We start from the raw sequence: 113,950 nt of genomic DNA, 5'->3' as shown, positions 1-113,950 counted from the left end.
GCCGCCAATCGGGAGGAGCTGGTGCGCCTCGGTTTGTCGCCCGGCGCAGCGGTGGCGAGCCTGCGCCGGCTGCGCCGCGCAGACGGCATCGTGATGGCGGTCGAGCATTCGGCGCTTCCTGTCGCGATCGTTCCCGATCCGCAGGCAATCGGCGTCTCACTCTACAGCTATCTGGAGCAACGCGGTGCGGCGGTTGTGCGCGCGTTGCAGCACTTTCGCGCGGTCAACGCTTCGAGCGAGATCGCTTCACTCATGGATATCGAACCGCGCTCGGCGCTGCTGGTCATTACCCGTATCGGTTATAGCGCCGACCAGCGCGCAATCGAATTGACGGACACCTATTGCCGCGACGACTACTACGACTTCGTCGCTGAATTGCGGACCTGAGCGCCGCATCCGAGTGGGCGCGTGGTTCGCAACCGCACGCTGCGCCCGCACGTCGCACCCTCAGCGCAATTCAGCCACGCCCTGTATCACGCCTTGCAAGAGAGACTCATGCTGACCGGAAACATACTCACCACCGACGGGTGGATTCACGGCACGCTCGAATACGAAAACGGCCGCATCACGACGCTCACCGGCGAGCGCGTCGATCCCGCGACGAACGACGCACCGTACATCCTGCCAGGCTTCATCGACCTGCACGTGCATGGCGGCGGCGGCGCGGACGTAATGGAAGCCGGCGACGCGATCGAAACCATCACGCGCACACATGCGCGCTACGGCACGACGAGTCTGCTCGCCACCACCATGACCGCGCCGCGCGACGAACTGATGAGCGTGGTCGCCGGTCTCGGCGACGTCGCGCGCGTGCGCACGCCAGGCTGCTCGCGGGTGCTCGGCGTGCATCTGGAGGGGCCGTACATCAACCCCGGCAAGCTCGGCGCGCAGCCCGACGCAGCCGTCTCTGCCGTGATGGACGAAGTGCTCAAGTATCTGTCCATCGCGCCCATTCGCGTCGTCACGCTGGCGCCTGAAATTGCCGGTCACATGGACATCATCTCCGAGATGGCGGCGCGCGGCGTGCGCGTGCAGCTCGGCCATTCGCTCGGCACTTACGACGACGCCGTTGCCGCGCTCAAGCACGGCGCGTGCGGCTTCACTCATCTTTTCAATGCGATGTCGCCGCTGCATCACCGCAATCCTGGCCTCGTCGGCGCGGCGCTCGCGCATGCCGAATTCGCCGAAATCATTCCCGACTTGCTGCACGTCCATCCGGGCGCGATCCGCGCCGCACTGCGCGCGATTCCGCGTCTGTACGTGGTCACGGACAGCACGTCGGCGACCGGCATGCCCGACGGCGAATACCGTCTCGGCAGCCAACACGTGACGAAGTGTCTGGGCGGCGTGCGTCTCGCCGACGGCACGCTCGCCGGCAGCACCCTGACCATGGATCAGGCGCTGCGCAATCTGGTGTCGATCGGTCTGCCGATCGCCGATGTATCAAACCGTTTGTCGCGCTACGCCGCCGACTACCTCGGCATCGAAGACCGCGGCCGCATCGCGCGCGGTGCATGGGCCGACGTCGTCGTGTTCGATCGTGAACTGGCGTTGAGCGCGACATACGTCGAAGGAGATGCAATTGTCGAATATGCTTAAAGAGGCGCTGGCGTCCGCAGAAACGGTCGCCGCGCAACTCACGGACACCTCGCGCGTCGAGGCCCTGGCCGCCCGGCTCGCACAGCAACCGCGCCATGTCGCGTTGACGGTCGCACGTGGCAGTTCCGACCATGCGGCGAGTTACTTCGCAAGCCTGACGATGAGCCGCCTCGGTGTGCCGGTCGCGTCGCTGCCCATGTCGGTCGCGACGCTGCAACAGGCGCCGCTACAAGTTCGCGATCAGCTTGCACTGGCGTTCTCGCAATCGGGCAAGAGTCCTGATCTGGTTGGCACGATGCAGGCGCTGCGCCAGGCGGGCGCGTTGACCGTTGCCGCAGTGAATGCACCGGCTTCGCCGCTCGCCGACGCGTGCGAGTGGCATCTGCCGCTCGTTGCCGGTCCTGAACTGAGCGTTGCGGCCACCAAGAGCTACATCGCGATGCTCTCGATTTCCGCGCAACTGGTCGCGCATTGGCAGCGCGATGCGGAACTGCTGGCTGCATTGAATACGCTGCCCGACGCGTTGCAGACCGCCGGCAAGCTCGACTGGTCGAAGGCCGTCGACGAACTGCGCGGCATCGAACGCATGATCGTGATCGGACGCGGTCTCGGCCTTGCCATCGCGCAGGAAGCCGCGTTGAAGCTGAAGGAAACCTCCGGCATTCAGGCAGAAGCGTTTTCTAGCGCGGAAGTGCGGCACGGTCCGATGGAACTGATCGACCGCGACTATCCGCTGCTGGTGTTCGCTCCGCGCGGACCGGAGCAGGCCGGTCTCCTGCAACTCGCGCGCGACATGCAGGCGCGGGGCGCTCGCGTATTGCTCGCCGCTCCGTCCGATGTACCGGAAGCGACGCTGCCGCTCGCTACCACCGCTCACGCGGCGCTCGATCCGATCGCCGCCATCCTGTCCTTTTACGTGATGGCCGCGGGCCTTGCCGCCGCGCGCGGGCGCAATCCCGATGCGCCGCGCCATCTCAACAAAGTCACCGAAACTCACTGACGAGAAATCAGATGCGACGTGTCGAGGAGTCCCGTTTAATGAGCCATTCTGAAGGCCATATTGTCTTGCTCGCGCCGATGACCGGTCCGGTCGTGCTGCTCGCGAACGTGCCCGACCCGGTGTTTTCGGGCGGCATGTTCGGCGACGGGATCGGCGTCGATCCGCTCGAGGGCCGACTCGTCGCGCCATGCGAGGGAACCGTCACCCATCTCGCGCGCACCGGCCACGCCGTGACGCTGGCGACAGCGGAGGGCGCCGAGATTCTGCTGCATATCGGTATCGACACTGTCGAGCTGAACGGCAAAGGCTTTGCGCCCATGGTCGAGCAGGGCGCACACGTGCATGCCGGCGACGTGCTGATCGAGTTCGATCAGGATCAAATCGCCTTGCATGCGCCGAGCCTTGTTTCTGTCATCGCTATTGCCAACTCGGACGCGTTCGAAATCGTCGAGCGCGCGCAGGGCGGCATGCTGAAGGCGGGTGAAACGCCGCTGTTGTTGCTGCGTCCTCGCGACGGTGCCGCGGCCGACGCGTCGCGTCAGTTGAGCGCAACGAGCGTGACCGAAGAAGCGCGGGCGCAAGTCGCCCTGGTTCACGCGGGCGGCCTGCATGCGCGGCCGGCAGCGCGTGCTCGTGAAGCGGCACGCGGTTTCGATGCACGTGTCGAAGTGCGTTACGAAGGGCGCAAGGCGGCAATTGAAAGCGTGGTTGGACTGCTGGGACTCGGCGCAGGTCAAGGCGCGACTGTGGAGTTACTCGGTGTGGGTCCGCAAGCCCGAGCCGCGGTCGACGCGATTGCTCAGGAACTGACCCGCGAGGCACACGGCGAAGTCGAAGAGAAGCCGGCGCGGCAAAGTTCGCCCGCACCGCAAACGGTGGCACCGGCGGCAGGCGAGGCTCTCGCGCCGAACACGCTCGCCGGTGTCTGCGCGGCGCCGGGTGTGGCTATCGGCAAGCTCGTGCGCTGGGACGACGCGGACATCGATCCGCCCGAACAGGCAAGCGGCACATCGGCTGCGGAAAGCCGTCTGCTCGACAAGGCGATTGCGACCGTCGACGCCGACCTCGGCACGACGGTGCGCGACGCGTCGCAACGCGGCGCGGTCGGCGAGGCGGGTATTTTCGCGGTGCATCGTGTCTTGCTCGAAGACCCCACGCTGCTCGACGCCGCGCGCGATCTGATCAGTCTCGGCAAGAGCGCGGGCTTTGCGTGGCGCGAAGCGATCCGCGCACAGATAGCCATCCTTACCAATATTGAGGACGCATTGCTCGCCGAGCGTGCCGCCGATCTGCGCGACATCGAGAAGCGCGTGCTGCGTGCGCTCGGCTATACGAATGCCGCGGCGCGCATGCTCCCGGACGAAGCCGTGCTCGCCGCGGAAGAGTTCACGCCGTCCGATTTGTCCGCACTGGATCGCTCGCGCGTCACGGCTCTCGTAATGGCGCGCGGCGGTGCGACGTCGCATGCGGCGATTCTCGCGCGGCAGGCGGGCATTCCCGCGCTGGTAGCCGTCGGCGATGCGCTCTATGCGATTCCCGAAGGCACGCAGGTCGTGGTGAACGCGACCACCGGCCGCCTGGAATTTGCACCGACGGAGTTCGATGTGGAACGCGCGCGTCTCGAGCGCAGCCGCCTCGCGGGCGTGCGCGAAGCGAACCGCCGTACGTCGCAGCAAGCTGCGGTCACGGCGGATGGCCGCGCGATCGAAGTCGCCGCGAACATCGCGACGCTCGACGACGCGAAAACGGCCGTCGAAAACGGCGCGGACTCGGTGGGCCTGCTGCGTACCGAACTGCTATTCATTCACCGCGCAGCCGCGCCGACCACGGACGAGCATCGACAAAGCTATCAAGGCATTGTCGACGCATTGAGCGGCCGCACGGCGATCATCCGCACGCTCGACGTCGGCGCGGATAAGGAAGTCGATTACCTCACGCTGCCGCCGGAGCCGAACCCCGCGCTCGGCTTGCGCGGCATTCGCCTCGCGCAGGTGCGCCCCGATCTGCTCGACGATCAGCTGCGCGGCCTGCTCGCCGTGAAGCCGTTTGGCGCCGTGCGCATTTTGCTGCCGATGGTGACCGATGCCGGCGAGCTGATCCAGATCCGCAAACGAATCGACGAATTCGCTCGCGAGCTGGGCCGCACCGAGCCGATCGAAGTCGGCGTGATGATTGAGGTGCCGTCGGCGGCGTTGCTGGCCGACCAACTGTCGCAACACGCGGACTTTCTGTCGATCGGCACCAATGACCTGACGCAATACACGCTTGCCATGGACCGCTGTCAGGCCGATCTCGCTGCGCAGGCCGACGGTCTGCATCCGGCTGTGCTGCGGCTGATCGCGGCGACCGTGCAAGGCGCGAACCGGCATGGCAAATGGGTCGGCGTATGCGGTGCGCTGGCGGGCGATCCGCTTGCGATGCCGCTGCTCGTTGGCCTCGGCGTGACCGAGCTTTCGGTGGACCCGGTTTCGGTGCCGGGCATCAAGGCGCGGGTGCGCAACCTCGATTATCAACTGTGCCGTCAACGCGCCCAGGATGCGCTGGCGCTCGAATCGGCGCAGGCGGTAAGAGCAGTAAGCCGCGAAACGTGGCCGTTGGACTGAACCCTGCACGGTACGCAACGCTACATAACTCAACGACGTCCGTCGACAACGAGACAAGGGATTGGAGGTATCAATGGATGGGAACCCGTTTCTGAAGATTCAGCGCCTGGGACGCGCGCTGATGCTGCCTATCGCAGTGCTGCCGGTTGCCGGCCTGCTGCTGCGCCTCGGCCAGCCCGATGTGTTCAACATCAAGATGATCGCCGACGCCGGCGGCGCGATCTTCGACAACCTGCCGCTGCTGTTCGCAATCGGCGTGGCGGTCGGTTTTGCAAAGGACAACAACGGCGTCGCGGGTCTCGCGGGCGCGATCGGTTATCTGATCGAAGTCGCGGTGATGAAGGACATCAACGACAAGCTCAACATGGGCGTGTTGTCCGGGATCGTGGCGGGTATCGTGGCGGGCTTGCTGTACAACCGCTACAAGGACATCAAGCTGCCCGACTACCTGGCGTTCTTCGGAGGGAAACGCTTCGTGCCGATCGTCACGGGCGTGGTCTGTCTCGCGCTCGGCATTGTGTTCGGCTATGTGTGGCAACCGGTGCAGAGCGTGATCGACACGGCCGGCCATTGGCTGACCACGGCGGGCGCGTTCGGCGCGTTCGTGTTCGGCGTGCTGAACCGGCTGCTGCTCGTTACGGGCTTGCACCACATCCTCAATTCGTTGACGTGGTTCGTGTTCGGCACCTTCACGCCGCCGGGCGGCGTCGCCGTAACCGGCGATCTGCATCGCTTCTTCGCCGGCGATCCGACCGCCGGAACGTTCATGACGGGCTTCTTTCCGGTCATGATGTTCGGCTTGCCGGCCGCGTGTCTCGCGATGTTCCATGAAGCGCCGAAGGAGCGCCGCGCGGTCGTGGGCGGTCTGCTGTTCTCGATGGCGCTTACGTCGTTTCTGACGGGCGTCACGGAACCGATCGAGTTCAGCTTCATGTTCCTCGCGCCGGTGCTATACGTGATCCACGCGCTGTTGACGGGTCTTGCCCTCGCGATCTGTTCTGCGCTCGGCATTCACCTCGGTTTCACGTTCTCCGCGGGCGCGATCGACTACGTGCTGAACTACGGCCTTTCGACGAAGGGCTGGCTGGCCATTCCGGTCGGCATTGCGTATTCGGTGGTGTACTACGGCCTGTTCCGCTTCTTCATTCGCAAGTTCAACATGGCGACGCCGGGCCGCGAACCGGCCGCTGCCGACGAGCAAGTCGATTCGTTCGCGGCCGGCGGTTTCGTTTCGCCTGCCGCCGGCGCTGCCGTGCCGCGCGCGCAGCGTTATATCGCGGCGCTGGGCGGCGCGTCGAATCTCTCGGTGGTGGATGCATGCACGACGCGTCTGCGTCTGTCGGTCGTGGACTCAAGCAAGGTGTCGGAGAACGAACTGAAGACGATCGGCGCGCGCGGCGTGCTCAAGCGCGGCGCGACGAACGTGCAGGTCATTATCGGGCCGGAAGCGGACATCATCGCAGATGAAATTCGGACTGCGATGGAGCGCGGCGGCAACGATGCCGCTGCGGTAATGCCGGCTGCTTCGGCTGCTGCGCCAGCTGCGGTCTCGGCTTCGGGTTCGGCTTCGGGTTCGGCTTCGGCGGCGGTGACCGCGGGTGGTGCGTCGCGTGCCGCAACCGGTCCGCTCGATCCCGATCCATTGCGCTGGCTGGCGGTGTTCGGCGGCGCCGGTAACATAAAGTCGCTCGACGCCGTCGCGGCAACGCGTCTGCGTATCGTCGTGCAAGATCCGTCGGCAGTGGATCGTCAGCGTCTCGCGACGCTCGACACGGCGTGGGTCGCGGCGGATACGTTCCATATCGTCGTCGGCGATGCGGCGCGGCGTTACGCGGAAACACTGGCCACGCGCGTGCCGGCCAGCGGCGGTGCGGCGCCTCTGCCTGCCTGATCAAACAAGCGTGGCGTGCAAAGCGCTTCAAGGCGCTTCATGCCACGCCGTGATGCGATAGCGGGCAACTGAACGGCCCGGCAACCAGCGCAATAAAAAAGCGGCACCTTGATTCGAGGTGCCGCTTTGCGTTTACCGGCGCAATGCCGATCAAGCTATTCGTTAGCGTGCTGCAAGTTGAACCGTTTAGCGTATCTGGCACGCGTCCCCGTCTTGTCGCGCAGCGCGGGAACATCGCATAAAAAAAGCCCCGCCGTCTTGCGAGGCAGGGCTTGCGACTTCAGCGCTTCTTTGGGCTAACCGGCTTGCACCAAGCGATGTGTCCGTTGGCGAGCGTTACGCGTATTCGGTCAGCGCACCGCGCATCTTCTTCATTGCGCTAGCTTCGATCTGACGAATACGCTCAGCCGATACGCCGAACTCATCGGCCAGCTCGTGCAGCGTCGAGCCGCCCGAACCGTCGTCTTCCACCTTCAGCCAGCGAGCTTCGATGATGCGGCGGCTGCGGGCGTCGAGCGCCTCCAGTGCCGTCGCGATACCGTCGCTTTGAAGCTTGTCGCGTTGACGCGAGGCCAGTACCGCGGTCGGCTCGCTGTGCGAGTCGGCGAGATACGCGATCGGCGCATACGACTCTTCGCCGTCTTCAACCTGGCCTTCCAGCGCGATGTCGCCGCCGGAGAGGCGCGTTTCCATCTCGGCCACTTCTTCGCGCTTGACGTTCAGCTCCTTGGCGAGACCTTCGATCTCGTCCGGCGTGAAAGCGCCCAAGCCTTGCTTATGGCTGCGCAGATTGAAGAACAGCTTGCGCTGCGCCTTGGTTGTGGCGACCTTCACCATGCGCCAGTTGCGCAGGATGTATTCGTGGATCTCGGCCTTGATCCAGTGCATGGCATACGACACGAGACGTACGTTCTGCTCGGGATCGAAGCGCTTCACGGCCTTCATCAGGCCGATATTGCCTTCCTGGATCAGGTCGGCGTGCGGCAGCCCATAGCCCAGATAGTTGCGCGCGATCGAGACGACCAGCCGCAGGTGCGACAGCACGAGGCGGCGTGCAGCCTCGAGGTTGTCGTGCTCGCGGAATTCTGTGGCGAACTGGCGTTCTTCTGCCGGCGTCAGCATCGGAATCCGATTTACGGCCTGGATGTAGGCGTCGATATTGCCCAGTTGACCGGGCAGCAGGGAGGAATGCGAGAGCGCCAGCGCACCTGCCGGAGCGGCCTTAGCCGACGACGGGCTCAGAGTACTCGGAAGGGTCAATGCATGGCTCACGTTTAAAACTCCTTTGGAATCAGGCAAAAGCTTGTTCAGGTAAGGACTCCAGCGTTGGATGTTAGCACTCTCGTTTTCCGAGTGCTAATACTTAGAGCTCATAGGGGCATCCAAGTTCCGTAGTTTCCTATTGAATTTCAAGTTTCAATAGCCATCATACTCGCCTTTAAAGGCCAGCGCCGGTGCCGTAGGAATTACCTAACAAAGTCCATTCATTCTCACTTTCGACCGATTTTTTCAATTTTTGATGTATGTAATTGCGAAATTTTAAGTTTCTTAATAGGATCCACCGACTTCAGATTGTCTTTAGAATACGCAGACTGTTACAGATCGTTCAACTTGCTGAACTCGGGTATCAGATGGACAACAAAAAGAACGTCTTCCGTGGCCTGGCTCTAAAAGCGGCATGCGCGGCTCTGCTGCTCACCCTTTCCGGCGTTGCTGCCGCCGATCAGTTCGGAATCCAGGTCACCGGGGCTGTCGGGGATCGCCATGTCAAAAAGCTGGACCTTGGCTTGGTGTGGGACCCCAATCTCACGTGGTGGCAGATCGGCGACTGGCATTTCGCGCTGATCGGCGAGGCCCACGTGGCCTGGTGGCATACGAACGAAGGCAATGTGCATGAGAACATCGGCGAGATCGGTGTGACGCCTATCATTCGCTTCATTAAAGGATCGGGATCAATCCGGCCTTTCGTCGAGCTGGGCGCGGGCGTGCGCTTGCTGTCGAGCCCGAGAATTTCTTCGACCTTCACGCTGTCCACAGCGTTCCAGTTCGCCGATATGGCGGGCGTGGGCATGCAGTTCGGCGGCCATCAGCAGTATCAGGCGGGCTACCGCTTCCAGCATGTTTCGAATGGCGGTATCAAAGAGCCGAATCCTGGTATAAATTTCCACCAGCTATACCTGCAATATAACTTCTGACGACCGTGGCCGCGTCTGGCTCACCGGTGCAAGGGGCTGAGCAATGGCGGCAAAGACAATCGAGGCGATTCGCGGGCTGGAACGCGAACGCTTCCGCGCGATGGTCGACGGCGACGGTCAATCGCTCGACGCGCTGCTCGCGGAGAACGTGAGCTACGTGCACACGAACGGCAAGCGCGAGACGAAGCGACAGTTCATCGACGGCATTACCGCAGGGCGCCGCCGCTACCGGCAGATCGAAGTGCAGTCGCAAGATGTGCTGGCGGTCGGCCGCGAAACTTGCGTCGTGACCGGCCGCGCGCTGATCGAGATGGAAGCGAATAGCGGCGCACTGCTTTTTCCCATTGCCTACACGGCGATCCACACGCAGGAAGACGGCCAGTGGCGCCTCATCGCATGGCAGGCGACGCGTTGCGCGATTGAGTGAGCGAATGAGTGAGCCTTAGTGCGCGGGCGTTCTCGCGACGTCGGCGATCAACTCGACTTGCCTCTCTATCGCGCTCGGCGCCGGCGCCTCGCCGCGCAGCACGGCGCCGATCCATGCCGCTGTCGTCGCGGCGTCGCGCGCTTCGGGCAACTCGACCTCGGGTGCGTCGGGCGACGAGCGCTCATGCGGCACTCGCGTCTCGCAGACCCCGTCATGCAGCCAGTCGACCTGCACCTGACGCCGGGTGTCGGCCACGGCTTCGCCCTCCGTGCCCCGTGCGAGCAAGGCACCGCCGGCCGCCGCGTCGGGATGGGTGCTGAATAGCTGAGTGAGGCTGTCCCGGTACGGGGGATGCGTGTAGTTCACGAGACGCAGTCCGGCGGGCGCGAACGGCTGGAGAATCTTGACGAGCGTATGCGTCGAGTTGCGCACGCCCATGCGCCGGCGCAGCGCGAGCAGACGCGCGAGCTTTGGCGCCAGCACGTCGATCGGCGCAAATGCGAGACGGCGCTCTGCGAGGCCGTCTTCAATGTCGTCATGCGAGTTCGCGTGCGGTATCCGCAGGTGCGTGAAAATTTCAGCGCTTGTCACGCGGCCGGGATCGTCGGTAATGCCGTGCACGAGAACCGGCACCCCTTCACGCGCGAGCAGCAGCGCAAGCAGCGGCACGAGGTTCGGCTGCTTGCGCGCGCCGTTATAGCTGGGGATCGACACAGGCCGAAACTCGCCGGGCCGCAGATGAACCGGCTCGAACGACGCATGGGCGCCCGCCAGCATCGCCGCGAGTTCGTCGGCGGTTTCGCCTTTCACACGATAAGCGAGCAGCACCGCGCCCAGCTCGAGTTCACCGACGCGGCCGTCGAGCATGGCGGTGTAGAGCGCGCGGGTATCTTCGGCGGTGAGCGCGCGGGCTCCATTCGGCCCGCGGCCGATTTCCTTGATGAAGCGGGCGCAGGGGAACGGGTTGGCGGTGTCGGTGGAGTCGGTCATGGGAGCAATTGACGTGCTGGCGTGCCGCCATCGGGTCGGCCGCCACGGTATTCAAGGGACGTTATCTAATGTGAGTATCGCATCTATAGCCGTCTGGCGAGGCGTGGGCACTGGCGCGCCGCTGTCGCGAACCCGTGCCGGACTGGCGCACGCCACCTTCTACCGCGCGTTACACTCGCTGTTTTATCGCCGCGCTGCGGCTCATATCGAAGAACGGAGAACCGGATGAGTTACGTATTTGCACCGGCACCGGTGGTCGGAGTGCCGGTTGTGGGGTCCAGCGAGCAGTTCCCTGTGCGTCGCATTTATTGCGTCGGCCGCAACTACGAGGCGCATGCCCGCGAGATGGGGCACGATCCCGACCGCGAGCCGCCGTTTTTCTTCGGCAAGCCGGCGGATGCCGTCCTGTATGTCGCGCCGGGCGAGATCGGCGAATTCCCTTTTCCGACGCTATCGAAAAACCTCCACTTCGAGATGGAGCTCGTCGCGGCGATCGGCAAAGGCGGCAAAAATATCTCCGCGGAGAGCGCGCTGGATCACGTCTATGGCTACGCGCTCGGTCTCGACATGACGCGCCGGGACCTGCAGGCCGAGGCGAAGAAGCTGGGTCGTCCGTGGGACACCGCAAAGGGTTTCGATCACTCCGCGCCGCTTGGCCCGATTCATCCCGTGTCGAGCGTGGGCCACATCGGGAAGGGCGCGATCTGGCTGTCCGTGAACGGTGAAGAGAAGCAACGCTCGGACGTGTCGCAGCTCATCTGGTCGGTAGGCGAAACCATTGCCTACCTGTCGACGCTCTTCGAGTTGCAGCCGGGCGATCTGATTTTCACCGGCACGCCGGAAGGCGTCGGCGCGGTGGTGCAGGGCGATCTGATGAAAGGCGGCGTGGACGGGCTGGGCGAGTTCAGCGTGCGCGTCGTCTGAAGTAGTTCTGGGAGGAGACAACCACATGAAGCTCTATAGCTATTTTCGCAGCTCGGCGTCGTATCGGGTGCGGATTGCTCTAAACCTGAAGAACCTGCCGTACGAGTATGTGCCTGTGCATCTCGTGCGAGACGGTGGCGAGCAGTTGAAGCCGGAATACCGCAAGGTCAACGTGGACGGCATCGTGCCCACGTTGATCGACGGCCATGAGGTGATGCCGCAGTCGCTAGCCATCATCGAATATCTCGAGGAAACGCATCCCGAGCCGCCGCTTCTGCCGAAGGCGCCCGCCGACCGTGCATATGTGCGGTCGGTCGCGTTGCAGGTGGCGTGCGAAATTCATCCGCTAAACAATCTGCGGGTGCTGAAGTATCTGAAACACACGCTGCGCGTGGAGAACGACGCGAAAGACGCCTGGTACCGGCACTGGGTGGACACCGGCTTTGCGACGCTGGAGGCTCACCTTGCAGGCGACGCGCGCACCGGCAAGCTTTGTTTCGGCGACGAGCCGACACTCGCCGACGCGTGCCTGATCCCGCAGGTGTTTAACGCGCAGCGCTTCAATGTCGATACGGCAAGGTATCCGACCATACAGCGCATCTATGAGCACGCGATGCAAATCGACGCGTTTGCGCGCGCTGCGCCCGGCGTGCAGCCAGACGCCGAATGAGCCGCACGGCGTTGCCGGTGCAGAAAGGGCACTCCGAGGAGTGCCCTTTTTTTGGCTTGCCGGCGTGGCGCCGGTGGTGGCGCGGCTTCGGCTTACCCGCCTAGCAACGCATCTGAGAACTCTTCAGCGCTGAAAGGCTGCAAGTCCTCGACCTTTTCGCCAACGCCGATGAAGTACACCGGAATTGGTCGCTGCCGCGCGATGGCTGCAAGAATGCCGCCCTTGGCCGTACCGTCGAGCTTGGTGACGATCAGGCCGGTCAAGCCCAGCGCGTCGTCGAAAGCCTTGACCTGCGCAAGCGCGTTCTGCCCGGTATTGGCGTCGATGACGAGCAACACCTCGTGCGGCGCGCCGTCTTGCGCCTTGCCGATCACGCGCTTGACCTTGCGCAATTCCTCCATCAGATGCAACTGCGTAGGCAGACGGCCGGCCGTGTCCGCCATCATCACGTCGATCTTGCGCGCCCGCGCGGCACCGACCGCGTCGAAAATGACGGCCGCCGGATCGCCGCTTTCCTGCGACACCACGGTGACGTTGTTGCGTTGTCCCCAGATCGCCAACTGCTCGCGCGCGGCGGCGCGGAACGTGTCGCCGGCGGCAAGCAACACCGACTGGTTAAAACTCTGCAGATGCTTGGCGAGCTTGCCGATGCTCGTCGTCTTGCCCGCGCCGTTGACGCCCGCGATCATCATGACGAGCGGCTGCGCGCGCCCGAGCATCAGCGAGCTTTCTAGCGGCTTAAGCAACTCGACCAGTAGCGCGCGCAGCGCCGTCTTGACCTGTTGCGGCTCCGTAAGACGCTCGGTGCGAACCTTCTCGCGCAGCGCTTCAAGCAGGAATTCGGTTGCGTCGACGCCCGCGTCGGACATGATCAGCGCGGTTTCCAGCTCTTCGTAAAGCTCCTCGTCGATCTTGGTGCCGACGAAAATGCCGGTGAGACTCGAACTGGTCTTCGACAAACCGGTTTTCAGACGAGTCAGCCACGAGCGTTTCGCGCTCGCATCCTGCAAGGGCGGAGGCACGATTTCGACGGTCTCGAGCGTCGATTCCTCGAAATCCGGCTGGGGCTGCGGTTCCGGCGAGGCGGCGGCCGGCGACATAATGCTAGCCGGCGGGCTGGAAGTGGAAGCCGGCCCGGTGGTTGCCGGGAGAGGAGGCGCGACCGGCGCTTCTACGGCCGGCTCGTCAATCAGCCCCTCCGGCGCGATTTGCGATTCGTCTGGCGCGTTTTCGGACTCTTTCGAACCCTTGAATCGTTTGAAAAAGCTGAACATGATCTGGCATGGTGAGAGCGCGCGCCGATGCGCGCAGCCGGTACAGCACCGGCGAAAGCGGCAGGCAGCGTTGCGATGCGGGATGCAAGGCGCTGGAAGCCGCACATTTTATCAGGCGCGCCGTCGCACGTCGTATAGGCCGAACGGCCAGGCTGGACGCGCCGCGCCCCTGTGGTAACGTTGGCGCTCCGGTCCGCTTGCTTCGACGCAGCGGACGCTTCTATCAACGTAATCGAAACTGCATGCCCCGTTCAGCCACTTCCCGCGCCCATGGCGCTTCGTCCAAAGGCGGCAAGCCGCACGCCATCCGGATTATCGGCGGCGACTGGAAACGCACGCCGCTGCCCGTGCTCGACCTGGACGGCTTGCGCCCCACGCCGGACCGCGTCCGCGAAACGCTGTTCAACTGGCTCGGGCAACGTCTGGATGGTCAGCGCTGCCTCGATCTGTTTGCCGGCAGCGGCGCGCTCGGCTTCGAAGCGGCGTCGCGCGGCGCCGCACGCGTGCTGATGGTCGAGCGTAACGCGAGAGCGGCGACCCAGTTGCGGGCAAACCAGGAACGCCTCGCGGCGCGCATGATCGAAATTGCCGAGGCCGACGGTTTACGCCTTGCGGCGAGCCTGCCTCCCGGTTCGTTCGACGTGGTATTCCTCGACCCGCCGTTTGGCACGGATGTGCTGGACAAAGCGCTCGCGCTGGCCGCTCCGCTCGTGAGCGACGAGGGTTTCCTATATGTGGAAGCTGGCGTGGCGATCGAGCCCGGCGCGAACGAAGCGCTTGCAGGGTGGGAAATCGTGCGGCAAGGCAAGGCGGGCGCTGTCCACTTCCATTTGCTGCAGCGCGAAAATGAGGAATAATGCGCCTTCCATAACAAGCGCCGGACGGTTTGCCGTCACGCGCGCGGCCGGTGCCAAATGCGTCGCGTGGACGCTTTGACGTGCCCATCTGTCTGAAGAGAGGAGAAATCTCATGGTAGTCGCCGTGTACCCGGGCACGTTCGATCCGCTAACGCGCGGTCACGAAGACCTCGTTCGGCGCGCGTCGAGCATCTTCGACACGCTGGTGGTCGGTGTCGCCGACAGCCGCAACAAGAAGCCGTTCTTCACGCTGAAAGAGCGGCTTGATATCGCTCACGAAGTGCTGGGCCATTACCCGAATGTTCAGGTCATGAGCTTCAAAGGGCTGCTGAAGGACTTCGTTCGCAGCAATAACGCGCGAGTGATCGTGCGCGGACTGCGCGCGGTGTCCGACTTCGAGTATGAGTTTCAGATGGCGGGCATGAACCGCTATCTGTTGCCGGACGTCGAAACCATGTTCATGACGCCGTCCGATCAATACCAGTTCATCTCGGGCACGATCGTGCGCGAGATTGCGCAGTTGGGCGGCGACGTGAGCAAGTTCGTTTTCCCGTCGGTCGAAAAATGGCTGAAGGAAAAGGTTGCGGCGTTGGACCAGGATAACGGCGCTCCAGCGGCGCTGCCGTAACCGGCGTAAACTGTCGGATTGACGGATCAAAGCCGGCTGCGGCCGGCGCGAAGTGAGAGAAGTATGGCCTTGATGATTACCGACGAGTGCATCAATTGTGACGTGTGCGAGCCCGAATGCCCGAACGACGCGATTTCGATGGGCCCGGAAATCTACGTGATCGACCCGAAGAAGTGTACGGAGTGCGTCGGTCATTTCGACGAACCGCAATGCATCCAGGTGTGCCCGGTCGAGTGTATTCCGCGCGATCCCGAGTATCTCGAAACACCGGAAGGCTTGATGGCGAAGTACCACGCACTGCAGGCGGCAAAGAGCGCGTAACGTTCTTGCGGTGGGAATGTAAAACGGCGAGGCGCGGGCCTCGCCGTTTTTTTTCGCGCACGTCCAATCAGAATCAGCCGATGTAGGCGCTGAATATGTCGCGCAATGCGTCGAGCAAAAGGCCGCACTCCGCGTCGGTACCGACCGAGATGCGCAAGTGTTGGTCGATTCTCGGCGCGTTGAAGTGGCGCACGAAAATTTCCCTTTCACGAAGCCGAGACACGAGCGTTGTCGCGTCGTACGCCTCGTGACGCGCAAACAGCAGATTGGCTGCGGACGGCACCACGTCGAAGCCTAGCGCCGTTAGCCCCGCCGCCAGTCGCTCGCGGCTTGCAATCACTTTTGCGCACGTGTCGCGAAACCACGCGTCGTCTTCGTAAGCCGCGCGGGCGGCGACTTGCGCGAGGCGGTCGAGCGGATAGGAGTTGAAGCTGTCTTTCACACGATTGAGCGCGTCGATCAGCTCCGCGTTGCCAAAGGCGAAGCCGACGCGCATGCCTGCCAGCGAGCGCGACTTGGACACTGTCTGCACGACGAGCAGATTCGGAAAGCGGTCGATCAGTCCAATCGCCGACTCGGCTCCGAAGTCGACATAGGCTTCGTCGATCACCGTAACGGAGTCGGCGTTTTTCGCTACCAGGCGCTCGATATCGGCGAGCGGCAACGGACGTCCAGTCGGCGCATTCGGGTTCGGAAACAGGATGCCGCCGTTCGCAACGGCGTAGTCGTCGACATTGATGGCGAAATTTTCGTCCAGCGGAATCGTCTGGTAGTCGACGTCGAAAAGCCTCGCGTACGTGGGATAGAAGCTGTACGTGATGTCAGGGAACAGCAAAGGTTTGTCGTGCTTCAGCAAAGCCTGGAAGGTGAGCGCAAGCACTTCATCCGAGCCGTTGCCCGCGAACACCTGATCGGCACGGATGCCGTGGTAGGCGGCAACTGTTTCGCGCAACTTGAGCGCGGTGGGGTCCGGGTAGCGGCGCAGCGACTCGCCTGCATCGGCCAGTTCCTGGCGAATCGCCTCGAGCACGCGGGGCGACGGAGGATAGGGATTTTCGTTGGTGTTCAGCTTGACCGGATGGGCGAGCAGGGGTTGCTCGCCCGGCACATACGGCGTCAGTCGGTGAACGATGTCACTCCAATATCGGCTCAAAGCACTCTCCTATCCTTGCAAGGTGGTCGATCGGGTTAGGGCTTTAGCTACTCGCCGGAGGCGCGCTTTTTTAGCTGCTTTGGCCGGACAAAGCGCTTACTCCTTCCCCACGCCGATGGCCGTTGTAAAGGCTCGATGACGGGCGCCGCCGCGCGCTGGTTCACCTCGATCTGCGCCGCCGCGCGCAACACCAGTCACGAATTGCGATGCAGTTGCATCATCGCTCGTTCAAGCTCGCCTTTGATGATCTGCGGCATGACCGCCAACGCGCGCTCGATGGACGCGTCGATCGCATCCTGCTCTTCACGCCGCGGTGGTTTCAGGACGTAGTTCGCGACGTCGGGCTTGGCGCCCGCACGCGCGCTTTCAGGAATCAGGTCGCGTGGATGCCCGATGCCGATGCGCAGTCGCCAATATTGCTGCGACGACAGGTGCGCCGTGATGTCCTTCAAGCCGTTATGTCCGCCGCTGCCGCCGCCGAGCTTCAGCTTCACGCTGCCGGGCGGCATGTCGAGTTCGTCATGCGCGACCAGGATTTCGTCGGGAAGAATCTTGAAGAATTGCGCGACTGCGACGACAGACTGACCCGAGCGGTTCATATAAGTCTGCGGCTCCAGCAGGTGCACTTCCTCGCCGTGGAGTCGCGCCTTCGCGTAAAAGCCATGGAAGCGCCGCTCGTCGCGCAGCGTCGTGCCCGCTTCGCGCGCCAGTTGATCCACCAGCCAGAAGCCGGCGTTATGGCGCGTCGCAGTGTATTCGGCGCCCGGATTGCCGAGGCCGACGATCAGCTTGATCATGATTGCGTGGGTCCATCTGGCCCGCAAGCGAAACGCGGCCGGGCCGAAATAACCGAAAAAAAACCCGCCGGGGCGAACCTCGGCGGGTCACATCGATCGTCTCATCGAAACGAATCGAGAGGATTACTTGCTCGCTGCGCGAAGCGCGCTTAAGCAGCCGGCGTTTCGCCTTCACCAGCAGCGGCGTCGCTTTCGGACACTGCGCCAGCCGGGATCGTTGCAGCAGCGACCACCGGGTTTTCTGCTTCGAGGTGAGCAACCAGCGATACGCCTGCCGGCAGCGGGATGTCCTTAGCGTGAACCGATTGACCGGCTTCGATCTTGGCCAGGTCGACTTCGATGAATTCAGGCAGTGCCGACGGCAGGCACTCGATTTCCAGTTCATTGACGACGTGCGAGATCACCGCGCTCGCCAGCTTCACTGCCGGGTTGCTTTCCTGGTTCAGGAAGTGCAGCGGCACCTTGGTGTGCAGCTTCTTCGATGCGTCGACACGCTGGAAGTCCACGTGCAGCACGAGCTGACGGAACGGGTGGTATTGCACGTCGCGCAGCAGAACCTGTTGCGACTTGCCACCGACTTCCAGATCGAGGATCGACGAGTGGAAAACTTCTTTCTTCAGCGCGTGCCACAGCGCGTTGTGGTCCAGTTCGACCAATTGCGTTTCAGCACCAGCGCCATATACGATGCCCGGGGTCTTGCCCGAGTTACGCAGGCGGCGGCTCGCACCCGTACCTTGCAAAGAACGCTCGAAAGCGACAACTTTCATTTTGAATCTCCAATGCACTGCCCGCGACCAGGCAGTAAAAACGGGGCCCGCAAGCCGTTATGGCTGAGGCCCCAGAGCTGCGGCATGAACCTTCGTTCGTTCACGCCGATTGTGCAAAAGCGCGCGTGTCGCATGAAGCGATACACCGCGCCTTCGCAAATACTTAACTTTCAGCGAACAGCGACATGACCGAATCGCCGCGGCGGATCCGCGAGAACGTTTCGGCAAGCAGACCGGCGCTGGTCAACGAACGGATCTTCGCGCACGAGCGGGCTTCTTCACCGAGCGGGATCGTGTCCGTGACAACGAGTTCGTCGAGTGCGGATGCGGCGATACGCTCGCCGGCGCCGCCCGACAGAACCGGGTGGGTGGCATAAGCGAAAACCTGTTTCGCGCCACGTTCCTTCAAAACCTGAGCTGCCTTGCAAAGCGTGCCGGCGGTGTCGACCATGTCGTCCATGATCACGCAGGTCCGGCCTTCCACTTCACCGATGATGTTCATCACTTCGGCAACGTTCGCCTTCGGGCGGCGTTTGTCGATGATCGCGAGGTCGCAATTTAACTGCTTCGCCAATGCCCGGGCTCGCACCACGCCGCCGACGTCCGGCGAAACGACCAACAGGTTCTCGTAGTTCTGCTTGCGCAGATCGCCGAGCAGCACGGGCGTAGCGTAGATGTTGTCGACGGGGATGTCGAAGAAGCCTTGAATCTGGTCGGCGTGCAGATCCATCGTGATGATCCGCTCGACGCCTGCGATTTCCAGCATGTTCGCCACGATTTTCGCCGAGATGGCGACGCGCGCCGAACGAGGGCGGCGATCTTGACGTGCATAACCGAAGTAGGGGATGGCTGCAGTGATCCGACCAGCCGATGCACGCTTGAGCGCGTCGACCATGATCATCAGTTCCATCAGGTTGTCATTCGCCGGTGCGCACGTGGACTGCAGAACAAAGACGTCTTTGCCACGCACGTTTTCCTGAATCTCGACCTGGATTTCGCCGTCTGAGAAACGGCTAACCATTGCTTTGCCGAGGGGAATACCGAGGATTTTGACGACTTCCTGTGCAAGCGCGGGATTCGCGTTGCCAGTAAAAACCATCAGGCCGTCATGGCTGCTCATCGTGCACCTGCTTCAGGCTGGGGGCGAGGGGAAATGCGAGAACTATTGGCAGGGGAGAAAGGATTCGAACCTTTGCATGCCGGAATCAAAATCCGGTGCCTTAACCAGCTTGGCGACTCCCCTACACTAACTTTGAGCCCCGCCGAACATGGAGTTTCGTTCGACGATGCAAAACCTATGACGCGAAAGCAAAGAGTGGATGTTGCTCTAGACTGGCGGCCACTGCGCTGTTCCATTCGCCTGGCAGTTTGGCTTGCACCGCTTCTGCTTCAGCTTTGCTACGGAACGCTGCAAAGACACTTGCACCAGATCCAGACATCCGCGCCGGCGCGACGTTTTCAAACCATCGCAGCACTTGCGCTACTTCCGCGTACTTTCCGACGACAACCTGCTGCATGTCATTGCGGCCAAAGCTTTCTGGCCACTCAGTGTTGCAGCTAAGTTCTGCAGGAAAGTCCGTAATTGTGAGGGCTTTTGAATCTCTTGTCAACGCTTTTTCGGAAAAAATCGCTGCAGTCGGAACATGAACCCTCGGCGTCACTACCAGGAAATGACGCGGCGGCAATTGTACAACGTCTAAAGCTTCACCGACACCCTGGGCGAACGCATTTTTTCCGAAAACGAAAAATGGCACGTCGGCACCGAGCTTCAACGCCAGCGCCTGCAATTCCAGCCGCGGCACGTTCAAGTTCCAAAGCCGGTTAAGCGCGAGCAGCGTGGTCGCTGCGTCGGAACTGCCGCCGCCGAGACCCGCGCCCATGGGCAGGCGCTTTTCGATTTCTATATCGACGCCTTCCGGCGAGCCTGTATGCGCTTTCAGAAGCGTGGCGGCGCGCACGGTGAGGTCGTGTTCGGGGGGCACGTCGGCGATTTCGGTGCTACGCGTGATGAGTCCGTCGGCGCGACGCTTGAAGTGCAGCGTGTCGCCCCAGTCGAGTAGCTGGAAGACCGTTTGCAGCGTGTGATAGCCGTCCGGCCGGCGTCCGGTGATGTGCAGAAAGAGGTTGAGTTTCGCTGGCGCGAGGCAATCGCGCAGCGAGTCGGTTGTTTCGATCATATCGAGGCTGCATGCGCCGAGGTGGCGCCGAATAAGCGGCAAGAGCGCGAGGCGCGCGTTTTACTGGTCGAGTACAAGCTTGATGTCGAGCGGCGGCTCCGAGCGCGTCAGATTCACGCGTTTTACGCCAGTGGCCGGCGCTTCGGCGTAGGCAAGATAGTCGATCGTCCAGCCGTCTTGGGTGATTTCCTTGAAGCGTGACGGCTGCTCCGGGTCCTTTTCCGTTTTGGCGCGCGAGGTAGGCGCGGGCGAAGGCTGCAGCCAGTAACGCAATCCTTCGACGGGAAGTGCGAAGCCGAGCGCGTTCTGCATCAGCGTCGAGACGTTGTCGGCGGTGAGCGGTTGGCGGTTCGGCAATTCAAGCGTGGCCGAAGCGGGCGACGATGTGACGATCGCGAGCGTCTGACCAAGCGGATTGCGCAATTGCAAGGTGACCGTGTCGCCCGTTTCCTGCCACGAGAAATTGCCGTAGGCATTGCGCTGCTGGCCGTTCTGATCGTTGTACTGGATCGCGAAACGGCCATGGTAAGCACGGCTCGTTTGCGCGGTCACCGCGGTCGCCGCATTCGACGTGGACGGCCCCTGCGGTTTCACCGAAGCGCAGCCGGCCAATGTGACGACGGCCGCCGCAGCAAGCCCGAGCGCCGCGCGACGCGGCGCCCACGAAAAAGAATTGAAACGGGAAATGCGCATCAAAGATCGTTCACCTGAAGACGTTGCAGCGTTTTGACGAGCGTTTCGTTGTTTGGTTCGAGCTTGCGCGCTTCGCGAAAAGCGGCGCGGGCCTGGTCCTGATCGCCGGCTTTCCACAGCACCTCGCCGAGGTGCGCGCCGATTTCAGCGTTCGGCTGAATGTCGTAGGCCTTGCGCAGCACTTTGATCGCGTCCGACGTATTGCCCATGCGGTACTTGACCCAGCCGACGCTGTCCATGATGAACGCGTCGTTCGGCGCAAGCGACGACGCCTTCTCGACCAGCTTGTCCGCTTCTGCGAGACGCTGATTGCGATCGGCAAGCGAATAGCCGAGCGCGTTGTACGCCTGGGGATTGTCCGGCTGCGTCTGGATAAGCTTGCGCAATTGCGCTTCCATGACGTCGAAGTGGCCGTTCTTTTCGGCGGCCATTGCGTAGTCGTAGGTCAGATCGGGGTCGTCCGGGAATGCCGCCGTGGCTTGTTGCAGGCGTGTTTCAGCTTCCGGGTAGCGCTTCGCGTCGAACAGGATTGCTGCGTCGGTGCGTGCGACCAACGCCTGGTCACGCGGATCGGCCGGCCGCAGATTGGCCAACTGGCGGCGCGCGTCGTCGGGCTTGCCTTGCTTGGCGAGCAGTTGCGCGCGCGTGATCTGCGCGGGCATGTACTGCTGGCTGGACGGCGAAATCTTGTCGAGCCAGTCGGCGGCGGCCGCTTCGTTCTTCTGCTCGAGCGACAGCTGCGCAAGATAGATATACGCTTGCCCCGCGTCCGCGCCAGGTGTCTTCTCGGCTTGCTGCGCGTACTGCGTGAGATAGCTCTGCGCTTCGTTGAAATTCTTTTGCTGGATCTTGATGAGTGCGAGCGCCATGAGCGGCGTGAGGTCGTTCGCATTCGCCTTGTGCATGATCTCGAACTGCTTTTGCGCGTCGTCCAGACGGTCGCTCGCCAGATACATTTGCGCGAGCGCGAGACGCGCGTCATGCGATTTCGGGTTTTGCTGCACGTATTTTTCGAGCGACGCGATTCCTTCCTTGCGCTCCTCCGGGCCCATTTGCGACAGCATGAGCGCGGCCGGCAAATAGTCAGGCTTAAGGGCAAGTGCCTGTTCCAGCGACTTGCGAGCACCCGGCGCGTCATTGGAAACCAGTTGCTGACGTGCGATGGCCAATTGCGCTTCCGGCCTGTTCATATCGTTCTTCAGCATGTCCTGCAACACATGCAGGCCGCCGATGCGATTCGGTCCGCGGGAAAGCAGCAACTGAAGCGCCAGAATGGCGCTGCCGCGATTCTGCGCGGGCACCTTCTCGAGCTCACGCGCGAGCAGCGGCGCTGCGTCATCCGGCTTGCCCGACAGCACGAGCAGCGACGCGTCGAGCTGCGCCGCGCGCTCGGAGTCCGGCGCATACTGCTGCCACAATTGCGCGGCGGCCAACGCGTCCGACGGACTCTGCGCGGCCAACGCGATTTCAGTGGCGCGCTGCGCCATGCGCGGATCATGCGTGTCGCGCGCGAGCGCGAGGTAGGTCTGATAGGCGGGCGCCGGCTGATTGCGCTGCAGCGCGACTTCCGCCGCGAGCACCTGGAATACGATCTGGCTCGTCAGCTGCACGCTCGGCAGCGCTTTCTGTTCTTCCGCCGACGGCGGGCCGAGCGGATCGGACAGCGTGACCGAGGTGTCGTCCGCGTCCGGCGATGGGTCCTGCGCGTGCGCGGGCATCGCGGCGAACGCCCAGAGCGCGAGCGCGGCCACACCCAGCGAGCGCCGGGCGGACACTGCGTGCGGCACGCGGGACGCGCTAGCCGGGCGCTTCGAAAACAGCTTCACGAAGGACAAGTTCATGGAAATCCGTTCAATGTTTCGGACGATTGTAACGCGCTCGCTACAATACGCGCACAACCACTAACGCAAGTTGCAGACCAGTTAGACATGCCAGAGCTGCCAGAAGTTGAGGTTACCCGACGAGGGATCGAGCCGTATGTGTCCGGCCGCAAGGTGGAGCGCGTCGAGGTCCGTACGCCCGCGCTGCGATGGCCGATTCCCGCGGACCTTGCTAAGACCTTGCGCGGGCACATCGTGCGCAACGTCGAGCGGCGCGGCAAGTATCTGCTTTTCGAAATCGACGCGGGCTGGTTCATCGTGCATCTTGGCATGACGGGCACACTGCGTGTATTGCGCCATGTGCCGCATCCTCCGGCCGCGGCGAAGCACGACCACGTCGACTGGATTTTCGACGACTTCATTTTGCGCTTCCGTGATCCGCGACGCTTCGGCGCCATACTGTGGCATCCGCGTGAGGCTGGTGACGTGCTAGAGCATCCGTTGCTTGCGAGTCTTGGCGTCGAACCGTTCTCGCCCGCATTCTCAGGCGCGCTCATGCACCGGCTCACGCGCGGGCGCAAGGTGTCGGTGAAGCAAGCTCTGCTGGCCGGCGAAATCGTGGTCGGCGTGGGAAATATCTATGCGTCCGAGAGTCTCTTTCGCGCAGGTATCCGGCCCACCACTGCGGCAGGCCGTGTCTCGCTAGTACGCTACGGCTTGCTGGCCGACGCTGTACGCGTGACGCTTGCAGCGGCGATCGAGAAAGGCGGCAGCACGCTGCGTGATTTCGTTGGCAGCGATGGCGAAAGCGGATACTTCCAGCTCGATTATTTCGTCTATGACCGCGCGGGCCAGCCCTGCCGCGTGTGCGGCACGCCGATCAGACAGATCGTGCAAGGTCAACGCTCCACTTACTTTTGTCCCACCTGCCAGCGCTAATTTTCAATGCCCTCCCGCTTAACTCCGAGCTCCGGCCAGCGTTCCACACCGTCCGCCGCGCCCGCTGTATCCACTGTGTCCGCGTCTGCGCTGGCGTCCGGGTTTTCCACCCGGCTGATCGCGTGGCAGCGCAAGCATGGGCGCCATGATCTGCCATGGCAGAACACGCGCGATGCGTATCGCATCTGGCTGTCGGAAATCATGCTGCAGCAGACGCAAGTGTCGACGGTGATTCCGTACTATGCGAAGTTTCTGGCGCGCTTTCCGGATGTTGCCGCGCTTGCCGCGGCTCCCGTCGATGACGTAATGGCGCTGTGGGCCGGCCTCGGCTATTACACGCGCGCCCGAAATCTGCATCGCTGCGCGCAGGCGGTCGTCGAGCAGCACGGCGGCGCGTTCCCGGCTTCGGTAGAGGAACTCGCGGAATTGCCCGGCATCGGCCGCTCGACGGCGGCGGCGATCGCGTCGTTTGCGTTCGGCGCCCGCGCGACGATTCTCGACGGCAACGTAAAGCGTGTGCTCGCGCGCGTGTTCGGGGTCGAAGGCTTCCCCGGCGAGAAGAAGGTCGAGAATGCAATGTGGACGCTGGCTGAATCGCTCTTGCCGTCGAATGCATCGGACGACGAAGTCAGCGCATACACACAAGGTTTGATGGACTTCGGCGCCACGTTGTGCGTGCGCGGCAAGCCCGACTGTTTGCGTTGTCCGTTCGCGGCCGACTGCGTCGCTAACGTGACGGGACGTCAGCGCGAACTGCCGGCCGCGCGTCCGAAGAAAGCCGTGCCGACGCGTCGCACGTGGATGCTCGTGCTGCGCGACGGCAATGCGGTGATGCTTGAAAAGCGCCCGCCGTCCGGTATCTGGGGCGGTTTATGGAGCTTGCCCGAAGCCGCCGACGAGGCCGCGCTCGCCACGCGTGCGCGCGAGTTCGGCGGCGACGGCGCGGTGTCGCCGCTCGCGCCGCTCACGCATGTGTTCACGCATTTTAAGCTGGACATCGAGCCGCGGCTTGCAGAGTTCGATCGCGGTGTCGGCGCGCTCGCGGCGCTAGGCGATGCGGACACCGCCTGGGTGTCGCTGAGCGACCTCGACTCTTTCGGCGTGCCCGCGCCCGTACGAAAACTTCTGGAGAGTCTGCAGGGTTCGCTGATCTGAGCGATCACGCGCGGAGTCGCTGCTTACAGCAGTTGATGCTGCTGCATATAGTGATGAACCACGTCGATGCGCGCGCCGGCGTCCAGCATTTCCATGAGTTTCTGGCGCGCTTTTAGCGCGATCGGCAGCACTTCGGCGAGACGGTTCGACACCCACGACGGGTCTTCGAGTCTGAACGGTTCTGCGAACGGCAAGCTTTCCGGATCGCGCTCGCGGATCGTCGCGATGATGCGCTCCAACACCTCTGCACACGCGCCGAACTTGGCGAGTTGCTGGTTGCCTTCCAGCGGCCGGTCTTCGCCGAGCGGCTCGGCCATACCAACCAGCAAGCCACTGCTTTCCACGCGATGCGACAGCAGCCGAAAGCGTCGCGTGCCGCGCGCGCGAATCAGCAGCATGCCGAAGGTCTCAACGTCGCATTCATCGATTTCGGCGAGGCAGCCGATTGATTCGGGCACCGAAGGCTCGTGTTCCCGCGCGACCTCGGCGCCGCTTTTCAACAGACACACGCCGAACGGCGTCTTTTCGCGCAGGCAGTCGCGCGCCATATCGAGGTAGCGCGCTTCAAAGATTTTCAGCGGCAGAATTCCGTCAGGAAACAGAACGGTATGCAGCGGGAACAGCGGCACATCGGCGAGCACAGTAGAAGTAGAGGACATGGCGCAACGCTTCGAGTTAAGGCCGCGCGATGCGGCCGGTTAAGCCACTAACTTCGATGACGCGCCGGCGTCGACCGGTGCGTCGCGGTGCCGCACGATTACATTCGCTGCATTGGCGAGACGCGCGGCGAGCGTCTCCGCAATAAACACAGAGCGATGCTGGCCACCCGTACAACCAATCGCGACTGTCAGATAACTACGATTGTCGTCGCGGAAATGCGGCAGCCATTTGGCGAGAAACTTCTCTATATCGTCGATCATTTCATGGACGACTGGCAGCGCGTCCAGAAAATCGATCACCGGTTTGTCGAGCCCCGTGAGCGGGCGCAATTCATGATCGTAGTACGGGTTGGGCAGCGTGCGTACATCGAACACGAAATCGGCGTCGAGCGGCACGCCGCGTTTGAAGCCGAACGACTCGAACATCAGCACGAGCCCTGCATGCTCCTGCTCAATAAAGCGCTTCACCCACTGGCGCAGCACGTTCGCGCGCAGATTGCTCGTGTCGATCTGATGGCCGAATTCGGCAAGTCCCGCGACGAGCTCACGCTCGCGTTCGATTGCTTCCGCAAGCGACGTGAGCAAGCCGACGTCGGCGTCATGCGCGGTAGAGCCCGACAACGGATGGCGGCGACGCGTCTCCGAGAAGCGCTGAATCAGCGACTGCGTGCTCGCGTTGAGGAACAGCACCCGCACGTCGTGAGCGCGCGACAGGTCACGGATCATCGCAGGCATGTCGTCGAGTGACGCACTCGAGCGGGCGTCGATCGCGACTGCGAGGCGTTCATTTCCGTCTTCGGCGAGATAGGAGGCGAGTTCGGGCAAAAAGCGCGGCGGCAAATTGTCGACGCAGTAATAGCCCGCGTCCTCAAGCGCGTTGAGCGCGACGGATTTGCCGGAGCCGGATATGCCGGTGATGAGGATTATGCGCATGGAGTCGTGAAATCGATCCGTTTCATCATAGCATCTGAGTGCTCTCGCGCGTACTCGCAGCCGGCCACTGGCGGGGGCTGCGAGTGCTCGATGTACGACCCGCTCAGATCAGTTTGCCGGGAAACTGACTATCGGGGTCCTGCATGGCGAGGCGCTGCCGGTCCATGAAGTCACGCAGTGTATCGATGCCGCGCAATTGCAGGATGGTATTGCGCACCGCAGCCTCGACCAGCACCGCGAGGTTGCGGCCTGCGGCCACCTGAATCGTGACCTTGCTGATGGGCAGGCCGAGCACGTCGACGGTTTGGCTCTCCAGCGGCAGCCGCTGGAATTCACCGTCAGGACGGCGTACCAGTTGCACGATCAGCTTGAGCTTCATTTTCCGGCGCACTGCGGTTTCACCGAAAATCGTCTTGATGTCGAGCAGGCCCAGGCCACGCACTTCCAGCAGATTTTGCAGCAGCGGCGGGCACCGTCCTTCGACGAAGTCCGGGCCTAGTCGCACGAAGTCGACGGCGTCGTCAGCGACGAGGCCGTGGCCGCGGCTAATGAGTTCGAGACCGAGTTCGCTTTTGCCGAGACCCGAGTCGCCGGTGAGCAGGACGCCCATGCCGAGAATGTCGAGAAACACGCCATGCAACGTGGCGCGCGGCGCGAGAATGCGCGACATATAGAGGCGCAGGCTGTCGATCACCGCAGCCGCCGACATCGGCGTCGTAAAAAGCGGTGTGGACGAGCGCGTGCAGCGAAGCACCAGTTCCGGCGGCGCGGCGACGCCGCCCGCCACCACGAGGAACGGCGGTTCCAGCGCGATCAGCTCGGCCATGTGGCGCGAGCGGTCTTCGTCGGTCTGGCGTTTGTAGTAGTCGATTTCGGCGTCGCCGAGCACCTGGATCCGGTTCGGGTGGATCAGGTTCAAGTGGCCGACGAGGTCGGCGCTCGACGTGGCATTGGCGACCGATTCCGAAGAAAAGCCGCGTTCCCAGCCTTCATGCCCTGTCAGCCAGCTTAGCTTCAGCGTGGCGGCGTTATCGTCGAAAATGCTCTGGGCGTTGATGCTGGACGTATCCATGAGTCAGTGACTCCAGTGTTGGCCGCTTGCCGGGCAAACCGCTGGCCGCGCTAACGCGGGCCGTGCGCCGAGCCTGACTGTATCCGCACGCGGGCGGTGGGACGTGCGGATAGGCGGCGTGCGGATGACCGCCGCTGCATCAAGGTTGCCACTGAGTGAGCAGGCGATGCAATGATTCGCGGTCTTCTTCCGTATGCAGGCGCTCGCGTGCCTCGCGATCGGACAAAAGTTGCGCGATTTCCGAAAGGATTTCGAGGTGCTGCTGCGTGGCCTGTTCAGGCACGAGCAGGAAGATCAGCAGCGAGACCGGCTGACCGTCTGGCGATTCGAAGGGAATAGGTTCGGCCAGGCGGACAAACGCGGCGAGCGGCTGCTTGAGTCCTTTGATGCGGCCGTGCGGAATCGCGACGCCTTCGCCAAGCCCCGTCGATCCGAGGCGCTCTCGCGCAAACAGATTGTCTGTGACCGTGCTACGGGCGATGCCGTTCTGGTTCTCGAAGATGAGGCCCGCTTGCTCGAACACGCGCTTTTTGCTGGTGACCGATAGTCCGACGACGACGTTCTCGAGGGGAAGAAATTTGGCTAAACGATTCATGTTGACAGGCGAAAACGTGGCCTGGGTTCTCCTCGCTGGGGCGATTGATTGGCGTTCCATTCGTTTGATGCTCACCGCAGCGTGCATTGGAGTCCGAAAGCACAGGACTCCGGCAGACTGCCTGCATGCGACCTAGACCCCGATAGTAACCGGAACATTATAGAACAGGGCGGCGGCGTATGGTGCGGCGCGCCATCAATGCTCAATAGGTTCTTTTTCGGGACGATTCGCGCCGCGCCAGCCTGGCGAGTCTGCCTGTGAAAACCGGCAAGCAACCCGCGATCCCAACGAAAAACCGCCCGAGTGCGGGCGGTTCAGGTGAAGCGAAATGAAGTTACTCTTCTAATTTCGCTTACTGCGGCGGCACGTCTAGTTGCGGCGCCGGTTGATACTTGATCGCATCATGCTGATGGCCTTGCAGGCGATCCTTGTGACGTATCACTTGCCGGTCGAGCTTGTCGATCATGAGATCGATCGCAGCGTAGAGGTCGCTGTCGCAGCTCTCGACAAAAATGTCCTTGCCCTTCAGATGCAGGTTGATTTCAACCTTTTGCCGCTTGTCCTTTTCCTTGTGGTTGTCGACCGAGAGGACCACACTGCCGTCGATGACCTGATCGAAATGTCTTAGCACCCTATCCAGTTTGGTGATCACGTATTCGCGCAACGCAGGCGTTACTTCGAGGTGGTGTCCACTGATCTGCAGATTCATAGTGCTTCTCCAAGCTAATGGCCGCTTGGTCCGCACGATGACGAAGGTCCGGTCGATCTGTCGGCTTGCCAAAGTCGCCCCCCGGTGACTGACTTCTGGCAGGTCGCATCGGCCGGCCTGTCCGCCAACTTGCGGAGCGGCCGGTAAATGCCCGCCACGGAAGGCGACGGGCTACAGAGACTTGCGCAGGTTGACTGCCGGAATCCTGAGTGCTTCGCGATATTTCGCCACGGTGCGCCGTGCGACCACGAAGCCCTGTTCCGCCAGCAGTTCGGCTATGCGGCTGTCTGAAAGAGGCGTTTTTGCGTTTTCCGCTCCTATCAGTTGCTTGATGAGCGCGCGAATGGCCGTGGAAGAGGCCGCGCCGCCCGTGTCTGTCGAAACATGCGATCCGAAGAAGTACTTGAACTCTAGCGTCCCGAACGGGGTGAGCATGTACTTACCGGTTGTCACACGCGAGACAGTCGACTCGTGTAGGCCCAGCGTATCAGCAATTTCCCGCAAAACCAAGGGGCGCATAGCAATTTCGCCGTGCACAAAAAAGCTCTTCTGGCGCTCCACAATTGCTTGCGCGACACGCAGGATTGTTTCGAAACGTTGCTGGATATTCTTGATCAGCCAGCGTGCTTCCTGCAGTTGCTGGCGCAACGAACCGCTGCCCGGATCGCCCCGGTTGTTGCGCAGAATGTTGGCGTAGAGGTGATTGATGCGCAGCTTCGGCACCACTTCGGGATTGAGTTCGGCTTGCCAGCCCTGGGCGGTTTTACGCACCATGATGTCCGGCACCACGTAGTCCGCTTCGGCCTTGCCGTACGCTGCGCCAGGGAACGGTTCGAGCGAGCGGATCAGCATGTGCGCGTCGCGCAGGTCGTCGTCGTTTGCTTTCAGATGCTTGCGCAGACGCGTGAAATCGCGTGCGGCCAGCAGTTCCAGATAATGGGCAACGATCTCGAGCGCGAGCGTTCGCGTGGGCGAGGGCGGCAGCCGCAACAGTTGCAGCTTCAGACACTCAGAGGCGGAGCGTGCGCCTACGCCGGCCGGGTCGAAGCTATGCAGCAGCGCGAGCGCGGCATTCAGTTCGTCGAGGTCGACTTCGAGTTCGTCGGGCAGATCCGCGAGCACTTCGTCGAGCGTGGCGGCAAGGTAGCCGTCGTCGTCTAGCGACTCGATCAGGAAGGTAATCAGCGCCCGGTCACGCTGACCAGCCTGCGTAACGCGCAGTTGCGCCATCAGGTGATCGCGCAGCGAAGTACTCGATTCGTGAATTTGCAGCGGGGGTAGGTCGTCGTCGTCGGAGGCGTTGCCGGAGCGGCCGTAGTCGTCGAGATTCCATTGCGACGCGTCGCCATTGCTGTCGCCCGAGAGGCCGTTGTACTCGTCCACGCCTTGCGGCTCGCCGTTCTCGGCGCGCTCACTGCTGCTGGACGATGACGAGCCGTTGCCGCCCATCTGATCGGGCGGCGCTGACGAACTGGGCGCCTGCGTAATCAGCGAACCGTCGGCCGCCACGCGAAGCGGGCTCGCGATCCAGTCGTCCTCGTTCTCGAGGAGCGGATTCTGCGAGATCGCGGTTGCAACTTCCTGCTGCAGTTCGAGCGTGGACAGCTGAAGCAGCCGGATGGACTGCTGCAGTTGCGGGGTCAACGCAAGATGCTGCGATAGGCGGAGTTGGAGGCTGGCTTTCATGGCAAGTTCAGATTCATTGTAGAGAGTTTGCCACGACCGCGATACCTTGCGAATTCGCAATTACGCCTGCGCCGGTGTCGGCAACGCCGGGCGCGGGCCGCCCGCGACGGGAACGGGCCCGGGCGCTTGCCGCGAAAGAACCGGCAGACGCGCGCGGCGCCGCCGATTCCCGCGTGCACTTACATGCGGAAATGCTCGCCCAGATAGACGCGCCGCACGCTTTCGTTTTCGATGATTTCGCTCGGCGCGCCGGCGGCCAGCACGCTGCCGTCGCTGATGATGTAGGCGTGATCGCAAATACCGAGCGTTTCACGCACGTTGTGGTCGGTGATTAGCACGCCAATATTGCGCTGCTTCAGAAATTTGACGATCTTCTGGATTTCGAGCACCGCAATCGGATCGACGCCCGCGAACGGCTCGTCCAGCAGAATGAAGCTCGGATTGGTGGCGAGCGCCCGCGCGATTTCCACCCGGCGGCGTTCGCCGCCCGACAGCGACAACGCTGGATTGTCGCGCAAATGCGAGATTTGCAGCTCGTCCAGCAAGGCTTCCACGCGGCTCGTGATTGCGTCTTTGGTGAGCCGCTTGCCGTTGTCTTCGTGCTGCAATTCCAGCACCGCGCGAATATTCTGCTCGACGGAAAGCTTGCGGAACACTGAAGCTTCCTGCGGCAGATACGAGAGCCCGAGCGAAGCGCGCTTGTGGATCGGCAACAGGCTGATGGACTTGCCGTCCAGATCGATTTCGCCTGCGTCGAGCGGCACGAGGCCGACGATCATATAAAACGACGTGGTCTTGCCCGCGCCGTTCGGCCCGAGCAGCCCGACCACTTCGCCGCTTTTCACGTCGAGCGAGACGTCTTTGACGACCGTGCGCGAACCGTAACGCTTCTTCAGACTGCGTACGACCAGCGAACTACTGGTGCCGGCCGGCTTGCGATTGGGGAGGGACGCGGAGGTGCTCACTGATTTGGCGCTCCCTGAATCGTGGTGGACGGCGCGAGCGTGGCCGACGCACCGTTCAGCGGCGCCGCGCCGCCGTTGCGCGGCGAAAGCATCGCGCGCACACGGCCGCTCGGATTGCCCGGCCCCGCGACGTCCTTGCCTGCCTTCGCGGTATAGAAGTCCTTTTGCCCGTCGTACGTAATCACGCTGCCGTGCACCTGGTCCATCACCGTGGAAAGACCTTGCAGACGCTTGACGGTGGCATTCGTGGTGAGCGTGGTCAGGTCCTGCTTGCCGTCGTAGTCGATACGAACGGCCGTGCCTTCGATGTATTCATCGAGACCTTCGCGCTTCTGGCGGAAATACGACAGATTGCCGCCGCTCGACGTGCCGGTTGCGTACTGATAGCCCTGCGGGTCTTGCGTCACGTCTACACGGTCGGCCTTGATCACGATCGTGCCTTTGGTCGCGACCACATGGCCGGTGAAGATGTTGACCTGTTTCAGGTCGTCGTAAGTCATGTTGTCCGCTTCGATATTGAGCGGCTTGTCCTTGTCGGCGCGGTCCGCGTGCGCGAGCGGCGCGAAGCCGGCGAGCGGCAACGCGACCATCAGCGCAGCGAGTCCGGCGCGGCACGCGGACAGGGTGCGCGAGCGGCCGGTATCAAAACGGGGGAACGATTCGTTCATGCAGTCACGCCTGGAATGGATTTACCCGGGTTGCTTGGGCGAGCTGCCGCCGGCGTCGGACGCGGCGATCGCGCCTTTCACATTGCCGAAGAGCTGCATCACCCGGGTGACGTTGTTGTAGTTCATGCCGCTGGCAGTCATCACGGACACGCCGCGCTGAAGTTTAACCGGCTTTTCCGTCTCGATCACATCGTCGTTGACCAGCACGCGGAAATGCTCGGAATCGGCTTGCATCTGCGGATCGCCATAGCCCGGCGCGCGCAAGATGCGCGCGTTGCCATACAGGTCGACGATGGACGCGTCGCCGTTGACCTTGCCGGTGTCGCCGGTTGCAGTGACGATCGGCTTGCCCGGCTGGAACGCGCGCATTGCGGGCTTGACCAGATCGCTCAGTTCGTCGTCTTCATAGTGAATCAGCGACTGCGCGGTCAGGCGATATTGCGTGGAGCCCGACTGATCGAGCTCGGAAACCGAAAAGTTGTCGGCGAAGTAGTCGGGCGTGTGCTCCTTGGGACGCACCGCGCCTTCGTTTTGCCGTGGCAACGTGGCTTGCAGAAGCCACCACGTGATGCCCGCGAGAGCGGCCATCGCGACGAGCGGGATCAGCGAAGTCAGGCGAAACTGATTCATCCGACGAGGCCCCGCTGTTCGCCGCTGCAGGCGGCTGCGAGCAGCGCCTCATACTTGTGCTGCGCGCGCAGCAGCGTGTCGCAGACTTCGCGGGCCGCGCCGTGGCCGCCGCGTGCCTCACTGACCCAATGGGCTCGTGCGATCACTTCAGGATGCGAATTAGCCGGCGCCGCCGCAAAGCCGACCTTCAGCATCACGCCGAGATCGACCCAGTCGTCGCCCATGTAGCCGCATTGTTCCGCGCTCATGCCGGTCGCTTCGAGCAAGTCTGCGAACGCCTGCGGCTTGTTCTCGATGCCCTGATACACGTGCGTGATATGCATTTCTTTCGCGCGCGCGGCGACGATGCCCGACTTGCGCCCGGTGATGATCGCCGTTTCAATGCCGGCCTGGCGCAACAGCTTCATGCCGTGGCCGTCCATGGAATTGAAACCCTTCATCGTGTCGCCTTCCGCCGTGAAGAGCAGCCCGCCGTCGGTGAGTACGCCGTCGACGTCGAAAATCATCAGCTTCACGCGGCTTGCGCGTTCGGTAGCGGTAGGGGGCGCGACGGCCATCAGATCACCTTTTTCGAGAACAGGTCGTGCATGTTGAGTGCGCCGATGAGCTTGCCCGCTTCGTCGACGACCAGCATCTGATTGATGCGATGGCGCTCCATCAGTTCCACGGCTTCCACTGCGAGATGATCGGGATCGATGGTGCGCGGGTCGGCGGTCATCACCGAAGCGATCGACAGTGCGCGAAAATCGCCGTCACGCTCCAGCACGCGGCGCAAGTCGCCGTCTGTGAAAATGCCCTTCACGCGGTCTTCGCCATCGACAATCGCCGTCATGCCCATGCGCTTGGCCGTCAACTGGAACAACGCGTCGCGTACGGTCGCTTCGGGCGTGACCTTCGGCACTTGCTCGCCCGTGCGCATCACGTCGCTTACGTAGGTGAGCAGGCGCCGGCCGAGCGCGCCGCCCGGATGCGAGCGCGCGAAGTCGTCGCGACCGAAGCCACGCGCGTCGAGCACGGCGACCGCGAGCGCGTCGCCGAGCGCGAGCGCCGCTGTGGTGCTCGCCGTGGGCGCAAGATTCATCGGACAGGCTTCTTTGGCGACGGCAGAATTCAGATGGACGTCGGCCAGTTTCGCGAGACTCGACGACGGGCGTCCGGTCATTGCGATCAGCTTTGCGCCGATCCGCTTGATGAGCGGCAGGATGGCCACGAGTTCTTCGGTTTCACCGGAATTGGACAGCGCGAGGAATACGTCGTCGGCGGTGACCATGCCGAGGTCGCCATGACTCGCTTCAGCGGGATGCACGAAGAACGCCGGTGTGCCCGTGCTGGCTAACGTGGCCGCGAGCTTGCGGGCCACATGCCCTGATTTGCCGATGCCGGAGACGACCACGCGCCCGCGGCAACCCATGATGAGCTCGACCGCACCGACGAAGGCGCCGTCGAGTTGATCGCGAAGCGCGCGCACGGCGTCCGCTTCGATGTCGAGCACGTCACGAGCGAGCGCGAGCGCCCGGTCGCCATTGATTTTCGCTATCATTCGCGAAGTATAGCAAAGGCGCTTGTTCGCCGCGCCGGGCCTGCTGTGCAAAGCCGCTGCCTTCATCGCCCCCTTTATCGCACCCTATAACGGCCCCTCAACCTTGTCGCACGGCATGTTGCGTGCGCGGTTCCGCTGACGAACGAGGACGCTTCACCCATGCGTTTTTGCCGATGATTTCCCCGCTCGAAATGACGCTTTTCCTGCTGCTGGCCTCGGTCGCGGGCGTGGTGATCTTTCGCTTTCTGAATCTTCCGCCGATGCTCGGCTATCTGAGCGTCGGCATCGTCGTCGGGCCGAATGCGTTGGGCCTCGTTCCCGATTCCGTGGGCGCGCAGAACCTCGCGGAGTTTGGCGTCGTGTTCCTGATGTTTTCGATCGGCCTCGAGTTTTCGCTCGCGAAACTGCGCTCCATGCGCCGCCTCGTATTCGGTCTTGGTCTGTTGCAAGTGCTCGGCACCATCGCGATCTCGGTCACGCTCGGTTTCGTATTCGAGCGTTGGGTGCATATCAAATGGCAGGCGAGTGTTGCGCTCGGCGGCGCGCTGGCGATGTCGTCGACGGCGATCGTCAGCAAGATGCTCGCGGAGCGGCTCGAAATAGAAACCGAGCATGGCCGCAATATCTTCGGTGTGCTGCTGTTCCAGGATCTCGCGGTGGTGCCGCTCCTGATCATCATCTCGGCGCTGGGCGGCGATCCGAAAGACCTCGTCAACTCACTCGGCGTCGCGGCCATCAAGATCGTCGTCGCATTGTCGCTGCTGCTGATCGTCGGACAGCGCTTCATGACGCGCTGGTTCAATGTGGTCGCGCGGCGCCGCTCGCAGGAACTGTTCATTCTCAATCTGCTGCTCGTCACGCTCGGCTCGGCGTTCATCACGGACAAGTTCGGGCTGTCGCTCGCGCTGGGCGCATTCATCGCAGGCATGTTGATCGCGGAAACGCCGTACCGCCATCAGGTCGAAGAAGACATCAAGCCGTTTCGCGACGTGCTGCTCGGGCTCTTCTTCGTCACGACCGGCATGCTGCTAAATCCGCGCGTGATCTGGGAACATCCGCTGATCGTTCTCGGCTTCCTGATCGGCCCGATCCTGCTCAAGGCGGTCATGATCACGGGGCTTTCGCGTCTGTTCGGCGCGTCGCCGGGCGTCGCAATGCGCACGGGCATCGGCCTCGCGCAAGCGGGCGAGTTCGGTTTCGTGCTGCTGAATCTGATTCTCGACAAACATCTCGTCGACGCCACGCTGCTGCAGGCAATTCTCGCGGCGATGCTGCTGTCGATGCTCGCCGCGCCGTTCCTGATCCAGAACGCGGACCGTATCGTGCTGCGGCTTTCTTCGACTGAATGGATGATGCAGTCATTGCAGATGACGCGCATCGCCACGCAGAGCCTGAAGCAAAGCGGCCACGTGATCATCTGCGGCTACGGTCGCTCCGGGCAGAACCTTGCGCGCATGCTCGAACACGAAGGTTTGTCGTATGTCGCGCTGGATCTCGACCCGGACCGTGTGCAGGCGGCAGCCGCCGCGGGCGAGTCGGTCGTGTTCGGCGATGCGGGGCGGCGCGAATCGCTGCTCGCGGCCGGTATTCATCGCGCCGCGGCGATCGCGATTACGTATGCAAACACGCCGTCGGCATTGCGCGTGCTGCACAACATCCACGAACTCGAACCGACGTTGCCGGTGATCGTTCGTACCGTCGACGACGCCGATCTGGAAAAACTGCTGGCCGCCGGCGCGACGGAGGTGATTCCCGAGATCGTGGAGGGTAGCCTGATGCTCGCTTCGCACACGCTCGTCGTGATGGGCATACCGATGCGTCGCGTGGTGCGCCGCGTGGAGGAAATGCGCGACGAACGTTATGCGCTGCTGCGCGGCTATTTCCACGGCGCCGACGACATGGACGACGACGACGGCCACGAACAGGTGCGGCTACAATCGGTCCCGGTCGACCAGAACGCCGACGCGGTTGGCCGCACGCTGGCGGACCTGGGTCTGTACGAACTGGGTGTCGAAGTGACGGCGATTCGCCGTCACGGCATTCGCGGCGTGGAGCCAGATCCGTCCACCAAGCTGCGCGCGAGCGACATTGTCGTGTTGCGCGGCTTGCCCGAGCAGTTGGCGCAGGCCGAGGAGCGACTCTCGAAACACCGCCGCGCGGGCGCTGCCGCGGCGTAGCAATTGCTGCACGGTTCGTGCGGCTGCACCGATTCAGCTTTTCATTGGACCTGTCGAGGTCCATCCGGAGACATCATGTCAAACGCGCTCGCGAGCGCGCCGCTCGATGCGGCCGACTATATCAAGAGTCATATTCGCACCGTGCCCGACTGGCCCCAGGCCGGCGTGCAGTTCCGCGACATCACGCCGCTGCTTCAGGAGCCGAAGTCGCTGCGGGTGCTGATCGACCTGTTCGTGCAGCGTTATATCGACGCGAAGCTCGACTACATTGCCGGGCTCGATGCGCGTGGTTTCATCATCGGGCCAATTCTCGCGTATGAGTTGAATCTGGGTTTCATTCCGATTCGTAAGGAGGGCAAACTGCCCTACAAGCGCGTGTCGCAATCTTATGAACTGGAATACGGCACGGCCACCGTCGAGATTCACGAAGACGCGTGCAAGCCTGGCGACCGCGTGGTGATCATCGACGATCTGATCGCAACCGGCGGCACGATGATGGCCGGCAAGATTCTGCTCGAGCGGCTCGGCGCGACCGTCGTGGAAGGTGCGGCGATTATCGATTTACCGGAACTCGGCGGCTCGAAACTGCTCGCGGGCGGCGGGCTGTCCCTCTATACGGTGACGAGTTTCGACGGTCATTGAGCGCGCCGCAAACTCGCCGCGACGCACTTCACCTTGTGCAATAAAGCAGGTAAGAACGATGCCCAACTTCATGCTGTTCCTTGCCACGTCGATTGCGATCACGATGGCGCCCGGTCCGGACAATCTGCAAGTGCTCGCGCGCGGCATCTCGCAGGGCCGTGCTGCAGGTCTGGTGGCCGCGCTCGGTTTTGCGGCGGGCATCACGTTTCACACGACGCTCGCCGCGCTCGGCGTGGCAGCGTTGCTGCGCTCGTCGCCGTTCGCTTTCCAGGCGATCAAGCTGGCCGGCGCGGCGTATCTCGTCTGGATCGGCGTCAAGGCGCTGCGCAGCCAAGGGCTCGCGACCGCGCACGAACGCGCGCCGCAGCCGTTGATGACCGTGTTCCGCCAAAGCGTGCTCGGCAATCTGCTCAACCCGAAAGTGACGCTGTTCTTTATCGTGTTTCTGCCGCAGTTCGTGCAGCCGCATGGCGCGCAAAGCGTCACCGTGCAAATGCTCGAACTCGGCGCGCTCTTCATGTTGCAGACCGTAGCGGTGTTTTCGCTGTTCGGCGTGTGTGCCGGGATCATCGGCGGGTGGTTGAAGCGCCGGCCGCGTGTGGGCGTGTGGCTCGACCGGCTTGCCGGCGCCACCTTCATTGCGATCGGGATTCGAGTCGCGTTGCGGGATTGATTTGCGATTGATCTGGCTCATCGCCGCTCGCCGCCGACAGTTTGGAGTTTTGAATGAGTTTGCCTTGCCTTATCGCCGCGCGCCGCTTTGACGTTGCTGCGCATCTGCCGTTCTGCATCGACGCCGACCAGGTCGGCTGGATTCGTTCGGACGATGTGCGTTTGCTCGCGCGTTGGCCAGACGTGTTCGATATCGACGATGCGCGCGTCAGCCTCGCGCCGTCGTTCAACACCGTTGACTTGCGCAGTGCGGCGCTGGGCTCCGTGATCGGCGCGCTCGCCGCCGAAGGCCGTATTCCCGGCTGGCGCAACGAGACCTATGCGATCCGCAATGCGTTCGACGCGCCGCCGCTCGCGTACATCGAGCGTGCGGCGTCGCGCTTTTTCGGCACGCTGACCTACGCGGTGCATCTGAACGGCGTCGTAGAATACGCGGACGGTGGCGCGCCGAGATTATGGATCGCGCGCCGCAGCGACACGAAGGCGACCGATCCCGGCATGCTCGACAATGTGGTGGCGGGCGGAATCGGTTGGGGCTTCGGCGTCGAGGCGACCATCGTCAAGGAGTGCTGGGAAGAAGCCGGCATACCGGAAGAGATTGCCGTGCGCGCGGTCGCGGGCCGCACCGCGTATGTGCTGCAATCGCTGCCCGAAGGCACCCAGGCCGAACAGATCTTTATCTACGACCTCGCGCTGCCTGCGGACTTCGCGCCGCGCAATCAGGACGGCGAAGTCGGCGAACACCGGCTTGCGCGCATCGACGAAGTGGCGCGCTGGATCGAGGAAGGCGCAATGACGGTCGACGCGAGTCTTGCCACACTGGATTGCCTGCTGCGCCGCCGCTGGATCGACGAAGAGGCGTGCGCGGGAATCGAAGCGTTGTTCGCACCGCCCGCGCTCGCGTAAGCACGTCACCGCGGGCCTTGCCAAAGCGCCTTGCGCCGCACACCATACAGCAACACCGAACAAACCACGCATTGAAGAAGGGAGTCACCCAGGTCATGTCGACCGATCACAGCTTTATCCTCAAACTGTCGTGCGCCGACCGGCCCGGCATTGTTCACGCCGTGTCGGGCTTTCTGTTCGAGCGTGGCAGCAACATTCTCGATTCCGCGCAGTTCGGCGACAGCCGCACCGGCGAGTTCTTCATGCGCGTGCATTTCCAGCAGGTGGGCGGCGACCCGGGGCTCGAGGCACTGCGCGCGTCGTTCGGGGCGCTCGCCGAGCAGTTCGGCATGAGCTGGGAATTGCACGACGCATCGGTGAAGCCGCGCGTCATCATCATGGTGTCGAAAATTGGACATTGCCTGAACGACCTGCTGTTCCGCTACCGTACCGGTCAGCTGAACATCGAGATCCCGGCGATCATCTCCAACCACAAGGAGTTTTATCAGCTCGCAGCGAGCTATGACATTCCGTTCCATCATTTCCCGCTGCTGGGCGGCACGCCTGAAGCGAAGGCCGCGCAGGAAGCGCGCGTGCTCGAAGTGATCGACGAGCATCAGGCGGATCTCGTCGTGCTCGCGCGCTACATGCAAATTCTGTCGCCGAAGCTGTGCGAGGCGCTTGCCGGCCGCGCAATCAACATTCATCACTCGTTCCTGCCGAGCTTCAAGGGTGCGAAACCCTATTACCAGGCGTTCGATCGTGGCGTCAAGCTGATCGGCGCAACGGCGCACTACGTGACGACCGATCTGGACGAAGGTCCGATCATCGAGCAGGAAGTGGAGCGCGTGGACCACAGCATGACGCCGGAACAGTTGACGGCGATCGGCCGCGACGTCGAATGCGTGACGCTGGCGCGTGCGGTGAAGTGGCACGTCGAGCACCGCGTTGTGCTGAACGGTAGCAAGACGGTGGTGTTTCGTTAGAAGCCGGTGAGGGCTTTCCGCTGCGGCTCGCCGGGCGCTGCGGTGAAGCCTCGCGGCAAGCGGCATGCTTCATTGAAGGGCCGTCGCCTGCCGCTTCGCCTGCCGCTTGGCCCGCTGCGCATAGGTGCGGGTTTATTCGGGCGCGACCTCTGCCTTCGGCCGTGCCGGGGCTCTGCCGGCGTCCCGGGTCACTGGCGCTTCGTGCATCCTCTGCGCGTTCTGCGATGAGCGGCGGCGCGCATTCAGCTTCTTCAGCCAGATCAGCAGCCCCGTCGCGCTCAGCACGGCGACCGCGACGCCAACTGCGCTAATCAGGATCCGCCCGCCGAGTCCGAGAATGCGCCCCGAGTGCAGCGGAAACTGAACCTGCATGAAGACGTCGCCCGCCGTGCCTTTGCCCGGTATCTGCTGACCGAGCAGCTTGCCGGTTGCCGCGTCCCAGTACATCCACGGGTTGCCGAGACCCAGGTCGCCGTGATCGTTGCCCGTCTCGTAGAAACCGACGCCGTACGCGTGCAGGAATTCCGCATAGTAGATTCCGCCCGGAGGCGCCTTCAGGTGCTGCGTTTTGCCGGCTTCTTGCGCGAGTTGCACGACGCGCTCGCGGGTGAGCACGCTGTCGCCGGGCTTCGGCGCGCGAAGAATCTCCGGGTTGTTGATCGGGTCCGGCGTGAGCGTCGAAAACATCGAGACGATGGGGCGCACAACGGGTGACGAGAGGTTCATCGACACCGACGTCACCGCGACGATCATCAGCAGCCCCCAGATCCACACGCCGCCCGAGCGGTGCAAGTCGAACGTGAGCGCATAGCCGCCGCGGCCGAAGCGAAACGCGAACGACTTGCGCCACGTATTGAGGCGCGGAAACGACAGGCACAGCGCAATCGCGCTATCGAACAGCCAGATCATCCCGACAATGCCCATCAACCAGACGCCCACGTCGATGCCGCCGGTGAACGGCAAATGCAGCGTGTAGTGCAGCTTGTAGATGAACGGAATCAGGTTGATCCTCGCCAGCGAAAACGCGCCCCATTGCCGCTGGCCCTGGATCTCGCCGGTGGCGGGATCGACGGCGATCTGATTGAAGTCGAGCTTGTACGGCTCTCGCGTGACGGGATCAGTACGCGGAAGCACCATCATCTGCAGCGTGTGGCCGGGCTCCGCCGCGAGCGGCAGATACGTCACTTGCAAGCGCGGATCGGCGGCTTCGACGCGCCGGGCGAGTTCCAGCCCGGACAACGCAGGCCCGTCGGTACGCGCCTTGAAAAACGACGGATTGAGCGCGGCATCCACTTCGTGATCCCACGCGATGATCGCGCCGGTCAACCCCGCGACGAACAGAAACAGCGCAGTGGCCACGCCGAACCAGCGATGCAGGCGGACGAGCTGGCGCCTCATAGGCAGACCGGCAGGGCGAAGCAGATAGGCGGACGACGGATCACAGCGGAAGCCAATGCGTAAATGGGAATTGTTCTCATCTTATGCGAAGCGTGTTGTAAGCCGCAAGTTCCTTAAAAGTTGCGCGGGGCGGCGGCTGGGATCGCCGCCAGTGCGGCGCTCGCAACGCCAGCCCACGCGCCTCTCCGACGGTCCTGCGGCAAAATGTCGCGCTTGGGACCTTACAATCGGCATAGTTTTTGGGCATTATCCCGTCCCGTACAAATAGTAATGATTCTCATTTGATAGATGAGACAGAGAAACGGGATCGACAATGAAGAAACACAGCGGGGTAGGACGTTCACCAAAGACTCGCAAACTGCACCGGTTGCACTGGGCCGCGTGCCTGGCACTAACGGCAAGTCACGCCGCGCTGGCGCAGCAGGCGCCGTCTCCAGCCGCATCTTCGGAGAGTGGTGAAAACGCGCTGCCGGCCGTCAAGGTCACGGCGGCACAAGACACCGCCCAGCATCTGAAAGAGGACGTCGGCAGCGGCGCGCTCGGCACCCGCTCGCAACTCGATACGCCGTTTTCGACCACCGTCGTCACCAGTGAAGAGTTGCAGGATCGCCAGCCGTCCAAACTCGGCGACGTGTTCGCCACCGACGCCTCCGTATCCGACAACGGCAACGCCTACAACGCGTGGGCCACGTATCTGACCGTGCGCGGCATGCAGCTGGACTGGCAGTCTGGATTCAAGATCGACGGCATGCCGTTCAACAGCTACGGCATTACGATGCCTTACGAGCAACTCGAACAAGTCGAACTGCTCAAAGGCCTCACCGGCTTCATGTACGGATTCGGCGCACCTGGCGGCGTCGTCAACTACGTGACGAAGAAGCCGCCCGTTTCGACGACGCCAATACGCAGCGTCGACATCGGCTACTACACCGACGGTGTATGGACGGAGCACGCTGACCTCGGCGGCCGCGTGGGTCCCGACGGCATGTTCGGCTATCGCCTGAACGCCACGCACGAGGAAGGCAAGACCTATAACGACGGCAACGTGCGGCGCGATACGGTTTCAGTCGCACTCGACGCCCGCATCACGCGCGACCTGAAGGCGACCTTCGGCGCGTTATATCAGGAGCGCCATTCGAGCGGCATTACGGGCGCGATCTCGACGGCGCAATACACAGGTACCAGTCTGCCGCATACGATAAGCGGCGGCACCGGCGACCTTTCCGGTCCCGACCAGCATCTGAATACCAACCTGCAGCTCTATACCGCCGGCCTTCAGTACGACCTCGGCCCGGACTGGACGCTCAACGCAAGCTACAGCTACAGCAAGAGCTCGCGCGACCGCAACGAAAGCACGTACTACCTGCTGAACGGCGCGGGCGACTACACCGACAGCCGTTTCGCCGGCAAGGAAGGACATCAGCTGAGCTTGTGGCAGGTGTCGGCGGAAGGCCGCGTGAAGACGGGGCCGTTGCAGCATCAACTGGTCTTTGGCGCCGCCTATCAGCGTCAGACGAACGACTACGGTGCCAACAGCTTCTTCGGCCAGATCGGCACGGGCAACATCTACCAGCCGAACACCAACACGTTCGGCGGCGCATCCAACTACTACAGCTACCGCGACAGCGATATCACGCAGAAAGCGCTCTTTGCCAGCGATACGATCGAGTTGACGCAGCGCTGGTCAGTGCTCAGCGGCGTGCGTTACACGAACTACGAGCAGCACGGCTACTCGACGACCGGCGCGACCACGTCGACATATAGCCAGAACGGCGTCGTTACGCCGACCGTCGCGCTGATGTTCAAGCTCGCGCCGACCACGACGTTGTACACGAGCTATGTCGAGTCGCTCGAAGCGGGGACCGTCGTCGGCGATACGTATGCGAATCGCGGCGAACTGCTCAAGCCGTTGCGCAGCAAACAATACGAAGTGGGCGTCAAAACCGAGCAGGGACGCTGGAGCGCGACGGCCGCCTTGTTCCGCATCGAGCGCGGCTCGGCGTACGCGAATAGCGCGAACGTCTATACGCAGGACGGCGAGTCGATCTTCCAGGGTGTCGAGATGGGCGGCGATGTGCGTCTTGGCCGCAACTGGAACGTGGGCGGCGACCTGATGTGGATCAACACGAAGTACGAGCGCGGCGCGGCCAATAACGGCAACCGCGTGGCGGGCGCGCCGCAGTTCGTCGTTGCGGGCCATGCGACTTACTCGGTGCCGTATGTGCCGGGGCTGCGCATCGGCGCGGACGCCAAGTTCACGGGCAACACCAACGTGCGTCCGTCGGACAATCTGAATGCACCGGGCTATTTGCTGGTGAATCTGGGCGCGAGCTACGCGACCCGCATCGCCGGCTATGACGTGACGTTTCGCGCGGCGATCGACAATCTGCTTAACCGCCGCTATTGGGAGTACCAATACGCGGATTACGTAACGCCGGGCGATCCTCGCACGTTGTCATTGAACGCGCGCATCGACTTCTGAGTACAAAAAAACGGCACCGCGGTGCCGTTTTCCTTGCGTTCTCTCGCGTGCAACAGATTCAAACCAGCCGAAGATAGATCAGCTCGCGCTTGATATACGCGTAGAAGATTGGCGCCGCAACCACGCCCGGCAGGCCGAACGCGGCTTCCATGACGAGCATCGCCACGAGCAGTTCCCAGGCGCGCGCCTCGATCTGTCCGCCGACGATCCGCGCGTTCAGGAAGTACTCGAGCTTGTGAATCAGGATCAGAAACGCGAGCGACATGACCGCCGCAGGAAAGCTCACCGACAGCGCCACCGCAACGATGATCGTGTTCGAGATCAGATTGCCGATCACCGGCAGCAAGCCGACGATGAACGTGACCAGTACCAGTGTTTTCGAAAGCGGCAACTGGTCGTGGAAGATCGGCAGGAACACCAGCAGGAAAATGCCGGTGAACACCGCGTTGATCGCAGAAATTTTCACCTGCGCGAACACGATGCGGCGGAAGGCGTCGGCGAAACGGGTCACGCGCGTGACGAACGCGGTGGACAGCGGCAGCCGATGCATGTGCTGCTGCGCACTCACCGCGATGATCGCCCCGATGATCATGCCGATCAGAATGTGCGTGAACGCGCGCGCCGCGCTCTTGCCGCTTTGCTGCAGCATGTTGGCGTGCGTCTGCATCAGCTCGGCGGCTTTGGTTTTCATCTGCTCGGTGTCGACCGGCAGCGAACTCGCGATGAATTGCGGGATCCGCCCGCGCGCCTGATCGATCAACTGCATGGCCTGGTCGAGCAGCCTCTGCACACTCGGCACGTCGTTCTCGAAGTGCTCGATGATGCCGAGCGTGAGGCCCGTAAGCGCGCCCACGATCACCGCCGACAGAAACACCACCGCGATCCAGCGCGCCCGTTTGCTGGACATATGGCGCTCGATGCGCGGCGCGATCGTATGCACCAGCTGGAACACCAGCAGCCCGGCGAGTAGCGCGCCGAGCAGCCGGAGTTCGATCACCGCCCACATGCCGAACAGCATCAGCACGTAACTGCCGATCTCGACTGCCGAGAGCTTCGGCAGGCTCATGTTGCTGGTCAGCCTGACCGGGCGTGGACGTAGGTCCTCAACTTGCCCGTCTTCGCGCGCCTCATTCCGCTTGGCCATGGCTTATCCGTCTCCAACCCGTGTTGTGCAGCGTTACTTTTTACTGGCCGCGCGCTTGAGCAGAGGCGCCAGATATCTACCGGTAAAACTTGCTTTAGACTTCGCGATCTGCTCGGGCGTGCCTTGCGCGATGATCTGGCCACCGCCCGCGCCGCCTTCCGGACCCATGTCGATGACCCAGTCGGCAGTTTTGATTACATCGAGATTATGCTCGATGATCACGACGGTATTACCCTGGTCGCGTAACCGATGAATAACTTCGAGCAGCAGCGCAATGTCATGAAAGTGCAACCCGGTCGTGGGTTCGTCGAGAATGTATAGGGTGCGACCCGTGTCGCGCTTGCTCAGTTCCAAAGATAGTTTGACCCGCTGCGCCTCGCCGCCCGACAAAGTGGTGGCGGACTGGCCCAGCCGGATATAGCCGAGGCCGACGTCGAGCAGGGTTTTCAGCTTGCGCGCAACGACCGGCACCGGCTTGAAGAACTCGTACGCATGCTCGACCGTCATGTCGAGCACCTCGCTGATGTTCTTGCCTTTGTACTGCACGTCCAGTGTTTCGCGGTTGTAGCGCTTGCCATGGCAGACGTCGCAGGGCACGTAGACGTCCGGCAAAAAGTGCATCTCGACCTTCAGCACGCCGTCGCCCTGGCATGACTCGCAGCGCCCGCCCTTCACGTTGAACGAGAAACGGCCCGGGTCGTAGCCGCGCTCCTTGGCTGCGGGAACGCCGGCGAACAGTTCGCGGATCGGCGTGAAAAGACCCGTATAAGTGGCCGGATTCGACCGCGGCGTGCGGCCGATCGGCGACTGGTCGACGTTGATGACCTTGTCGAAGTGCTCCAGACCCTCGATCGATTCATACGGCGCCGGCTCCGTGGACGAGCCGTACAGATGATGCGAGACCGCGTGATACAGCGTGTCGTTGATCAGCGTCGACTTGCCCGAGCCCGAAACGCCGGTCACGCATGTGAGCAGACCGACCGGCAGGTCGAGTGTGACGTGCCGCAGATTGTTGCCGTGCGCCTCGACGATGCGCAGATGACGCTCGTCCGGGTCCCTGCGCTCATCCGGATACTCGATGGTGCGCGCGCCGGACATGTACTGCCCCGTCATGGAGGCGGGGTTGGCCTGCACCTGTTTGGGGGTGCCCTCGGCGATCACCATGCCGCCGTGCTCGCCGGCGCCCGGACCCATGTCGACCACGTAATCGGCCATGCGGATCATGTCTTCGTCGTGTTCGACGACGATCACCGAGTTGCCCAGGTCGCGCAGATGCTTGAGCGTGGAGATGAGCCGGTCGTTGTCGCGCTGGTGCAGGCCGATGGACGGCTCGTCGAGCACGTACATCACGCCGGTCAGACCTGAGCCGATCTGCGACGCGAGGCGAATGCGTTGCGCCTCGCCGCCCGACAGCGTTTCGGCACTGCGTTCCAGCGACAGATAATCGAGCCCGACGTTGTTCAGGAACATGAGCCGCGCGACGATTTCTTTCACGACCTTGTCGGCGATCTCGCGCTTCGAGCCTTCGAGCCGCAGCGTCTGGAAATAACCGAGCGCGTCGCGCAACGGCCAGCCGCTGATTTCGTAGATGCCGCGGGCGTCGCCGTCCGTGCCGATCCGCACAAAGCGCGCTTCCCGGCGCAAGCGCGTGCCCGCGCAGGCGGGGCACGGCTGATTGTTCTGATACTTCGCAAGCTCTTCACGCACTGCGGCTGAATCCGTCTCGCGATAACGCCGCTCCAGATTCGGGATGATGCCTTCGAACACATGCTCGCGGACCGACGTGCGGCCGCGCTCGTTGATGTACGAGAACGGAATTTCCTGCTTGCCCGAGCCGAACAGCAGGATCTTGCGGACTTTTTCAGGCAGGTCTTCGACGGCTGTGTCGATGTCGAAGTCGTAAAACGCCGCGAGGCTCTGCAGCATCTGGAAGTAGAACTGGTTGCGCCGGTCCCAGCCCTTTACCGCGCCTGCCGCGAGCGACAGCGACGGATGCGCGACCACCCGCTTCGGATCGAAGAAGGTGATCTGGCCGAGGCCGTCGCATTCCGGACACGCGCCCATCGGATTGTTGAACGAGAAGAGCCGCGGCTCCAGTTCCTGCAGCGAGTACGAGCAGATCGGGCACGCGAACTTGGAACTGAACAGGTGCTGCTTGTCGGTGTCCATTTCGAGCGCGATTGCGCGGCCGTCGGCGAGACGCAGTGCGGTTTCGAACGACTCCGCGAGGCGCTGCTTCATGTCGGGCCGAACCTTGAGGCGGTCGACCACGACGTCGATAGTGTGCTTGTCGTTCTTCTTCAGCTTCGGCAGCGAGTCGACTTCATAGATCTTCGCCGCGCCTTCATTGGCCGTGCCGCCGCCCGAACGCACGCGGAAGCGGACGAAGCCCTGCGCCTGCATTTCCTCGAACAATTCGACATGCTCGCCCTTGCGGTCCGCGACAACCGGCGCGAGGATCATCAGCTTCGTTTCTTCCGGCAGCGCGAGCGCCGCGTCGACCATTTGCGACACGCTTTGCGCTTCAAGCGGGATTTCGTGATTCGGACAGTAAGGCGTGCCGACCCGTGCGAACAATAGCCGCAGGTAGTCGTGAATTTCGGTGACGGTGCCCACCGTGGAGCGCGGATTGTGCGAGGTGGCCTTCTGCTCGATCGAGATCGCCGGGGACAGGCCTTCGATCAGATCGACGTCGGGTTTTTCCATCAACTGCAGGAACTGGCGCGCGTAAGCGGACAGGCTTTCGACGTAGCGCCGCTGTCCTTCCGCATAAAGCGTGTCGAACGCGAGCGACGATTTTCCCGAGCCGGAAAGACCGGTAATTACGACGAGCTTGTGACGTGGTAGGTCGAGATTGACGTTCTTCAGGTTGTGGGTGCGAGCCCCACGAATACGGATTTGTTCCACGGATTTATTCCATGAACTGCGGAAAGAGGAAGAGGCTAAACCTGCTACTATAACGACTTTTCAAGGCCGCCGTTATGGCTGCCTGACGGGCAGAACAGGGCAGAACAGCGCCTCAGGCAAGCTGTAAGAGCGCGGTTCAGCGCTAGCGGGAAAAGGTCTAACTGGGGCCGTTTTCGGCGAGTACAAGGCGCCGCGAACCGCGCCAAGGCTGCAAAAGGCGCGGGAAAGCCGAAGGGTCGGGGGCGCGGCCAGCGCGGAGCGGGAACGCTGCGGGCTGCCTGGTTGGCCCGCGCGACCGTGCCGCATGCCTGCAGGCCCTCCCATGGAAAGCCGTCCGGTCGTGGCGCTCCGGTGCGCCACCCAGCTCATTCAAAGAACGCTTCCGATGTCCAATCCGTCTGCCACCTCTTCACGCATGAGCGCGCCTGAACTGCGCGCGACCGTGTCGCTCGCCGCCATCTTCGCGCTGCGCATGCTCGGGCTCTTCATGATCATGCCGGTGTTCTCGATCTACGCGAAGACCATTCCCGGCGGCGAGAACGTGCTGCTCGTCGGCATCGCGTTGGGCGCGTACGGCGTGACGCAGTCCATGCTCTACATTTTCTACGGCTGGGTTTCCGACAAGATCGGCCGCAAACCGGTCATTGCCACGGGCCTGCTGATCTTCGCGCTCGGCAGCTTTGTCGCGGCGGGGGCGCACGACATGACGTGGATTATCGTCGGCCGCGTGATTCAAGGCATGGGCGCGGTGTCGTCAGCAGTGATCGCATTCATCGCCGACCTGACCGCCGAGGAGCACCGCACGAAGGCGATGGCCATGGTCGGCGGCAGCATCGGCATTTCCTTCGCGGTGGCGATTGTCGGCGCGCCGATCGTTTTTCACTGGGTCGGCATGAGCGGTCTTTTCACGCTGGTGGGCGTCTTCTCGATTCTCGCCGTCGGCGTCGTGCTGTGGGTCGTGCCCGATGCGCCGAAGCCCGTGCACGTGCGGGCGCCGTTCGCCGAAGTGCTTCACAACGTCGAGTTGCTGCGATTGAACTTCGGCGTGCTCGTGCTGCACGCAACGCAGACCGCGTTGTTCCTCGTCGTGCCGCGCATTCTCGAAGCCGGCGGCCTGCCGGTCGCGTCGCACTGGAAGGTGTATTTGCCGGTCATGGGCTTGTCGTTCGTGATGATGGTGCCCGCGATCATCGCCGCTGAAAAGCGCGGCAAGATGAAGATCGTACTGCTCTCCGCGATCGCTCTTATCCTGATCGGACAGTTGTTATTGGGCGTGGCTCCGCATACGATTCTGAGTGTGGCGGCCATCCTTTTTGTGTACTTCCTCGGCTTCAATATTTTGGAGGCGTCGCAGCCTTCGCTGGTGTCGAAACTGGCGCCGGGCAACCGCAAGGGCGCGGCGGCTGGCGTGTACAACACCACGCAGTCCATCGGTCTTGCGTTGGGCGGCATGATCGGCGGCTGGCTGCTCAAAGCTGATGGCCAGAGCGCGGTCTTCTTCACTTGCTCGGGGCTCGTCTTTTGCTGGCTTATAATCGCCGCAAAGATGAAACAGCCGCCGCGCAAAGCGTCATCGTGACACGCGCGGAACACTCGCAGAACATACGCGGCGGACTCGGGCGTGTCCCGGCATCACCCAGAACTCACCCGGCGGCGGGCAGAGGCGCACTTCTCATCTCGGGCCGGCTGGGCGTGAGAGGCGAACTGTGTTGCCGGGCCGCCCGAAATGGAATCAACAGGAGAAACTCATGGCATCCGTGAACAAGGTCATTCTCGTCGGCAATCTCGGAGCCGATCCGGAAGTCCGTTATCTTCCGAGCGGCGACGCAGTGGCGAATATCCGCCTTGCAACGACGGATCGGTACAAGGACAAGGCGTCCGGTGAAATGAAGGAAGCTACCGAATGGCACCGCGTGTCGTTCTTTGGCCGCCTCGCCGAGATCGTCTCCGAATACCTGAAGAAGGGCTCGTCGGTCTACCTCGAAGGGCGCATTCGCACCCGTAAGTGGCAGGCACAGGACGGCACCGACCGTTACTCGACGGAAATCGTCGCCGAGCAGATGCAAATGCTGGGCGGTCGTGGCGGCTCCATGGCCGGCGGCGACGAAGGCGGCTACAGCCGTGGCGAGCCGTCGGAGCGCAGCGGCGGCGGTGGCGGCCGCGCTGTGTCGGGTGGCGCTTCGCGTGGCGGCAGCGGTGGCGGCGCGAGCGGCGGTGGTTCGAGCCGTCCGAGCGCACCGGCCGGCGGCGGCTTTGATGAGATGGATGACGATATTCCGTTCTAACTTCTCGTAGCGCCAGACCATCAAAAAACCCCGCTTCCTCAGCGGGGTTTTTTCTTTTCAGCCGTAGCTACCGCCTCAAATGCTCCAGCGCATCTCGCATCGGCAAGCTGGAAATCATGATCGGCCCGGTGAGCGGCGTGTCCAGATCGACGATTACATAGATCGCCGACGCAATCGACACAGCCCCAAGCGAAATCGTCACGAGCGCCAGCGCATTGCGAGGCGCGATGAGCCCGAAGCTCAGAAATATCACGCAAAGCCAGAACGTCAGCGTCTTGAGGAAGGGCTGCGAAATGGAGCTGTGCGCTTCCTCGATGATCTTCCAGCGCGCATCCACCACGCGGCGAAATTGCGTCAGGCCGTCGTCGAGCGCGTGCTGTTGCAGCGGATCATGCGCGCGCAACTGCCGCAATTGCCGGCCTACCGACGTCAGCATTTCGCCGAGCCGCACATTTTCCAGCCTTTGCGAGTTGTCCGGCGAGCCTAAGTGGGTGGGGTAATCGCCCGTAGGAGCCGGTTCTTTCGGCCACGTCGATGCAATGGCCGCGGCCGTGTAGACGCGCAAGAGATTACGCGCCGGTTCGGTGTCGCTGCCGTAATCCCTCAACGTGGTGTCCAGTTCGATGATGTCTGCGGCATAGGTGCGCAGGTCATTTGACGCCGTGTCGAAGGCGGATTTGGCCGACGCGGTCATCAAACCGAGCACCAGTGCGGCAAACGTCACCAGCATGCCGATCACCAGTTGCACGAGTTGCACGGTCTCGTGTGCCTTGTGTTCCTCGGGGAGGAGCGGGCGCACCCATACGCCGATCCCGGTAGCCGCGAGCAGTAGAACGAAAACCAGCAGAGCCGAGCCTATTTCGGACATAGAAATGCTCCTGTGACACTTGCGTCGACTGCCAACCAGCATTGGTAGGACGCCTGAAACTCGGCAGTCCCGCTATCGCCTGCGTCCGGGCGGCTTGCCGCCGCTTGTAATTTGATGTGACGCAAAAGCGTACGCCATTCACCATAAAGTTTTTAGCGATTCAGCCGTAGTCCCTATCTGTGGCATTCGCTTAAATTTTTGACAAAAACGGTTGCGGACCATGCCAAATGGGCTGGGCGCAGCATGCATGGCCGACGCGTATTTCACTGAACATTCGGTCAGGCGGCCCAAATGGAGACTAGCCCGATGCTGAAAAATCTGTCGATTCGCAGTTGCCTTACCCTGATGATTGCGTTCTTTGCCGCTGCGCTGCTACTGGGCGCCGCGGCCGGACTTCTGTCGCTGCGCGCGAGCAACGCGTCGCTGCAGCAGATGTACACGGTCGATACGCCCGCAGTCGCCGATCTCGAAGGCAGCGCCGGCCAGTTGCTGCGCCTGCGCCTCGCACTCGCCACTTATGCATCGCTCGTCGATCTTAACGATCAGGACGGCGCGAATGCTGTGCTCAAGCGTTTCGATCAGTACCAGAAAGCATCGAATGAGCGGCTTGCCCACTATGTGAGCCGCGCGAGCGCCGAGGCCGAGGAGCAGCGCCTCATCAAGGATATGCAGGATAAGCGCGACACGTTTCTTCGCGAGGGCGTCGAACCGGCGCTAGCCGCCCTCAAGGCGGGCGACCGGACCGCGTTCCAGCAATTGCAGGCGAAAAAGCTGCCGTCTCTGTACAGCGCTTTCGAAAAGGCGATGCTCGCGCTCGAACAGTTGCAGCTCGACCACGCCGCGCAGCGCTATCAGAGCGCACAGGACCTCTTTTACGCGATTTGCGTAACAGTGGCGATCGGCATCGTCATCTCGCTGCTTGGTTCGCTGCTCGGCCGCGCGGTGCTGGTGCGCGCAATCGTGAGTCCGGTCGATGCCACCATCGCCCAGTTTCAGCGGATCGCCAACGGCGACCTGACGGGGCAGATCGTCGTTACGAGCAGCAACGAAATGGGACGCCTCGCCGCCGCTCTGCGCAAGATGCAGGAGTCGTTGATTGCGACGGTGAACTCGGTGCGTCAGGGCACGGAATCAATCGACAGCGGCGTAAGCGAAATCGCCGCGGGCAATACGGATCTGTCGCAACGTACGGAAGAACAGGCGGCGTCGCTGGAAGAAACGGCGGCGAGCATCGAGCAGCTCACGTCGACGGTGAAGCAGACCGCGGACAACGCGAAGCAGGCGAGTTCGCTCGCGCAGGGTGCGTCGACGCTCGCCGCTCAGGGCGGCGAATTGACGGAGCAGGTGGTAGGAACAATGCACGAGATCGTCGACGACTCGCGGCGCATTGCGGATATTGTCGGCGTGATCGAAGGGATCGCGTTTCAGACGAACATCCTCGCGCTGAACGCGGCGGTCGAGGCGGCGCGCGCCGGCGAGCAGGGCCGCGGCTTTGCGGTCGTCGCGAGCGAGGTGCGTTCGCTGGCCCAGCGAAGCGCCGCGGCCGCGAAGGAAATCAAGGCGTTGATCGAAGCGTCGACTACGCGCGTCGAGAACGGCTCACACCTGGTCGAGCGGTCGGGCTCGACGATGACCGAGATCGTTCAGGCAATTTCGCGCGTCAGTTCGATCATGGGCGAGATTGCCGCAGCGGCGACCGAGCAGAGCACCGGTATCGACCAGGTCAATCTGGCCGTCGCGCAAATGGACGAGGTCACGCAGCAGAACGCCGCGCTGGTCGAACAAGCCGCGGCGGCGGCAGGCTCGCTGGAGGAGCAGGCGAGAAGGCTCACATCGGCAGTGGCAGTGTTCCAGACGGAAGGCGGTTCGTCGGCGCGGGCCTTGGCGGGCTCGCGTAACGGTCAGAGCCCTGCGACCAAACGTGCGGCGAGCAGCGCGGACGAGCTGGCCGCTGCTTGATGCATTGGCGGGAGCGTTGCGTTGCATTGCGCTCGCAGCGCGTGGCGCGGCAGTGCACTGCGCCGCACCACGCCGCAAGGCCGGGCAGGGCCGGCGCCGCGCCCTCGCGCATCGCATCGCAACTAACGGGTCTCAGCGCATCGCATCGCATCGCACGGCACCGCCCGAGCCCCGCGCCGGAGCCCTCCTGCATCGCATCGCACCTAGCGCGTCTCAGCGCATCGCAGCGCACCGCCCCGAGCCCCGCGCCCCGCGCCGCGCGCCGCGCCGAGCCCTGAGCCCTCGCGCATCGCATCGCACCTACCTCGTCCCAGCGCATCGCACGGCACCGCTCAGCGCCCCCGCGCCCCGCGCCCAAATCGTTCGCTCTACTGCATGGCCGCGTAGTACTTCGCGAGACTGTCTATCTCCGCCGATGTCATCTGCCGGGTGACATTGCGCATCTGCTCGTTGATGTCGTTGCGGCGTGCACCTGAAGCGAACGCCCGCATCTGCGCCGCAAGATAAATCGACGATTGGCCGCCGAGCCACGGCGCCGAACCCTTGCGATCAAGCTGCCCGTGACATGCCGCACATGGCGCGATATTGCGTTGCGGATCGCCCTGCATCGCGAGCCGCACGGCGTTCGCATCGGGCGTGCTGCCGGTGGGCGCAACTTCCGCCGCCGGACCGCGTGGCAGCGACGCGTAGTAAGCCGCGAGATCGTGCAGGTCCTGATCGCTGCGAGCGGCGACGATCGGCTGCATCACTGCGTTTTGCCGCAGGCCTTGTTGATAATCGCGCAACTCCTTGTAGACGACGTCCGCATATTGACCGGCCAGCGCGGGAGCGGTGACCTGAACTGTGCCGAGCACGCCGTGACACATCGAGCAATTCTGCGTGGCGATGGTCGCGCCGCGGCCGATCGAATCCGCGTCGGCTCGCACGCGCCGCAGCGGCGGCAAGATAACCACGTTGCTCGGCGCCGGCCCTGCAATATTGTTTCCGCTGTACCAGCTCGACGGCGCGCCCGCGGCGCTGCAAATCGTCGCCCATAAACCGCGGCCCGCGAATGCGCTATTCGCCGAAGGCAGCCAGATGAAACCTATCAGCATGGACACGATGGCAAGCGCCAGCGTGCCGGCGACGCTTACCGTGAACCACGGATTACGCAAGCTGAAGACGCGTTCCTGATTCATCGCTGTGCTCCAACAGCCACCGCCGGCACGGAAGTCTGCGGCAGCTTGAGCAACTGGACGATGGGCACACTGTAATTGACGACGGTCAGGCCGATCATCAATGCGACCCACAAGCCGAAGCTATTGAGCGCGGCGGGCACGCGTTCGACCGGATGCACCGCGCTCGCGAAACGGAAGCCTTGTTGCGGAACCGCCGGCCCGAACTGCGACTTCGCGAGAATGTAGATGAAGAGCGCGCCCGATACGGCGAGAATCACTCCGCCGACCGCCGACATGCTGACCCAGAACGCCTGCGATTCGAGGCCCGGCATCTTGTAGTCGTAGTAAGCCATGCGACGCGGTGCGCCGAGCAGGCCGACGTAATGCCACGGCAGCGTGACCACCAGCATGCCGATGAACCACAGCCACAGTTGCGTGCGCACCAGCTTCATCGACACAATCGCGCGGCCGGTGAGTTGCGGCCACAGTTCATAGGCGATTGCAAAATACATGATCACAATCGCGCCGGCGAAGATCAGATGGAAGTGCCCGGTCACCCACTGCGTGTTGTGCACGGTGGTATTCAACTGATAGCTCATGTTGATCAGACCGCCGGCGCCGCCGAGCCCCAGCATCACGAACGAAAACGCAACGACGAGCATCATCGGGTTCTGCCAGGGCAATGCGGTGAGCCAGCCGAATGCACCCTTGCCGCCGCGCAGCCTGCCGGCAATTTCCACCGACGCGCAAATCGTGAACACGGTCAGCAACGTGGGCACGGACACCATCCCTGTAAATACTGCGTGCAGGAACTTGAAGCCAGAGCCGATCTGCGGATCGGCAAACAGATGGTGGATGCCGATCGGCATAGCGAAAACGAGGAACAGGATGAACGACACGCGCGCCATCGAATCGCTATAGAGCCGCCCGCCGATGGCCCGCGGCACTAGCGTGTAGTACGCGATATACGCGGGAATCAGCCAGAAGTAGACGATGGCATGCAGCGTCCACGAGAACAATACGCGTGACAGGCCGGCGTCGATCGTATTCGTGAGACCGAATGCGACCGGCAGGATCTGAAGCAGGATTTCGAGCGCCGCGCCCACGGCGGTCCATGCCCACAGATATGCGCCGGCTACATTGGCGAACATCGCGAGCGGCACTGGCTTGCCAGGGTTCGCGCGCCGCCATATCGCGAGGTTCACATGCATCAGCGCGACCCAGATCCACGAGCCGACCACCACTAGCACCACGCCCAGGTAATAGAACGGGCTGCCGATCATCGGCGGATAGAACGTATAGAGCACCGAGGCCTTGCCGAGCGCGACGGGCACCATCGCCATCACCGCGCCGACCGCCAGCATGATGAACGCGGCCCATGCCCACTTCAGACCCGCGAGGCGCTGCGCGAGCGCAAGCTCGACGATTGCGTAGCCAAAGCCCATCGACACCAAAGTCGGCAGCACGTAAGCCATCACTGTGCCGTGGGCGGTTACTGAGCGGTAGTACAGCTCGGGGTCGCCGATCCACGGCGCGAGTGGGCTGCGCACAAGCATCTGCCACGCGCCGAGAAACAGCGCGACGATAAACGCGATGAAGGCGAGCCAGAAATGCGCGAGAACGAGTCGCTTAGCGTGAAACACAGCTCAGCCTCCGTGATTGTCGGGCCTGCTCGAGGAAGGCGGCTTTGTCGATCACTTTCACATGCGCCCACATGGCCTGATGGCCGAAGCCGCAGAACTCGTGACAGGGCATGGTGTGATCGGCGGGCGCGTCGAAGCGCGTGTTCAACGTGGCCACGTAGCCGGGCACGACCATCGTGTTGATATTGGTGCCGGTGACGAGCAGGCCATGCACGACGTCCGCGCTGGTGGTTCGGATCGTGATCGGAGTGTCGGCGGGCACGAGCAGGCATTGCGGCGTGAACGAGTACTGCTGCGCGATGAAACGCACGACCACGGAGCCGTCCGGCTCGACCGCGCTGCCCAGATTGTCTTCGACGAATTCGCCCGAGAGTTGCAGGCGAGACGGGTCGATGGTTTCGACGCGCGATGGCGGCATCATCGCCCAATGGAGCCCCGAGTACACGATCACGGCCAGCATCAGCACGATCAGCGCGCCGGCGAAAATCGCCCAGCGCCGTTCGGCGCGTAGCGCGACGGTGTGGCCGCTGCCGGGTTGGTGTTGGGATTCGGTGGACATGATCAGTGCACGACGCCGCGCGGCAGAAACACGAGGAAGTAGAAGCCGAACCAGATCGCCATGACGATCAGCGTGGCCACGCCTGCGACGGCGATCGCACCATGCGGACCCGCGACGACCACGCGTTCTACTTCGTCGTCGGTGGGAGGGAGCGCGGCGCGCGTATCGTTCGCTTCCATCTAGGGCTTCTCCAGTTGCCGATGCGGCGCCTAATGCAGCGGCGCGTTGCGCAGCTCGTTGACATCACGGGCGGTGACCGGCGTCCCATGATTGCCCCACGCTGTGCGGATATAGGTAATGACGGCGGCCGCGTCGGTGTCGTTGAGTTCCTGCGCGAAAGGCGGCATGCCGTAGGGCTCCGGATTACGCTTCGTGCCAGGCGGGAAGCCGCCGTTCAGCACGATGCGGATGGGGTTAACCGCGGAGTCCATTTCGATCGACTGGTTGCCCGCGAGCGGCGGATAGTGCTGCAACTGTCCTTCGCCTTTTGCGCCATGACACAGCGCGCACTTGTCGGCGTAGATCTTTTCACCGAGCGCGAACACGTTGGTGCTGGTCGGCGCTGTCGGCCCGGACTTGCGGCCGCGATTGTCCGGCAACGTTTTCAGATACACGGCCATTGCCTTGACGTCTTCGTCGGTCATGTATTGAAGGCTGTGATAAGTGACTTCGGCCATTGGGCCGTACACTGCGCCGCGATCGGAGATGCCCGCTTGCAACAGGTCGACGATGTCCTTGATGCTCCAGTCGCCGAGGCCGCCGTCCTTGTCGGAAGTCAGCGACGGTGCGTACCAGTTCTGCACCGGGATCAGCCCGCCGGCAAACTGCTCGCTTTGCGACGAGCCGCCGAGCATGTTGATCTTCGTGTGGCACATCGTGCAGTGCCCGAGCCCTTCGACGAGATACGCGCCGCGATTCCATTCGACGGAGCGGGTCGGATCGGGCTTGAATTCGCCTTCGCGGAAATAGAGCGTGCGCCAGCCATACAGCAATTTGCGCTGATTGAATGGGAAGCGCAGCGTGTGCTTGCGATTCGACTCGCGCACCGGCTCGATCGATTTTAGATAAGCGAAGATCGCGTTGGAGTCCTCGCGCGTGACCTTCGTGTACTGCGCAATCGGCATGGCGGGATAGAGCAGCTTGCCCTCGGGCGTGATGCCGGTGCGCATCATCCGGAAGAACGCGTCCTCGCTCCATGTGCCGATGCCGTACTGCGCGTCTGGCGTGATGTTCGGCGAATAGAGCGTGCCGAACGGCGTTTCCATTGCGAGGCCGCCGGCGAACAGCCTGCCGCGCGGTGCGGTGTGGCAGGCTACGCAATCGCCCGCGCGCGCAAGGTATTCGCCGCGCTTGACGATGTCCGTGCGGTTGTCGGCGGATGTATTGGCCTTGGCTTCTTTCGCGCTGTCGGCGGCGCGTGCTTCGGTGACGAGCGAGGGCAATGGCGCGCTGCCGGCCACAAGCGCTGCGGCGGCGACCAGAGGCAAGAGCGAGCGGTGCAGCTTACGTGAGAGCACACGCAGCGGACCAAGTGTCGTTTTCATTGCGGTTGGCTCCCGCATGCGAGAGGCAAGCGCTCCGCGGACGCCGGCACGGGCCGCGGGTCGGCTGGACGCGGTTGCCGCGCAAGCCAGGTCGAAACAGCGGTGATGTCCTTGTCGGTCAGCTTCACGGCGATCGAGCGCATGCAATCCGGCGCGAGTGCGTGACGCGTGCCGGAGCGCCAGGTTCCCATCTGCCCGGCTATATAGCTCGCATGCAAACCGAGCAGGCCGGGAATGCCAGGTTGCTGGCCCGTCATGCGTGCTCCGTGACATGCGATGCATGCGGGAATCTTGCGCGCGGGGTCGCCCTGCATGACGAGTCGCTGCCCTGCGGCGAGCACGGCGGGCGCGACATTCGACTGATCGGCATTCGGATAGGGCGGCTGCAAATCGGCGAAGTACTGGCTGATCTTGCGCAGATAGTCGTCGGGGAGAAACGCGACCAGATAGCCCATCGGCGGATAGGTGCGGCCGCCATCGCGAAACGCGCTTAGTTGATTGAACAGGTACTCCGCCGGTTTGCCGGCGATGCGCGGGAAGTAATCGTTGTTGAGGCCCTGGCCTTGCACGCCGTGACAGGAGGTGCAAGCGCGCACGCGTTCGTCCATGGCCGAAGGCATTGCGCCGGGCGCGCCGGCAGCCGCGAGCGCCGCGTCGCTCAACAAGACGTAAAGCACAAACAGAAGCGCAAATCCCATAGCTCTACGATGCACGTCGGGCCTCGCTCGGGAACGTTCTTTTGTCGATCTGCTTCGCCCGCATTGATGGCTGGATTTCGCTTCCAGCCTGGTTCGCCATGCCTGGCGGGTCTACCTTTTTTCTCTATCGCGACAGCGCAAACGGCAAATGGAAGCGCACTTATTGTGGATAGCGAAACGTTGGTTCGCCACTGCGATGCAATTGCTGGTCAGACGCGGTGACACACGTGATTGCGCCGAAGGACGGCAGCTTTCGCGTTGCCGGATTGACGCTTTGATTGTCCGACTGCGTATGGCAGGTTGCAGCAATCCATTCGGAGCGTCAATGGCGAAACAATAAGGCTGGCTGACTTCGTCTCTGATCATCATAGGCGGCGTTCAGAGCGCTTTCAACACTTCTATTCGAATCGCATGCAAATGGACCTTAGCGCACGAATGTGATCGTCTGATGTACTCAACTGAAGAGCCTCATCAACGCGGTGCGCGCATTGGTCACGCGTTCGCTCTCGCCGATCCGCCCGGGCAGTAAATGAAACTCGACGGCGGGCAATGCCGGTAGGCCAATGCCCGGCGGGCATGCGACCACACCTGCTCCAATCGACGACTCGTTCAGACACGAGATGCCGAGTCCCGCCTTCAACGCGAGCTGCAACCCGGCCACGCCCGAGGCGGAATGCGATACGACATAAGGCACCTTGTTTTCGTCGAGGAGCTTTACGACAAAGCGCTGCAACTGACAACTCGACGGCAACAGCACCAGGTGGTACGGCGCGACCGGTCGCGGGCTCGCATCCGATGCGCTTGCCCACAGTAATTTCTCACGCCGCACGACGGTGCTCTGCCCGGCGCTGCGCCCGCCGGACGCGCGAGCGCTGCCTGTGACGAGCCGCAAGGAAAGGCCGATATCGAACGAGGCATCGTCGCCGGCGTTGCTGTCGATCACGGCGCTCGGCAACACGGTGACATGCAGCTTCAGACGCGGGTGCTGCTCGGAAAACGTCTTGAGGATGCGGGCGATGTCGTGCGGGCGGTAGTAGTCCGTAATCGCGATGCGCAGTTCGCCGTCGAGCGAGCGGCCTTGCAGATCTTCGAACGCCGCTTCGCTCATCGCGATGATGCGTCGCGCATGCTCCAGCAGGCGGCTGCCCGCGGGCGTCGCGCTCACGCCCTGCTTGCTGCGCACGAAGAGCGGCTGGCCTGCACGCTCCTCGAGTTTCTTCAACTGCTCGCTCACCGACGATTGCGACAGGAACACGCGCTCCGCACCGGCCGAAACGCTGCCCGATTCGGCGACGGCGACGAAGGTCCGCAGTTGCGTGAGGTCGAACCCGCGCTGGCTCATGTTTCGTTATATCCGATGGATTGCATCTGTATTTCCGGCTTTTCCGATAGAAGACCTCGCCGTAGCATACCTCCGAATTCATTGCGGAGGAAACATGGCAGACGGATTATCGGTAAGCGTCCGGATAGCGGGCGGACGGGCGGCGAGCCACAGGTGGAAGGTATTGGGCGTGGGCTTTGCAGCCAACGCGAGTTTTTCCGCAGCGTTCTCGGGTATTCCGACCACGGCGGTTTACTTGCGCTCGGGTTATCACCTCGACAACGAGGGGCTCGGGCTCGTGCTGGGCATGCTCGGCTTGGGCATCGCGGTGAGCGAATTGCCATGGGGACTCTTGACGGACCGGTGGGGAGACCGTCGCGTGCTGCTGCTGGGGCTGCTTTCGACAGCCGCGGCGCTGGCCGGCCTGGCGTTGTTCGCGGCACCGTCCGGATCGCATGTGCCTCGCCTGACGACGCTTGCGCTCGGCCTGTTGCTCGTCGGCCTGCTCGGTGGCAGCGTCAACGGTTCGAGCGGTCGCGCGGTAATGGCGTGGTTCCGCGAGGGCGAGCGCGGACTGGCCATGAGCATTCGCCAGACGGCTGTCCCGGCGGGTGGAGGACTCGGCGCGCTGTTGCTGCCGGCGCTTGCAACGAGATTCGGTTTCGTGAGTGTTTATGCAGTGTTGGCGCTGGGTTGCGCGATAACCGCGGGATTCGCATGGCGCTGGCTGCATGAGCCGACGTATGTTGACAACGGGGGTGTGCGCGGGGGGCATGTCGGCGGAGGGTGTGGGGCGAATGGTGCAAACGGCATAAGCGGCACACATGCCAGGAGCCGCTCGCCGCTGAGTGATGTCAGCATCTGGCGCGTAGCGCTCGGTGCGGGCGCCCTCTGCGTGCCGCAACTGGCGGTGATCACCTTCGGAACCGTGTTCCTGCACGACTTTGGGCGCGCCGGCGTGCTGACCATCAGCATCGCCATGGCCGCGGTGCAGGCGGGCGCCGCCATCGCCCGTGTCTGGAGCGGCCGGTGGACGGATCAGCGCGGCAATCGCCGGGCATACATGCGCGGCTGCAGTCTGCTGACGGCGGTGCTGTTCGCGGCGCTTGCGCTCATGAGCGGCGTGGCGGGCATGCAGCACACTGCAACAACAGTGATGACGACGATTCTCGCGCCGATGATGGTGCTCGGCGGCGTGAGCGCGTCTGCCTGGCACGGCGTCGCCTTCACCGAACTCGCGACGCTCGCCGGCACGAACCGCGCCGGCACTGCGCTGGCGATCGGCAATACCTGCGTTTTCATCACGCTTTTTCTGACGCCGCTCGCGATTCCGCCGCTGCTATCGCTCGGATCATGGCCGATGGTGTGGGCGGTAGCGAGTTCCTGCGCGTTGATTGCGTTGCCGGTTTTTCCGCGCGCACTGCGCGGTGACAGCGCGCGCGTGCCGCGCGCCTGCGACGCCGCTTGACGATTGCCCGCGTGCGCGATGCAGTCTTTGCGCGACCTTTATCCGGATGCCGCGCGAGCCACGGTTAATGCGGATGTGATTTTGCAAGCGAACCTGGCCGCGCGGATTTTCTCAAATTATTCATTTTGAGTAATTCGGGCTTTTGTTGTCCGTGCACCGTGATTGACGGTTGGTTTCAACACTGGATTAGGAACACTCCGATTTTCGTTATGCGCGTCGCGGTGATTTTATGGTCGCGTCGACGCGCTAACGTTGAAAACGATTGCGCGTCGACGCAAGCGTGGAGCGTGTCGATTTGTTCTGCGTATGTGACGACTATTCCTACAACAAACGAGAGCAATCTAGTGAACCTGAACCTCCGAATCATTCTCGCGGATGATCATCCATTCGTTCTGCTTGGCGTTAGAGCTATGCTCGAAACTCGAGCCGGTGTCGCCATCGTCGGCCAGGCCGTCAGCCCGACGTCGTTGATCAAACTGCTGAGGCGCACACCATGTGACGTGCTGGTCACCGACCTGTCGATGCCTGAGCCCGGCGCCGCCGTGGAAGACGAACTGCACCTGATCCGGCAGATCCACGCTGAGTGGCCGCGGCTGCGCATCGTCGTCATGTCGACGACGACCAATTCTGCGTTGCTTCGCGTCCTCGCATCCGAGGGCGCCGTAAGCTTGCTCAGCAAAGCCGAATCCATGCACGAGTTGTGGCGCGCGATCGACCGGCATGAAAGCAGCCGGCCATACATCGGCAACTCTATCGCCACACTTCTCGCAACGCCGCACGAAGCCGGGTGCGAACGGCCGCTTGCGCTCCCTCTGTCGGGAATGCAGAAGACGGTCGTCAGGATGTTCGTCGATGGTCGGTCTATTGCGGAAATTGCCGCCACTCTCGGATGCCATCGCCGCACCGTTACTCGGCAAAAGCGTGAAGCAATGGTAAAACTTGGCGTTACTAATGATCCTGGTTTATTCTCGTGCGTTCGAGCCGGTGAAATTCTTAAATTTGAATCGCATATCTAAGTAATTAATCGACCGCGTTATTGAAGTTGTTTCGGAGCGATCTTATGTTTAACGCCGCCAGAATGTCTGATGATGGGGCAGGGCCGGTTGCGCGGGAGACGGTGACACGGAGTCAGGATATGGAGGAGAGATAGACGATGGGCGACACCGCTGAAATAAGCACGCCGGTCCGGGCGATCATCGCGGACGATCATCCGCTCGTCTTGTTGGCGATCGAGAACTTGATGGGCGGTTACCAGAACATGCAGGTGGTCGGCCGCGCGGCCGATGCGACCGACCTCTTTGCTGAGGTCGACCGTACCGGTTGTGACCTCGTGCTCATGGACCTCTACATGCCAGGCGGCGCAGATGGCAGTGGGATTGACGCGGTGCGGCAGTTCAGACGCCGCTACCCCGACGTGGCCCTTGTCGTACTCACCATGGAGACCGAGGCAACAGCGCTGCAAAGCGTGATCGCGCTCGGCGTTCACGCGCTTATCAGCAAGCGTGACCGCATCGACCTGATTCATGTGGCCATCATCACGGCGCTCGCGGGCGAATGCTATCTCGGGCCGGCGGTGCGAGCGGTCATTGCGGACGCGACGGCGATGCAACGGCTCGACTTTGTCCGTTCTGTGTTGTCGCGGCGCGAGCTCGAAGTGTTCACCCAGTACGCGTCCGGCTTCGGCGTCACTGAAATCGCCGTGCGGCTGGGGCGCAGCGTGAAGACAATCAGCGCACAGAAGTGCACTGCCATGCGCAAGCTGTCGTTGCACAGCGACGCTGAGCTATTTCGCTTCGCGGTTGAGCACGGCGTGGTATCCGAGGTGCGTGTCGAAGGGCGCTGAAGAACAACCCGAGGTCGCGCCGGGCCGGCGTGACAAACATAAAATGTGTTGGCGTTGTCCGGGGAAGTACGTTGTGTACTGGGCATGCCAATCGATAAGACAACAAAAATATGACAGACAAGATCCGCGTCATCGTGGCGGACGACCACGACTGCGTTCGCGCCGGCGTGAGGAGGTTGTTGCACGCCACGCCGCATATTGAAATTGCTGGTGAGGCCTGCAACACGCATGACCTTGCCGAACTGCTCGACGTCTGCGAATGCGATATCGTCATCTCGGACATTGGTATGCCAGGGCTGGACGGAGCGAGCAACGCCGTTCCTTTCCTGCGCCGGGTATTGAGAGGGCATGCGCATCCCGCTGTCGTTGTGCTCACCATGATTTGTCATGCGCATATGATGTCGGGCCTGCTGCATCTTGGCGTCAGCGCAATAGTCGATAAGCGCGACACAACGGCCGCATTGATCGACGCGATCCAGGCAGCATTGACAGGAGGCGTGTACTTATCGGAGCAGGTGCGCCTTGCAATGGAAACGACTGACACTCCGCCGCAGCTGCGTGCCAGCGTTTTGAGTGCGCGCGAATGGGAGATCTTCCAGCTCTACGTGCAAGGTGTAGCAGTACACGAAATCGCGAAACGGCTGCAGCGCAGCGGCAAGACCATTAGCACTCAAAAACGTACCGCAATGCGCAAGCTAGGTCTCGAAACGGAGTCGGATCTTATCGACTACGCACGGCAGATCGGATTGATCTAGCACGGTCGGCGACGCCGCGCTTATATACCGGCAACTCACGGTCCCGAAATTAGGACTCTTCTGATTGGTCGGGAGACCTTGCCACTCCATAGTTCTGAATTAGCTTCGGCTTTTGCTGACGTTGGTCTCATCAAAGCAGTTATTTCTTGAGGCCGCGCCGCTCAAAGCTGGGAAATTCAAGCGGATGTTCGCGGAAATTGCGTGGCGCGTGCGCTTCGCATAGCGACAGGGAGGCGGCATGGCCGTGCTAGGTAAGCGGTTGTTGGTCGAGAGCGTGGGTACGGCATGGCTTGTGTTCATCGGCTGCGGCAGCATCGTATTGAATACCGGCGCCGTTCAGCAGGGCTACGGCGTGCTAGAGGTATCACTCGCGTTCGGTCTCGCGCTCGCCACCGCGAGCTACTGGTTTGGCGAGACGTCGGGCGCCCACTTCAATCCCGCTGTCACGGTAGGTTTCACCGCCGCGCAACGGTTCCCGGTCAAAGACCTGCTGCCCTATATTGCCGCTCAGATTCTTGGCGCGGTCGCTGCCGCAGCGCTTCTTGTTTATGTGGCGAGCGGCCGCCCGGGCTTCGAAATCGGCGCGAGCGAATTCGCGGCCAATGGCTTTGGCGATCATTCCCCTTCCGACTACCAATTGCATTCCGCATTGGCTATTGAGTTGGTGCTGTCGTTTGCATTTGTCATGGCAAGCCTTCTCGTAGCCGCGCGATACAAGACGGAGCCGGGCGGACCGATGGTCGTCGGCGGATGCCTCGCGCTCGTCTACCTCGTGTCGATTCCGGTCACTAACGGCTCGGTCAATCCAGCACGCTCCACCGCGCAAGCGCTTTTCGTGGGGGACTGGGCGCTAGACCAATTGTGGCTCTTCTGGGCGGCGCCAATGTCTGGCGGCGTCATCGCCGGTTTCGTGTTCTCGTTGCTCGGTGGCAGGTCCGACCAGTCCGCCGCCGCGCTTGCGGAAGGCCAGAGCGAAGCTGCGTGAGCTGTGCCGTGCCGCTCTTCTCTTTCTTTGCCACATGGTTCCAACGCGCTACGGTAGCGCGCGTGCTGCGGCGCTTGTCGATATGGGTGCTGGCGGGGCTATCCCTCTTTGTCGCGACTCAAGTGGCGGCTATCGGGCAGCCGTTCGTGGAATCTGGCTCCGGTCGCGTCGTTGGTGCCTTTCCGCAGAAGCTGACCGTCGGCGTACTCGCGGATAGCTGGTTGCCGTTCGACTCGCTGCAAAACGGGCAACTCACAGGCCTGAGCGTCGACTATTTGCGCGCACTGGTCGGGCCGAGTGTTGTGATCGAGGCGAAGGCATATCCCGACATGCCGCAGCTTCTCGCCGCCGCATGCGCGGGCAACGTCGATCTGTTGATGAGTCTCGCACGCACGCCGGAGCGCGAACGTTGTGTCAGTTTCACCGCGCCGTATTTTCGTGCGTCAACCTCAACGGTCGTTCGCAGGGACGGCGACATGTACGAAGGTCCCACGCGCCTTGCGGCGGCGTCCATTGCCATAGAGAAAGGCTTTGCGCTCGAGCGCTCGTTGCGCGAGCGCTTCCCGCGCGCCCGGATCAGCGTTTTCACATCTACGCACGCGGCGCTCGCTGCCGTCGCCCATGGCGACGCGGACGCCTATATGGGTTTCACTCCGGTCGTCGAATATGCGCTCGCAACGGAAGAGTTCCGCAACCTGCGCGTCGCATTTGAGGAAAGCACTCGCTCCGCTGAACTGCGCTTTGGCCTGCCGCGCAGTCAGGTTGCCTTGCGCGACCGGCTGGATCGCGCGTTAGCCTCGATCAACCAGGCCGACGACACGGCAATTCGTGTTCGCTGGCTCTCCGGCAATTTCGATGCAAAGCCGGAGCCCACCACATCCCGTCTCGAACTGACGCAGCAGGAACAAGCCTGGCTACGTTCGCTTCCGCCGTTGCAGGTGGGCTTCGACAGCCACTGGCCGCCTTTCAGCTATGTCGACGCTTCCGGGCGTCCGGCCGGCGTGACCGCCGACTATCTTGCCTACCTGAGCCGCACGCTTGGTCTCGTGTTCAACCGCGCGCGGCAGCCCGACTGGCCGTCCGCGATCGACGCGTTCCAGCGCGGTGAACTCGCGATTCTCACCACGGGCTCGAGTAACGACCCACGCCTTCTGAAGGCACGCCACACCCGTGCGTACGAGAGCTATCCGTTGGTAATGGTGGGTCGCGACGACGAGCCGGCCGCCCGTTCGCTCAACGATTTCGCCGCGCGGCGCATTGTGGTGTCCTCGCACGTTGTCGGGGTCGACCCGCTCACATTCGAGCGTATTCCGAAAGATCATCTGGCCATTGCGTCAAGCCTTGACGAGGCGCTGCGCATGGTTGCTTCCGGCGAAGCAGACGTCGTTGTGGAAAACGTGGCCGCCGTCGACATCGTGCTCAAGCGGCAATACGCAGGCGTGCTGAAGGTAGTCGGCACCGTGGGCAAATCCGACGCACTCGATTTCGCCGTACGTCCGGACCTGAGTCCGCTCGCCGACCTGATCGACCGCGCGTTGCTAGCAATGCCGCCAGCGGAAAAGCAGCGCATCCGGCAAAAATGGGTGACCGGCGACACGCCGGCGGGCGGTACGTGGAGCGTTTCCGCAGTGCGCCTGTTACCTGTGCTGATCGGCATCGCCGTCGTGCTGCTCGTTACCCTGCGCGCCTATCTCCTTTTGCAACGCGAAGTCAGGCGCCGCAAGGAGACCGAGCGCGAGCTGGCGCTGCAGTTGAATTTCCAGGAAACCATGATGAAGATGGTTCCCTATCCGCTCGTTGCCCAGGATCTGCAGGGCCGCTACATCGCAGTGAACGGCGCCTACGAGCGAGCGTGCGGGCTAAGCCGCGAGGCGGTTATCGGACGCAGCACGATGGAGGTCCAGACATGGGGCGAGGCCAACAGCCGGGTGCTCGCCGATATGACCCGCGACCTGCTGCAAGGCGGGGACATGGCCCAGGTCGAGCTGCAGTTCGAGTCCAGCGCCGGAGATCTGCGGCACGGTCTCTTCTGGACGAGCATCTGCCGCGGCAACGACGGCGAGCCGGTCTGCGTACTCGGCACCATGGTCGATATCACCAACATACGCCGCGCGGAAATGCGCGCGCGCGACACGGAGCGGCGGCTCTTCGACGTCACGCGTTCCTTGCCGGCAGTCGTGTTCCAGTTGCGCCGCACGTCAGGCGGTGCTTATTCGTTCCCTTACATCGGTGGGGACACCAAACTTCTGCTTGGACGCGGCAACGGGGTGGCGGGCAGCCGCGATCGTGTGGACTTCGACCGTATCCACGAGCAAGACCGTTCGTTCGTGATTGCCGAGCTCGAGCGCTCGGCTCGTCTTGAAACGCCGGTGCTGATCGAATTCCGCATGCGCTGCGATGCGGAGGTCAAGTGGGCGCGAGCGGAACTGGTGCCGCGTCGCGAGGCTGACGCAAGCGTCGTTTGGAGCGGCTACTGGGTCGACGCGAGCATCGAACACGCGCGCGCCGAGGAGCTGGCCCGCGCGCGCGATGCGGCTGAAGCAGCGTCGCGTGCGAAAGACGACTTCTTCGCAATGATGAGCCACGAAATCCGCACGCCTATGAACGGTGTACTCGGGCTGGTCGAAGTGCTCGAGCGCACGCCGCTCAACGCGGACCAGGGCGAGATGCTCGGCATGATCCACGAGTCGGCGGGCGCGCTACTGCAGATTCTCGACGACTTACTCGATTACTCGAAAATCGACGCGGGACGGTTGACCATCGAAGCAGAGCCCATCGACCTGCGCGAACTGGTCGACAACGCCGTGGGCTTGCTCGCGGGCAGAGCGCACGAGAAGGGCCTGAAAGTGAGGGTGAATATTGCGTCGGACGTAGCGGCCACGCTACGAGGCGACAGCGTGAGATTGCGTCAGATCCTGTTCAATCTGCTCGGCAACGCAATCAAGTTCACTCCCGAAGGTCAGGTGGACGTGAGCGTGGCGGTGCTCGCGCAAACGGGCGACCTTCAGACAATCGAGATGGTCGTCGAGGACACCGGTATCGGCATAGCGGCGGACGTGCAGGCAAAACTGTTCGAGCCGTTCGTGCAGGCGGAGTCGTCCACCACGCGCCGCTTCGGCGGCACGGGCCTTGGCCTGACCATCTGCCGCAAGCTGATCGAACTGATGAACGGTTCGCTCACGCTAGACAGCGAACTCAACCGCGGCACGCGCATGACGGTGCGGCTCAGCATGCCCGTCGAGACACAGCGTTACTCGGTGAGCGGCTTGCGCGGCAAGCGCTGTCTCGTGGCGACCAACGACGCGCGAGTCGGTCAGGCTCTCGTCGACTTCGGAAAGGCATTGGGACTGGATCTGCGCCGGGTTCCAGCCGACTTTGCGCAGTTGCGTTGCCGCGTCGCTCTAAGCAGCGTGGATCTGCTGTTCGTGAGCGAGGACGTGGTGCTGCCTGCCAACGTCAGATGCAAACTGCGCGTGATATCCCTCACGGAAAAGCCAAAGCCCACGGGCTACCGCATTCTTGATGACAACGTTCGCCTGAGCATCAACCCGATATCGTGGCGCGGGCTCGGTGCGGCGTGCGCTGCCGCCATGACGGGCCTTCAGTCGGTGCCGGCGCCGTCGGTTGGCGTGCCGCGCATGCATGAAGGCATCACCGCGCCGCCGGACCGCGAGCGGGCGATCGCGAGCGGACGCCTGATTCTCGTCGCTGAAGATCATCCGGTGAATCAGGAACTCATTCGCCATCAACTGGCGCTGCTCGGTTTCGCGTGCGACGTCGCGAACGACGGTGCCGAAGCGCTCGCCGCGCTCGAACACACCAGTTACGGATGTCTGATTACGGACTGTCATATGCCCAACGTATCGGGCTATGAACTGACGCGGCGCATCCGGGAGCGTGAGCGCGAGCAGGGTGGCTCGCACCGTCTGCCGATTCTGGGCATCACCGCCAACACGGCGCCCGAAGACCTGAGCCTCTGCCGCGAGGCGGGCATGGACGACAATCTCGTCAAGCCGACGCGCCTCGCTACGTTGCGTGAATATCTGAGCCGCTGGTTCGGCACTGACAGTGCCTGGCAGGCGGCACCCGCCGATAACGCTGATATCGAGGAGGCGACAGACTCGTCGGCAGCGGGCGGCTCGGCCTTCGTTCCGGTCGACCTCAATCAAATGACGCAATTGTGGGGCAGCGAATCGACGGTCAAGGCGTTGCTCGATTCGTTTGTTTCTTCCGTGCGCGAAGACATTCAGTCACTGTCGCCGTTGCTGGAGGACGCGGACACCGTGCGCGTGCGCGAGTGGCTTCACCGGGTCGCGGGCGCGGCGAGCGTGCTGCAATACCCGCCGCTCATCAGCGCGCTCGACGAATATCGCCGCGATATCTCGAGCGCACCTGAGCGCGTGCGTAATGACGGACTCGCGCTGATCGACAAGTGCAATGCCATGCTTGACGGCATCGAGCACCAGGCGGCATTGCTGGCCTGAGCGCGCCGCCATTCGGGGGACCCACCGGCAAGACAGTATTGCCGGCAACCACACTGCAATCAACGGGCGAAAAAAAACGCGGCCGAAGCCGCGTTAAAGATTTGGAGACATCCCTCGATGAAGGAGTCACTTCTCGCGAGGCCAAAGCATACTCGGGTTAACGCAGATGATTCAGTGCAGAATCTGCAAATAATTGTTCGGAAAATCGTTACAAGCGAATCAACGGCGCGGTTTGGACCGCAGACCGACGCGCCCTTCGCTACAGGCGTCATTCGAAGATTTGCACTAGTATGTGATGGCTTCGCGCGTGACCGAGGTGTCGGCGCGGCGGCGCATCTAGTCGGAGAAGACCATGATTACGCTAAAAAAACTCAACCTGATTGTGGCGTTGTGGGCCGTAACGGCGGGTGTCGCGTTCGCGGACACCGTCGCGTTGAAAGCGGCTTTGGAGCCTTCCAGCGAAGTGCCGCCTCGTGTAAGTCACGGGCATGGCACGCTGAACGCAACGTTCGACACGTCGACGAAATCCCTGCAATGGACCGTGAGCTACGAGGGCCTCAGCGGCCCCGTGACTGCCGCGCATTTTCACGGGCCGGCGCCGGTCGGACAAAATGCCAAGGTACAGGTGCCGATCGACAAAAGCGCGCTCGCAAGTCCAATGAAAGGGTCTGCTGCTCTCACCGAACAGCAGGTAACCGATCTGATGGCGGGCCAGTGGTACTTCAACATTCACACCGCGCAAAACCCCACGGGTGAGATTCGTGGGCAAGTCATGCCCGCGAACTAGGCAAGAAGATCCCTCAAGCGGCGCCTCGCCAACGCGTTGCCGCGATCTTTAGCAAGATTAGAAGCCGCCGTCCACCGGCGTGGCGGCCAACGCACGTACCATGATGGGACATTTTCCAAGGAGGATGTCCCAATGAGTTGGCAAAGCGCACTCGCGTGCTGGTTTTTGCGCAGGCAGTTTCGCCCTCAAACCCTGAAGCCGCATATCGATGTCGAGAAAGCGCGCGCATTGACGGCGAAGCGAGCCTGGTCGCCCGATGTGCCGCGTGGCTGGCGTCTGCGAGAACTGGACGGCGCGGACGGCAAACCCCTGCGCGGCGAATGGATCGAGCGCTCGGGTGAACCGGCAACCGGCGCGCGACCCACGGTGCTGTATTGCCACGGCGGCGGCTATTACTTCTGCTCGCCGCGCAGCCATCGCTCGATTGTCTTCGGTCTCGCAACGCGCGCGAACGCGCCGGTCTTTTCGCTCGACTACCGCCTCGCGCCTGAACATCGCTTTCCGGCCGCACTCGACGATGCAACTGCTGCTTATCGTCACTTGATCGCTGAAGGCACGAAGCCCGAATCGGTCGTGATCGCCGGCGATTCAGCCGGCGGCGGTCTTGCACTCGCTACTTTGGTCGCGCTGCGCGACGCGGGCGATCCGCTGCCCGCAGGCGCCGTGCTGTTCTCGCCGTGGACCGACCTGGCAGCAACGGGCGCCAGCATTGTCGACAACGACGGCGCCGATCCAATGTTTAGCGGCCCCGCAATCGCCAAAGCAGCAAAAGTCTATCTAGGCGATATGCCGGCCACGCATCCGTATGCGTCGCCGTTTTATGCGGACCTGCGCGGCTTGCCGCCGCTTTTCATGATGGCGGGCAGCACCGAGGTTCTGCTCGACGATTCGCGGCGCGTGGCGGCGAACGCGCGCGCGGCAGGCGTCGATTGTGAACTGGAGGTGTGGGAGAAGATGCCGCATGTGTGGCCGATCTTCGCGCCGTTCATCCCCGAGGCGAACCGTGCGCTCGATCGCGCCGCCGCCTTCGTCGGGCGCGTGACGAGCCGCGCGGCCAATGCCGCTCAGGTATCCAGAGCGACGTCGATAGTCTGATAGGCGGCCTTTACCGTCTGCTCGCCGTACTGCCGCTCGAGCCGCCGCACGGTGAAATGGCCGTGCGCGACCTGCTGGAAGTGGTCGATAAACACGGTGTTGACCATCGCGCCGAGCACGGCGCCGATCGCCGGAATGGACTTCGCGGCGATCTGTTCGCTCACCTGCACCGAGAAGCGCGCGGCGATCGAATGCAGCAGGCGCAGCAAGGCAGCCGAGCCGTGTGCGGTGAATCCCTTCGTCGCCATTTCCGACGACGCTTTCGACACCGCCTGCGCCAGCGCGCCGCGCATGATGAAGTAGCCGAAGTCGGCGTCGTCGTCTGCGGCCGATGTGCCGCCCATGCCCAGCACTGTCAGACATTGGAGTTGGGTGTCGACCGCCGTCAGATCCTCGCCCTCGCTGCGGGCAATATCGCAGATCGAGCGGAACATGAGCGTGGTGGTCACGGGCAACTCGACGGGCAGCGCAAAGAGGCCGAATGCGCCGCCGGCTGCGCCGGTCGTGGCCACCGCGAACTTGTGCAGCAGGTTGCTCGGCTTCTCCGGCGCAAGCAAGGGCGACGCGCTGTCGCGCCGGCCAAGCGTGCGCAGCGCAATGGACAGACATTTGCGCAACGCCAGCTCGGTCGCGTCCGTGACCTTTTCATTTGCGAACGCCGGCATACGCGAAATCAATTTCTCCAGCGGCGCGCCGACGATGCTCGCCAGTTTCATTGCCAGCGCGGGACTTTCCAATTCGTGTTTCGCGCGCCGCAGCGCTCTGAGGTCCTCTTCGGACAGCGATTGTGTTGCGAGCGAACTCGGCTCCATGTGCCTCCCTAGCGTCGTTTAATGTGCGTTTTCAGCGGATTCTGCGCGCCGTCTGGCGCGCCCGAACGTCCTGCTTAGAGCGCGAACGCATGGTATGATTCCCAATCATTTGACGAGTCAACTGTTGCTCTATCAAAAATGGCTGTCCACACCGCGGCCCACCATTCGAGTGGGCAAGTCTTACCGTTCCGGGAATCGCTTCTGGCGATGCTCGGCATCTCGTTTGTCACCATGCTGGTCGCGCTCGACCAAACGGTGGTCGGCACCGCGCTGCCTACTATCGTCGCCGAACTCAAGGGTTTCGAGCTTTACGCGTGGGTGGCGACGTCGTATCTGCTCACTTCGGTGATCACCGTGCCGATTTTCGGGCGCCTCGGCGACTATTACGGACGCAAGCCGTTCGTGATCGCGTCGATTGTCGTGTTCACCGGCGCGTCCGTGTTGTGCGGCGTCGCGAACAACATGCTGTTTCTCGTGCTCGCGCGCGGCTTGCAGGGCATCGGCGGCGGCATGCTGGTCGGCACCGCGTTTGCCTGTATTGCCGATCTTTTTCCGGACTCCGTCGTGCGTCTGCGCTGGCAGGTGTTGATGAGTTCGGCATTCGGCATCGCCAATGCTGTCGGTCCATCGCTCGGTGGCTTTCTGACGCAGTACTACGGCTGGCGCTCGGTCTTTTACGTGAATCTGCCGGTCGGCTTGCTGTCTCTGTTCTTCGTCTGGCGCTTTCTGCCGCATCTGCGACATGTGGAGCACGAAGGCAAGATGCGGCTCGACTGGCCCGGCGCCGCGCTGATCGCGGTTGCGCTCGGCTCGCTGCAACTGTTCGTCGAATTGGTGCCGAAGCATGGGCTCACATTGAGCGCGTGCGCGTTGCTCGTGCTGAGCGTCGTCTCGGCGTATGCGTTGTGGCAATGGGAGAAACGCTGCCCTACGGCAATCCTTCCCGTCGACATGTTCCGCAATCCAAGTCTCGCAGCGCTCTTTACACTGGCGGTGCTCGGCGGCTTCACGATGTTCTCGCTGCTCTTTTACGCGCCGCTGCTGTTCCAGGGCGGCTTTGGCATGTCGCCGAAGGAAGCGGGCCTCGTCATCACGCCACTCGTCGTGTTCATTACGATCGGCAGTATTGCCAACGGACGCGTCATTTCGCGCGTGCGCAATCCGAACCTGATGCTGTACGTCGGCTTCGCGCTGCTCGCGCTCGCGTGTCTGGGCGTGGTCGTCGCAACGCGCTCCATGCCGCAGTGGCTACTCATGTCGTTCATGGTGCTCGGTGGACTCGGCCTCGGTTTCGTTATGCCGAACCTGACGATCTTCGCGCAGCAGACGGCCGGTCGCGAGCATCTCGGCATCGCAACGGCGCTGCTGCAATCGCTGCGGATGATTGGCGGCATGATCGGCACGGCGCTCACCGGAACGCTGGTCAGCCATATGTACGCGAGCGGCGTGCGCAGTGCGCTTGACAACGAGCGCGCATCGCAATGGTTCACGGACCTGGGCGATCCGCAGATTCTGATCAACCACGAAGCACAAGCACGCGTGCTCAGCGAGCTCGCACAAGCTGGACATAACGGCGCCGTGCTTCTGGAAAGCGCGCGCGAAACGCTCGTAGCCGCGATTCATTTAGGTCTGGCCATGGCGGCAATCATCGCCGTGGTGTCGGTATGGCAAAGCCGCCGTGTTCCGCCGATCAAGCTTCAGCGTAAGCTCGAACCGGTTATTCACGCCGACTGATTCTAGATTTTGAGTTTTACTGAACCATCATGGAAGAACAGGACCGCATAGCCGTCATGCAGCAATTCGGCCGCACTTACCGTGCGTTCATGTCGGCGTTCGAGGCGCAAGTCGGCCACCCGCTGCCGCGCTGGCGCATCATGCTCGCGCTGCATGAGCAGGCGGGCGAATCGTCGCAGAAGCGGCTTGTCGAACGCTTGCGGGTCGATCCCGGCGCATTGACCCGCCAGTTGAAAGCGCTCGAAGGATTGGGCTGGATAGCGCGCAGCATGGACTCGCGCGATAACCGCGTGACCAATGTACGCCTGACCGAAGCGGGCTTGTCCGCAACCGAAGCGAGCCTGCCGCGCCGCAACGCTTTTCTTCACGACACAATGGCCGCGCTGCCGGACGACGCTATGAGCGCGCTGTCCGGCGCGCTGAAAATGCTCGAGGCGAGGATTGGCGAAGTGGTGTCCGCGGCGAACGGCGCGGAAACAACCGGCGATGTCACCGCTGACGACGGGCAGCCGCCCGTCGATCGGCTGGCGGTGAAGCAACGTGCCTGACGGCGGTTTGCGCGGCGAGCAGAGCATTAAGAGCGCGAGCGGCGCGCCCCATCGCAACGCCGCTCGCCGTCTATAGAAACACAAGAACAATTAGAAAAACGTTTCGATCACCTCAGTAACGCGATAAGCAGGGTCGAGCACCAGCACCTGACGCCACTTATCGAACGTCAGGCACGGATGCGAGATGTCGAACGCGATCATGTCGCCGACTTTCAGATCGGCGCCCGCGGGAATCCGCAAGTACGCGTGCTGATCCATCAAGCCGAAAATCTCCCACCCTTCGCTTACCGCTATGTCGCGCGGCGCCTGATTGCCCGGCCGATAATGGCGCGCCGGTTCGGGCAGGCCCGCGTCGAATGCGGAGTCGCGCTTGCCCAGACCGATGATCGCGCGATCCGGCTCGGGAATGGACTGCACGTAGGCCCACAATTGCAAGGCAGGCAGCAAGCCTTCGCCCATCTTCTTCGCGACCGGATTGCGCGCCAGGATATCCGTCTGCGCCTTGCGATAAATGCCGACGTCATGCGTCAGATAGCAGCCCGGACGCAGCACGACCTCTACCTTGCCGGTCTCCGACGCCTTCACGAATTCCTCGGCGACCACGTCGTACCATGCGGAACCCGCGCCCGACAGGATAGCCGGCGTGCGATCGAAACGTCTTTCGTCGAGGAGCGCGCGCGTGACCGCGACCGCGCTTTGCAGGAACTCGCGTACTTCGTGTTCTTCCTTCAGCACGCCTTCGTACAACTCGACGCCGGCGAGCCTGAGCACATCGGGATAACGCGCGATTGCTTCGAGCACCGCGTTGCGCTGCGCTTCATCGCGCACGCCTGTGCGGCCGCCCGGCACGCCAAGCTCGAGCAGCACTTGCAATGGCTTCTTCACCGATGTGAAGAACTGCCCCAACTGCTCGACGCCATCAACTGAATCGACGAGGCAAAAGAACTCGAAGTCCGGATCGCTGAGCAGCTCTGCGACCATCATCATGTTGCGGCGGCCCACCAGCTGATTCGCCATCAGCACGCGCGAGACGCCGCCGTGATAAGCCGCGCGAACCTGATGCGCGGTGGCGAGCGTGATGCCCCACGCACCGGTTTCCAATTGACGGCGGAACAGTTGCGGCGCCATGGTCGTCTTGCCGTGCGGCGCGAGCTTGACACCGTATTCGGCAACGAACGCCTGCATCCATTTCAGGTTGTGCTCGACGCGGTCGGTGTAAAGCACGGCGGCGGGCAGGCTCACGTCTTCGTTCAGCAGATTCCACTCCAGACGCGCGGCGTCCGTGAGCTGGATGCTGGCGCCCGGAACCATGCCCAAGCCCTTGCTATAAGGATCAATCGTAGCGCCCTGATAGTTTGTAACTTTCATGTCTCCTGCTCCATCGTCCGGTTAAATTGCATCGAAGTTGACTTTACCATCTTACCGAAAGTACGATGGTCGAAGAAATGTTATTTAGTACCAAGCTGGGCCAATGCGGCGCTGTCAATCGCTGTCAGCCGTCGCAAGCCTCCGCGCGGTATCCCACGAGCTTTAATGAACTCAACCGCCGAACCGCTGGCATTCGACATCGTCGCGCGCATCGCCGAATGTGCGCCCGGGTTGCGCTCGGCTGAACGCAAAGTCGCCGCGCTGATCCTGGACGATCTGACGGGCGCCTCGCGCGCCAGCATCGGCGCGCTCGCGCAGCAGGCGCAGGTGAGCGTTGCGACCGTCACGCGGTTTGCCAAGGCGGTGGGCTGCCGCGACGTCCGCGAGCTGAAGCTGCGGCTCGCACAGGCGGCCGCGGTCGGTCAGCGCTTTTTGCAGCCGGGCACCGCGAACGACGCGCCCGAGCACATCGCGACCCGCGTGTTCGACGAACTGCAGACGGCGCTCGCGCATAATCATCAACTGCTGCGCCAGGCGCCGCTTGGGCGTGCCGCAGCTGCGCTGCGGGCCGCGCGCATGATCTATGTGTTCGGCATGGGCGGCGGCTCGACCGCGCTCGCCGACGAAATGCGTTTTAGACTGGTGCGGCTGGGCCGGCCCGTAGCCACTTATCAGGACGGCTTGTTGCAGCGCATGGTCGCGAGCACCGTATCGCGTGAAAGCGTCGTGATCGCGTTGTCCACAACGGGCCGCGTGCCGGAGATGGTGGAGAACTGCAAGATCGCGCGCAGCTACGGCGCAACGGTGATCGCACTGACCGCCCCGGCGTCGCCGTTGGCGAAGCTGGCCGACTGGGTCATCCCGATCGTCGCGTTTGAGACAGACTTCATTTACAAGCCGTCGTCGTCGCGCTACGCAATGATGATGGCGCTCGATGTGCTCGTCACCGAACTTGCCGTCAGTCAAGGAGACGAGAGCCGCGAATTGCTGCGCCGCATGAAGCACGCGCTCGACACGCACCGCGGCGGCGGCGATCGACAACCGTTAGGAGACTGATTCATGCACTCGCATCCCGAAGCCGCCGATACGCTGATAGTCGGCGCGCAACTGTATGACGGCACGGGCGCGCCGCCTGCCGAGCGCGACGTCGCGGTCCGCGACGGGCGCATCGTCGCGATCGGCAATCTGTCGAACTGGCTCGCCGAAGAAGTGATCGAGGCTGAAGGCCGGGCATTGGCGCCCGGTTTCATCGACGTTCACACGCACGACGACACGCACGTGATCCGCTCGCCGCAAATGCTGCCGAAGATCACACAAGGCGTGACGACGGTGATCGTCGGCAACTGCGGCATTAGCGCGTCGCCCGTTGCGCTGAAGGGCGATCCGCCCGATCCGATGAATCTGCTCGGCGAGCGCGACGCGTTCCAGTATCCAACCTTCGCGGACTACGTGAAGGCGGTGAATGCTGCGCGTCCGGCCGTGAATGTCGGCGCGCTGATCGGACACACCGCGTTGCGCAACAACCAGATGGACCGGCTCGACCGCGCGGCCACGCCGCAGGAAATCGACGGCATGCGCGCGCAACTCGAAGAAGCGCTGGCCAACGGCGCGCTCGGGTTGAGTTCAGGGCTCGCCTACGGCTCGGCGTTCGCCGCGCCCACCGAGGAAGTCATGGCGCTTGCCGAACCGCTCGCCGCCGCCGGCGCGCTGTACACCACGCATATGCGCACGGAGTTCGACGCGATTCTCGACGCAATGGACGAAGCGTATCGCGTGGGCCGTCACGCGCATGTGCCGGTGATCATCTCGCATCTGAAATGCGCGGGCCCGTCGAACTGGGGGCGCAGCGTCGAAGTGCTGAGTTCGCTCGAAGGCGCGCGGCGCATGCAGCCTATCGGTTGCGATTGCTATCCGTACAACCGCAGTTCGTCGACGCTCGACCTGAAGCAGGTCACCGGCGACATCGACATCACGATTACGTGGTCGGAACCGCATCCGGAAATGGCCGGCAAGCTCGTCAAAGAAATTGCCGCCGAGTGGGGCGTCACGCAGCAGGAAGCGGGCAAGCGCCTGCAACCCGCGGGCGCGGTCTATCACAACATGTCCGAGGAAGACGTGCGGCGCATCCTGTCGCACCCCGCGACAATGGTCGGCTCGGACGGCTTGCCGAACGATCCGCTGCCGCATCCGCGGTTGTGGGGCGCGTTTCCGCGCGTGCTCGGCCATTACGCGCGCGACGCCGGTCTGCTGCCGCTCGAAGAAGCGGTGCGCAAGATGACGAGTCTGTCGGCGCGGCGCTTCGGCCTTGCGCAACGCGGCGAGGTGCATATCGGCTATCACGCCGACCTGGTGCTGTTCGACCCGGCCAAGGTGCGTGACGCGGCGACATTCGAAAAGCCGCAACAGGCGGCTGACGGCATCGACGCAGTGTGGGTGAACGGCGTGCTGTCTTACCGCAACGGCGAGGTAACGGGCGAGCGCGCCGGGCACTTCGTCGCGCGCGGCGCGGCGTCGAAAGGCGATGCGCAGGGCGCATTCTGATTATCTGATCGAACGATCTATCAAGGCGCGCGCGCCGCAATGAGCACGCGCGCTCGACTTTTAAGGAGTATGACGATGAAGCGATATGGCGTTGAAGGCGGGAAGGGAACGGGCGGTCAACATATGCCGTTTGCGCGTGCAGTCGAAGCGGACGGCTGGCTGTTCGTTTCCGGGCAAACGCCGATGGAAAACGGCGAAGTGATCAACGGCGGAATTGTCGAGCAATCGCACAAGGCGATCCAGAACGTGTTCGCGATTCTGAAGGAAGCAGGCTACGGCGCGGAGCATGTGGTCCGCTGCGGCGTGTGGCTCGACGATCCGCGCGACTTCGCTTCGTTCAACAAGGTGTTCCGCGAATACTTCGGTGACAATCCGCCGGCGCGCGCGTGTGTCGTTTCGTCGATGGTGATCGACTGCAGGGTCGAAGTGGATTGCGTCGCTTATAAGAAGCCGACGGCTTGAAGCATCTGGTTCGCCGCGGGCGATGACTGTGAGAACCCGCGGCGATACTTTGCTTGCTTACTGACGCGCGAGCCGCATGTTGTCCGGCATCGGCAGGTTGTAGTTGGTGCGGAACGGGTTGATATCGAGCCCGCCGCGCCGCGTATAGCGCGCATAGACCGCGAGCTTGACCGGTTTGCACGCCTTCAGCACATCGATAAAAATTTTCTCGACGCATTGCTCGTGAAAACCCGTGTGATTACGGTACGAGATGATGTAGCGCAGCAAGCCCGCCTGATCGATCTGCGGGCCGACGTAGTGAATCTGCACGCTGCCCCAATCGGGTTGCCCGGTCACCGGACAATTCGACTTCAACAAGTTCGAAAACAGCGTCTCCTCGACAGGCGCTTCGTCTAACGCCGCTTTCAGCAGTGAGGCGTCGGGCTGGTAGATATCCGTGTCGAGATCCAGCCGGTCGAGCGACATGCCCTCGAATTCTTCCATCTGCAATTTGCCGAAATCGTGCGGGGCAGTCAGATGAACGGAGACGGTCGCGCCGCAAGACGCGGACACGTCGCGCTTGATCGTGTCGCGCACCGCGTCGATCGACTCGAACGCGGTCTGCGCGAACGAGCCGAGATAAAGCTTGAACGACTTCGACTCGACGATATTCGGCGACTCGGCGGGCACGAAGAAGGTTGCCACCGCAATCTGCGGCTTGCCGCGCTGATTCAGCCACGACAATTCATACGCGTTCCAGATGTCCGTGCCGAAGAACGGCAATTGCGCGCCAATGCCGATCCCGTCGCGCGCGTTGCTGCGCGCAATCGGAAAGAGCAGCGAGGCGTCGTACTGTTCGGTGTAAGTGGAAGCCTTACCCAGCGGTGATTGTTCGGGTGTCATGATGCATTCACGATGCCACTCAGCACGTGCCCGGTCGCCGTCACGACGCGGGCCGATTCGCAATGGCCAATTTGGTCGTCGAAGAAAAAGTCCGGCTCGAACTCGCGCAAAAATGCGCTCTTGTCGAGGCCGCCGAGGAACATCGCTTCGTCGATTTCGATGTTCCAGGCCATCAGCGTTCGGATCGCGCGCTCGTGCGCGGGCGCCGAACGCGCCGTCACCAATGCCGTACGAATATGCATGGGCGCGGCTTGATCCGCGAGTTTTTGCAGCCGGTGAAGCGCTTCGAGCAAGGGCTTGAGCGGCCCGTCCGCGAGCGGCAAATCCTTGTTGTGCGTCTCATGGCCGACGAAGGCGCGCAGGCCGTCCTTCTGAAACACGCGCTCCGCTTCGTCGGAAAAGAGAACCGCGTCGCCGTCGAAAGCAATGCGGATTTCGTCCGGATACTTACTCGCCATTTTCGCCGATTCCGGCAGCACGCGTGCAGCCGGAAAACCGGCGGCCAGCGCGTCGCGCACGTCGTCCTGATTAGCCGAGAGAAACAGCGACGCGTTCAACGGCTTCAGATATCCGAACGGCGCACGGCCGCGTGTGAAGACGCCGCGCTCGATGGCGAGCCCGTGTTCGCGGCACGAATGAAACGCGCGCAGTCCGCTGATCGGATCGCTGCGCGACAGGATCACCACTTCCACGCGATGACCGCCTGCGTTTAACGCCAGCAGCTTGCGGATCAGAGGGAACGCGACGCCAGGTTTCGCGGGCACGTTCAGCCGGTCGCGCTGCAGCGCTTCATACGACTGAAGGTCGCCGTCTTCGTACACGCGGTTCTCTTCCTCGAAATCGAAGAGCGCGCGCGACGATATCGCCACCACCAGTTTGTCGACAAGCGAGAGAACCATCTGCGCGTTTCAGTCCAAAAATTCAGGCAAGAAACAGCCGATACACCGGATTGTGCGTCTCTTCCCAATGCGGATACCCGAGTGTGGCGAGAAAGCGCTCGAACTCCGCGTTGTCCGTCTCCGGCACCTGAATGCCGACGAGAATCGAACTGTAGTCCGCGCCCTGATTCCGGTAGTGAAAGAGGCTGATATTCCAGTCAGGTGCCATCGACGATAGAAACTTCATCAGCGCGCCCGGCCGCTCGGGAAACTCGAAGCGGAACAGGCGTTCGTCATGCGCGAGCGGCGAGCGGCCGCCGACCATGTAACGGATGTGCTGCTTCGAGAGTTCATCGAACGTCAGATCGACGGTGGCAAAATTGTGCGCCTCGAAGGCGCCCGCAATCTGCGCCGATTCGCTGCGGTTCCTGATCTGCACGCCGACGAAAATATGCGCGGACTCGGCCTGCGCGATCCGGTAATTGAATTCGGTGACGCTGCGCGTGCCGACCAGTTCGCAAAAGCGCTTGAAGCTGCCGCGCTCTTCGGGAATCGTCACCGCGAACACCGCCTCGCGCGCCTCGCCCACTTCCGCGCGCTCGGCCACGAAGCGCATGCGGTCGAAGTTCATGTTCGCGCCCGACGTGATCGCGATCAGCGTCTGGTTCTCGATGCCTTCGCGCTCCGCATACTGTTTTGCGCCCGCCACCGCCAGCGAGCCCGCCGGTTCGAGCACGCTGCGCGTGTCCTGAAAGACGTCCTTGATTGCGGCGCACAGCGCGTCGGTGTTCACGAGCAGCACGTCGTCGAGATATTCGCTGCACAGGCGGAAGGTTTCTTCGCCGACGAGCTTCACCGCGGTGCCGTCCGAGAACAGGCCGACTTCGTTTAACGTGACGCGCTCGCCGGCTTTCAGCGATGCGGCCATCGCGCACGAATCGTCGGTTTGCACGCCGATCACCTTGATCTCGGGACGCACCGATTTCACATACGCCGCGACACCCGCCGCGAGTCCGCCGCCGCCGATCGGCACGAAGATCGCGTGAATCGGGCCCTGATGCTGGCTGAGGATTTCCATTGCAACCGTGCCTTGCCCAGCGATCACATACGGATCGTCAAACGGATGCACGAAGGTCAGCCCGCGCTCTTCCTGCAGTTGCACCGCGTGGCCGTACGCATCGCTATACGATTCGCCGAACTGCACGACCTCGACGGTCGGGCCGCCATGCGCGCGCACGGCGTCGACCTTGACCTGCGGCGTGGTGACCGGCACGACGATGATCGCCTTCACGCCCATGCGTGCCGCAGACAGCGCCACGCCCTGCGCATGATTGCCCGCCGACGCGGTGATCACGCCGCGCGTCAGTGCCTCGGCGGGAATGTGCGCCATCTTGTTGTACGCGCCGCGCACCTTGAACGAGAACACCGGCTGGTTGTCCTCGCGCTTCAGATAGACCGGATTGCGCAGGCGCGCCGACAGTTGCGGCGCGCGTTCGAGTTCGGTCTCGCGGGCCACGTCATAGACGCGCGCGGTGAGGGTTTTCTTCAGGTAGTCGTGGGAGGCCATGCGGGTGGCGCGATGCGCTCTGGAAGGCGGAAAAGCATCAATGATAGCGCCAACGCCGCATGCACTGGCCTCACAGGTCGTCGGGCCGCGCGGCCCGCCGCACGCGGTCTAGAAAATATGCGGCGGCCTGCCGTCGGTGAGTTCGCGGGGCAGCGGTTCATCGAGTTGCCATTCGACATGCGGCAGCGCGAACAGGTCGCCGTGAAATTCGACGGGGCCCTCGCTCGTGAAAAGCCCGTCGAGATAATCGAAGTTCAGCTGCGAAGAGACGGCGCGCAACGCCGCGTCGACCGAATGCGACGGTTGCAGATCGAGCGGATCGACGTCGAGCCGCACGGTGTAGCGGTCGCCTTTCTTTTCCATCGCGCCGATGTCGATCAGCTTGCCGTCCGGGTTTTGCGCAATGACGCGCTCGCCGTTGGCGAACAGCCTGAACGTGGCCCGAAGCGCCGCGGACGCGGCGGGTTGCTTGCTTGCCATCGCGATTCTCCTTGTGATTTCGCGTCGCAGATGTGATTCAGCCGGCTTCGCCGACTTCCTTCGGGTCGGGCAGATTCGCGCCGCTACCAGGCTTAGGCGGCGCGGGTTCGTTCCTGGTCGATTGCTTTTGTTCGTCGGACAGACGCCGGTCGCCGGCAGTCGGGTCGTTCGGCGTCTGACGCGGCGGCGTTGGGCGGGCGGATTCGCTTGTCATCAGGGGCTCCTTATCGTGATCGGTGAAATTCGCGCTCAGTCAGGCGAGCGCGTGCGGTCGGCGTCGCTTTGCGTGCCCGGCGGCGTGCCGGGTTTCGTGTCGGGGGCGGCGCTCGGTGCGACATCTTCCAGGCGCTGGGTCCCGGATTCCCCGTCGCGCCGCTCGTCCGAGCCGTCGCTGGGAATGTTCTCGGTATGGCCGGGCACCGGTTGCTGCTCGATATGCTCGGTGTTCCTCGTGTCGGGGTCGGACATCGTGCGCCTCCGTAGATGCCTGGTTTCACGTAGTCGATCAGCATCCCGCATGCCGCGTTCTTTGCTTTCGTCGGCATCTTCTGGCTGATGGTGACAAAAGTCGCATGATCGACACAGGGCCATCGACGCCGCGCGGCCCGCGCCGCAGTGGGGGTTGCGCGCCGTCAGAGCCGCCACGGCTCCCATTTCAACCGTCAACGCGTGGCGGGCCGATGCGGTAGAATTCCATTTTGGAATAAGGATCGGAAGATGCACTGGCAGCCTCGGATCGCCCACTTGATGCCCGCCCCGCGTGAGTCTTGCCCCGCGGCGGAGCGTCATGTCCGCCACGCACGATCGTGTAGCTGTATCTGAGCGCCGCGAAGCGACCGACGTGGACATGCCGTCGGTGGCGCTTCGCTACCCAAGAAGATTTCCAAGCATTGCGCCCCACGCGCACCGTCAGCCGGCGCCTCGCCATGAGCGCGCATGACTGACCCACCGAGTCGTCCAAACATGAACGCACCTCAAGTTTTCGATCCGCACGGAGCCGCCGCTGCGGTCGCCGATCCCGAAGCGCGCCTGCGCGAGATTCCCTACAACTACACGTCGTTCTCCGACCGCGAAATCGTCATCCGCCTGCTAGGCGACGACGCATGGGCGGCGCTTGCCGAACTGCGCGCGGAGCGCCGCACCGGCCGCTCGGCGCGCATGCTCTACGAAGTGCTCGGCGACATCTGGGTGGTGCGCCGCAATCCGTATTTGCAGGACGATCTGCTCGACAACCCGAAACGCCGCGCAATGTTGATCGAGGCGTTGCATCACCGTCTGTCCGAGATCGAGAAGCGCCGCCGCGCCGATCTGACTGAACATGGCGATGAAGCGGGCGTAGACCGTGCGGCGCGTGTCGAAACGCTGGTGCAGGCCGCGCGCCGCGCCGTCGACGAGTTCGAAAGCGAATTTCAGAAGACTTACGATCTGCGCCGCCGCGCGACGAAGGTGCTGGGCCGCGTCACCGAAAAAGACAACATCAAGTTCGACGGTTTGTCCCGCGTGTCGCACGTGACCGACGCGACTGACTGGCGTGTCGAGTATCCGTTCGTCGTACTCACGCCCGATACCGAAGCCGAGATTGCCGGCATGATCAAGGCGTGTTTCGAGCTCGGGCTGACGGTGATTCCGCGTGGAGGCGGCACCGGCTACACGGGCGGCGCCGTTCCGCTCACGCCGTTCTCGGCCGTGATCAACACCGAAAAGCTCGAACAGCTCGGCGCGGTGGAAATGACCGAACTGCCGGGCGTCGACCGCAAGGTGCCGACCATTTTCTCGGGCGCAGGCGTGGTCACGCGGCGCGTGACCGAGGCGGCCGAGCAGGCCGGCTTCGTGTTCGCCGTCGATCCGACCTCGCTCGACGCGTCCTGCGTCGGCGGCAACGTCGCGATGAACGCGGGCGGCAAGAAAGCGGTGCTGTGGGGCACGGCGCTCGACAACCTCGCCTGGTGGCGCATGGTCGACCCGGAAGGCAACTGGCTCGAAGTCACGCGTCTGGATCACAATCTCGGCAAGATTCACGATATCGAGGTCGCGCGTTTCGAGCTGAAATGGTTCGACGGCAACCATGCGCCGGGAGAGAAGCTGCTGCGTACCGAGTCGCTCGACATCAAAGGCCGCGTGTTCCGTAAGGAAGGCCTCGGCAAGGACGTCACCGACAAGTTCCTCGCCGGGCTGCCCGGCGTGCAGAAGGAAGGCTGCGACGGTCTCATCACGTCAGCACGCTGGGTGCTGCACAAAATGCCCGCGCATACGCGCACCGTCTGCCTCGAATTCTTCGGCCAGGCGCGCGAGGCGATTCCGAGCATCGTCGAAATCAAGGACTACCTGTTCGAAACGTCGAAGCAGGGCGGCGCGATTCTCGCCGGCCTCGAACACCTCGACGAGCGCTATCTGCGCGCGGTCGGCTATGCGACCAAGAGCAAGCGCAACGCGTTTCCGAAGATGGTGCTGATCGGCGACATCGTCGGCAATGACGCTGACGCGGTCGCGCAAGCCACGTCCGAAGTCGTGCGCATGGCCAACGGCAAGAGCGGTGAAGGCTTCGTCGCGGTGAGCGCCGAGGCGCGCAAGCGCTTCTGGCTCGACCGCAGCCGTACTGCCGCAATCGCAAAGCACACCAACGCGTTCAAGATCAACGAAGACGTGGTGATCCCGCTCGACCGCATGGGCGAGTACACGGACGGCATCGAGCGGATCAACATCGAGTTGTCGATCAAGAACAAGCTGCAACTGGTCGACGCGCTCGAAGCATTCTTCAAGGCAGGCAAGCTGCCGCTCGGCAAGAGCGACGACGCCAATGAAATTCCGAGTGCGGAACTGCTGGAAGACCGCGTTCAACAGGCGCTCGATCTGCTGAAGCGCGTACGCACGCGTTGGGAATTCCTGCGCGACAAGCTCGATCTGTCGTTGCGCGAAGCGCAGCACTATCTGGTCGGTCTGGGTTACGAAGCGCTTGCCGAGAAGTTCGCCGACCGCGTCGACACGCAGTCCGGCGCCACGGTGTTCGACGTCACGCAGGACCGCACCATCCGCGTGTCCTGGAAGCAGGAGATTCGCGCCGAGTTGCGGCTGATCTTCAATGGCGGCGAGTTCGAGCCGATCCTCGACGAAGCGCAGGCGATCCACAAGCAGGTGCTGCGTGGTCGCGTGTTCGTCGCGCTGCATATGCACGCGGGCGACGGCAACGTGCATACGAACCTGCCGGTGAACTCCGATAACTACGAGATGCTGCAGGACGCCCACACTGCGGTCGCGCGCATCATGAAGCTCGCGCGTTCGCTCGACGGCGTGATTTCCGGCGAGCACGGCATCGGCATCACCAAGCTGGAATTCCTGACCGACGACGAAATCGGCGAATTCCGCGCGTACAAAAAGCGCGTCGATCCGCATGGACGCTTCAACGCGGGCAAACTGCTCGAAGGCGCCGATCTGCGCAATGCCTACACGCCGAGCTTCGGCCTGATGGGCTACGAATCGCTGATCATGCAGCAGTCCGACATCGGCGCGATTTCCGAGTCCATCAAAGACTGCCTGCGCTGCGGCAAGTGCAAGCCGGTCTGCGCGACGCACGTGCCGCGCGCGAACCTGCTGTACAGCCCGCGCAACAAGATCCTTGCGACCTCGCTGCTGGTCGAGGCGTTCCTGTACGAAGAGCAGACGCGCCGCGGCGTGTCGATCAAGCACTGGGACGAGTTCAACGACGTCGCCGATCACTGCACCGTGTGTCACAAATGCGTGACGCCGTGTCCGGTGAAGATCGACTTCGGCGACGTGACCATGAACATGCGCAACCTGCTGCGCAAGATGGGCAAGAAGAAGTTCAATCCGGGCAACGCGGCCGGCATGTTCTTCCTCAACGCGACGAATCCGCAGACCATCAACCTCGCGCGTACGGCGATGATGGGTATCGGCTACAAGGCGCAACGCCTCGGCAACGACGTACTGAAGAAGTTCGCGAAGAAACAGACGGCGCACCCGCCCGCAACGGTCGGCAAGCCGCCGGTCACGCAGCAGGTGATCCACTTCATGAACAAGAAGATGCCGGGCAATCTGCCGAAGAAAACCGCGCGCGCGTTGCTCGATATCGAGGACAACAAGATCGTCCCGATCATCCGCAATCCGAAGACGACCACGGCCGACACGGAAGCGGTGTTCTACTTTCCCGGCTGCGGTTCCGAGCGGCTCTTCTCGCAAGTCGGCCTCGCGACGCAGGCCATGTTGTGGGAAGCGGGCGTGCAAACGGTGTTGCCGCCGGGCTACCTGTGCTGCGGCTATCCGCAGCGCGGCTCCGGGCAGTACGACAAGGCCGAGCAGATCGTTACCGACAACCGCGTGCTGTTTCACCGCGTAGCGAATACGCTGAACTATCTCGACATCAAGACCGTGGTGGTGTCGTGCGGCACGTGTTACGACCAGCTCGCCGGTTATGAATTCGACAAGATTTTCCCGGGTTGCCGGATCATCGACATTCATGAGTTCCTGCTGGAAAAAGGCATGAAGCTCGACGGCGTGAACGGCGTGCGTTACATGTACCACGACCCTTGCCACACGCCGATCAAGACGATGGACCCGGTCAAGCTCGTCAACTCGCTGATGGGCTCGGAGAAAGACGGTTACAAGATCGAGAAGAACGATCGCTGCTGCGGTGAGTCGGGCACGCTCGCGGTCACGCGTCCTGACATTTCGACGCAGGTGCGTTTCCGCAAGGAAGAGGAAATCCGCAAGGGCGCTGCGAAATTGCGCGGCATTCCTCTGCTCGCCGAGGCCGGCGCGAACGCAATCAACCCGGCCAATGCATCGGCCGGCACGGCGGGTGCGGCGAACGGCTCGGTGCTGAAGGCCGGCGACGGTCCGCAGCCCAAGGGCGCCACCGACGTGAAGATCCTGACGAGCTGCCCGTCCTGCCTGCAAGGTTTGTCGCGTTACAACGAAGACGCGGGCATCGAGGCCGATTACATCGTTGTCGAAATGGCGCGTCATGTGCTCGGAGAAGACTGGATGGTCGACTACGTGCAGCGGGCGAACAATGGCGGAATCGAGCGCGTGCTGGTTTAATGGCACGACTGACGATTTTTGCCTGAGGACGACGATGGACTGCGTTTTTTGCCGTGAAGATGGCGGCGATGTGCTGTGGCAGGACGACACCTTGCGCGTCGTCCTTGCCGACGAACACGATTACCCGGGCTTTTGCCGCGTGATCTGGAATGAGCATGTGGCGGAGTTCTCGGACCTCGACGCCGCTGGCCGAGATCGTGTGATGAAGGCCGTGTACGCCGTGGAGCGCGCAATGCGGCGCATCCTGCACCCGGCAAAGGTGAATCTCGCGAGCCTCGGCAACCAGGTGCCGCATGTGCACTGGCACGTGATTCCGCGTTTCTCGAACGACGCTCATTTCCCGCTGCCCATCTGGGCGCCGCGTCAGCGCACGGTGTCCGAGGCGATGCTGTCGTCGCGCCGCGCGCAAGCCACCCTGTTGCGCGAAGCGGTGCGGCAGGAAATCGAACAGGCTCTTGGCTGAGCGCCACTAACCATTCCTTCGCGCCGTGCCGTTTCAAGGGCGACCTTCGGTGCGGCGGCGCTTTCTAATGAGGCCATGATGAGCGGATTGACTCCCGATACTCCGGTGCCGACCGGCGTCGTCGTGCATTCGAAGTCGCGCGTGCTCGAACTGCAGTACGCAAGCGGCGAATCGTATCGGCTGCCGTTCGAACTGCTGCGCGTGTATTCGCCGTCGGCGGAAGTGCAGGGCCACGGCCCAGGGCAGGAAACGCTGCAAACCGGCAAGCGCGACGTCACGATCACGATGGTCGAGGGCGTGGGCAACTACGCGATCCAGCCGACGTTCTCCGACGGGCACTCCACCGGCATCTATTCGTGGGACCTGCTCTACGACATGGCGCGGCGCCAGGACGAACTCTGGCGCGCGTATCTCGACAGACTGGCGGCGGCGGGCGTCGACCGCGACGCGCCAATGCCTTCAGCCGGCGCTGCGCACGGTCACCGTCACTGATACGATTCGCCTGACTCGCCGCACTGATGCGGCGCAACATTTCAGAATACGCGAAAGGACAAGCGCGATGAGCAAAACCCACTTCGGCTTTCAATCGGTCGACGAACAGGAAAAAGCGCAGAAGGTGGCGGGTGTGTTCCACTCGGTTGCCGCCAACTACGACTTGATGAACGACCTGATGTCGGGCGGATTGCACCGGGCGTGGAAGATGTTCACGATCGCCCAGGCCAACGTGCGACCGGGCTACAAGGTGCTCGACATCGCGGGCGGCACGGGCGATCTCTCCAAAGCGTTTGCAAAGCAGGCGGGCGAAACGGGCGAAGTCTGGCACACGGACATCAACGAATCCATGCTGCGCGTGGGCCGCGACCGTTTGCTCGACAAAGGCGTGATCACACCGGCGCTGCTCTGCGACGCCGAGAAGATTCCTTTCCCGGACAATTACTTCGACGTTGTGACCGTGGCATTCGGCTTGCGCAATATGACGCACAAGGACGTCGCGTTGGCGGAAATGCGCCGCGTCCTGAAGCCGGCAGGCCGTCTGCTCGTTCTCGAATTCTCGAAGGTATGGGATCCGTTGAAAAAGGCCTACGATGTCTATTCGTTCAAGGTCTTGCCGTGGCTCGGCGAGCGCTTTGCGAAAGACGCGGAAAGCTACCGCTACCTCGCGGAATCGATCCGGATGCATCCGGATCAGGAAACCTTAAAAACAATGATGGAACAAGCCGGCCTTGATGGCGTCAAATATTACAATTTGTCAGCTGGCGTGGTAGCTTTACATGTGGGGACCAAATACTAGGGTTCCTAACCCATCGTTTTTAAAGGAAAGTGCCAAAATGTCCGATTCAGCCGTGTTATCTCCCCGTAAGGTGAAGCGGTCGCTGGCTAGACGAATCGGACTGATCGCGATGGTCGGCCTGATCGTGGTCGGCTCCGTCGCCTCGCTCGATGCGGAAGCTCGCCGCATGGGCGGTGGCCGTAGTTTTGGCCGTCAGTCGAACACCGTTCAGCAACAGGCTGCGCCTTCGCAGCCTTCCCCGTCCAATCCGGGCATGCAGCGCGCGCAACCGGCGCCCGCGCCCGCACCGGCTCCAGCGCCGCAACCTAACCGCTCGCGCTGGCTCGGACCGATCGCGGGTCTGGCAGCCGGTCTCGGTATCGCAGCGCTGCTGTCGCACTTCGGTTTGGGTGGCGCGTTCGCGGGTGCAATGGCCAATATCATCGTGATCGCACTGCTCGCCATGGTCGGCATCTGGTTGATCCGCCGCTTCATGGGCCGCAAGCGCGATACGTCGCAGCCGGCTTACGCGGGGCAGTCGCCGTCGCTGAATTCGGGTGCCACGGGTTACACGCAGGAGCCGCGCTACAGCGCGCCACCTACGGGCTCGTATCTCGAACCGCAGGGCAATCCGCTGACCACGCCGTCCGTCAATGCAACGCCCAGCGTGCCGCCGGGCTTCGATTCCGAAGCGTTCCTGCGTAACGCGAAGGTGTACTTCGTGCGCCTGCAGGCCGCATGGGACGTCGGCAATATCGACGACATCCGCGAATTCACCACGCCGGAAATGTTCGCGGAGATCCGCGTCGACCTCGCGTCGCGCGGCGCCGAAACGAACCAGACGGACGTCGTGCAGCTCAACGCCGATCTGTTGGGCGTCGAGGAACGTGCGAACGAATACTTCGCGAGCGTGCGCTTCTCCGGCCTGATCCGTGAAACGCCGGGTGCGGCGGCGCAGCCGTTCGTCGAAGTGTGGAACCTGTCGAAGGCGAACCGTCCGGGCGAAGGCTGGCTGCTGGCCGGCATCCAGCAACTCGCGCAGCATTGAGATGCCGCGGGCGCGCAGCGCTGTTTGCCCCGCGTTCGCGTACAAGGTTGGCCTGCGGCCGGCCCGCAGTTAGCCGTTCAGCCGAGCAAGCCGCGAAGCGAACGGACGTTACAATAGGAACCCGCGCGAGCACTCGCTCGCGCGGGTTTTTTCTTGCCACTGTCAATGACTCTCGCCGCCAAGCCTTTCGCTGCTGCTGTCAATCATCTGCTCGCCCGCGAATCGTGGGCACGTGAGCGCCTCGCCCCTTATGCGGGCAGGACCGCCAGACTGTCGTCGCCGCCTGTCGTGCTGATGCTGCTGGTGCAGCCCGACGGCTATCTGACCACGGTCGGCGCAAGCGACACACAACAGTTCGACGTCAGCATCTCGGTCCCGTCCGACGCGTTGCCCGCTTTCGTGCAGGGCGGCCAGGCGGCTGTCATGAAACACGTGAAGATTGAAGGCGACGCGGAGTTCGCCACGGTCATCGCCAAACTCGCCGAGCATTTGCGCTGGGAACCGGAGGAGGATCTGGCGAAGCTGATCGGGGACGGCCCCGCGTGGCGGGTTGCGTCGATCGTACGCACGGTCGGTGAGCATGTGCAGCGCACCGGCCGCAATCTGCTCGATACGGCCACCGAATATCTGCTCGACGAGAACCCTCAACTCGTGCGCCGCGCCGCGCTGAAAGACTTCAACGCAGAACTGGCGCAGGCCCGCGACGCGTTGGCGCGAGTCGAAAAACGTATTCAGCGTCTTGAACAGAAGGTCGAAGCCCACGGCGCAGATATGCCGGGCGGCGCCGCCACGTTGCGCGGCACGCGCTAGTCACCGGGCTCAACTATGCGTTTTCTGCGTTTCCTCAAGATTTTTTTCACGGTTATCCGCTTCGGTCTCGACGAGATGATGCTCGGCCGCGTCAACGACCGGCGCGTGCGCATGCTCCTGCGTATCACCACGATCGGCCGCAAGTTCGACGCGCCGCCTGGCGTGCGTTTGCGGCTCGCGCTCGAAAGCCTCGGGCCGATCTTCGTCAAGTTCGGACAGGTGTTGTCGACGCGGCGCGACCTGTTGCCGGTCGATATCGCCAACGAACTCGCGAAGCTTCAGGATCAGGTGCCGCCGTTCGATTCCGCAGTGGCGATAGGGCTCGTCGAGAAGTCGCTAGGCGCACCGGTCGACGTGCTGTTCGACGATTTCGAGCGGGTGCCTGTGGCGAGCGCGTCCATCGCGCAGGTGCACTTCGCGACGGTGAAGGCGGGACAGCATGCCGGCAAGGCCGTCGCCGTCAAGGTGCTGCGTCCGAACATGCTGCCCGTTATCGATTCGGACCTCGCGTTGCTGCGCGACATCGCCGTATGGGCCGAGCGTTTGTGGGCGGACGGCAAGCGTTTGAAGCCGCGCGAGGTGGTCGCAGAATTCGATAAGTACCTGCACGACGAACTCGATCTGATGCGCGAGGCGGCCAACGGCAGCCAGTTGCGCCGTAATTTCGCCGGGCTCGATCTGCTGCTCGTGCCGGAAATGTACTGGGAGTTCTGCACGCCAACCGTGCTCGTGATGGAGCGCATGGTCGGCGTGCCGATCAGCCAGGTGGATACATTGCGGGCGGCGGGCGTGGATATCCCGAAGCTGGCGCGCGAAGGCGTCGAAATCTTCTTCACCCAGGTGTTCCGCGACGGCTTTTTCCACGCGGACATGCACCCGGGCAACATTCAGGTGAGCCTCGATCCGGCGCACTTCGGGCGTTATATCGCGCTCGATTTCGGGATCATCGGGGCGCTGTCGGACTTCGATAAGAACTACCTGGCGCAGAATTTCCTCGCGTTCTTCAAACGCGACTACCACCGCGTCGCGACGCTGCATCTGGAATCGGGCTGGGTGCCGCCGACCACGCGCGTCGAAGAACTCGAAAGCGCCATTCGCGCGGTGTGCGAGCCGTATTTCGACCGCGCGCTGAAGGACATCTCGCTCGGTCAGGTGCTGATGCGTCTGTTTTCTACGTCGCGCCGCTTCAACGTCGAGATTCAGCCGCAACTGGTGCTGTTGCAAAAGACCATGCTCAACGTGGAAGGGCTCGGCCGTTCGCTCGACCCCGAACTGGACCTGTGGAAGACGGCAAAGCCCTATCTCGAGCGCTGGATGAACGAGCAGATCGGCCTGCGCGGCTGGTACGAGCGGCTCAAGATCGAGGCGCCGCAGTGGAGCAAGACGCTGCCGCAGTTGCCTCGGCTGATCCATCATGTGCTGGCCGAGCGCCACAATCACGGCCGGGTCGGGAACGACGACATGATCCGGCAGATTCTGCTCGAACAGAAGCGTACTAACCAGCTGCTGCAGGGCTTGCTGCTGTTCGGCGTGGCGGTCGGTGTCGGCGCGGCGCTTGCGCGGGTGGTCCTCGCGCTGGCCTACGGCAGCTAATGAGTTTGCGAGGCGCGTGATGAGCGACACGACCCAATCCCCGATGCCCGATTTTGAAAACCGCGACCCGAACTCGCCGGCGTTCTGGAACGAGCGGTTCGAGCAGCATTTCATGCCGTGGGACCAGGCCGGTGTGCCGTCCGCGTTTCAGTCGTTTGCGAGCAGGCACGCAAGCGAGGCGGTGCTGATTCCGGGTTGCGGCAGCGCATATGAAGCCGCTTGGCTGGCGGCGAACGGCAGCCCGGTAAGGGCGATTGATTTCTCGCAGGCAGCGGTTGCGGCGGCGCGCGCGCAGTTGGGCGAGCAACACGCAGAACTCGTGGAAGAAGCCGATTTCTTCACCTACGAGCCGCCGTTCAGGCCGGCATGGATCTACGAGCGGGCGTTCCTCTGCGCGTTGCCGCCCGCACGGCGGGTCGACTATGCGCGCCGAATGGCGGAGCTGTTGCCGGCAGGCGCGTTGCTCGCCGGATTCTTTTTTGTCGGCACGACACCGAAAGGGCCGCCGTTCGGCATCGAACGTGGCGAACTGGAAGCGCTGCTGACGCCGTTTTTCGAACTGATCGAAGACGAACCCGTGACCGATTCGATCGCCGTATTTGCCGGGCGCGAGCGCTGGCTGACCTGGCGCCGCCGCGCGTGATCGTGGCGCGAGCGGAATCGACGGCTAAAACGACAAGTGAAAGCGGCTACGGTTTGAGACGCGTCACGCGCTCCGGCGCCGGCGCGGCCCTTGATTTTCCCCGCAGCCGCCCTCATCTGGCGCATCGGCGGCCGCGTCGGGCGCTTATCCCCAAAATGCGGGGAGCGTTACCGTTTGCGGCTATAATTCAAGGCTTTGCAAGCGTTTACAAGATTTCAGTAGGGAAAAGGTCATGCCGATCTACGCTTATCGTTGCGAGTCATGCGGCTTCGGGAAAGACGTGCTTCAGAAGATGAGCGACGCCCAGTTGACGCAATGTCCCGAATGCGGGAAAGACACTTTTAGGAAACAGGTCACGGCCGCGGGCTTCCAGTTGAAGGGCTCCGGCTGGTACGTGACCGACTTCCGCGGCGGCAACAGCGGCGCGAGCGCGCCGGTGAAGGCGGACGCCGACGGTGCGTCCAACGGCAGCTCGGCTGCAACTGCCGCAGCTGCCGCAGCTGCCGGCAACGGCGCGGAGAAATCCGACACGGCCACGAGCAGCAGCGCAGCCGCCACGCCGGCCGCCCCTGCTGCGGCGCCGGCGGCTAGCGCGGGCGCAAGCAGTTCGGGCAGCGCCTAGTGGGACTGCCGCCCTCGCGGGCGGCGCACACGCCGCGCAGCGCTTTCGCGGCGCGGCTTTCTGGCGGTATACATGACGACGAAAAAAACGACACTCAAATCGGTGTTTCTGACTGGCCTGCTGGTGCTGGTGCCTTTGGCCATCACACTGTGGGTGCTCGGTCTGATCATCGGCACGATGGACCAGACGCTGTTGCTGCTGCCGCGCGCATGGCAGCCGGAGCGTGTGTTCGGCTTCCGCCTGCCAGGTCTCGGCGCGGTGCTGACACTGGCGTTCATCTTTGTCGTCGGGCTGTTGACCCAGAACTTCGTTGGGCAGAAGCTCGTGAAGTGGTGGGAAGTCGTGGTCGCGCACATTCCCGTGGTCGGACCGATCTACACGAGCGTCAAGCAGGTGTCCGACACGCTGCTGTCGAGCAGCGGCAACGCGTTTCGCAAGGCGCTTCTGATCGAATATCCGCGCCGTGGCTCCTATACGATCGCGTTTCTTACCGGTATCCCGGGCGGCGATGTGATCAATCACCTGAAAGAAGATCACGTCAGCGTATACGTGCCGACTACACCGAACCCAACGTCCGGCTTCTTTCTGATGGTGCCGAAGAGCGAAGTGATCGAGCTCGACATGACCGTCGACGCCGCACTCAAGTACATCGTCTCGATGGGCGTGGTGGCGCCGTCCGCGCCGCCGGCGCCGGTGCGTCGCACGACAGTCGAGCCTCCGCTGTAATGCCGGCGCGCAATGTTTCACGCAGTGTTCAGCTGCGGCGCGCCGTTCAACCAATGCAAAACGAAAGTCAAACATCATGTCGATGAGATCTGAATACTGCGGTCTGGTGACCGAAGAACTGCTGGGCCAAACCGTCTCGCTGTGCGGCTGGGTAAGCCGCCGCCGCGACCATGGCGGCGTTATCTTCATCGACCTGCGCGACCGCGAAGGCCTCGTCCAGGTCGTCTGCGACCCGGACCGCGCGGAGATGTTCAAGGCCGCCGAAGACGTGCGCAACGAATTCTGTCTGCAAATCAAGGGCGTGGTGCGCAGCCGTCCGGAAGGCACGACGAACGCCGCGCTGAAAAGCGGCAAGATCGAAGTGCTGTGTCACGAGCTGATCGTGCTGAACGCGTCGGTCACGCCGCCGTTCCAGCTCGACGACGACAATCTGTCGGAAACCACGCGTCTCACGCATCGCGTGCTGGACCTGCGCCGTCCGCAGATGCAGCACAATCTGCGTCTGCGCTACCGTGTCGCGATCGAAGTGCGCAAGTATCTGGACGCGCAGGGCTTCGTCGACATCGAAACGCCGATGCTCACCAAGAGCACGCCGGAAGGCGCGCGCGACTACCTGGTACCGTCGCGTACCAACCCCGGCCAGTTCTTCGCGCTGCCGCAATCGCCGCAGCTCTTCAAGCAGCTTCTGATGGTGGCGAACTTCGATCGCTACTACCAGATCGTCAAGTGCTTCCGCGACGAAGACCTGCGCGCCGACCGTCAGCCGGAATTCACGCAGATCGACTGCGAAACCTCGTTCCTGTCGGAACAGGAAATTCGCGATCTGTTCGAAGCGATGATCCGCCACGTGTTCAAGGAAACCATCGGCGTCGAGCTGGATGAGAAATTCCCGGTTATGCAGTATTCGGAAGCCATGCGCCGCTTCGGTTCGGACAAGCCGGACCTGCGCGTAAAGCTTGAGTTCACCGACCTGACCGACGCGGTCAAAGACGTCGACTTCAAGGTGTTCAGCACGCCTGCCAACACGAAAGACGGCCGCGTCGCGGCGATCCGCGTGCCGAAGGGCGGCGAGCTCTCGCGTGGCGACATCGACAGCTACACGGAATTCGTGCGCATCTACGGTGCGAAGGGTCTCGCGTGGATCAAGGTCAACGAAGTGGCGAAGGGCCGTGACGGCCTGCAAAGCCCGATCGTCAAGAACCTGCACGACGAAGCGGTCAAGGCGATCATCGAGCGCACCGGCGCGCAAGACGGCGACATCATCTTCTTCGCGGCGGACCGCGCGAAGGTGGTGAACGACAGCCTCGGCGCGCTGCGCCTGAAGATCGGCCACTCCGAATTCGGCAAGGCAAACGGTCTCGTCCAGTCCGGCTGGAAGCCGCTGTGGGTGGTCGACTTCCCGATGTTCGAATACGACGAGGAAGACAACCGCTACGTCGCCGCGCATCACCCGTTCACGAGCCCGAAAGACGAGCACCTCGAGTATCTGGAATCGGACCCGGCGCGCTGCCTCGCAAAGGCTTATGACATGGTGCTGAACGGCTGGGAAATCGGCGGCGGCTCGGTGCGTATTCATCGTGAAGAAGTGCAGAGCAAGGTGTTCCGCGCGCTGAAGATCAACGCGGAAGAAGCACAAGCCAAGTTCGGCTTCCTGCTCGACGCGCTGCAATACGGCGCGCCTCCGCACGGCGGCATCGCGTTCGGTCTGGACCGCATCGTCACGATGATGGCCGGCGCCGATTCGATCCGCGACGTGATCGCGTTCCCCAAGACGCAGCGCGCGCAAGACTTGCTCACGCAAGCGCCGAGCGAAGTGGACGAGCGCCAGTTGCGCGAGTTGCACATCCGCTTGCGTACGCCTGAACCCAAGGCGTGATCCAGGCAACCCGCGGCTGCCTGTGAACGGCAACGCGGGCTAGCATAGGCAACGTCGAGCAAGATCCGCTTGATGAAAAAGCAAAACGGGAAAGGCGCATTACGCGCCTTTTTTGCTTTTTGCGTTACAGTCCATGCAACAGCTTCCGCTCGCTCATTGGACTACTCGCCGACATGTACCGCGCAAGCGTTGCGCCCAGTTTTCACGCCATGCCGAAACCGCCGAAGATCCCGCAGTCCGTACTCGTCGTCATTCATACGCCCTCGCTCGACGTGCTGTTGATCGAACGCGCCGATATTCCTGGTTTCTGGCAATCGGTGACTGGTTCCAAGGACCGGCTCGATGAGCCGCTCGCCGAAACGGCGATCCGCGAAGTGGCCGAAGAGACGGGCATCGTGATCGGCAGCGCACTGGTGCCTGAGAGCGCCTTGTTCGACTGGCAATACTCGATCGAGTACGAGATCTATCCACAGTTCCTGCATCGTTACGGCGAAGGCGTGATCCACAACACCGAGCATTGGTTCAGCGTACAAGTGCCCGAGCAACTCGAAGTGACATTAGCGCCGCGCGAACACACCGCGTTTCTCTGGCTGCCGTATGCAGAGGCGGCGTCGCGCTGCTTCTCTTCGTCGAATGCGGATGCGATTCTGCAATTGCCCAAGCGGCTGCGCGAGCGTTCGGAGTGTCGCGGATGAGCGTCGGCGGCGCACGCCGTTTCGCCCGCCTGCGGCAATCGCTGCTCGGCCGCCGCTATTGGCAGCGCTACCGCTTCACGAGCGGCAACGACGTCAAACTGCTGCGCTCGGGCGGCGAGTACTTCAGCGCGCTGATCGATCGCGTCGATGCCGCCGAGCGCGACGTCGTTCTCGAAACCTACATCTTCTGCTACGACGCCGCCGGCCAGGCGGTCAGCGCCGCGTTGCTGCGAGCGGCGGCGCGCGGCGTGCGCGTGCGAGTGATTACCGACGGCATCGGCACTGCGCGCCTGCCGATGTTCGAAGAGTGGGTCAGCGCGGGCATCGAGCATCGGATCTACAACCCGCACATCTTCGGGCGCTTCGGCTTTTCGCGCACGCATCGCAAGCTCGCCGTGATCGACGATCAATTCGGGTACTGCGGCGGCATCAACATCGTCGACGATTACGACAACGACGGCGAAAAGCTGCCCTATCGGCGCTGGGATTTCGCGGTCGAATTGCACGGGCCGGTGGTCAACGACATCCGCGAGGCTTTCGAAGTGCAGTGGCGCCGGATTCGCGTCGGGCATCGATCGCTGGAATCATTGGAGCCGGATCTCGCTCCGAAGACGGCAGCGTCGCTCGGCAGCCTCCGACGTCGCCGCCGGCGCCGCAACGAGGAGTTGTGGGCGGGCGGCGAGCCCTGCGTGGCGTTCGTCGCGCGCGACAACCTGATCAATCGCCGGGCGATCGAAAAGGCGTATCTGACGGCGATCGGGCAGGCTCGCCACGAGGTGCTGCTGGCGAACCCTTACTTCATGCCGGGCCGCAAGCTCCGGCGCGCGCTGGTGTACGCGGCGCGGCGCGGCGTGGTGGTGAAGCTGATCGTCGGGCGCAAGGAGTTCAAGGCGCTCGATTACGCCGTGCCGTTTCTCTATCGCGCGTTGCTTAGAGCAGGGGTGCAGATCGCCGAGTACGAGAAAACCCTGCTGCACGGCAAGGTCGCGGTGGTCGACTCGAACTGGGCGACCGTGGGTTCGTCGAATCTCGACGCGCTGAGCCTGATGCTCAATAACGAAGCCAATGTCGTGCTGGTGAACGATCCGTCGATCGACGCGCTTCGCGAAGCGATTCTCGTCGCCTTCAAGGAGGCACGGCGCATCGACGAAGCGCACTATGACGCTCGCCCGGCCGGCGAGCGCCTGCTCAACTGGCTCGCCTACACGACCTACCGGGCCGTGATGAAGCTGCTGACGGTGGGCGGCTACGATTGAAGGGCGGAGTCGATGGCCGACCGATCCTGGCGCACGCGCTCATCGCCGACGCAGCGCCGACACAGCGCCGACACAGCGCCCACACAGCGCCGATGCAATGCCGATGCAATGCCGACACAGCGCCGACCCCGCGCCCGGCCCTTCCTGATGGCGGCCTTTCTACGGCATCATGCCGGCCTTACGGCGAAAACTGCAACGGAAGCAGCATCGAAACGGACGTCCCTCTTGAGCAACAATTGCCTCAAGGCGAACCCCTCTAAAAAATCAGCTTCCTCCGATTGCCAGATGCCGCAGAATTGAAACCTGGTTAGAAACCGGTTTCTAATAAAGTCCTTGTTTCGCGGACGGCGCCACTCAATAATAGTACGGCCGTTCGATTTTCATTTCGGTCACATTAGAACGGTAAAAGCTATGCGAAAAGGCGAACAGACGCGCGCCGCAATTCTCGATGCAGCACTTGATCTCGCAAGCCGCGACGGACTTGAAGGTCTGACGATTGGCCTCCTGGCCGAGCGCATGCAGATGAGCAAAAGCGGTGTGTTTGCGCATTTCGGCTCACGCGAAGACTTGCAGGTTGAAGTGGTGCGCGAATATCACCGTCGTTTTGAAGACGAGGTGTTCTTCCCGAGCCTGCGCGAGCCTCGCGGATTGCCGCGCTTGCGAGCGATGATTTCGCGCTGGATCGAGAAGCGCATTCAGGAAGTCACGACCGGGTGCATCTACATCAGCGGCGCCGTCGAGTACGACGACCGCGCGGATAACCCGGTGCGCGAGCAACTGGTGTCGAGCGTGACGATCTGGCGCGCGGCGCTTACTCGCGCGATTTCGCAGGCGGTGGACGAAGGGCATCTGCGTGCCGACACGGAACCGCAGTTGATGCTCTTCGAACTGTACAGCTTCACGCTCGGCCTGCATCACGACGCGCGCTTCCTGCATCTGCCGGATGCGGTGCGTCTCACGTGGGCCGCGCTGGAAAAATTGATTGTTTCGTATCAGAGCGAAAGCCGTTAGTGCAAACCGCGGAACCTGAACAAGGTTCAGCGGCGAGAAAGCGAACAAGCGAGAGAAAAAGCGGGAGAACTATCCGCGCCACGCACTCGCGCTAACGGCCTGGCTTCTTGTCAAACTTTGGAGAGAGTCATGGGACAGTACGCCGCGCCGCTGCGCGACATGCAATTCGTGTTGCACGAACTGCTTAACGTCGAAGCCGAGATCAAGCAGATGCCGAAGCACGCGGATCTCGACGCGGAGACGATCAACGCCGTGCTCGAAGAGGCCGGCAAGTTCTGCTCCGAAGTGTTGTTCCCGCTCAATCACAGCGGCGACCAGGAAGGCTGCACGTACGTCGGCGACGGCGTCGTCACCACGCCGAAAGGCTTCAAGGAAGCCTATCAGCAGTATGTCGAGGCAGGCTGGCCGGCGCTTGGCTGCGATCCGGAATACGGCGGCCAGGGGCTGCCCGCGTTCGTCAACAACGCGTTGTACGAAATGCTGAACTCGGCGAATCAGGCGTGGACGATGTACCCCGGCCTGTCGCACGGCGCGTACGAATGTCTGCACGCACACGGTACGCCCGAGTTGCAGCAGCGCTATCTGCCGAAGCTGGTCTCGGGCGTGTGGACCGGCACCATGTGTCTGACCGAACCGCATTGCGGCACCGACCTCGGCATTCTGCGCACCAAGGCCGAGCCGAACAGCGACGGTTCGTACTCGATCAGCGGCACAAAGATTTTCATCTCCAGCGGTGAACACGATCTTGCGGAGAACATCGTTCACCTCGTGCTCGCGCGCCTGCCGGATGCGCCCAAGGGCACCAAGGGCATTTCGCTTTTCATCGTGCCGAAGTTCGTTCCGAACGAAGCCGGCGAGCCCGGCGAACGCAATGGCGTGAAGTGCGGCTCCATCGAACACAAGATGGGCATTCACGGCAACGCGACCTGCGTGATCAATCTCGACAACGCGAAGGGCTGGCTCGTCGGTGAGCCGAACAAGGGCTTGAATGCCATGTTCGTGATGATGAACGCCGCGCGTCTTGGCGTCGGCATGCAAAGTCTCGGCCTCACCGAAGTTGCGTATCAGAACTCGCTCACGTACGCGAAAGAACGTCTGCAGATGCGTTCGCTGACCGGCCCGAAGGCACCTGAGAAGGCTGCTGATCCGATCATCGTGCACCCCGACGTGCGCCGCATGCTGCTCACGCAGAAGGCTTATGCCGAAGGCGCTCGCGCGTTTTCGTACTGGTCAGCGCTGCACATCGACAAGGAACTGTCGCACGCCGACGAAGCGGTGCGCAAGGAAGCCGCCGATCTCGTCGCGCTGCTCACGCCGATCCTGAAAGCGTTCCTGTCGGACAACGCGTTCGAAGGCACGAATCACGCCATGCAGATTTACGGCGGCCACGGCTTCATCGCCGAGTGGGGCATGGAGCAGTACGTGCGCGACGCGCGTATCAACATGATCTACGAAGGCACCAACGCGATTCAGGCGCTCGACCTGCTGGGCCGCAAGATTCTCGGCGACATGGGCGCGAAGATGAAGAAGTTCGGCAAGCTCGTGACGGAGTTCGTCGAAGCCGAAGGCATCAAACCGGAGATGCAGGAATTCGTCAACCCGCTCGCCGACATCGGCGAAAAGGTGCAGAAGCTGACCATGGAAATCGGCATGAAGGCCATGCAGAACCCGGACGAAGTCGGCGCCGCTGCCGTGCCGTATTTGCGCACCGTCGGGCATCTCGTGTTCTCGTACTTCTGGGCGCGCATGGCGCGCATCGCGCTGGACAAGGAAGCGTCGGGCGATCCGTTCTACAAGGCGAAGCTCGCCACCGCGCGCTTCTATTTCGCGAAGCTGCTGCCTGAAACCGCCATGACGATCCGTCAGGCGCGCGCAGGTTCGAAGCCGCTCATGGAAGTCGAAGAAGCGCTGTTCTAAGCCATCTCACGGAACGCGTCGCGCTTGTTCGAACAGCGCGACGCGTTCGCCAGCCACACATGTCGCGAACCAGCCGACACATTCGCGACACCGCATAACTCCCCGGAGGAACGACGTGAGCAATCTGATCATTCGCAAGGTAGCCGTGCTCGGCGCCGGCGTGATGGGCGCGCAGATCGCCGCGCACCTGATCAACGCCAAGGTGCCCGTGCTGCTGTTCGACCTGCCCGCCAGGGAAGGCCCGAAGAACGCAATCGCGCTGAAGGCGATCGAGAATCTGAAGAAGCTGTCGCCGGCGCCGTTCGGCGTGAAAGACGACGCGCAATACATCCAGCCCGCGAATTACGACGACGACATCGAAAAGCTCGCCGAATGCGACCTCGTAATCGAAGCAATCGCCGAGCGCATGGACTGGAAGCACGACCTGTACAAGAAGGTGTCGCCGCATATCGCGCCGAACGCGATTTTCGCGACCAACACGTCGGGCCTGTCGATCACCGAACTCTCGCAAGGTTTCGCGGACGAGTTGAAGGCGCGCTTTTGCGGTGTGCACTTTTTCAATCCGCCGCGCTATATGCATCTCGTCGAACTGATTCCGACCGCGACGACGCGCCCGGAAATTCTCGATCAACTGGAAACGTTCCTGACGAGCGTGGTCGGCAAGGGCGTCGTGCGCGCGAAAGACACGCCGAACTTCATCGCGAATCGCGTCGGCATTTTCTCGATTCTCGCCGTCATTACCGAAGCTGCGAAATTCGGCCTGCGTTTCGACGAAGTCGACGATCTGACCGGCTCGCGTCTCGGCCGTGCGAAGTCGGCCACGTTCCGTACCGCCGATGTGGTCGGTCTCGACACGATGGCGCACGTCATCAAGACAATGCAGGACAACCTGAAGGACGATCCGTTCTTCCCCGTCTACGAAACGCCGGCCGTGCTCGCCGAGCTCGTGAAGAAGGGCGCACTCGGTCAGAAGACCGGCGGCGGCTTCTACAGGAAGGAAGGCAAGGCGATCAAGGTGCTCGACCCGAAAACCGGCGAGTACGTGGAGGGCGGCGCGAAGGCGGACGAGCTGGTCGGACGCATCCTGAAGCGCCCGCCGGCCGAGCGCCTCAAACTGCTGCGCGAATCGCAGCATCCGCAGGCTCAGTTCCTGTGGTCGATTTTCCGCGACGTGTTCCACTACATCGGCGTGCATCTGGAATCGATCGCCGATAACGCGCGCGACGTCGATCTGGCAATCCGCTGGGGCTTTGGCTGGAACGAAGGTCCGTTCGAAGGCTGGCAGACGGCGGGCTGGAAGCAGGTCGCCGAATGGGTGCAGGAAGATATCGCGGCGGGCAAGGCGCTTTCTAACGTGCCGCTGCCGTCGTGGGTGCTCGACGGCCCGGTCGCCGGGAAGGGCGGCGTGCATACGAACGAAGGGTCGTGGTCGCCCGCTTCGAAGACTTTCGTGCCGCGCTCATCGCTCGGTGTGTATGACCGGCAGGTGTTCCGCGCGCCGCTCGTCGGCGAAACGGCTGCGGACCCCAAGACCTACGGCAAGACGCTGTTTGAAACCGACGCCGTTCGCGCATGGGTCGACGACCGCGCCGGCGAGAATGACGTGCTGATCGTGTCGTTCAAGAGCAAGATGAACACGATCGGACCGTCGGTGATCGACGGTCTCACGCAGGCAATCGAACTCGCTGAGAAAGAGTACAAAGGTCTCGTCGTATGGCAGCCGACATCGCTGAAGCTCGGCACGCCGGGCGGCCCGTTCTCCGCGGGCGCCAACCTCGAAGAGGCGATGCCCGCGTTCATGATGGGCGGCGCGAAGGGCATCGAGCCGTTCGTGAAGAAATTCCAGCAAGGCATGCTGCGCGTGAAGTATGCGAGCGTGCCGGTCGTTTCCGCGGTGTCGGGCATTGCGCTTGGCGGCGGCTGCGAACTGCTGCTGCATAGCGCGAAGCGGGTGGCGCACATCGAAAGCTATATCGGTCTGGTGGAAGTCGGCGTGGGTCTGGTGCCGGCGGGCGGCGGCTTGAAGGAAGCGGCGCTGCGCGCGGCTGAAGCCGCGACGCAAGTCGGCGCGACCAACGACTTGCTCAAGTTCGTGCAGAAGTCGTTCGAAAACGCGGCGATGGCGAAGGTCTCCGCGTCCGCGCTCGATGCTCGCGCGATGGGTTATCTGAAGCCGTCCGACACGATCGTCTTCAACGTGTTCGAACTGCTCGACGTCGCGAAGAAAGAAGCGCGCGCGCTGGCCGGCGCGGGTTACCGTCCGCCGCTGCGCGTCACGCAGGTGCCTGTCGGCGGACGTTCGGCGATCTCGACGATCAAGGCTTCGCTCGTCAACATGCGCGACGGGCGGTTCATCAGCGAGCACGATTTCCTGATCGCAAGCCGTATCGCGGAAGCCGTGTGCGGCGGCGACGTGGAAGCAGGCAGTTTCGTCGACGAAGAATGGCTGCTGCAACTGGAGCGTCGCGCGTTCGTGGATCTGCTCGGCACGCAGAAGACGCAGGAACGGATCATGGGCATGCTGCAGACCGGCAAGCCGGTGCGGAATTGAGCGACTAGCGCAAATACATTTGCATGGGGCGGGAGTAAGCGCGAAAGCGTCACCGCCGCCCACATCGGAGCTTCAAATGACAAAGCAATTGCAAGACGCATACATCGTCGCCGCGAGCCGTACGCCGATTGGCAAGGCGCCGCGCGGCATGTTCAGGAACACGCGCCCTGACGAACTGCTGGTTCACGCGATCAGATCGGCCGTCGCGCAGGTGCCTGGGCTCGACACCAAGGTGATCGAAGACGCCATCGTCGGCTGCGCGATTCCCGAAGCGGAACAGGGGCTGAACGTCGCGCGGATGGGCGCATTGCTGGCCGGTTTGCCCAATTCGGTCGGCGGCGTCACGGTCAACCGCTTCTGCGCGTCGGGCCTGACCGCGCTGGCTATGGCTGCGGACCGCATTCGCGTGGGCGAATCGGACGCGATGATCGCGGGTGGCTGTGAATCCATGAGCATGGTGCCCATGATGGGCAACAAGCCGTCGCTGTCGCCGCATATCTTCGATCGCAACGAAGACGTCGGCATCGCATACGGCATGGGCCTGACCGCGGAGAAGGTCGCCGAGCGCTGGAAGATCAGCCGCGAAGCGCAAGATGCGTTCTCGGTCGAATCGCATCGCCGCGCCATTGCCGCGCAGCAAGCCGGTGAGTTCAACGACGAGATCGCCGCTTACACGATCACCGAGCGCTTCCCCGATCTGGCCACCGGCGAAGTGCGCGTCAATACGCGTGAAGTCTCGCTCGACGAGGGCCCGCGTGCGGACACCTCGCTCGAAGGTCTCGCGAAGCTGCGCACCGTGTTCGCGAATAAAGGTTCGGTGACGGCGGGCAACAGCTCGCAGACGTCGGACGGCGCGGGCGCGTTGATTGTCGTGTCGGAAAAGATCCTGAAGCAATTCAACCTGACGCCGCTCGCGCGTTTCGTGAGCTTTGCGGTACGCGGCGTGCCGCCGGAAATCATGGGCATCGGGCCGAAGGAAGCGATTCCGGCCGCACTGAAGGCTGCGGGTCTTAAGCAGGACGACATCGACTGGATCGAGTTGAACGAAGCGTTCGCCGCGCAATCGCTCGCGGTGATCCAGGACCTCGGTCTCGATCCGTCGAAGATCAACCCGCTCGGCGGCGCGATCGCACTGGGTCATCCACTCGGCGCGACGGGCGCGATTCGTGCGTCCACGGTCGTGCACGGCCTGCGCCGCCGCAACTACAAGTACGGCATGGTGACGATGTGCGTGGGCACGGGCATGGGCGCAGCCGGCATTATCGAGCGGCTGTGACACAGTCCGCGCCGGTGTTCGCGGCAAGCCGTTAAGGCGCGCAGAACGGTTCGCAGGCTTGCCGCTTGCGAACCGTTTTCGCATTCCAAGCAGCAGTTTTCCAGCAGTTTCCGCAGCAGTCGAGGAGACGAAATGACGACGGATATTCTGGTCGAGCGCGCAAACGGCGTGCTGACAATTGCCTTCAACCGGCCGGACAAGAAGAACGCGATCACGGCCGCGATGTACCAAACAATGGCCGACACGCTGGTGCAGGCGCAAGGCGACGCGTCGGTGCGCGCAATTCTGATTCGCGGCAGCGCGAACATATTCAGCGCCGGCAACGACCTCGAAGACTTCATGAAGTCGCCGCCGATGGGCGAAAACGCGCCGGTGTTCCAGTTCCTGCGAGCCATCAGTTCGGCCGAGAAGCCGGTGGTCGCGTCGGTGGCGGGGCCGGCGGTGGGCATCGGCACGACGCTGCTGCTGCATTGCGATCTCGTCTACGCCGCCGACTCCGCGAGCTTCTCGCTGCCGTTCGCGCAACTCGGGTTGTGCCCGGAAGCGGCGTCGAGCCTGCTGCTGGCGCGCGTGGCCGGCTATCAGGCGGCAGCGGAAAAACTGCTGCTCGGCGAGGCGTTCGACGTCGCCGAGGCACAGCGCATGGGCTTCGTGAACCGCGTACTGCCGGCCGCGGAAGTCGATGCGTTCGCGGCGTCGCAAGCCGCGAAGCTGGCCGCGCTGCCGGCGTCGTCATTGCGGGTGACGAAGAGCCTGATGAAGCGCGCGAGCCAGCAGGAGCTGCAAACGCAGATGTCGGAAGAAGCCGTGCACTTCGGCAAGATGCTGATCGCGCCCGAAGCGCGCGAGGCGTTCAAGGCATTCTTCGAAAAGCGCAAGCCGGACTTCCGGCAATTCGACTGAACCGGCAATTCGACTGAGCGGCGCCGCAGCGGTTGCGGACTGGAGGCCGCTCAGCTTTGTGCCGGCTGCGCCGTGTCGTAATCGACGTAGCTGGTTTCGCGGCAGAAGCTGACGAGCCGCACGCCTGCCTTGCGGGCAATGGCAATCGCTAGCGACGAAGGCGCCGAGATCGTCGCGACCATTGGCACGTCGACCCGCGCGGCTTTGCGCACGAGCTCGTAACTCGCGCGGCTCGACAGGAACACGAAGCCCTCTTTGGTATCCACGCGATCGAGCACGAGTTGGCCGATCAGTTTGTCGAGCGCATTGTGGCGGCCGACGTCTTCGAACGCATAGCGTATCGCGCCCGCCGCGTCGCACCATGCGGCGGCGTGCAAACCGCCCGTGAGGCGGGTGAGCGCCTGATGCTGCGGCAATTCGCGAGCGGCGCGCGCAATCGCGTCCGGTGCGAGCCGCTGCAGAAAGCCGGTGTCGGGCACGCGTTCGGGTTTCAGATCGAGCAAGTCGATGCTTTCGATGCCGCAAACGCCACAGCCGGTGCGGCCGGCCAGCGCACGGCGCTTTTCCTTCAGCGCGACGAACGCCTGCTGCACGACCTGCAATTGCACTTCGGCGTGCGGCAATTCGCCGTCGTCATGTAATTCGACCTCGATGTCCTGAATGTCGCTGCCGCGCCCGACGATCCCTTCCGAGATCGCGAAGCCCACCGCGAAGGCTTCGAGGTCGCGCGGCGTGCACATCATCACCGCATGCGAAATGCCGTTGAAGACGAGCGCGACCGGCCACTCCTGACCGACGTGGTCGGTGACCGTTTCGACCGCCGCACCGCGATGGCGATGCACCTGACGCTCCACCGCGCCTGGCTGGCCGGCTGTTTCCAGTTCGTTCAAGCTGATTCACTCCATTTATGCTGCGCGCACCGTACGGGACTGCGCCGCCGGTGTGCGAATAAGGTTCTAAAATACCTCAAGCCGGGCTTGTGCGTTGCCCGTCAACAATGAGGAACACTGTCATGGGACTCAACGAGGCACCGCTGCTGTTCAACTTCGAGGTGGAGTCGTCAGAGAATTTCACCTACATCCCGATGTCGGTTCGCTTCAATCTCGATCGTTTCGGCCTGCGCATTTCGCTCGCGCAGTGGCAAATGCTGCCGCTCGAAGACCGCAAGCTGCTCGCACGTTTCCCCGTCGAGGACGACGCGGAGATCGAGCCGAACTTCGATCACGCGCTGTTCGAAATGCTGCGCACTCACGCGAACGTCGAGCCGGAGTGGTTCACGCCCGACGAGGCGCCAGCCTGGCGCAACACGGACGGCGTGCCTGAGAGCGTCGTGCGTCAGGCGAAACAGGCAGGCCTGGCGGCGCCGAGTGCCGCGCTGTGGGCGGAGCTCGATCCGTTCAAGCGCTACGTGCTGGCCAAGCTTTCGCGCAAGCAGGAGATCAATCACGACTTCATCCCGGCGATGAAGGAATTCGGAATGGCCGGCTAGGTGCGGCCGGCCAGGCGCGGGCGGCCAGGTGCGACGGGCCAGGTGCAGCAAGCCAGACGCCACCACCCAGCACCACCACCGAAATTTTTTTCACTCCCAACCCTCAACCTGTTCCGAACGCTGCCGTTATCCATGGGTTGGCGCGTAAAAGACTCGCATCGATGCGGCCGGACGCATCGGAAGCGGCCTCGCGCTCCCGCCTGAAGAACGATCGACGTTCGGAACCCATGACTCATTTCATCTCGAAGCGGCTGCTGATCAACATCGCGGTCGTAGCCGCCGCGCTCGGCGCAAACGTGTTCGTCGCGTATTTGCAGATCGGCGGCCAGCGTGACGCCGACGCCCGCATGCTGCATTCGACGCATGTTCGCCAGAGTCTCGACGCCTATCAGACGGCGCTCGACGGCGGCCTCGCCGCGCTCGCCCGCTTCGAAGCGTCCGCTGAACCGTCGCCGGGAAATGCGGCGATGACGATGAGCACCACACTCGCCAGTCTCCAGCGCCAGTTGCGCGACGAGCTTACCGACGAGCCGGCCATGCTCGCCACGCTCGCGCAGGTCGGCGCCGACAGCCGCGCGCTGCAACGCGACATCGACGATGCGCTGCTGGTGCGCGATGCCGCCGAGCCGGCCGCTTCAAGCGCGTGGGCGGCGGCTTCGTATATGCACGTCGGGCTTGGGCTGCAACGTGTCGAAGCGGGCCTCGCCGCGCTGCGCGACGCCGAAAACCGCGCGTTCGAAGCGTCGCTCGCGGCTTCGTCGAAACGGGCCAGGCACACCATGTTCATGTTGGTCGTGACCATGGTCGCGGGCAGTGCGCTCCTCATCTTCACTTTCGGCGTCCGCGAAAGCAGTGCGCGCAAGAAGCTGCACAGCGTGCGGGCGCTTGGCCGCAACGACGAGCGTTTTCGCAGCCTGTTCGACGATCATCCGGTGCCCATGTATATCTTCGACCGCGAGACGCTGCGCTTTCTCGCCGTCAATTCCGCGGCGATCCAACAGTACGGCTATTCGGAAGCCGAGTTTCTCGACATGACGATTCGCGCGATCCGGCCGAATGTGGAGATCGCGCGCCTCGAGTCGCACCTGCAGCGCGCCGACAGCGTGCAGCACGGCCGCACGATGGCGGGCATCTGGCATCACCGGCGCAAGGACGGCTCGACCATCAGCGCGGACATTTCGTATCACGCGCTGAACTTCATGGGACGCGCCGCGTTTTTCGTTCTCGCCGACGACGTCACCGAACAGATCAATGCCGAAGCCGAGGCGCAGCGTTCGAACCAGATGCTCGAAGCGGTGATCGACAACATTCCGCAGCGCATTTTCTGGAAGGATCTGGAGTCGCGCTACCTGGGCTGCAACATGGCGTTCGCGCGTGACGGCGGCCTCTCGTATCCCGAGCAGGTGGTAGGCAAGAGCGACGCGGACATGCCGTGGCGCGCCTTCGCCGAGCTGCTGAACGCGCACGACAAGGAAGTGATCGACACCGGCGTGCCGAAGATGAACTTCGAGGTCGACATGGTGATCGACGGCGTGCATCGCACGACCGTAACGAGCAAGCTGCCGTTCACCGACGGCGAAGGCCGCGTGATCGGCGTGCTCGGCTCATACACGGACATCACGGAGCGCAAGCGCGCCGACCTCGCGTTGCGTCTGCAAAGCCGCGCGCTCGATGCGAGCGTCAACGCGATTCTGATCACGGCGCCGTCGCCTGCGGGCAATCTGATCGAATACGTGAATCCGGCGTTCATGCGCATCACTGGCTACGATCCCGCCGAGGTGATCGGCCACGATTGCCGCGTCCTGCAACGCGACGATCGCGAGCAGGAAGGCGTTGCGTCGATCCGCAAGGCGCTCGCCGCGAATCGCGAAGTGAGCGCAGTGGTGCGCAACTATCGCAAGGACGGCGCGCTGTTCTGGAATCAGTTGTTCATTGCGCCCGTGCCGAACGCGGAAGGTGTGATTACACATCACATCGGCGTGATCAACGACGTCACCGACCTGATGCGCTATCAGGAACAGCTCGAATATCAGGCCAACTACGACAGCCTCACGCGCCTGCCCAACCGCAATCTGCTGCGCGACCGTCTGCAGCATGCGCTGATCGTCGCGCAGCGGCAGCATAAGGGCGTGGCTGTGGTGTTCATGGACCTCGACGGTTTCAAGAACGTCAACGACAGCCTGGGCCACAGCGTCGGCGACCGGCTACTCGGCGTCGTGGCCGAGCGGCTCGCGCGCTGCACTCGCACGAGCGACACCGTCGCGCGTCACGGCGGCGACGAGTTCGTGATCGTGATGACGGACACCGTCGACGAACAATCGCTGATTGCGTGGATGGAGCGCGTGCGCGCTTCGATTTCGGAGCCGGTCTGGCTCGACGGCACTGAGCTGTACGTTGGGTGCAGCATGGGCGCGAGTCTTTTCCCGCAAGACGGCGACGACGCCGAAACGCTGATGAAAAAGGCCGACCTCGCGATGTATCGCGCGAAGGACATGGGCCGCAACACGTTCCAGTTCTATCAGCCGGAGATGAACGCGAGCGCGGGCGCGCGTTTGAATCTCGAGCGGCGCTTGCGCCGCGCGCTGCGCGACAACGAATTCCTGCTGCACTATCAGCCGCAAGTCGATATCGACAGCGGACAGATCGTCGGCACCGAGGCGTTGATACGTTGGCGCGACCCTGAAGTGGGGCTCGTGCCGCCGTCGTCGTTCATTCCGGTTGCCGAGGAAAGCGGTCTGATCGGGCCGCTGTCCGAGTGGGTGCTGCGCGAGGCGTGCCGTCAAAACAAAGCCTGGCAAGACCTCGGCTTGCCGCCGGCCCGTGTGTCGGTCAACCTGTCGGCGCGTGTGTTCCAGCAGCGCGATATTGCGAAACTCGTCATGCAGGTGCTCGACGAGACCGGCCTCGCGCCGCAATACCTCGAACTGGAACTGACCGAAAGCGCGATCATGCGCAACGCCGAAGAAGCGGTGTCCATGCTCAACGAGCTTCACGCGCTCGGCATTGGCCTTGCCATCGACGACTTCGGCACGGGTTATTCGAGCCTCAGCTACCTGAAGCGTTTTCCAGTGGACCGGCTGAAGATCGACCGCTCGTTCGTGTCCGATATCGGCATATCCGGCGACGACGAGACCATTACCTCGGCCATCATCGCGCTCGCCCATTCGCTGAAGTTGCAGGTGATAGCCGAAGGCGTGGAAACATCGGCGCAACTCGACTTCCTGAAGGAGCGTGCTTGCGACGAGATGCAAGGCTTCTACTTCGCGAAGCCGTTGTCCACCGATGCAATTTACGAGTTGATGCAAGGCGGCGCAGCGCGCGAACTCGCGATGGTTTGAATGCGGCGGCGGCGCGGTCGTTCGCTGCCGCTGAATCGGTTGCGATGCGCACGCGATGCACGCCCGCATGCACCGTGCGTGATGCACCGACGCCTGCGTTAGCGCCGCCGATCTCACACCGCCGGCGTGCTCACGAAAACCGGCAACTGCTCGGCTGCCGCCGAAAATGCTTGCAAATGCGGATGCGCGCTGGCGCTCACGATCTGCGGCAGCATCGTCTGTGTGAAGTTCCATGCGACCGCGAGCGTCACTTCCGCCGCGCCGAAGCGCTCCGCTTCGGTCGGCAACGGCGCCGCCGCGGCTTCCTGTTCGAGTTCTGCATACGCGGCGAGCATCTGTTTGCGCACTCGCTCCATCCACGGTTCATGCTGCTTGTCCACCGGCCGCAGATTGCGTTCGTAGACGATCTGCACCGTCTTGTCGCACGCGGCGAGCGAGAGGCCCGTCAGGCGCGCGGCGCGCAGGCAGTCGTCCGGATGCGACGGAAATAGCCGCTGCCTAGGACCGGCGAGCGACGCGAGGTATTGAAGGATCACCGTCGAGTCCATCACCGTCTTGCCGTTGTCGGCGACGAGCGTCGGCGCCTTCACGACCGGGTTGATGGCCGCGAACCGGTCGTAGGTACTGAACACGGAGATGGGCGCGTGTTCAAAGTCCAGCTTCAGCATCTTCATGCAGATAGCCACCCGGCGCACGTAAGGCGAGTCCAGCATTCCGATCAGTTTCATGTTGCTCCCGTTAGAAGTTCTATCGCGATGCGCCGGCATTCGCGGCGGCCGTGCATCTGGCCGCCGGTGAAGTGTGGCGCGCTTCAGGGCAATAGATTAAGCATCTCCGTACGGCAGAAAAAGCGAAATTAATCGACGGTTTACGTCAGAATCCCTTACATGAAACCGATCCCGCCTTTGACCGCTCTGCGCTGCTTCGAGGCCGTCGCCCGGCTCGGCGGCGTCACCCAGGCCGCGCGCGAGCTGCATGTCACGCACTCGGCGGTGAGTCAGCAGATCAAGGTGCTCGAAGATGCGATGGGTGTCGCGCTTTTCGTGCGCGAGGCGCGCGGGTTGCGGCCCACCGAGGAGGGCCGCCTCTACGCACTCGAAATACGCGCGGCGCTGCGTGACATCACACAGGCCACGCGCCGCGCGCAGGCTCGTCCGCACGACAGCGAACTGGTGATCGCGACGTTGCCGTCGTTCGCGCAGCATTGGCTCGTGCCGCGGCTGCAGAGCTTTCGTGAAGCGCATCCGTACTATCGCGTGCGTCTCGCCACCGGTTTGCAACTGGAAGACCTGCGCCACGGCGTGAGCGATATCGGCATTCGCATGGGGCAGGGCCATTGGCCCGACGTCGCGCAGCAAAAAATGTTCGACGATGAAATGCTCGTGGTCGCGGCGCCGCATTTCGCGCTCGCGCCGAATGGCCGCTTTCCCGTCACCGCCGAAGATGTAGTCGCGTGCCCGCTGATTTCGAGCCCCGACGCACCGTGGGGCGACTGGTGCGAAGCGGCGAAAGTCGCGCAACCGGTTGCCGCGCGCGTGGTGTTGTCCGCGAACGATTCGAACGTGGTGATCAGCGCGGTGTTGCTGGGCCAAGGTGTCGCGCTGGAACGGCGCAGTCTCGTCTCGCATGCGCTTGGCCGAGGCGATCTGGTGCAGATCACGTCGATTCGCGTGCCTTATCGTTACCCGTACTGGCTCGTGTGGCAGCAACGCGAAACGCTCACTGCGCAGCAGGCACATTTCGCGCAGTGGATAGAAGCACAGGTCGACGCGTATCTGCGCGCCGACGGGGCGCTAGCGTCTCAGTAGCGGCTGGCGGCGGTTCGTGATCCGCGCGATATACGCGCTACTGAGCGCCGGAATGCAGTGACTCAGTGAACCCAGTCGGGTTCATTCAAGTACGGGCAGCGCGCGCGGACGGCGGTCGCTATCGGTAGCGACGTAGGTGAGGATTGCCTCGGTTACCTTCACGAGATCTTCGGCGAGGCTCATACGTTGCGCGTAGACCTCGACGGAAACGGTGACCGACGTATTGCCCGTTTTGACGATGTCCGCGTAAAAGCTCAGCAGATCGCCGACGAACACCGGCTGCTTGAACACGAACGAGTTGACCGCGATGGTTGCGACCCGGCCATTCGCGCGGCGGCTCGCCGGGATCGAACCGGCAATGTCCACTTGCGCCATGATCCAGCCGCCGAACACGTCGCCGTGCACGTTCGCGTCCGACGGTTGCGGCATGACGCGCAGTGCGCAAGGCTTTTGCGGGAGTTGGAGAATATCGGTCATTGGGTACCCTGGAAGCGCGTGTTGGGTTGTTCGGCTCTGGCGGCTGGGCCAGCAGGCGGGACTAGACGGCAACGGCTCCATGCGAGCCGCGGACATCGCCGGACGGCAGGGCCGGGCGGTCAACCTTCGACCGACGGTCGGATAGCCCACGAAAAGCGGCGCCAGCCGGCTTCTGCGACAATAGGAAGATCAGGAATTGTACGGGAAAGCGCCCAGCGAGGTTGCGCGACCAGACAGCGTGCCCACATGCACACGGTGGCCGGCGTACCGCTGCGAACTCCGGCATTTCCACCTCCTCCCCCAGCCGAATCCATGCGCCGCTCGCTTCCGTCAGAACCCTCGCCCATCTCCACCCAACCGCGCAACGACTGGCAGACGATCCTGTCGCTGCTGCCTTATCTCGCGACCTACAAGTGGCGCGTGATCTTCGCGCTCAGTTGCCTGATCGGCGCGAAGATCGCCAACCTTGGCGTGCCGATCGTGATGAAGCGGATTGTCGACAACCTCGCGTCGGCGCAGCATCTGACCGCGCTCGGCCGCGCGCACGATTCTCCGGGCATCGTACTGCTCGGCGGCGTCGGCTTGCTGGTGGTTGCGTATGCGGTGGTCCGGCTTTCCACGTCGCTCTTCACCGAATTACGCGAGATCCTGTTTTCGAAAGTCACCGAAAGCGCCGTGCGGCAGCTCGCGCTCAAGGTGTTCCGGCATCTGCATGGCTTGTCGCTGCGCTTTCACCTGGACCGGCAAACCGGCGGCATGTCGCGCGACAT

General features: G+C 62.8%; 101 protein-coding genes and 1 tRNA gene (2 of these 102 only partly in view). 58 read left to right on the top strand and 44 right to left on the bottom strand.

Annotation, left to right across the window (positions count from 1 at the left end; translation table 11 throughout):
* From JMY24_RS13810 to nagE, 5 genes are all read left to right on the top strand, one after another.
* Positions 1-387 carry the 3' portion of a GntR family transcriptional regulator gene (locus JMY24_RS13810; RefSeq protein ID WP_020067018.1) on the top strand. 348 nt of this gene lie to the left of the window's left edge, so 387 of the gene's 735 nt are visible here — the last part of the coding sequence; the start codon falls outside the window, past its left edge; it ends in the stop codon at positions 385-387.
* 108 nt (positions 388-495) lie between these two features.
* The gene (nagA, locus tag JMY24_RS13805) at positions 496-1,599 is read left to right on the top strand and encodes an N-acetylglucosamine-6-phosphate deacetylase (protein ID WP_128594205.1); all 1,104 of its coding nucleotides are present in this window, start codon (positions 496-498) and stop codon (positions 1,597-1,599) included.
* Positions 1,592-2,599 carry an SIS domain-containing protein gene (locus JMY24_RS13800; protein ID WP_128594208.1) on the top strand — a complete coding sequence of 336 codons (1,008 nt, stop codon included), beginning with the start codon at positions 1,592-1,594 and terminating at the stop codon, positions 2,597-2,599. Before nagA ends, JMY24_RS13800 begins: the two co-directional genes overlap by 8 nt.
* 11 nt (positions 2,600-2,610) lie before the next feature.
* Positions 2,611-5,202 (top strand): phosphoenolpyruvate--protein phosphotransferase, encoded by a 2,592-nt coding sequence (ptsP, locus tag JMY24_RS13795; protein WP_128594206.1) that lies wholly within the window; start codon positions 2,611-2,613, stop codon positions 5,200-5,202.
* A 73-nt stretch (positions 5,203-5,275) separates the two neighbouring features.
* Positions 5,276-7,093 carry an N-acetylglucosamine-specific PTS transporter subunit IIBC gene (gene nagE, locus JMY24_RS13790; protein ID WP_128594207.1) on the top strand — a complete coding sequence of 606 codons (1,818 nt, stop codon included), beginning with the start codon at positions 5,276-5,278 and terminating at the stop codon, positions 7,091-7,093.
* A 336-nt stretch (positions 7,094-7,429) separates the two neighbouring features.
* Here the strand turns inward: nagE and rpoH are convergent, their stop codons facing one another.
* A complete protein-coding gene (rpoH, locus tag JMY24_RS13785) occupies positions 7,430-8,365 on the bottom strand; it encodes an RNA polymerase sigma factor RpoH (protein WP_020067013.1) in 936 nt (311 codons plus the stop codon).
* Positions 8,366-8,724: 359 nt separating this feature from the next.
* Between rpoH and JMY24_RS13780 the strand changes: the two genes are divergently transcribed.
* Positions 8,725-9,288: an acyloxyacyl hydrolase gene (locus JMY24_RS13780; RefSeq protein ID WP_128589092.1), complete on the top strand. Its 564-nt coding sequence runs from the start codon at positions 8,725-8,727 to the stop codon at positions 9,286-9,288.
* A 43-nt stretch (positions 9,289-9,331) separates the two neighbouring features.
* Complete coding sequence (locus JMY24_RS13775) at positions 9,332-9,715, top strand: nuclear transport factor 2 family protein (RefSeq protein WP_128589090.1); 384 nt, start codon at positions 9,332-9,334, stop codon at positions 9,713-9,715.
* Positions 9,716-9,730: 15 nt separating this feature from the next.
* Here JMY24_RS13775 and ybiB read toward each other — a convergent pair whose 3' ends face one another.
* Positions 9,731-10,705 (bottom strand): DNA-binding protein YbiB, encoded by a 975-nt coding sequence (ybiB, locus tag JMY24_RS13770; RefSeq protein ID WP_201702250.1) that lies wholly within the window; start codon positions 10,703-10,705, stop codon positions 9,731-9,733.
* A gap of 225 nt (positions 10,706-10,930) precedes the next feature.
* Between ybiB and JMY24_RS13765 the strand changes: the two genes are divergently transcribed.
* Together JMY24_RS13765 and maiA are read left to right on the top strand one after the other, a co-directional pair.
* Complete coding sequence (locus JMY24_RS13765) at positions 10,931-11,629, top strand: fumarylacetoacetate hydrolase family protein (protein ID WP_201702248.1); 699 nt, start codon at positions 10,931-10,933, stop codon at positions 11,627-11,629.
* A 25-nt stretch (positions 11,630-11,654) separates the two neighbouring features.
* Positions 11,655-12,299: a maleylacetoacetate isomerase gene (gene maiA / locus JMY24_RS13760; protein WP_128587840.1), complete on the top strand. Its 645-nt coding sequence runs from the start codon at positions 11,655-11,657 to the stop codon at positions 12,297-12,299.
* Between the two features lie 92 nt (positions 12,300-12,391).
* Here the strand turns inward: maiA and ftsY are convergent, their stop codons facing one another.
* Positions 12,392-13,573 carry a signal recognition particle-docking protein FtsY gene (gene ftsY / locus JMY24_RS13755; protein WP_201702246.1) on the bottom strand — a complete coding sequence of 394 codons (1,182 nt, stop codon included), beginning with the start codon at positions 13,571-13,573 and terminating at the stop codon, positions 12,392-12,394.
* 242 nt (positions 13,574-13,815) lie between these two features.
* On the opposite strand from ftsY, the gene rsmD reads away from it, so the two are divergent.
* The 3 genes from rsmD to JMY24_RS13740 all read left to right on the top strand — a co-directional run bounded on the left by rsmD (position 13,816) and on the right by JMY24_RS13740 (position 15,379).
* Complete coding sequence (rsmD, locus tag JMY24_RS13750; RefSeq protein ID WP_128594211.1) at positions 13,816-14,430, top strand: 16S rRNA (guanine(966)-N(2))-methyltransferase RsmD; 615 nt, start codon at positions 13,816-13,818, stop codon at positions 14,428-14,430.
* A gap of 112 nt (positions 14,431-14,542) precedes the next feature.
* The gene (coaD, locus tag JMY24_RS13745) at positions 14,543-15,058 is read left to right on the top strand and encodes a pantetheine-phosphate adenylyltransferase (protein ID WP_128594212.1); all 516 of its coding nucleotides are present in this window, start codon (positions 14,543-14,545) and stop codon (positions 15,056-15,058) included.
* Between the two features lie 63 nt (positions 15,059-15,121).
* Positions 15,122-15,379: a YfhL family 4Fe-4S dicluster ferredoxin gene (locus tag JMY24_RS13740; RefSeq protein WP_128587846.1), complete on the top strand. Its 258-nt coding sequence runs from the start codon at positions 15,122-15,124 to the stop codon at positions 15,377-15,379.
* 73 nt (positions 15,380-15,452) lie between these two features.
* Here JMY24_RS13740 and hisC read toward each other — a convergent pair whose 3' ends face one another.
* The 8 genes from hisC to JMY24_RS13700 form a co-directional block, all read right to left on the bottom strand.
* Positions 15,453-16,532, bottom strand: coding sequence for a histidinol-phosphate transaminase (gene hisC / locus JMY24_RS13735; protein ID WP_128587848.1), 1,080 nt, complete (start codon positions 16,530-16,532; stop codon positions 15,453-15,455).
* A gap of 194 nt (positions 16,533-16,726) precedes the next feature.
* A complete protein-coding gene (gene pth / locus JMY24_RS13730; RefSeq protein ID WP_128594213.1) occupies positions 16,727-17,329 on the bottom strand; it encodes an aminoacyl-tRNA hydrolase in 603 nt (200 codons plus the stop codon).
* Positions 17,330-17,478: 149 nt separating this feature from the next.
* A complete protein-coding gene (locus tag JMY24_RS13725) occupies positions 17,479-18,096 on the bottom strand; it encodes a 50S ribosomal protein L25/general stress protein Ctc (RefSeq protein ID WP_128587852.1) in 618 nt (205 codons plus the stop codon).
* 163 nt (positions 18,097-18,259) lie between these two features.
* On the bottom strand, positions 18,260-19,216 hold the full coding sequence (locus JMY24_RS13720) for a ribose-phosphate pyrophosphokinase (protein WP_006048037.1): 957 nt from the start codon (positions 19,214-19,216) through the stop codon (positions 18,260-18,262).
* 46 nt (positions 19,217-19,262) lie between these two features.
* Positions 19,263-19,339 (bottom strand) — tRNA-Gln (locus tag JMY24_RS13715).
* Between the two features lie 52 nt (positions 19,340-19,391).
* Positions 19,392-20,273, bottom strand: coding sequence for a 4-(cytidine 5'-diphospho)-2-C-methyl-D-erythritol kinase (gene ispE / locus JMY24_RS13710; RefSeq protein WP_128587854.1), 882 nt, complete (start codon positions 20,271-20,273; stop codon positions 19,392-19,394).
* Between the two features lie 60 nt (positions 20,274-20,333).
* Positions 20,334-20,966, bottom strand: a complete 633-nt coding sequence (lolB, locus tag JMY24_RS13705; RefSeq protein WP_201702244.1) for a lipoprotein insertase outer membrane protein LolB — start codon at positions 20,964-20,966, stop codon at positions 20,334-20,336.
* On the bottom strand, positions 20,966-22,807 hold the full coding sequence (locus JMY24_RS13700) for a tetratricopeptide repeat protein (RefSeq protein ID WP_201702242.1): 1,842 nt from the start codon (positions 22,805-22,807) through the stop codon (positions 20,966-20,968). The genes lolB and JMY24_RS13700 overlap by 1 nt, the downstream gene beginning before the upstream one ends.
* A gap of 87 nt (positions 22,808-22,894) precedes the next feature.
* On the opposite strand from JMY24_RS13700, the gene mutM reads away from it, so the two are divergent.
* Both mutM and mutY read left to right on the top strand, forming a co-directional pair.
* Positions 22,895-23,725, top strand: coding sequence for a bifunctional DNA-formamidopyrimidine glycosylase/DNA-(apurinic or apyrimidinic site) lyase (mutM, locus tag JMY24_RS13695; RefSeq protein ID WP_128592508.1), 831 nt, complete (start codon positions 22,895-22,897; stop codon positions 23,723-23,725).
* Positions 23,726-23,731: 6 nt separating this feature from the next.
* On the top strand, positions 23,732-24,880 hold the full coding sequence (mutY, locus tag JMY24_RS13690; protein ID WP_201702241.1) for an A/G-specific adenine glycosylase: 1,149 nt from the start codon (positions 23,732-23,734) through the stop codon (positions 24,878-24,880).
* A gap of 23 nt (positions 24,881-24,903) precedes the next feature.
* On the opposite strand, the gene JMY24_RS13685 is transcribed toward mutY, so the two are convergent.
* The 11 genes from JMY24_RS13685 to kdsD all read right to left on the bottom strand — a co-directional run bounded on the left by JMY24_RS13685 (position 24,904) and on the right by kdsD (position 34,337).
* Entirely contained in the window at positions 24,904-25,539 is a 636-nt protein-coding gene (locus JMY24_RS13685; protein WP_128592436.1) for an LON peptidase substrate-binding domain-containing protein, read from the bottom strand.
* A gap of 39 nt (positions 25,540-25,578) precedes the next feature.
* Complete coding sequence (gene rapZ, locus JMY24_RS13680; protein ID WP_128592435.1) at positions 25,579-26,472, bottom strand: RNase adapter RapZ; 894 nt, start codon at positions 26,470-26,472, stop codon at positions 25,579-25,581.
* A gap of 103 nt (positions 26,473-26,575) precedes the next feature.
* A complete protein-coding gene (gene hprK / locus JMY24_RS13675; protein WP_007179412.1) occupies positions 26,576-27,544 on the bottom strand; it encodes an HPr(Ser) kinase/phosphatase in 969 nt (322 codons plus the stop codon).
* A gap of 139 nt (positions 27,545-27,683) precedes the next feature.
* The gene (locus JMY24_RS13670) at positions 27,684-28,199 is read right to left on the bottom strand and encodes a PTS sugar transporter subunit IIA (RefSeq protein WP_027804462.1); all 516 of its coding nucleotides are present in this window, start codon (positions 28,197-28,199) and stop codon (positions 27,684-27,686) included.
* A gap of 292 nt (positions 28,200-28,491) precedes the next feature.
* On the bottom strand, positions 28,492-28,848 hold the full coding sequence (gene hpf, locus JMY24_RS13665) for a ribosome hibernation-promoting factor, HPF/YfiA family (protein ID WP_042328814.1): 357 nt from the start codon (positions 28,846-28,848) through the stop codon (positions 28,492-28,494).
* 171 nt (positions 28,849-29,019) lie between these two features.
* Entirely contained in the window at positions 29,020-30,534 is a 1,515-nt protein-coding gene (locus JMY24_RS13660; protein ID WP_128594217.1) for an RNA polymerase factor sigma-54, read from the bottom strand.
* A 179-nt stretch (positions 30,535-30,713) separates the two neighbouring features.
* Complete coding sequence (lptB, locus tag JMY24_RS13655; RefSeq protein WP_128592268.1) at positions 30,714-31,499, bottom strand: LPS export ABC transporter ATP-binding protein; 786 nt, start codon at positions 31,497-31,499, stop codon at positions 30,714-30,716.
* Positions 31,496-32,167: a lipopolysaccharide transport periplasmic protein LptA gene (gene lptA / locus JMY24_RS13650; RefSeq protein ID WP_128592271.1), complete on the bottom strand. Its 672-nt coding sequence runs from the start codon at positions 32,165-32,167 to the stop codon at positions 31,496-31,498. The genes lptB and lptA overlap by 4 nt, the downstream gene beginning before the upstream one ends.
* Positions 32,168-32,188: 21 nt before the next feature.
* Positions 32,189-32,797 (bottom strand): LPS export ABC transporter periplasmic protein LptC, encoded by a 609-nt coding sequence (gene lptC, locus JMY24_RS13645; RefSeq protein WP_128592273.1) that lies wholly within the window; start codon positions 32,795-32,797, stop codon positions 32,189-32,191.
* Positions 32,794-33,354 (bottom strand): KdsC family phosphatase, encoded by a 561-nt coding sequence (locus tag JMY24_RS13640; protein ID WP_128592275.1) that lies wholly within the window; start codon positions 33,352-33,354, stop codon positions 32,794-32,796. Before JMY24_RS13640 ends, lptC begins: the two co-directional genes overlap by 4 nt.
* Positions 33,354-34,337, bottom strand: coding sequence for an arabinose 5-phosphate isomerase KdsD (gene kdsD / locus JMY24_RS13635; RefSeq protein ID WP_201702240.1), 984 nt, complete (start codon positions 34,335-34,337; stop codon positions 33,354-33,356). Before kdsD ends, JMY24_RS13640 begins: the two co-directional genes overlap by 1 nt.
* Positions 34,338-34,510: 173 nt before the next feature.
* Here kdsD and JMY24_RS13630 point away from each other — a divergent pair, with 173 nt between their 5' ends.
* The 5 genes from JMY24_RS13630 (at position 34,511) to purU (ending at position 39,699) form a co-directional block, all read left to right on the top strand.
* Positions 34,511-36,514 (top strand): monovalent cation:proton antiporter family protein, encoded by a 2,004-nt coding sequence (locus tag JMY24_RS13630; RefSeq protein WP_128594225.1) that lies wholly within the window; start codon positions 34,511-34,513, stop codon positions 36,512-36,514.
* Positions 36,515-36,589: 75 nt separating this feature from the next.
* Positions 36,590-37,156, top strand: a complete 567-nt coding sequence (locus JMY24_RS13625) for an adenine phosphoribosyltransferase (protein ID WP_128586504.1) — start codon at positions 36,590-36,592, stop codon at positions 37,154-37,156.
* Between the two features lie 58 nt (positions 37,157-37,214).
* Positions 37,215-37,829 (top strand): LysE family translocator, encoded by a 615-nt coding sequence (locus JMY24_RS13620; protein ID WP_128586503.1) that lies wholly within the window; start codon positions 37,215-37,217, stop codon positions 37,827-37,829.
* A 53-nt stretch (positions 37,830-37,882) separates the two neighbouring features.
* Positions 37,883-38,734, top strand: a complete 852-nt coding sequence (locus JMY24_RS13615; protein ID WP_128594220.1) for an NUDIX hydrolase — start codon at positions 37,883-37,885, stop codon at positions 38,732-38,734.
* Positions 38,735-38,829: 95 nt separating this feature from the next.
* Positions 38,830-39,699, top strand: coding sequence for a formyltetrahydrofolate deformylase (purU, locus tag JMY24_RS13610; protein ID WP_128594221.1), 870 nt, complete (start codon positions 38,830-38,832; stop codon positions 39,697-39,699).
* A gap of 132 nt (positions 39,700-39,831) precedes the next feature.
* Here purU and JMY24_RS13605 read toward each other — a convergent pair whose 3' ends face one another.
* Positions 39,832-41,097, bottom strand: coding sequence for a PepSY-associated TM helix domain-containing protein (locus tag JMY24_RS13605; RefSeq protein ID WP_201702239.1), 1,266 nt, complete (start codon positions 41,095-41,097; stop codon positions 39,832-39,834).
* 313 nt (positions 41,098-41,410) lie between these two features.
* Here JMY24_RS13605 and JMY24_RS13600 point away from each other — a divergent pair, with 313 nt between their 5' ends.
* Complete coding sequence (locus JMY24_RS13600; RefSeq protein WP_128594222.1) at positions 41,411-43,579, top strand: TonB-dependent siderophore receptor; 2,169 nt, start codon at positions 41,411-41,413, stop codon at positions 43,577-43,579.
* Between the two features lie 58 nt (positions 43,580-43,637).
* Here the strand turns inward: JMY24_RS13600 and JMY24_RS13595 are convergent, their stop codons facing one another.
* Together JMY24_RS13595 and uvrA are read right to left on the bottom strand one after the other, a co-directional pair.
* Complete coding sequence (locus JMY24_RS13595; RefSeq protein WP_128594223.1) at positions 43,638-44,723, bottom strand: AI-2E family transporter; 1,086 nt, start codon at positions 44,721-44,723, stop codon at positions 43,638-43,640.
* Between the two features lie 33 nt (positions 44,724-44,756).
* Positions 44,757-47,630, bottom strand: coding sequence for an excinuclease ABC subunit UvrA (gene uvrA / locus JMY24_RS13590; RefSeq protein ID WP_128594224.1), 2,874 nt, complete (start codon positions 47,628-47,630; stop codon positions 44,757-44,759).
* A gap of 385 nt (positions 47,631-48,015) precedes the next feature.
* On the opposite strand from uvrA, the gene JMY24_RS13585 reads away from it, so the two are divergent.
* Together JMY24_RS13585 and JMY24_RS13580 are read left to right on the top strand one after the other, a co-directional pair.
* On the top strand, positions 48,016-49,209 hold the full coding sequence (locus JMY24_RS13585) for an MFS transporter (protein WP_128594226.1): 1,194 nt from the start codon (positions 48,016-48,018) through the stop codon (positions 49,207-49,209).
* Between the two features lie 169 nt (positions 49,210-49,378).
* Positions 49,379-49,915 carry a single-stranded DNA-binding protein gene (locus JMY24_RS13580; protein ID WP_201702238.1) on the top strand — a complete coding sequence of 179 codons (537 nt, stop codon included), beginning with the start codon at positions 49,379-49,381 and terminating at the stop codon, positions 49,913-49,915.
* A gap of 67 nt (positions 49,916-49,982) precedes the next feature.
* On the opposite strand, the gene JMY24_RS13575 is transcribed toward JMY24_RS13580, so the two are convergent.
* On the bottom strand, positions 49,983-50,783 hold the full coding sequence (locus JMY24_RS13575; protein ID WP_128592426.1) for a bestrophin-like domain: 801 nt from the start codon (positions 50,781-50,783) through the stop codon (positions 49,983-49,985).
* 306 nt (positions 50,784-51,089) lie between these two features.
* Between JMY24_RS13575 and JMY24_RS13570 the strand changes: the two genes are divergently transcribed.
* Positions 51,090-52,742, top strand: coding sequence for a methyl-accepting chemotaxis protein (locus tag JMY24_RS13570; protein ID WP_201702237.1), 1,653 nt, complete (start codon positions 51,090-51,092; stop codon positions 52,740-52,742).
* Positions 52,743-53,110: 368 nt separating this feature from the next.
* Here JMY24_RS13570 and JMY24_RS13565 read toward each other — a convergent pair whose 3' ends face one another.
* The 7 genes from JMY24_RS13565 to JMY24_RS13535 form a co-directional block, all read right to left on the bottom strand.
* Positions 53,111-53,920 carry a c-type cytochrome gene (locus tag JMY24_RS13565; protein WP_128594229.1) on the bottom strand — a complete coding sequence of 270 codons (810 nt, stop codon included), beginning with the start codon at positions 53,918-53,920 and terminating at the stop codon, positions 53,111-53,113.
* Positions 53,917-55,542, bottom strand: coding sequence for a b(o/a)3-type cytochrome-c oxidase subunit 1 (locus JMY24_RS13560; protein ID WP_128594230.1), 1,626 nt, complete (start codon positions 55,540-55,542; stop codon positions 53,917-53,919). Before JMY24_RS13560 ends, JMY24_RS13565 begins: the two co-directional genes overlap by 4 nt.
* Positions 55,529-56,101, bottom strand: a complete 573-nt coding sequence (locus tag JMY24_RS13555) for a cupredoxin domain-containing protein (RefSeq protein ID WP_128594231.1) — start codon at positions 56,099-56,101, stop codon at positions 55,529-55,531. The genes JMY24_RS13560 and JMY24_RS13555 overlap by 14 nt, the downstream gene beginning before the upstream one ends.
* A gap of 2 nt (positions 56,102-56,103) precedes the next feature.
* On the bottom strand, positions 56,104-56,280 hold the full coding sequence (locus JMY24_RS13550; protein ID WP_020066944.1) for a hypothetical protein: 177 nt from the start codon (positions 56,278-56,280) through the stop codon (positions 56,104-56,106).
* Positions 56,281-56,310: 30 nt separating this feature from the next.
* A complete protein-coding gene (locus JMY24_RS13545; protein WP_128594232.1) occupies positions 56,311-57,645 on the bottom strand; it encodes a c-type cytochrome in 1,335 nt (444 codons plus the stop codon).
* Entirely contained in the window at positions 57,642-58,343 is a 702-nt protein-coding gene (locus tag JMY24_RS13540; RefSeq protein ID WP_413231248.1) for a c-type cytochrome, read from the bottom strand. Before JMY24_RS13540 ends, JMY24_RS13545 begins: the two co-directional genes overlap by 4 nt.
* 454 nt (positions 58,344-58,797) lie before the next feature.
* The gene (locus JMY24_RS13535) at positions 58,798-59,685 is read right to left on the bottom strand and encodes a LysR family transcriptional regulator (protein ID WP_128594233.1); all 888 of its coding nucleotides are present in this window, start codon (positions 59,683-59,685) and stop codon (positions 58,798-58,800) included.
* A gap of 94 nt (positions 59,686-59,779) precedes the next feature.
* On the opposite strand from JMY24_RS13535, the gene JMY24_RS13530 reads away from it, so the two are divergent.
* The 8 genes from JMY24_RS13530 to JMY24_RS13495 all read left to right on the top strand — a co-directional run bounded on the left by JMY24_RS13530 (position 59,780) and on the right by JMY24_RS13495 (position 71,081).
* A complete protein-coding gene (locus tag JMY24_RS13530; RefSeq protein WP_201702236.1) occupies positions 59,780-61,132 on the top strand; it encodes an MFS transporter in 1,353 nt (450 codons plus the stop codon).
* A 344-nt stretch (positions 61,133-61,476) separates the two neighbouring features.
* Positions 61,477-62,148 (top strand): response regulator, encoded by a 672-nt coding sequence (locus JMY24_RS13525; protein ID WP_328809196.1) that lies wholly within the window; start codon positions 61,477-61,479, stop codon positions 62,146-62,148.
* Between the two features lie 137 nt (positions 62,149-62,285).
* The gene (locus tag JMY24_RS13520) at positions 62,286-62,975 is read left to right on the top strand and encodes a response regulator (protein ID WP_128594235.1); all 690 of its coding nucleotides are present in this window, start codon (positions 62,286-62,288) and stop codon (positions 62,973-62,975) included.
* Between the two features lie 110 nt (positions 62,976-63,085).
* A complete protein-coding gene (locus JMY24_RS13515) occupies positions 63,086-63,730 on the top strand; it encodes a response regulator (protein ID WP_128594236.1) in 645 nt (214 codons plus the stop codon).
* Positions 63,731-63,968: 238 nt separating this feature from the next.
* Positions 63,969-64,715 (top strand): aquaporin Z, encoded by a 747-nt coding sequence (gene aqpZ, locus JMY24_RS13510; protein ID WP_128594237.1) that lies wholly within the window; start codon positions 63,969-63,971, stop codon positions 64,713-64,715.
* An 8-nt stretch (positions 64,716-64,723) separates the two neighbouring features.
* Entirely contained in the window at positions 64,724-69,199 is a 4,476-nt protein-coding gene (locus JMY24_RS13505) for an ATP-binding protein (protein ID WP_201702235.1), read from the top strand.
* A 352-nt stretch (positions 69,200-69,551) separates the two neighbouring features.
* On the top strand, positions 69,552-69,986 hold the full coding sequence (locus JMY24_RS13500) for a CHRD domain-containing protein (RefSeq protein WP_128586079.1): 435 nt from the start codon (positions 69,552-69,554) through the stop codon (positions 69,984-69,986).
* 132 nt (positions 69,987-70,118) lie between these two features.
* Positions 70,119-71,081 carry an alpha/beta hydrolase gene (locus JMY24_RS13495; RefSeq protein ID WP_201702234.1) on the top strand — a complete coding sequence of 321 codons (963 nt, stop codon included), beginning with the start codon at positions 70,119-70,121 and terminating at the stop codon, positions 71,079-71,081.
* Here the strand turns inward: JMY24_RS13495 and JMY24_RS13490 are convergent.
* Positions 71,051-71,893 (bottom strand): EcsC family protein, encoded by an 843-nt coding sequence (locus JMY24_RS13490; protein WP_128594238.1) that lies wholly within the window; start codon positions 71,891-71,893, stop codon positions 71,051-71,053. The genes JMY24_RS13495 and JMY24_RS13490 overlap by 31 nt on opposite strands.
* 138 nt (positions 71,894-72,031) lie before the next feature.
* On the opposite strand from JMY24_RS13490, the gene JMY24_RS13485 reads away from it, so the two are divergent.
* On the top strand, positions 72,032-73,627 hold the full coding sequence (locus tag JMY24_RS13485; protein WP_128594239.1) for an MDR family MFS transporter: 1,596 nt from the start codon (positions 72,032-72,034) through the stop codon (positions 73,625-73,627).
* A 29-nt stretch (positions 73,628-73,656) separates the two neighbouring features.
* The gene (locus JMY24_RS13480) at positions 73,657-74,175 is read left to right on the top strand and encodes a MarR family winged helix-turn-helix transcriptional regulator (protein ID WP_128594240.1); all 519 of its coding nucleotides are present in this window, start codon (positions 73,657-73,659) and stop codon (positions 74,173-74,175) included.
* 90 nt (positions 74,176-74,265) lie between these two features.
* Here JMY24_RS13480 and JMY24_RS13475 read toward each other — a convergent pair whose 3' ends face one another.
* A complete protein-coding gene (locus JMY24_RS13475; protein ID WP_128594241.1) occupies positions 74,266-75,543 on the bottom strand; it encodes an amino acid deaminase in 1,278 nt (425 codons plus the stop codon).
* A gap of 165 nt (positions 75,544-75,708) precedes the next feature.
* On the opposite strand from JMY24_RS13475, the gene JMY24_RS13470 reads away from it, so the two are divergent.
* The 3 genes from JMY24_RS13470 to JMY24_RS13460 all read left to right on the top strand — a co-directional run bounded on the left by JMY24_RS13470 (position 75,709) and on the right by JMY24_RS13460 (position 78,546).
* Positions 75,709-76,599, top strand: a complete 891-nt coding sequence (locus JMY24_RS13470; protein ID WP_128586074.1) for a MurR/RpiR family transcriptional regulator — start codon at positions 75,709-75,711, stop codon at positions 76,597-76,599.
* 3 nt (positions 76,600-76,602) lie between these two features.
* Positions 76,603-78,084: an N-acyl-D-amino-acid deacylase family protein gene (locus JMY24_RS13465; RefSeq protein ID WP_128594243.1), complete on the top strand. Its 1,482-nt coding sequence runs from the start codon at positions 76,603-76,605 to the stop codon at positions 78,082-78,084.
* A gap of 75 nt (positions 78,085-78,159) precedes the next feature.
* Positions 78,160-78,546 carry a RidA family protein gene (locus tag JMY24_RS13460; protein WP_128586072.1) on the top strand — a complete coding sequence of 129 codons (387 nt, stop codon included), beginning with the start codon at positions 78,160-78,162 and terminating at the stop codon, positions 78,544-78,546.
* Positions 78,547-78,603: 57 nt separating this feature from the next.
* Here JMY24_RS13460 and queF read toward each other — a convergent pair whose 3' ends face one another.
* The 6 genes from queF to JMY24_RS13430 form a co-directional block, all read right to left on the bottom strand.
* Positions 78,604-79,428 carry an NADPH-dependent 7-cyano-7-deazaguanine reductase QueF gene (gene queF, locus JMY24_RS13455; RefSeq protein WP_128594244.1) on the bottom strand — a complete coding sequence of 275 codons (825 nt, stop codon included), beginning with the start codon at positions 79,426-79,428 and terminating at the stop codon, positions 78,604-78,606.
* Positions 79,425-80,327: a 5'-nucleotidase gene (locus JMY24_RS13450; protein ID WP_128594245.1), complete on the bottom strand. Its 903-nt coding sequence runs from the start codon at positions 80,325-80,327 to the stop codon at positions 79,425-79,427. The genes queF and JMY24_RS13450 overlap by 4 nt, the downstream gene beginning before the upstream one ends.
* A 22-nt stretch (positions 80,328-80,349) precedes the next feature.
* Positions 80,350-81,915, bottom strand: coding sequence for a threonine ammonia-lyase, biosynthetic (gene ilvA, locus JMY24_RS13445; RefSeq protein WP_268960781.1), 1,566 nt, complete (start codon positions 81,913-81,915; stop codon positions 80,350-80,352).
* A 66-nt stretch (positions 81,916-81,981) separates the two neighbouring features.
* A complete protein-coding gene (locus JMY24_RS13440; RefSeq protein ID WP_128588264.1) occupies positions 81,982-82,353 on the bottom strand; it encodes a hypothetical protein in 372 nt (123 codons plus the stop codon).
* 37 nt (positions 82,354-82,390) lie between these two features.
* The gene (locus JMY24_RS13435) at positions 82,391-82,567 is read right to left on the bottom strand and encodes a hypothetical protein (RefSeq protein ID WP_164853390.1); all 177 of its coding nucleotides are present in this window, start codon (positions 82,565-82,567) and stop codon (positions 82,391-82,393) included.
* A gap of 35 nt (positions 82,568-82,602) precedes the next feature.
* Positions 82,603-82,821, bottom strand: coding sequence for an MARCKS-like protein (locus JMY24_RS13430; RefSeq protein WP_128594246.1), 219 nt, complete (start codon positions 82,819-82,821; stop codon positions 82,603-82,605).
* Between the two features lie 495 nt (positions 82,822-83,316).
* Here JMY24_RS13430 and JMY24_RS13425 point away from each other — a divergent pair, with 495 nt between their 5' ends.
* The 18 genes from JMY24_RS13425 to JMY24_RS13340 all read left to right on the top strand — a co-directional run bounded on the left by JMY24_RS13425 (position 83,317) and on the right by JMY24_RS13340 (position 106,068).
* Positions 83,317-87,408: a DUF3683 domain-containing protein gene (locus JMY24_RS13425; protein WP_128594247.1), complete on the top strand. Its 4,092-nt coding sequence runs from the start codon at positions 83,317-83,319 to the stop codon at positions 87,406-87,408.
* A 34-nt stretch (positions 87,409-87,442) separates the two neighbouring features.
* On the top strand, positions 87,443-87,871 hold the full coding sequence (locus JMY24_RS13420) for an HIT family protein (RefSeq protein WP_201702232.1): 429 nt from the start codon (positions 87,443-87,445) through the stop codon (positions 87,869-87,871).
* Between the two features lie 78 nt (positions 87,872-87,949).
* A complete protein-coding gene (locus JMY24_RS13415; RefSeq protein ID WP_128588258.1) occupies positions 87,950-88,363 on the top strand; it encodes a gamma-butyrobetaine hydroxylase family protein in 414 nt (137 codons plus the stop codon).
* 67 nt (positions 88,364-88,430) lie between these two features.
* Positions 88,431-89,162 (top strand): bifunctional demethylmenaquinone methyltransferase/2-methoxy-6-polyprenyl-1,4-benzoquinol methylase UbiE, encoded by a 732-nt coding sequence (gene ubiE, locus JMY24_RS13410; RefSeq protein WP_020069624.1) that lies wholly within the window; start codon positions 88,431-88,433, stop codon positions 89,160-89,162.
* 37 nt (positions 89,163-89,199) lie between these two features.
* Positions 89,200-90,189, top strand: a complete 990-nt coding sequence (locus JMY24_RS13405; protein WP_201702230.1) for a Tim44 domain-containing protein — start codon at positions 89,200-89,202, stop codon at positions 90,187-90,189.
* A gap of 165 nt (positions 90,190-90,354) precedes the next feature.
* Positions 90,355-90,999 carry a ubiquinone biosynthesis accessory factor UbiJ gene (locus JMY24_RS13400; protein ID WP_128594249.1) on the top strand — a complete coding sequence of 215 codons (645 nt, stop codon included), beginning with the start codon at positions 90,355-90,357 and terminating at the stop codon, positions 90,997-90,999.
* Between the two features lie 15 nt (positions 91,000-91,014).
* Positions 91,015-92,592 (top strand): ubiquinone biosynthesis regulatory protein kinase UbiB, encoded by a 1,578-nt coding sequence (ubiB, locus tag JMY24_RS13395; protein ID WP_201702228.1) that lies wholly within the window; start codon positions 91,015-91,017, stop codon positions 92,590-92,592.
* Between the two features lie 19 nt (positions 92,593-92,611).
* Positions 92,612-93,235 carry a methyltransferase domain-containing protein gene (locus JMY24_RS13390; protein WP_201702220.1) on the top strand — a complete coding sequence of 208 codons (624 nt, stop codon included), beginning with the start codon at positions 92,612-92,614 and terminating at the stop codon, positions 93,233-93,235.
* Positions 93,236-93,467: 232 nt separating this feature from the next.
* On the top strand, positions 93,468-93,857 hold the full coding sequence (locus tag JMY24_RS13385; protein ID WP_201702218.1) for an FmdB family zinc ribbon protein: 390 nt from the start codon (positions 93,468-93,470) through the stop codon (positions 93,855-93,857).
* A 72-nt stretch (positions 93,858-93,929) separates the two neighbouring features.
* On the top strand, positions 93,930-94,583 hold the full coding sequence (locus tag JMY24_RS13380; protein WP_020069630.1) for a DUF502 domain-containing protein: 654 nt from the start codon (positions 93,930-93,932) through the stop codon (positions 94,581-94,583).
* Between the two features lie 76 nt (positions 94,584-94,659).
* A complete protein-coding gene (gene aspS, locus JMY24_RS13375; protein WP_128591681.1) occupies positions 94,660-96,459 on the top strand; it encodes an aspartate--tRNA ligase in 1,800 nt (599 codons plus the stop codon).
* 209 nt (positions 96,460-96,668) lie between these two features.
* A complete protein-coding gene (gene nudB, locus JMY24_RS13370; protein ID WP_128594251.1) occupies positions 96,669-97,154 on the top strand; it encodes a dihydroneopterin triphosphate diphosphatase in 486 nt (161 codons plus the stop codon).
* Complete coding sequence (gene clsB, locus JMY24_RS13365) at positions 97,151-98,410, top strand: cardiolipin synthase ClsB (protein WP_201702216.1); 1,260 nt, start codon at positions 97,151-97,153, stop codon at positions 98,408-98,410. The genes nudB and clsB overlap by 4 nt, the downstream gene beginning before the upstream one ends.
* 411 nt (positions 98,411-98,821) lie before the next feature.
* Positions 98,822-99,421 carry a TetR/AcrR family transcriptional regulator gene (locus JMY24_RS13360; protein ID WP_128589175.1) on the top strand — a complete coding sequence of 200 codons (600 nt, stop codon included), beginning with the start codon at positions 98,822-98,824 and terminating at the stop codon, positions 99,419-99,421.
* 129 nt (positions 99,422-99,550) lie between these two features.
* Positions 99,551-101,338, top strand: coding sequence for an acyl-CoA dehydrogenase C-terminal domain-containing protein (locus JMY24_RS13355; protein WP_128594254.1), 1,788 nt, complete (start codon positions 99,551-99,553; stop codon positions 101,336-101,338).
* A 115-nt stretch (positions 101,339-101,453) separates the two neighbouring features.
* Positions 101,454-103,889, top strand: a complete 2,436-nt coding sequence (locus tag JMY24_RS13350) for a 3-hydroxyacyl-CoA dehydrogenase/enoyl-CoA hydratase family protein (protein WP_128594255.1) — start codon at positions 101,454-101,456, stop codon at positions 103,887-103,889.
* A gap of 76 nt (positions 103,890-103,965) precedes the next feature.
* The gene (locus tag JMY24_RS13345) at positions 103,966-105,165 is read left to right on the top strand and encodes an acetyl-CoA C-acyltransferase (protein ID WP_128594256.1); all 1,200 of its coding nucleotides are present in this window, start codon (positions 103,966-103,968) and stop codon (positions 105,163-105,165) included.
* Positions 105,166-105,297: 132 nt separating this feature from the next.
* Positions 105,298-106,068: an enoyl-CoA hydratase gene (locus tag JMY24_RS13340; protein ID WP_201702214.1), complete on the top strand. Its 771-nt coding sequence runs from the start codon at positions 105,298-105,300 to the stop codon at positions 106,066-106,068.
* Between the two features lie 50 nt (positions 106,069-106,118).
* Here the strand turns inward: JMY24_RS13340 and fdhD are convergent, their stop codons facing one another.
* Positions 106,119-106,958 carry a formate dehydrogenase accessory sulfurtransferase FdhD gene (gene fdhD, locus JMY24_RS13335; RefSeq protein ID WP_128589184.1) on the bottom strand — a complete coding sequence of 280 codons (840 nt, stop codon included), beginning with the start codon at positions 106,956-106,958 and terminating at the stop codon, positions 106,119-106,121.
* Positions 106,959-107,080: 122 nt separating this feature from the next.
* Here fdhD and JMY24_RS13330 point away from each other — a divergent pair, with 122 nt between their 5' ends.
* Entirely contained in the window at positions 107,081-107,557 is a 477-nt protein-coding gene (locus JMY24_RS13330; RefSeq protein WP_128589186.1) for a nitrate reductase associated protein, read from the top strand.
* Positions 107,558-107,784: 227 nt separating this feature from the next.
* On the top strand, positions 107,785-110,895 hold the full coding sequence (locus JMY24_RS13325) for a sensor domain-containing protein (protein WP_201702212.1): 3,111 nt from the start codon (positions 107,785-107,787) through the stop codon (positions 110,893-110,895).
* A 113-nt stretch (positions 110,896-111,008) separates the two neighbouring features.
* Here the strand turns inward: JMY24_RS13325 and JMY24_RS13320 are convergent, their stop codons facing one another.
* Complete coding sequence (locus tag JMY24_RS13320; RefSeq protein ID WP_128594257.1) at positions 111,009-111,623, bottom strand: glutathione S-transferase; 615 nt, start codon at positions 111,621-111,623, stop codon at positions 111,009-111,011.
* Between the two features lie 159 nt (positions 111,624-111,782).
* On the opposite strand from JMY24_RS13320, the gene JMY24_RS13315 reads away from it, so the two are divergent.
* On the top strand, positions 111,783-112,703 hold the full coding sequence (locus JMY24_RS13315) for a LysR substrate-binding domain-containing protein (protein ID WP_201702211.1): 921 nt from the start codon (positions 111,783-111,785) through the stop codon (positions 112,701-112,703).
* An 81-nt stretch (positions 112,704-112,784) separates the two neighbouring features.
* On the opposite strand, the gene JMY24_RS13310 is transcribed toward JMY24_RS13315, so the two are convergent.
* Positions 112,785-113,180, bottom strand: coding sequence for an acyl-CoA thioesterase (locus JMY24_RS13310; protein ID WP_128594258.1), 396 nt, complete (start codon positions 113,178-113,180; stop codon positions 112,785-112,787).
* A 312-nt stretch (positions 113,181-113,492) separates the two neighbouring features.
* Here JMY24_RS13310 and JMY24_RS13305 point away from each other — a divergent pair, with 312 nt between their 5' ends.
* Positions 113,493-113,950: the 5' portion of an ABCB family ABC transporter ATP-binding protein/permease gene (locus tag JMY24_RS13305; protein WP_128594259.1), read on the top strand. The gene runs 1,432 nt beyond the window's last position; 458 of the gene's 1,890 nt are visible here — the first part of the coding sequence; its start codon is at positions 113,493-113,495; the stop codon falls past the right edge of the window.

The sequence above is a fragment of the Paraburkholderia kirstenboschensis genome (genome assembly GCF_904848585.1).
GTDB classification, from domain to species: domain Bacteria; phylum Pseudomonadota; class Gammaproteobacteria; order Burkholderiales; family Burkholderiaceae; genus Paraburkholderia; species Paraburkholderia kirstenboschensis.
Note: the sequence above shows the minus strand (reverse complement) of the source record. Positions and strands in the feature narration are given on the sequence as shown.

What these genes read in the sequence shown, in the direction of transcription:
- JMY24_RS13720 (WP_006048037.1), bottom strand. Translation starts at nt 19,216, where the DNA reads ATGAGCAGCCATGACGGCCTGATGGTTTTTACTGGCAACGCGAATCCC.
- JMY24_RS13345 (WP_128594256.1), top strand. Translation starts at nt 103,966, where the DNA reads ATGACAAAGCAATTGCAAGACGCATACATCGTCGCCGCGAGCCGTACG.
- nagE (WP_128594207.1), top strand. Translation starts at nt 5,276, where the DNA reads ATGGATGGGAACCCGTTTCTGAAGATTCAGCGCCTGGGACGCGCGCTG.
- JMY24_RS13685 (WP_128592436.1), bottom strand. Translation starts at nt 25,539, where the DNA reads ATGTCCTCTACTTCTACTGTGCTCGCCGATGTGCCGCTGTTCCCGCTG.
- lptA (WP_128592271.1), bottom strand. Translation starts at nt 32,167, where the DNA reads ATGAACGAATCGTTCCCCCGTTTTGATACCGGCCGCTCGCGCACCCTG.
- JMY24_RS13415 (WP_128588258.1), top strand. Translation starts at nt 87,950, where the DNA reads ATGAGCGGATTGACTCCCGATACTCCGGTGCCGACCGGCGTCGTCGTG.
- JMY24_RS13550 (WP_020066944.1), bottom strand. Translation starts at nt 56,280, where the DNA reads ATGGAAGCGAACGATACGCGCGCCGCGCTCCCTCCCACCGACGACGAA.
- JMY24_RS13625 (WP_128586504.1), top strand. Translation starts at nt 36,590, where the DNA reads ATGTCAAACGCGCTCGCGAGCGCGCCGCTCGATGCGGCCGACTATATC.
- JMY24_RS13355 (WP_128594254.1), top strand. Translation starts at nt 99,551, where the DNA reads ATGGGACAGTACGCCGCGCCGCTGCGCGACATGCAATTCGTGTTGCAC.
- rsmD (WP_128594211.1), top strand. Translation starts at nt 13,816, where the DNA reads ATGCCCCGTTCAGCCACTTCCCGCGCCCATGGCGCTTCGTCCAAAGGC.
- JMY24_RS13325 (WP_201702212.1), top strand. Translation starts at nt 107,785, where the DNA reads ATGACTCATTTCATCTCGAAGCGGCTGCTGATCAACATCGCGGTCGTA.
- lptC (WP_128592273.1), bottom strand. Translation starts at nt 32,797, where the DNA reads ATGAATCAGTTTCGCCTGACTTCGCTGATCCCGCTCGTCGCGATGGCC.
- kdsD (WP_201702240.1), bottom strand. Translation starts at nt 34,337, where the DNA reads ATGATAGCGAAAATCAATGGCGACCGGGCGCTCGCGCTCGCTCGTGAC.
- JMY24_RS13765 (WP_201702248.1), top strand. Translation starts at nt 10,931, where the DNA reads ATGAGTTACGTATTTGCACCGGCACCGGTGGTCGGAGTGCCGGTTGTG.
- JMY24_RS13545 (WP_128594232.1), bottom strand. Translation starts at nt 57,645, where the DNA reads ATGAAAACGACACTTGGTCCGCTGCGTGTGCTCTCACGTAAGCTGCAC.
- JMY24_RS13500 (WP_128586079.1), top strand. Translation starts at nt 69,552, where the DNA reads ATGATTACGCTAAAAAAACTCAACCTGATTGTGGCGTTGTGGGCCGTA.
- ptsP (WP_128594206.1), top strand. Translation starts at nt 2,611, where the DNA reads ATGCGACGTGTCGAGGAGTCCCGTTTAATGAGCCATTCTGAAGGCCAT.
- lolB (WP_201702244.1), bottom strand. Translation starts at nt 20,966, where the DNA reads ATGCGCATTTCCCGTTTCAATTCTTTTTCGTGGGCGCCGCGTCGCGCG.
- JMY24_RS13565 (WP_128594229.1), bottom strand. Translation starts at nt 53,920, where the DNA reads ATGAATCAGGAACGCGTCTTCAGCTTGCGTAATCCGTGGTTCACGGTA.
- ybiB (WP_201702250.1), bottom strand. Translation starts at nt 10,705, where the DNA reads ATGACCGACTCCACCGACACCGCCAACCCGTTCCCCTGCGCCCGCTTC.
- ubiB (WP_201702228.1), top strand. Translation starts at nt 91,015, where the DNA reads ATGCGTTTTCTGCGTTTCCTCAAGATTTTTTTCACGGTTATCCGCTTC.
- nudB (WP_128594251.1), top strand. Translation starts at nt 96,669, where the DNA reads ATGCCGAAACCGCCGAAGATCCCGCAGTCCGTACTCGTCGTCATTCAT.
- purU (WP_128594221.1), top strand. Translation starts at nt 38,830, where the DNA reads ATGTCGACCGATCACAGCTTTATCCTCAAACTGTCGTGCGCCGACCGG.
- JMY24_RS13615 (WP_128594220.1), top strand. Translation starts at nt 37,883, where the DNA reads ATGAGTTTGCCTTGCCTTATCGCCGCGCGCCGCTTTGACGTTGCTGCG.
- pth (WP_128594213.1), bottom strand. Translation starts at nt 17,329, where the DNA reads ATGATCAAGCTGATCGTCGGCCTCGGCAATCCGGGCGCCGAATACACT.
- JMY24_RS13390 (WP_201702220.1), top strand. Translation starts at nt 92,612, where the DNA reads ATGAGCGACACGACCCAATCCCCGATGCCCGATTTTGAAAACCGCGAC.
- JMY24_RS13340 (WP_201702214.1), top strand. Translation starts at nt 105,298, where the DNA reads ATGACGACGGATATTCTGGTCGAGCGCGCAAACGGCGTGCTGACAATT.
- hprK (WP_007179412.1), bottom strand. Translation starts at nt 27,544, where the DNA reads ATGGATACGTCCAGCATCAACGCCCAGAGCATTTTCGACGATAACGCC.
- JMY24_RS13605 (WP_201702239.1), bottom strand. Translation starts at nt 41,097, where the DNA reads ATGAGGCGCCAGCTCGTCCGCCTGCATCGCTGGTTCGGCGTGGCCACT.
- ftsY (WP_201702246.1), bottom strand. Translation starts at nt 13,573, where the DNA reads ATGTTCAGCTTTTTCAAACGATTCAAGGGTTCGAAAGAGTCCGAAAAC.
- JMY24_RS13495 (WP_201702234.1), top strand. Translation starts at nt 70,119, where the DNA reads ATGAGTTGGCAAAGCGCACTCGCGTGCTGGTTTTTGCGCAGGCAGTTT.
- JMY24_RS13460 (WP_128586072.1), top strand. Translation starts at nt 78,160, where the DNA reads ATGAAGCGATATGGCGTTGAAGGCGGGAAGGGAACGGGCGGTCAACAT.
- JMY24_RS13535 (WP_128594233.1), bottom strand. Translation starts at nt 59,685, where the DNA reads ATGAGCCAGCGCGGGTTCGACCTCACGCAACTGCGGACCTTCGTCGCC.
- mutY (WP_201702241.1), top strand. Translation starts at nt 23,732, where the DNA reads ATGCCCTCCCGCTTAACTCCGAGCTCCGGCCAGCGTTCCACACCGTCC.
- JMY24_RS13310 (WP_128594258.1), bottom strand. Translation starts at nt 113,180, where the DNA reads ATGACCGATATTCTCCAACTCCCGCAAAAGCCTTGCGCACTGCGCGTC.
- JMY24_RS13435 (WP_164853390.1), bottom strand. Translation starts at nt 82,567, where the DNA reads ATGACAAGCGAATCCGCCCGCCCAACGCCGCCGCGTCAGACGCCGAAC.
- JMY24_RS13700 (WP_201702242.1), bottom strand. Translation starts at nt 22,807, where the DNA reads ATGAACTTGTCCTTCGTGAAGCTGTTTTCGAAGCGCCCGGCTAGCGCG.
- JMY24_RS13775 (WP_128589090.1), top strand. Translation starts at nt 9,332, where the DNA reads ATGGCGGCAAAGACAATCGAGGCGATTCGCGGGCTGGAACGCGAACGC.
- clsB (WP_201702216.1), top strand. Translation starts at nt 97,151, where the DNA reads ATGAGCGTCGGCGGCGCACGCCGTTTCGCCCGCCTGCGGCAATCGCTG.
- JMY24_RS13420 (WP_201702232.1), top strand. Translation starts at nt 87,443, where the DNA reads ATGGACTGCGTTTTTTGCCGTGAAGATGGCGGCGATGTGCTGTGGCAG.
- JMY24_RS13520 (WP_128594235.1), top strand. Translation starts at nt 62,286, where the DNA reads ATGGGCGACACCGCTGAAATAAGCACGCCGGTCCGGGCGATCATCGCG.
- JMY24_RS13670 (WP_027804462.1), bottom strand. Translation starts at nt 28,199, where the DNA reads ATGGAACGCCAATCAATCGCCCCAGCGAGGAGAACCCAGGCCACGTTT.
- JMY24_RS13320 (WP_128594257.1), bottom strand. Translation starts at nt 111,623, where the DNA reads ATGAAACTGATCGGAATGCTGGACTCGCCTTACGTGCGCCGGGTGGCT.
- queF (WP_128594244.1), bottom strand. Translation starts at nt 79,428, where the DNA reads ATGACACCCGAACAATCACCGCTGGGTAAGGCTTCCACTTACACCGAA.
- JMY24_RS13360 (WP_128589175.1), top strand. Translation starts at nt 98,822, where the DNA reads ATGCGAAAAGGCGAACAGACGCGCGCCGCAATTCTCGATGCAGCACTT.
- JMY24_RS13315 (WP_201702211.1), top strand. Translation starts at nt 111,783, where the DNA reads ATGAAACCGATCCCGCCTTTGACCGCTCTGCGCTGCTTCGAGGCCGTC.
- JMY24_RS13490 (WP_128594238.1), bottom strand. Translation starts at nt 71,893, where the DNA reads ATGGAGCCGAGTTCGCTCGCAACACAATCGCTGTCCGAAGAGGACCTC.
- coaD (WP_128594212.1), top strand. Translation starts at nt 14,543, where the DNA reads ATGGTAGTCGCCGTGTACCCGGGCACGTTCGATCCGCTAACGCGCGGT.
- JMY24_RS13465 (WP_128594243.1), top strand. Translation starts at nt 76,603, where the DNA reads ATGCACTCGCATCCCGAAGCCGCCGATACGCTGATAGTCGGCGCGCAA.
- JMY24_RS13660 (WP_128594217.1), bottom strand. Translation starts at nt 30,534, where the DNA reads ATGAAAGCCAGCCTCCAACTCCGCCTATCGCAGCATCTTGCGTTGACC.
- JMY24_RS13515 (WP_128594236.1), top strand. Translation starts at nt 63,086, where the DNA reads ATGACAGACAAGATCCGCGTCATCGTGGCGGACGACCACGACTGCGTT.
- JMY24_RS13595 (WP_128594223.1), bottom strand. Translation starts at nt 44,723, where the DNA reads ATGGCCAAGCGGAATGAGGCGCGCGAAGACGGGCAAGTTGAGGACCTA.
- ubiE (WP_020069624.1), top strand. Translation starts at nt 88,431, where the DNA reads ATGAGCAAAACCCACTTCGGCTTTCAATCGGTCGACGAACAGGAAAAA.
- JMY24_RS13575 (WP_128592426.1), bottom strand. Translation starts at nt 50,783, where the DNA reads ATGTCCGAAATAGGCTCGGCTCTGCTGGTTTTCGTTCTACTGCTCGCG.
- JMY24_RS13385 (WP_201702218.1), top strand. Translation starts at nt 93,468, where the DNA reads ATGCCGATCTACGCTTATCGTTGCGAGTCATGCGGCTTCGGGAAAGAC.
- JMY24_RS13480 (WP_128594240.1), top strand. Translation starts at nt 73,657, where the DNA reads ATGGAAGAACAGGACCGCATAGCCGTCATGCAGCAATTCGGCCGCACT.
- rapZ (WP_128592435.1), bottom strand. Translation starts at nt 26,472, where the DNA reads ATGCGCATAATCCTCATCACCGGCATATCCGGCTCCGGCAAATCCGTC.
- JMY24_RS13425 (WP_128594247.1), top strand. Translation starts at nt 83,317, where the DNA reads ATGAACGCACCTCAAGTTTTCGATCCGCACGGAGCCGCCGCTGCGGTC.
- JMY24_RS13540 (WP_413231248.1), bottom strand. Translation starts at nt 58,343, where the DNA reads ATGGGATTTGCGCTTCTGTTTGTGCTTTACGTCTTGTTGAGCGACGCG.
- aqpZ (WP_128594237.1), top strand. Translation starts at nt 63,969, where the DNA reads ATGGCCGTGCTAGGTAAGCGGTTGTTGGTCGAGAGCGTGGGTACGGCA.
- nagA (WP_128594205.1), top strand. Translation starts at nt 496, where the DNA reads ATGCTGACCGGAAACATACTCACCACCGACGGGTGGATTCACGGCACG.
- JMY24_RS13725 (WP_128587852.1), bottom strand. Translation starts at nt 18,096, where the DNA reads ATGAAAGTTGTCGCTTTCGAGCGTTCTTTGCAAGGTACGGGTGCGAGC.
- maiA (WP_128587840.1), top strand. Translation starts at nt 11,655, where the DNA reads ATGAAGCTCTATAGCTATTTTCGCAGCTCGGCGTCGTATCGGGTGCGG.
- mutM (WP_128592508.1), top strand. Translation starts at nt 22,895, where the DNA reads ATGCCAGAGCTGCCAGAAGTTGAGGTTACCCGACGAGGGATCGAGCCG.
- JMY24_RS13475 (WP_128594241.1), bottom strand. Translation starts at nt 75,543, where the DNA reads ATGAAAGTTACAAACTATCAGGGCGCTACGATTGATCCTTATAGCAAG.
- JMY24_RS13485 (WP_128594239.1), top strand. Translation starts at nt 72,032, where the DNA reads ATGGCTGTCCACACCGCGGCCCACCATTCGAGTGGGCAAGTCTTACCG.
- hpf (WP_042328814.1), bottom strand. Translation starts at nt 28,848, where the DNA reads ATGAATCTGCAGATCAGTGGACACCACCTCGAAGTAACGCCTGCGTTG.
- JMY24_RS13450 (WP_128594245.1), bottom strand. Translation starts at nt 80,327, where the DNA reads ATGGTTCTCTCGCTTGTCGACAAACTGGTGGTGGCGATATCGTCGCGC.
- JMY24_RS13600 (WP_128594222.1), top strand. Translation starts at nt 41,411, where the DNA reads ATGAAGAAACACAGCGGGGTAGGACGTTCACCAAAGACTCGCAAACTG.
- aspS (WP_128591681.1), top strand. Translation starts at nt 94,660, where the DNA reads ATGTCGATGAGATCTGAATACTGCGGTCTGGTGACCGAAGAACTGCTG.
- JMY24_RS13630 (WP_128594225.1), top strand. Translation starts at nt 34,511, where the DNA reads ATGATTTCCCCGCTCGAAATGACGCTTTTCCTGCTGCTGGCCTCGGTC.
- JMY24_RS13780 (WP_128589092.1), top strand. Translation starts at nt 8,725, where the DNA reads ATGGACAACAAAAAGAACGTCTTCCGTGGCCTGGCTCTAAAAGCGGCA.
- JMY24_RS13330 (WP_128589186.1), top strand. Translation starts at nt 107,081, where the DNA reads ATGGGACTCAACGAGGCACCGCTGCTGTTCAACTTCGAGGTGGAGTCG.
- JMY24_RS13740 (WP_128587846.1), top strand. Translation starts at nt 15,122, where the DNA reads ATGGCCTTGATGATTACCGACGAGTGCATCAATTGTGACGTGTGCGAG.
- JMY24_RS13570 (WP_201702237.1), top strand. Translation starts at nt 51,090, where the DNA reads ATGCTGAAAAATCTGTCGATTCGCAGTTGCCTTACCCTGATGATTGCG.
- ispE (WP_128587854.1), bottom strand. Translation starts at nt 20,273, where the DNA reads ATGATCGAAACAACCGACTCGCTGCGCGATTGCCTCGCGCCAGCGAAA.
- JMY24_RS13620 (WP_128586503.1), top strand. Translation starts at nt 37,215, where the DNA reads ATGCCCAACTTCATGCTGTTCCTTGCCACGTCGATTGCGATCACGATG.
- JMY24_RS13400 (WP_128594249.1), top strand. Translation starts at nt 90,355, where the DNA reads ATGACTCTCGCCGCCAAGCCTTTCGCTGCTGCTGTCAATCATCTGCTC.
- JMY24_RS13470 (WP_128586074.1), top strand. Translation starts at nt 75,709, where the DNA reads ATGAACTCAACCGCCGAACCGCTGGCATTCGACATCGTCGCGCGCATC.
- JMY24_RS13585 (WP_128594226.1), top strand. Translation starts at nt 48,016, where the DNA reads ATGTCCAATCCGTCTGCCACCTCTTCACGCATGAGCGCGCCTGAACTG.
- JMY24_RS13440 (WP_128588264.1), bottom strand. Translation starts at nt 82,353, where the DNA reads ATGGCAAGCAAGCAACCCGCCGCGTCCGCGGCGCTTCGGGCCACGTTC.
- JMY24_RS13640 (WP_128592275.1), bottom strand. Translation starts at nt 33,354, where the DNA reads ATGGCCGTCGCGCCCCCTACCGCTACCGAACGCGCAAGCCGCGTGAAG.
- JMY24_RS13800 (WP_128594208.1), top strand. Translation starts at nt 1,592, where the DNA reads ATGCTTAAAGAGGCGCTGGCGTCCGCAGAAACGGTCGCCGCGCAACTC.
- JMY24_RS13530 (WP_201702236.1), top strand. Translation starts at nt 59,780, where the DNA reads ATGGCAGACGGATTATCGGTAAGCGTCCGGATAGCGGGCGGACGGGCG.
- JMY24_RS13430 (WP_128594246.1), bottom strand. Translation starts at nt 82,821, where the DNA reads ATGTCCGACCCCGACACGAGGAACACCGAGCATATCGAGCAGCAACCG.
- JMY24_RS13405 (WP_201702230.1), top strand. Translation starts at nt 89,200, where the DNA reads ATGTCCGATTCAGCCGTGTTATCTCCCCGTAAGGTGAAGCGGTCGCTG.
- JMY24_RS13580 (WP_201702238.1), top strand. Translation starts at nt 49,379, where the DNA reads ATGGCATCCGTGAACAAGGTCATTCTCGTCGGCAATCTCGGAGCCGAT.
- JMY24_RS13380 (WP_020069630.1), top strand. Translation starts at nt 93,930, where the DNA reads ATGACGACGAAAAAAACGACACTCAAATCGGTGTTTCTGACTGGCCTG.
- JMY24_RS13555 (WP_128594231.1), bottom strand. Translation starts at nt 56,101, where the DNA reads ATGTCCACCGAATCCCAACACCAACCCGGCAGCGGCCACACCGTCGCG.